This window comes from Sphingomonas sp. Tas61C01 (assembly GCF_052567495.1).
Genome location: NZ_CP199583.1, coordinates 1,477,301 through 1,589,510, shown reverse-complemented (window position 1 = coordinate 1,589,510; position 112,210 = coordinate 1,477,301). Strand labels below are relative to the sequence as shown.

The following is a 112,210-nucleotide window of genomic DNA, read 5'->3' as shown; positions in this document are numbered from 1 at the left end:
GCGTCGCCCACCGGGGTGTTCAGGATGACGGTGGCGACGGCGGCTTCCAGCGCCGCAGTGATCTTGGACATGGCAGTTTCCCCAAACTCGATCGCGAGAAGATCGCGTTCGAACGAGGTCCCTTTTCGCCGCCAATGGTTAACATCCGGTATAATATCCCAGACGGCTCCAAACTATCCTATGCAAGATGCGTTGATCCGGAATAGCGGTCCACGCATACCTTGCGGTCGAGATAGCCGAGCAGCCAGCTACGGTGGGCGGCGCTGGCGTCGCCGACCTCGGCGATCCGCCGCTGGCTGACCGGCTGGCCGACCTGCGCGTCGAGCAGGACACGCGCGCGAGCCTGGCTGAGCCCGCCCTGGCGGAGGAAGCGGATCGCGTCGCCGAGCCCCAGATGATGGCCGAGATAGGCGAGTCGCGCGGTGGCACCCATCTCGCCCGCGGTATCGACGCCGGCACGGCGCAGCCCGTCGAGGTTGCGGCGGGCATAATCGGCGATGCCGTTGATCGATGCGACCGCGTCGTAACGCAGCGCCAGCAGCGCCGGAAGGGCGCTCGCGAGAACCTGGCCATTGCCGCCGAGCCAGCCCTCGCCCCGGGCATGCGCGTTGAGCCAGGTGCCGCCGGTCTCGGCCAGCCCCTCCCAGGTGCGGCTGAGAAATTGTCCGAGCCCCGCGGCGCTCGATCGCGGATTGCGCGAATAGACCTGCCAGCTGCCGTCGCGCGCCTTGCCGGCCTCGGCATCGACGATCGCGGCGAGCGCGGGGGCGGGGATGCCGGTGCGCGCGGCGGCGTCCTGCAGGGTCTGCGTATGGCGAGCGTTGATGCCGAGCCCGGTGAGCCCCCCACGGCCGGCTTCGTCGGGATCGACCTCGCGCGGCAGCGGGTCCTGCGGCATCAGCCGCAGCACCGCCGGGCGCGATATAGGCCCGGCCGAGGGCGTGTCGGGCTGGCGCTGCAATTGGTCGAGCAGCGCGTCGAGCGGGTTGCGGCGCTCGACGCGGTCGGCGCGGGTCTCGCGGTCGTCGCCGCTGCCCATCGCCGCCTGCCACAGGTCGCGCGAAACCGCCGACTGCGCCTCGCTGTAGATCAGCGCGGCGCGTCGGGCGGGGGTCAGGGCGTGCAGCGCGGCGCGGTCGATCATGGCGGCGACGCGCTCGCCATAACGACTGCCGGTCGCCACGCACGGCGGCGGTATTGTGCCTCCCGCGCATAGCGGGCTGCGGTTACCTCGTCGATCGCGCGCTGCTCGACCGCTGCCGCAGCCTGGTCGGCGGCGTCGCGGTAGCGACTGGCCGCGCTTTCCACCGCGTTCAGCGAGCCGTAGCATTCCACCGCGCGCCGTCGCAGCACCTCCAGCCGCGCATGGGTCTCTTCCCGCTCGACCAGCAGCCGTTCGCGGTGGTCGCGCGCGCGCAGGAAATAATGCTGGGTGGTCAGCGTCGGTTCGCTGATCGCCAGCAGGCTTTCCTCCTCCAGCGTCCGTTCCGCCGCGATGTGCTGCGCATCGATCCGCTGAAGCTCGAGTACCGCGTCGCCGATCGCGCGGCGGATCCGTTCGACCTTGCGCTCCGCCAGGCGTAGCGCGGTGTCGTAGGGGGTGGTCATGCCGCGACTTCGGCGGGTTGCGATTGCAGCAGCGCCGCGAGCGCGGCGAAGATATCGGCCGGGTTCGTGCGCTCGCGCTTGCCCTGCTTCAGCAGCGCCTCGATCTGCGGAGCGAGCCGGATCGCCTCGTCGACCTCCTCGTTCGATCCTGCCTTGTAGGCGCCGAGCCGGACCATCTCCTCCATGTCGCCATAGGTCGACAGGATGCGACGGGCGGCGAGGCGGATCGCGTTCTCGTCCTCGCCGTGGCAGGCGGGCAGGGTGCGCGAGATCGATTTCAGCACGTCGATCGCGGGGTAGCGGCCGCGCTCGGCGATGCGGCGGGTGATGACGACATGGCCGTCGAGGATCCCGCGCACCGCGTCGGCGACGGGTTCGTTGTGGTCGTCGCCGTCGACCAGCACGGTGAACAGCCCGGTGATCGATCCCTGGCCGGGCAGCCCGGGGCCGGCCCGCTCCAGCAGCCGGGGCAGTTCGGCGAAGACGGTGGGCGGATAGCCCTTGGTCGCGGGGGGCTCGCCGGACGCCAGCCCGATCTCGCGCTGCGCCATCGCGAAGCGGGTGACCGAATCCATCAGGCACAGCACCTTCAGCCCCTGGTCGCGGAAATGTTCGGCGATCGCGAGCGTCGTCCACGCCGCCTGGCGCCGCATCAGCGCGGGCTCGTCGGAGGTCGCGACGACCACCACCGAGCGCGCCAGCCCGGCCTTGCCGAGATCGTCCTCGACGAATTCCTGCACCTCGCGGCCGCGCTCGCCGATCATGCCTATCACCGCGACGTCGCAGTCGGCCCAGCGCGCGAGCATCGACAGCAGCACCGACTTGCCGACCCCGGACCCTGCGAACAGGCCGAGCCGCTGGCCGTCGCAGAGCGGCGCGAACACGTCGAGCGCGGCGACCCCGGTGTCGATCTTGGCGCCGACGCGGGCGCGGCTCGCCGCGGCAGGCGGGGTGGCGCGGATCGGCCGCGCGAGCATGCCGCTAGGCAACGCGCCGCCGCCGTCGATCGGGCGGCCGAGCCCGTCGACCATCCGGCCGAGCCACGCGTCGCTCGGGCGGATCGTGAGCTGGCCGGCGGCGAGCACCGCACGGGCGCCGCACGACAGGCCCTGGGGTTCGCTGAACGGCAGGCAGTGCGCGACCCCGTTGTCGAGCCCGGTGACCTCCGCATCGATCGTCGTGCGCGCCGCGGCGATGCGGATGCGCGAGCCGATCTGCGCGGCGCCGGAGAGCCCCGCGACCTCGATCAGCGATCCGCGCACCGCGATCACGGTGCCGTAGCGTTCCTCGACCGGCATCGCGCGCAGCGTGGCGGCGGCGGCGGCAAAGGCGTGGATCTTGTTCATTGGGCGAACTCCTTCTCGCCGCGAGCAAGCGCGGCGGCTTCATAGTCGATGAGGGCGCGGCAGCTGCCGAGCGCACGATAGTAATCGCCGATCGCGACGTGCTGCGCGAAGTCGAGGCAGACGGTGCGGGCGCGGGGGGATTCCAGCACGCCGAGCAGGTCGCCGAGCAGCGCCACGACCATGTCGTGGTGGATCGTGCGGCCGGGCTCGTCGATGTAGCTGAGCATGCAGGCGAGATAGAGCCGGCGCGCCGGCGTGGTCGCGTCGGTGGGGTTCATGATCTCCCGACCGCGCAGGATCGCGACGCGGTTCTCGACCTCCAGCTCGACCCGTCCGCTGGCGCGCAGGACAGCGCCGTTGACGATCATCTGTTCGCCGTCCCTGAGCGATATCCGCAGTGTCACCCGCTGTCTCCCATCCAATAATTGAGCTTATAGGATGCATAGCGCAATAGCGGACATCGGTCGGCAATTTTTGCCGGGCGCCGATCATTCCTCCCCGGCACGGGGAGGTGGCGCGGCGAAGCCGTGACGGAGGGGGATCTCCCCGGACGCTGTGCTCTCGGCCCGCCCCCTCCACCATTCGCTGCGCGAACGGTCCCCCTCCCGGGTCGGGGAGGAATTACGGACGCGGCGACCAGCGGACCGACGCGCCTTCTATAAGGACCAGGACGGCGCGTGAGTGCCTTTCGCCTTGGAGAGCCCGATGAGCCTGTATTCCGCCTTGTCCGCCGGTGTCGCCGGTCTGTCCGCCCAGTCGAACGCGATGGCGTCGGTCGCCGACAACATCACCAACATCAACACGGTCGGCTACAAGAACGTCGAGACCCAGTTCAGCACGCTGGTCGGCGACACGACGTCGGGCAGCAAGTACAGCGCCGGCGCGGTGGTCGCGAGCGCGAAGGCGCTGATCTCCAAGCAAGGGCTGCTCGCGACGTCGGGCAGCACGACCGACCTAGGCATCGCCGGGCAGGGCTTCTTCGTCACCGCCGCCAGCCCCCGCGGCGGCGAGACGATGCAGCTGACCCGCGCCGGATCGTTCACGCCGGACAAGGAAGGCTATCTGAAGAACACCGCCGGCCTGTATCTGCAGGGCTGGCCGCTCGACGCGAAGGGTGGCTACGTCAACACCGGCAACACCGACGCGCTGACCGCGATCCGGGTCAGCGACCTGGGCGGCACCGCGACGCCATCGACCAAGATCCAGGCGCGGATCAACTTGATGAACACCACCTCAAGCAGCGATCCTGTGAAAGTCGCTGCCTACACGGCTGGCGATCTCGCCGACGGCACGCTGCCGTCGCAGTTCGGTGTCCCGATCGACGTCTACGACCAGCAGGGTGGTGTGCACCGGCTGCAGCTGAGCTACGCCAAGAAGGACGACAACGTCTGGATCGGCGAAATCCACGCGGTGCCGGCCAGCGACGTGACGGCCGCCAGGGGCGTGCTGGCGTCGGGCGAGATCAAGTTCAACGCCGATGGCAGCCTCGATCTGACCGGCAGCGATCCGGGCTATTTTAACGCGTTCACGCCGACCTGGACCAACGATGCTGGATCGCTGCCGATCAGCATCGAGCTCGGCACCGACAAGGGTACGACCGGGCTCACCCAGTTCGGCAGCCCTTCCACGCCCTATTCGAAGTTCGCCGATGGCGGCGTTCTCGGGAGCGTCGCGTCGATCGACGTGTCGACCACCGGCGTCGTTAGCGCGGTGTTCGCGGACGGCACCAAGCGCGCCGCGTTCCAGCTGCCGATCGCAACCGTGGCCAACCCTGATGGCGTCCAGCGGATCTCGGGCAACGCGTTCCTGCCGACGGTGGAATCGGGCACCTTCTCGATCAACGCGCCGGGATCGCTCGGCGCCGGGCTGATCCAGTCCAAGAAGCTCGAGACCTCCACCGCCGATCTGGCCGAGGAGTTCACCAACATGATCCGCTTCCAGCGCGCCTACAGCGCGTCGTCGAAGATCATCACCACGGTGGACGACATGTTGCAGGAAGTCAGCAACCTGAAGCGCTGATCGCCCGACACGCCGAACCCGTGACACTCTGACCGAAGGATACCGGATTGTCCGTCAGCGACATCCTCACCAGCGCACTGTCCGGGCTGAGCGCCGCACAGGCCGGGCAGCGGACGGTCGCGAACAACATCGCGAATGTCAACACGCCGGGCTATTCGCGCCAGCGCGTGTCGCTGGAGCCCGGCGTCAGCGGCGGCGGGCAAATCTTCGGCGTGGTGATCGGCGAGACCGAACGCGTCGTCGATCGCTTCCTGGAAGGCGCGGTCATCACGCGGGCGGGGGATGCCGGGCGGGCGGAGGTCAACGCCAGCTACCTTGACCGGCTGCAATCCTATTTCGGCGCGAACGGCGCGGAATCGGGCATGTCGGCGCGGATCGACGCGCTGGCGTCGTCGGCGCAGGCGCTGACCGCCGCATCGGGCGGCACCCAGACCAACATCGCGTTCGTCGGCACCGTCACCGACGCGATCGATTCGCTCCAGCAGCTCGCCGGCGACACCGATGGCTTGCGCGCCGATGTCGAGAGCGAGGTCGGCGCGAGCATCACCCGGATCAATTCGCTGCTGATGAGCGTCAGCGACCTCAACGATACGATCGCGAGCATGGCAGGGCTCAGCCGCACCACCGCGGCGCCCGAGGACCAGCGCGGCGCGGTGCTCCAGGAACTCGGCGGGCTGATCGGCATCACCACGCGGTCGCAGCCCGACGGCCGCATCGAGATCGACACCAGCAACGGCATCCCGCTGCTCGACCAGCGGCTGCGCCAGCTCGACTATTCGGGCAGCAAGGTCGGCATCTCGCAGCCGATCTACCAGGCGATCGAGGTGCGCTTCGCGGATCGGCAGGGCAGGATCGGCGCCGCGACCGGGCAGGCGCTCGACAGCCCCTCGATCGGCGGCAAGCTCGGCGGCCTGCTCGACCTGCGCGACCGGCAGCTGCCCGCGTTCAGCGAGCGGCTGGGGTCCTTGTACGGTGGCCTCGCGCAGACGCTCAACGCGGCGGCGAACGCCAACACCGCGGTGCCGGCCCCAGCGACGCTCGACGGCCGCGCGACCGCGCTGGCGGCGACCGACCGGCTCGGCTTCACCGGCGCCGCGACCTTCGCGGTGACCCGTAAGGACGGCACGCTGGTCGCCTCGACCCGCGTCGACTTCTCCGCGCTCGGCGCGTCGGCAACGGTGGGCGATGCGATCGCCGCGATCAACGCCGGGCTGGGCAGCGCCGGCAGCGCCAGCTTCGTCGCCGGCAAGCTGACGATCGCCGCGTCGGGCGCCGGCACCGGTGTCGTCGTCGCGCAGGACGAAGGCTCACCCAGCGCGCGCGCCGGGGTCGGCTTCTCGCAGTATTTCGGGCTCAACGATCTGGTGCGCAGCGATTCGAGCGCGCTGGTGCCGTCGGGCTTCGCCGCCGCGGACGCGCACGGCTTCGCAGCGGGGCAGGGGGTCGAGATCGCGCTGCGCGATCCGCTCGGCAACCTCATGTCGCGCTACACGCTGACCGGGTCGGGCGGCTCGACCTATGGTGATCTGGTCGACGAGCTCAACGCCAGTCCCTTGTCGCGCGGCGGTAGCTTCGCGCTCGATGCGAACGGCCGGCTCGATTTCACCCCCGTCAGCGGCAACATCGGCGCGAGCCTGTCGGTGCTGTCGGACTCCACCGAGCGCGCCGGCACCGGCCGTCGCTTCGCCTCGATCGTCGGGCTGACCGGCGGCGCCAGCGACCTGGCGACCGCGGCGGTGCGCCCCGATCTCGCTGCCGATCCGTCGAAGCTGCCGCTCGCCCGGCTACAGAACGTCGCGATCGGGCAGAAGGCGCTTGGTTCGGGCGACCGCCGCGGCGCATCCGGCTATGTCGACATGCTCGCCGGCACCGCGGATTTCGGCCGCGAGGGAGCGAGCTCGATCGCGCGCTTCACCGCCACGATACTCGGCGAGACCGGAGCGGCGGCGGCGCGCGCCAACGACAAGATGGTCGAATTCACCACCCGTCGTGACGACGCCATCGCGCGCCGCGACAGCGTGTCGGGGGTCAATATCGAGGAGGAGCTCGCGCAGATGGTCGTGCTCCAGAACAGCTACGCCGCCGCGGCGCGCGTCGTCACCACCGCGACCGACATGTACGATACCCTGCTCGCCATGATCAGATAAGGACAAGCTATGCGCGTGGCCACCATCCCGTTCCAACAGACGATGCGCTCGGCGCTGCAGAAGTCGCAGCAGGATCTCGTCACCACGCAGCAGCGGCTCGCGACGGGCAAGCAGGTCAACGACATCGCCGGGCTCGGCACCGACGCGGTGCGGACGCTGTCGACCCGCAGCCTGCTCGCCGCGCAGGAAGCGCAGGGCGATACCGCGCGCCAGATCGGCACGACGCTGGCGCTCTACGACGCCAGCATCTCGCAGGTCGATACGGCCGCGACCGATCTTCGCGCCAGCCTGGTCACCGCGATCGGGACGAGCAAGTCGCCCGGCCTGCAACAGGTGGCGGAGGCCGCATTCGCGCAGTACCGGTTGGCGCTGAACAGCACGTCGGAGGGCAAGGCGATGTTCGGCGGCGCGCAGGTCGACGCGCCGCCCTTCCGGCTCGCCACGCTGGCGGACACCGTCGGCGCGACCGCCGCGACCGCTTTCGCCAACGACGACGTGCGCAGCGTGGCGCGGGTCGGCGACGGCATCGACGTGACCTATGGGCTGACCGCGAGCGACATCGGCAGCGACATGCTGGCGGTGTTCCGCACGCTGGCGGAAGCCGGTCCGATCGGCGACACGCCGACCGCGGCGCAGCTCGCCGCGATGAAGGCGGCGGTCGACCAGTTGGACGTCGCGACGCCGCAGGTCCGCGCGGTCGGCAGCGCCAACGGGGCGCGCCAGGCGCAGGTCGAAACGCTCGCGGCACGCGCCGACGATCGCAAGGTGCTGCTGAGCAGCATCATCGCGAAGAACGAGGGCGTCGATTACGGCCAGCTGTCGATCGACCTCGAGACGCAGAAGCAGTTGCTCGACGTGAGTTCGTCGGTGTTCGTCCAGATCACCCGGATGAGCCTCGCCAACTATCTCGACTGATCGCTGCCCGGAACACCCGGCCCGGCCCGCCCGTTGACCGCGCTCGTTCCAGTAACCAGCGAAAGTGAGTCACCATGGCTGCCAAGGGCCCCAAATCCCGTCCCGCCAAGCACCCGCGCCCGGCGCCGCGCAACCTCGGCGTCGCGACGATCACCGCCGGGATCGCGGCGCTCGGCATCGGCGCGGCGTTTCTGGGCCTGTTCGTGCGTCGTGCGCGAACGAACCCGGCGGAGCACGCCGCCCCGGATCTCGCGCTCGGCAGGCCGCATCCCGGTCCTCACGACCGCGCCCCGGACGCGTTCCGGCCGGATCCGACCGCGCCGGTGCCCGAAGCGATGCGCGAATCGCTGCGCCCCGCGACCGGCCCGGCGCCAGGCTTCGCAGCGGATCGCGGGTCGACGATCGGAGTGTGACAGGCGGTAGGTCGTCGGATCTCTCGCCACCTCCGTCACCCCGGGCCCGACCCGGGGTCCCGCTTCGTTCGATAAGCCGGGCCAGCGCCCGGCACTAGCGGGACCCCGGGTCGAGCCCGGGGTGACGAGATGAGGTTGGGCGAACGGTCAGATAGGTGCGGAAGTTGACGTCATTGCGTCACCGCCGCACCCTCCGCCCGGGCCTGCGGTTTGCTATTTGGCCCCCCCGCGCCCATATGAGGGATGCTACAGTCGCATATCGACGGTCTTCGGCGCTTTGCGGCTCCCTCTTCCTTCCTTCCCTGCTGCCGAGGCACCGGGCTGCCCGACTCGCGGACGGCCCCCTGAAAGAAGGAAGCTATTATGGTCACCGGCACCGTCAAATTCTTCAATGCCGACAAGGGCTATGGCTTCATTGCGCCGGATGGCGGCGGCAATGACGCGTTCGTCCATGTGACGGCCGTCGAGCGCGCCGGCATGGTCACGCTGCGTGAAAAGCAGCGCGTGTCGTACGATCTCGAGCCCGACAAGCGCGGCAAGCAGTCGGCGGTCAACCTGCAGCCGCAGGACGACTGATCTACTCGATCGGCCCGGCGACCATCGTGTCGCCGGGCCGTTTCGTTCCTAACCTTCTTTTGCAGGAGATCGTCGATGCGAGAGAGCGACACCTACACCGCCCGCGCCACCGCAGCCGCCGCGGATGCCGACGCCGCGACGCTGGACAATGTCCGCGAGCGCTGCCTGCGCGCCGAGCAGGCCTGGTCCAAGATGGCCGAGCGCAGCCTGCGCGTCGAAACCGCCCGCGCGACCCGTGAAGGCGCGACCCAGGCTTCCGTCGCTGCCGCGGCAATGGCCAACAATTAATCTGAAGCAACCTTTCCTCCTGTCGGCGCATTGAGCGTCGACAACAGGAGGAGAGAGATAATGTCTGTCGTCACGCGCGCGATGCCCTTGGCCGCGCTTGCCGCCGCTACCCTGGTTTCCGGTTGCGTCGGATCTGGCGGTGGCTATGGCAACGATCCCCGCTACCGAAGCTATTCCCAGTACGACTATAATCGTGCCGATCCGAATTACGGCGGCTATGATGCCGGGCGTTATTATGTCGACGATCAGCGCTATCGCGAGCGTCGCCTCGCCCGCAACGATCGGGTGTATCGCGGCCAGAACGGCAATTACTATTGCCGCCGCAACGACGGCACCACGGGGCTGATCGTCGGCGGCGTCGCCGGAGGCGTGCTCGGCAACATCATCGCGCCCGGCGGTTCGGGGCTGCTCGGCACGCTGCTCGGTGCGGCCGGCGGTGCAGCGATCGGCAAGTCGGTCGACAGCAAGAACGTCCGCTGCCGCTGACGACTATCGGGCACCCCGCTGGGCCGGTCGGTCCAGCGGGGTGCCGGAGTCCTTCCACCTATCGAGAACGGCGGCCGCCGGGGGCAACCGATCGGCAGCCACCGGCGCCTCGGTCCTGACCGCGCGCTCCACGGGCGCCGGAGGTGCTGCAGCAACGATCGTCGATTGTAGCGCGATCGGCGCGATGATCGGTTCGTCACCGCGATAACGTTGAGTGAAGGCCGCGGCGGTCCCCCAATAGCCTTTCCATCGATGGAAGAAGTGCGCACCCACCGTGTCGGTCATGACCAGACTACGGTTCCACGCAGGCGTAACCGCGTAGGTGTGGTAATGCGTCGCCAGCCCGACCCCGACGAACACCCGCCCGCCGAGAGCGAGCGCCGCGACACGCGCTGCGCGGGCCCAGCCCGACGCGGTCGGGACGTGCGCCGATGCGCCGTCGCAGGCGAAGCTGAACTGGCACCCCGGACGCGCCGCCCCCTGGTAGACGACGCCGCAGACGCTCGCCGGAAAGGCGGGGTGGCGGACCCGGTTGAGCACCACCTGCGCCACCGCGGCCTGGCCCGCGTCGCCTTCGGTCGCGGCCTCGTAATAGACCGCGGCGGTCAGGCACTGCATCGCCCGGGCGCGGTCGATGCTCGCGATGCCGCGCAGGCTGAACGGCGATGCGCCCACCTTGGCGTCTTCTATGGTGGTCACGGGAACGGGGCCGGCGGGCAAATCGATCGTCCCGATATCGCTATGCGTGGGAGCGATCTCCTGAACCACGCGGTAGGGCGGAGGCGCTTGCAGCCACCGCGCCTGCACTGACCAGGCGAGTGCGAGCACCGCCGCCGCGCATAGCACCGCAATCGCGGAGGCACGGGTCGCATGGATGCTCGGCAGGCGGATCGACAGGAGCGTTCTCCGCGTCGGTAGTGACGCGGGGTTCGCCATAACGAGCCTGGGTTAGCGTCGCGTCACCACGTAGCTTGTGCTCGGGCGAAGGCTGGAGCCCAATACCGGGTTCTCGCGTTCGCGGGGACACAAAGGTCCGGGTGAAGCCTCAAGCTTATTTCAACGACACGGCATCCAGCTTCACCGCCGCATCGGGGATCACCTCCACCGACGGATACGCCTTGCGCAACGGCTCGATGAACTGCTTGGCGTCGCCGACCACCGCGATGCTCGCGCCCTTGGGATCGAGCAGCGACTTCGACGCCGCCTGCACCGCCGCCGGGTCGACCGCCTGCACCGCGCCGACGTAGCGGCTCAGTTCCGCCAGCGGCACCGACTGGACGACATAGTCGCCGACCACGTCCGCGACGCCTTCGGTGGTGCCGAGCGCGTCGCCGAAATTGCCGATCAGCACCGCCTTGCGCGTGTCGAGCTCGTCTGAGGGCACCGGCGCCGCGCCCATCCGTGCCATCTCGCCGACGATCAGCGTCACCACATCCGGCGCGGTGCTGTTCTTGGTCTGGGTCCGCGCGGCGACGATGCCGGTCAGCCGCCGCGCCTGGACGCCGCTGCCCGCGCCATAAGCGAGCCCGCGCTTGATCCGGATCTCCTGGTTCAGCCTCGACGAGAAGCCGCCGCCGAGCACCGTATTGGCGAGGCTGAGCGGATAGTATCGCGGGTCGGCCCGAGTGATTGCGGGCCGCGCGACGACGACCCCGGCCTGGCCGGCGCCGGGCATGTCCACAACAACTACCCGTCGGCCCGGCACCGCTGCCGGCCGCACCGCCGCAATCGCGGAGGGCGACCCGCGCCACTCGCCGAACTGTGCCTGGGCGAGCGCCGCCGCGGCGGCAGGCGTGACGTCGCCGACCATGATCAGCGCCGCCTGCGACGGCACCCAGGTGCCGCGATAGCTGGCAGCGATGTCGTCGCGGGTGATCGCCTTCAGCGAACTCGGCGTGCCCTCCAGCGGCGCGGCATAGGGCCCGTCGCCGAATACCAGCCGCGTCGCCACCAGCCCGGCCAGCTGCGCGGGGTTCTTCATCGCGACCTGGACGCCGTCGATCGTCTGCGCGCGGGCACGATCGATCTCCGCCTGCGCGAAGGCCGGGCGGATCGCGACGTCGGCCAGGATCGGCATCGCCTTGCCGAGCTGGTCGGACTTCACCGTCACCGTCACCGCGGCGCCGTCGCGGTCGGCGCTGCTGCTGATCGCGCCGCCGAGCGATTCGATCTGGCGGGCGATGTCGGTGGCGGATCGCGTCGCCGTTCCCTTGGTCATCACCTCGGCGGCGAGGTTCGCCACGCCGGACCGCGCGCGGGGATCGGTCGCGCCGCCGCCGGTCGCGACCAGCGCCGCGGTGACCAGCGGCAGATCGTGGCGCTCGACGGTGATCACCCGCAGCCCGTTCGCCAGCCGCGTTTCGATCGGCTGCGGCACCGCGGCCTGCACCGGCGCACCGGGGGGCGGGGGCAGCAGGCGGACGCCGTCGGGGGCGGGCGTGACGATCTCGACCTTGGCGGGCGGCGTCAGGCTCTCGGTGGCGACGGTGGTCGCCACCGCGATCGTGTCGCCCGTGGTCCCGGCGGGCTTGGCGGTGTCCGGCAGATACCGCACCGTCGCGGATTGCTGCGCGCCGAGATATTTGCGCGCGACCCGCTGGACGTCGCCGATCGAGACCGACGCGATCGCGGCGAGCTGGCGGTCGGTGGCGCGGGGATCGCCGTCGATGATCACCGACGACGCCAGCACGCGTGCCTTGCCCTCGGGGGTCTCGCGGCTCTTGATCGCGGCGGTGAGGATCTCGTTCTTGGCCTCGGCGAGCTCGGCCGCGGTCACCGGCGCGTCACGCAGCCGCGCGATTTCGCCCGACAATGCCGTTTCGCCCTCGTCGATGGTCTTTCCGCCGGCGAGGATCGCGTAGGCGATCAGGTTGCCGACGCCCTGCTTGCTGTCGAGGAACGCCGCCGCATCCTGCGCGACCTGATCGCGATAGACGAGGCTCTGGTACAGCCGCGAGCTTTCACCCGTGGCGAGGATCGTCTGCAACACGGTCAGCGCAGGAATGTCCGGATCGCGATCGGCGGGGACGTGCCAGGTCATCATGATCGCCGGCAGCGGGGTGTTGGCCTCGTAGACGGTGTAGCGCACCGGCGCGGTGCGCGGCGGCTCGGTTACCGTCACCCGCGGGATCTTTCCCGCCGGCTTGGCGATGCCCGCGAAGTATTTGTCCACCCACGCGTTCAGCTGGGCGGGATCGAAATTGCCCGAGACCACGAGGACCGCATTGTCGGGCCGGTAATAGGTCGCGTGGAACGCGCGGACATCGTCGATCGACGCCGCCTCGAGCTCGGCGATGCTGCCGATCGTCGACCGCGCATAGGGATGCCGGGTGTAGGACGCGGCGGACAGATAGGTCGAGAACAGCTTGCCGTAGGGGCGGGCGAGGGTCGACTGGCGCAGTTCCTCCTTCACCACGTCGCGCTCCGAACCGAAGGTCTTGGGCTCGACCACCAGGCTCGCCATCCGGTCCGCTTCCGCGAACAACAGTCGCTGGAGGTGGTTGGCGGGGACGACCTCGTAATAGTTGGTGTAGTCGTCGTTGGTCGACGCGTTGTTGTTGCCGCCGACATCCTCGGTCAGCCGGTCCATCTGTTCGGGGACGAGATTGCGGCTCGCCTTGAACATCAGATGCTCGAACATGTGCGCGAAGCCCGACCGGCCCTTGGGATCGTCCTTCGATCCGACATCGTACCAGACCTGGATCGCGACGTTCGACGTCTTCGTATCGCGCAGCGCGAACACCCGCAGCCCGTTGGCGAGCGTCCGCTCGGTATAGGCGATCGGCTTGACGGTCGCGGCCGGGCTAGCGGTCTGCGCGCTCGCAAGGGAGGGGGACAGGGCTGCGCCGAGCAGCAGGGCAACACGGAACAGGCGCATCGTTTATCTCCGGATGGGGAGGGAAGGGTTGATACTCATCTCGTCACCCCTGACTTGATCCGGGGTGACGGCTCCATTGAGGATAACCCTCAATCCTTCTTCCCCGAATTCGCGAACAGCACCGCCGCGGCGACCGCGGCAGAGCCGATGCCGACGCCGATGATGCGCATCGGCCAGCGGCTCCTGGTCGCGGGGTCGGCCGTCGTCGCGGCGGCGGTCTCGCGCGCCTTGGCTGCGGCGACCGCCTCCAGGATCTCGTTGGGTTCGTCGGCCATCTCTACTCTCCTCGTACCGGGCGATAGCGTTCGCGGAAGTCGTTCGCGAACGCGCCGAGCCTGCCCGCCGCAATGGCGTGCCGCAGGTCGGCCATCAAGCTTTCGTAGAACCAGACATTGTGTTCGGTCATCAGCATCGCGCCCAGGATCTCGCCGCTACGCACCAGATGATGGACATAGGCGCGGGTCCATGTCGTGCAGACCGGGCAGGCGCAGCCGGGATCGAGCGGACCCTGATCCTCGCCGAACCGCGCATTGCGCAGGTTGATCGGGCCGCTCCGGGTGAAGGCCTGGCCGGTGCGCCCCGACCGCGTCGGCATCACGCAGTCGAACATGTCGATCCCGCGTTCGACCGCGCCGACGATGTCGTCGGGCTTGCCGACCCCCATCAGATAGCGCGGCTTGTCTGCGGGCAGCTGGCCGGGCGCGAAATCGAGGCAGCCGAACATCGCCTCCTGGCCTTCGCCGACCGCGAGGCCGCCGACCGCGTATCCGTCGAACCCGATGTCGATCAGCGCGTCGGCCGAGCGGTGGCGGAGGCGTTCGTCGAGCGCGCCCTGCTGGATGCCGAAGATCGCCGCGCGTTCGGCATGATCGACGCCGCCGTCGAACGCCGCGCGGCTGCGCCTCGCCCAGCGCATCGATCGCTCCATCGCCGCCGCCTGGACCTCCGCGGTGGACGTGGTCGGGACCAGCTCGTCGAACGCCATGACGATGTCCGAGCCCAGCAGCCGCTGGATCTCGATCGATCGTTCGGGACTGATCAGGTGGCGCGATCCGTCGAGGTGCGAACGGAACGACACGCCTTCCTCCGATCGCTTGGTCAGATCGGCGAGGCTCATCACCTGATAGCCGCCCGAGTCGGTGAGGATAGGCTTCGACCAGCCCATGAACGCGTGCAGCCCGCCCAGTCGTGCGACCCGCTCGGCGCCGGGGCGGAGCATCAGGTGATAGGTGTTGCCGAGGATGATGTCCGCGCCCGCCGCTGCGACCTCGGCGGGCTTCATCGCCTTCACCGTCGCGGCGGTCCCGACCGGCATGAACGCTGGGGTACGGATCGTGCCGCGCCGCATCGCGATCGCGCCGGTACGCGCGGCGCCGTCGGTGGCCTCGATCGTGAAGGCGAAGCGCGACACGTTACTTGCCCTTGCGCTTCGGCTTTTCGGGCGGGCGATCGCGGGGGACGGAGGCGCGGATCGTCAGCAGCTCGGCCCGCGACACCGCGCCGTCCTTGTTGCGATCGAGCCGCGCGACGACCCGCGCAAACTGCGCCTGCAACTCGGCGAGCGTGATCCGGTTGTCGCCGTCGGTGTCGATCTCGAACGGGCTCGGCAGCGCGTTGCGATCGCCCAGCCAGCGCTCCGCCCAGTCCGCGAAGCCGATATAGCCGATGCTCCCGGCATGCGCGGTATCGATCGCGTCGAACGAACGACGCACGCCCGAGGCGAGCTCGGCGGCGCTGGTGCTACCGTCCATGTTCGCGTCGAAGCCGGCGATCGCCATCCCGACCGGCTCGACGACCATCGTCGCGGGCGGCTGCGCGGGAAGGCTGGGGATGGCAGGCACCGCGGGCACCGGCACCGCCTGGAGCAGGATCGCGAAGGGGATCATCGACGGCACCTCAGGGCAGGAGCAGCGACGCATCGCCATAGCTATAGAAGCGATAGCCGCTTTCGATCGCGTGGCGATAGGCGTCCTGCATCCGCTCTCGACCCATCATCGCGGATACCAGCATGAAGAGGGTCGAGCGCGGCAGGTGGAAGTTGGTCATCAGCCCTTCGACCCCGCGAAAGCGGTAGCCGGGCGTGATGAAGATCGCGGTGTCGCCCTCGAAGGCGCGGATAACGCCGTCGTCGCCGGTCGCGCTCTCGATCAGCCGCAGCGAGGTGGTGCCGACTGCGATCACCCGGTTGCCGCGCGCGCGGACCGCGTTCAGCCGGTCGGCGGTCGCGGCGTCGATCCGGCCCCATTCGGCGTGCATGCGGTGGGCGTCGGTGTCGTCGACCTTCACCGGCAGGAAGGTGCCCGCGCCGACGTGGAGCGTCAGCGTGGCATGCTCGATTCCGGCGCCGCCGAGCGCCTCGATCAACGCAGGGGTGAAATGCAGCGCCGCGGTCGGCGCCGCGACCGCGCCGGGTCGGCTCGCGAACATCGTCTGGTAATCGTCGGCGTCGAGCGCGTCGGTCGGCCGGCGCGCGGCGATATAGGGTGGCAGCGGCATCCGCCCGGCGCGCGCGAGCAGCGTCTCGACCGGCTCGTCGCCCGCAAAATCGAGCGCGAAGCTGCCGTCCTCGCCGCGGTCGCCGGCGATCGCGCTCACGCCGTCGCCGAAGTCGATCGAGTCGCCCTCGCGCACGCGGCGGGCGTTGCGGACGAAGGCGCGCCAGCGGCGCGGGCCTTCGCGCTTGTGGAGCGTCGCGCCGATCCGCGCCTGGCCGAGCCGGCCGTCGAGTTGCGCAGGGATGACGCGGGTGTCGTTGAACACCAGCAGGTCGCCGACGCGGAGCAGCGCCGGCAGCTCGCCGACCACATGGTCGCTCGTCCGGTTGCCGTCGAGTACCAGCAGCCGCGCCGCATCGCGCGGGGCGGCGGGGCGTAGCGCGATGCTGTCGGTCGGCAGCGCGAAGTCGAACAGATCGACTTTCACTGCTTGGTCGAAGCGGCCTTCTTGGGCGCCGCGACCGCCGCCGGCTTCGGGCGTGCGGCGGTCTTGCCGGTCGCGGGGGGCGGCAGCGGGGCGGCGCCCGGCAGCGTCACCGGTGCGCCGAGCGACGGCGGCGGGGGCGGCGGTGCGGCGACATAGGCGGGCGGATTGTCCGCCGCGATATAGGCGCGCAGGATCCGGGTCGGGTTCGCGGGCGGCTCGCCACGCTCGATCGCGTCGACATAGGGCATGCCGTCCAGCACCCGGCCGAACACGGTGTATTTCTTGTCGAGCGCGAGCCGCGGCTGCAGCACGATGAAGAACTGGCTGTTGGCGCTGTTCTCGTCGTCGGCACGCGCCGCCGACACCGCGCCGCGGACGTGTGGATAGTAGTTGAACTCCGCCGCCAGATTGGGAAGCGACGAGCCGCCGGTGCCGTCGCCCTTGGGATCGCCGCCCTGCGCCATGAAGCCATCGATCACGCGGTGGAACAGCAGGCCGTCGTAGAAATGCTGGCGGGTGAGGATCTTGATCCGCTCAACCATCTTGGGCGCGAGATCGGGGCGCAGCCAGATCGTCACCCGGCCGCCGTCCGACAGATCGAGCAGCCAGAGATTCTCCTTGTCGGTGGTCTGCGGCACCGGCGCCCGCTCGGTCGTGACCGGGGTAGCCGGCGCGGCCTTTTGGCCGACGGCGGGCAAGGCAGCGAGACAGGCGACGAACGCGAACAGACGGGCAAAGAAGCGCATGGGTCCCCACCGAGATCGGAAAGAGCGCCGCTTAGAGCAAATCCGGGCTTGCGCCAATCTGAACATAATGTCGCCGCCGGGTGCGTCTCGGCGGCGACCGGCTCGGGAAGAGCTTACCGGATCAGGCGACCACGGCCTTGCGATTGCGCCTGGTCCGCAGCGCCACACCCATGCCGAGGAAGCCGAGCACCATCATGCCCCAGGTTGCGGGCTCGGGCACCGCGGCGACGTTGAGGGTGATCCCGCCGGCATTGTCGTAGAATTGCCAGGCGTGATCCTCGATCGCGAAGGTCACGTCGGTCTTCTTGCTGAAGTCGAGCTTCACCGGCCCGACTGCGGAATAGGCGGCGAACGCCGCATCCTCGGTCGCGTGGCGCGGCCCGGGCATATAGGTGGATTTGGTGACGCCGTCGAAGCTGTACTTGTAGTAATCGACCCAGCGCAGCGTCGAACTGGCGCTGACCGGCGCCCATGCGGTAAAAAGACCCTTGGCGAGCGACACGGTGTAGCTGCCCGGGTCGAACGAATAGGTGACCGCGGACTTGTCGAAGTCGGTGGCGCTCAAGTCGATCGTCGCCGCACTCGCCGGCAGGGGGGTGGCTAGCAGGACGGCACCGATAAGCATCTTGATCTTCGACATGGCAGTTAACCCTCTTCATTGATGGATGCCGCAGGACCAACTTCACCTGCTTGTTTGAATCCTATAATCTCCTTTAGATGGAACCTGCAATACTGCTTCCGGGGTATTCGTCTCGATATTGGATAATCGGGGTTAATGCTTAGGCGCGGGGGCCAGGGCACCGCGAGAGCTTGCCAAATCGAACCAATGCGCGGGGATTTACCAAAACTTCGGCATCCCGTCGTAGCGGTGGCGAATGGGTTGGACGGTTCATCTGCGCATCCTCGTCGCCCTGTTGGCGATGATGGTCGGCGCCGACCGGATGGCGCCCGCGCACGCGGCGGCGGGCAGGCCGCTCGCGGTGTGCCTAGCGCCCGCGGCGCCGGGCATGACGGCGCGTGGCAACTTCAAGCATCCCGGTCGATTCGACTGCGTTCGCGCGCAGCATCGCTGGCGTTCGGGCAGCTTCTGGGTGCTGTCGGCGCCGCTAAACGCCCAGGCCGAGCGCCGCGAACTCAACATCCGCTTCGCCAGCCTGTGGCAGAAGCGGATCGACGTCTATTTCCTATATGCCGACGGCACGATCCTGCGGTCGGGGTTCACCAGCGCGACCGCGGGGCGGCATCTGCAGCTCGGCGCGATCCTGTCGCTCCCGATCCCCTACCGTGCCGCCGCGCCGCCGGTACGCATCCTCTGGCATGTCGAGGGCGCCGTGAACTTGCGCGGTGTCGTGCTCGGCGCCGAGATCGCGACCGATGCGCAGAACGCCGCGAGCGAGACCATGCTCGCGGCACTCTATGGGGCGTTTGCGGGGATGGCGCTGGCGCTCATCGTCTACAATCTCGCTTTGTGGGGCGCGCTGCACCAGCGCTTCCAGCTGGTTTATTGCTGCCTGGTCCTCGCACTGCTCGCCTATGCCGCGAGTTCGTCGGGCGCGGTGATGCGGCTGTGGCCGATGCTCGACAACAACGATCGGCTGCGGCTGAACTCGTACCTGCTCGCAGCCTCGTCGATCCTCGCGATCGGGTTCGCGCGCAGCTTCTTCGGGGCGAAGGTGTTCACGCCGCGGCTGGCACGCGCCACCGAGGCGGCGATGGCGATGGTCGCGATCTCCACCATGTCCTGTGCGCTGCTGCCGGTGCGCTACATCCTGGCCACCGATCGCGCCGTCGCAATCGGGTACCTCGCGCTGATCGGGCTGGTGCCTGCGATCCTGTGGCAGGCATACCGGACGCGGAGCAATTATCTGTGGCTGTTCGCGATGGCCTGGGGGGCGCCGATCGTTTTCGCCGGGCTACGCCTGGCGAGCAGCGTCGGCCTGCTGGCGTGGAGCTTCTGGCTCGATAATTCGACGATCGTGTCGATGATGCTGGAGGCGCTGCTGTCGAGCTTCGCGATCGCCTATCGCATTCGCGTGCTCAGCCGGGAACGCGACAACGCGCGCGAGCAGGAGATCGCGGCGCGGCTGCTCGCCGCTACGGACCCGTTGACCGGGCTGCTCAATCGCCGCGCCTTCCTCGAACGATCGATCGGCCGCGCCGGCGGCCAGCGATTGCTGCTGGTCGACATCGATCACTTCAAGCGGGTCAACGAGACGATCGGCCATGACGGTGGCGACGAGGTGCTGCGCGTCGTCGCCCGCGCGTTGCGTGCGTCGGTGCCGGCGGAGGCGCTGGTCGCGCGGCTGGGCGGCGAGGAATTCGCGATCCTCGTCCCCGCCGGGACGAGCATCTCCGCGACCGCGGTGCTCGATCGCCTGCGCAGCGAGCGGATGCCATTCGACCTGTCGGTGACCGCCAGCATCGGCATCTGCACCGGGCCCCTGGCGCGCGAACACGATTGGAAGTCGATGTACCGCAGTGCCGACCGAGCCCTGTTCGAGGCGAAGGCCGCCGGGCGCGACCGGGTGCGCGATGCCGCGACACTGTCCTTCGCCGCCTGATCCATCCTTTATTTCCTGCATCGCCTACGCGTTGCGGTTGATCACGCCCGGCGCGCTGCTTACAGCGATGTAAATGAGCGATCCCGACTGGCTGAACCATTATCGTCACCCGACTATGTGGACGACGAGTTTCCCGCCCGAATCGCTCGTCCACCTCTTCGAAGAGAGTGCCTCGCGCCGCGGCGATGCGCCGCTGATCGACTTTCTCGGCCGGCGCTTTTCCTATGCGCAGACCCGCGCCGCGGCGGATCGGGTGGCGTGCGGGCTGGCGGCACTGGGCTATGGCAAGGGCGACCGGATCGGCCTGTTCCTGCCTAATGTGCCGCATTATCTCGCGGCCTATTACGGGATATTGAAGCTCGGCGCGACGGTGGTGAACTTCTCGCCGCTCTATACGGCGGGGGAGCTGGCGCATCAGGTCGCGGATTCGGGCACCCGGCTGCTGTTCACGATCAGCGTGAAGGCGCTGCTGCCGACCGCACTCGAGGTGCTCGAAACCAGCGCGGTCGAGCGGCTGGTGGTCGGATCGGTGGCGGGCGGGCTGCCGGCGGCGAAGTCCGTGCTCTACCGTCTGCTGAAGCGTAGCGAGACCGTCGACCGGCCCGCTGATCCGCGGGTGATCGCCTTCTCCACGCTGATCGCCAATCCCGGCACCTGCACCCCCGTCGCGATCGATGCGGCGAAGGACCTTGCGGTGATCCAGTATACCGGCGGCACTACCGGCACGCCCAAGGGCGCGATGCTGACCCATGCCAACATGGCCGCCAACGCACGCCAGGTCGCGGCGATCGATCCCGGGGCCGATCAGCCCGACCGCATCGTCGGCGTGCTGCCGCTGTTCCACGTCTTCGCCAATACCTGCGTCCTCAACCGTACCGTCGCCGCGGGCGGGATGATCGTGATGCTGCCGCGTTTCGACGCCGGGCAGACGCTCGCCGCGATCACACGCACCAAGGCGACGTCGCTGCCCGGCGTGCCGACGATGTACCGCGCGCTGCTCGATCACCCGGACATCGCCAGGACCGACTTCGCCTCGCTCCGGGTCTGCATCTCGGGCGGCGCGCCGCTGCCCGCCGAGGTCAAGACCGCGTTCGAGACCCGCACCGGCGCCCGGCTGATCGAGGGCTACGGCCTGTCGGAGAGCTCGGGCGTCGTCGCCTGCAATCCATACGAGGGCGAGGGCGAGGCCGGCACGATCGGTCAGCCGCTACCCGGCACGCTGATCCGCCTGGTCGACAAGGAGGACCCGCATCGCGCCGCCGCTGCCGGCGAGCCCGGCGAGATTCTGGTGAAGGGCCCGCAGATCATGGCCGGCTACTGGCAGCGCCCCGATGCCGATGCGGAGGTGTTCGTCGACGGCTGGCTGCGCACCGGCGACGTCGGCACGATCGACGCCAACGGCTTCATCCGCATCGTCGACCGGCTGAAGGACATGATCGCGGTGTCCGGCTTTAAGGTCTTCCCCAGTCAGATCGAGGCGGTGCTCTACCATCATCCCGCGGTGAAGGAGGCGCTGGTGATCGGCGTGCCCGACACCTATCGCGGCGAGCGCCCCCGCGCATACGTGACGTTGCAGGACGATCCCGACGTCGACGGCGAGGCACTGCGGGTCTGGCTCAACGCGCAGATCGGGCGCCACGAACAGGTCGACCGTGTCGTCGTTCGTGATGCGCTTCCCAAGACGATGATCGGCAAGCTGAGCCGCAAGGAACTGGTCGCCGAAGTCCGCGCCGCCGAATGAGAGGGTGCGTGAGCGGCGAATGAGGGTTGCTTGCCTCCGCGACGACCATATCGCATAGCGCGGGCATGGATGACCCGATCGAAAGCCTGTCCTTCGAAGACGCGCTGAAGGAACTGGAGCGGATCGTATCGCGGCTGGAGAGCGGCGACGCCTCGCTCGACGAATCGATCCACTTGTACGAACGCGGCGACAAGCTGCGGCAGCGCTGCGCGGAGCGGCTCGACGCGGCCCAGGCGCGCATCGAGGCGATCCGCCTCGATGCCGAGGGCAAGCCGGTCGGCACCCGCCCGTTCGCCGCGGGCTGATCGTGACCGCGATCACGCTCGAGGCTGCGCTCGCCGAGGTATCGGCCGAGATCGACGACCGCTTCGACCAGCTGCTGCGCGTACCCGACGATTCGCGCGCCGATCTCTACCGCGCGATGCGCCACGCCACGATCGGCGGCGGCAAGCGGCTGCGGCCGTTGCTGGTGTTCGCGACCGCGGATCTGTTCGCGGTCGATCGCGACTGCGCCGCCCGCGCGGCAACCGCGATCGAGGCGATCCACGTCTATTCGCTGATCCACGACGATCTGCCCGCAATGGACGACGACGACATGCGCCGCGGCAAGCCCACGGTGCACAAGGCGTTCGGCGAGGCGGTGGCGGTGCTCGCCGGGGATTGCCTCCACGCGCTGGCGTTCGAGATCCTCGCCGATCCGGCGACCCATGCCGATCCCTTCGTCCGTGCCGAGCTGGTGATGGACCTGGCGCGCGCGGCGGGGCCGGCGGGCATGGCGGGCGGCCAGATGATGGACCTGGCGGCGGAGCAGACCCGCTTCGATCTCGCTACCGTGACCCGGCTCCAGCAGATGAAGACCGGTGCGCTGATCTCGGCGTCGGTGGAGGCGGGCGCGATCCTCGGCCGCCTGCCGGTCGAGGGCCGCACGGGGCTGCACGGCTATGCGCGCGACCTCGGGCTCGCCTTCCAGATCGCCGACGACCTGCTCGACGCCGAGGGCGACGAGGCGGTCGCGGGGAAGAAGCTGCGCAAGGACGAGGTCGCGGGCAAGGAGACGTTCCTGTCGCTGCTCGGCGTCGATCGCGCGCGCGAACAATGTCGCATGCTGGTCGACCAGGCGATCGCACACCTCCACGCGTTCGGCGACGAGGCCGATCTGCTGCGCCAGGTGGCACGCTACGTCGTCGAGCGCGATCGATAGGGGACACGGCCATGACGACGCGCATCGGGGTCTATCCCGGCACCTTCGACCCGCTGACCCTGGGCCACATGGACATCATCCGCCGCGGCGCCAAGTTGGTCGACCGGCTGGTGATCGGGGTGACGACCAACCCGTCCAAGTCGCCGATGTTCACGATCGAGGAACGCATGGCGACGGTCCGGCGCGAGGTCGCGGAGATCGGCGGCGAGATCGACATCGTCGCGTTCGATTCGCTGCTGATGGACTTCGCCGAGCGTCAGGGCGCCCGCATCATCGTCCGCGGCCTGCGCGCGGTCGCCGATTTCGAATACGAATATCAGATGGCGGGAATGAACCAGCAGATCAATCCACGGGTCGAGACGGTCTTCCTGATGGCCGACGTCGCGCTCCAGCCGATCGCGAGCCGCCTGGTAAAGGAAATCGCGCTCTACGGCGGCGAGATCGCGAAATTCGTATCACCGAGCGTTCGTGAAGAGGTGGTCGCCCGGGTGGAGAAGCTGGGCCGCAAGGGTAGCTGAGGAGCGGGGCGGCTCAGCGTCCCACCTCCACAGTGTCCCCGCGAAGGCGGGGACCCAGTACTGGGCTCCCGCCTTCGCGGGAGCACAATAGAGGAGCGGTAAAAGGCTTCATCCAACTACCACCCCGGCGGAGGCCGGGGCCCAGTTGGCGGACGATCGTGGCTTGGGGTCGCGCCCGATTACATGAGCCTTCCCACCTGGGCCCCGGCCTCCGCCGGGGTGGTGGGAGGGGGTGGGTGCGCCTTACCCAACCCCCCCGCATACATCACGCCACGTCGGTGACCACCTTGCGCCCGCCCTTCTTGGGCTTCTTCGGCGCGGCGGATTCGATCGCGAACGCCAGCGCGCCGTCCTTCATCTTCACGGTCACCTCGCCGCCATGGACTAGCTTGCCGAACAACAGCTCCTCCGCCAGCGGCTGCTTGATCTTCTCCTGGATCAGGCGGCCCATCGGACGCGCGCCGTACAGCTTGTCGTAGCCCTTTTCGGTCAGCCAGCACTTCGATGCGTCGTCGAGCTGGATGTGGACGTTGCGGTCCGCCAGCTGCAGTTCGAGCTGGAGGATGAACTTGTCCACCACCCGCGCGACCACTTCGGTCGGCAGATAGCCGAACGGCACGATCGCATCGAGCCGGTTGCGGAATTCCGGCGTGAACATCTTCTGCACCGCCTGCTCGTCCTCGCCCTCGCGAGTGAGGTTGCCGAAGCCGACCGTCTCGCGCGCCATGTCCGACGCACCGGCATTGGTGGTCATGATCAGGATGACGTTGCGGAAATCGACCGACTTGCCGTGCTGATCGGTCAGGCGGCCGTTATCCATCACCTGCAACAGGATGTTGAACAGGTCGGGGTGCGCCTTCTCGATCTCGTCGAGCAGCAGCACGCAATGCGGCTGCTGGTCGACCGCGTCGGTCAGCAGGCCGCCCTGGTCGAACCCGACATAGCCCGGGGGCGCGCCGATCAGCCGGCTGACCGAATGCCGTTCCATATATTCGGACATGTCGAAGCGCTGGAGCGGGATGCCCATGATCTGCGCGAGCTGCTTGGCGACCTCGGTCTTGCCGACGCCGGTCGGGCCGGTGAACAGATAATTGCCGATCGGCTTCTCGGGATCGCGCAGGCCCGCCCGCGACAGCTTGATCGCCGATGCCAGCAGCTCGATCGCCTTGTCCTGCCCGAACACCACGCGCTTCAGATCGGTCTCGAGCGAGGCGAGCGACTTCTTGTCGTCCGACGACACCGATTTCGGCGGGATCCGCGCCATCGTCGCGATGACCGCCTCGATCTCCTTGGTGGTGATCGTCTTCTTGCGCTTCGACGGCGGCACCAGCATCTGCATCGCGCCGACCTCGTCGATCACGTCGATCGCCTTGTCGGGCAGCTTGCGGTCGTTGATGTAGCGCGCGCTGAGTTCCACCGCCGACTTGATCGCGTCGGGGGTGTATTTCACCGAATGATGCTCCTCGAACGCGGTGCGCAGCCCGGCGAGGATCTTGATCGTGTCCTCGATCGTCGGCTCGTTGACGTCGATCTTCTGGAACCGCCGCAGCAGCGCGCGATCCTTCTCGAAGTGGTTGCGGAACTCCTTGTACGTCGTCGATCCGATGCACCGGATGGTGCCGCCCGACAGCGCCGGCTTCAGGAGGTTCGACGCGTCCATCGCCCCGCCGCTGGTCGCGCCGGCGCCGATCACGGTGTGGATCTCGTCGATGAACAGCACTGCGTGCGGCAGCTTCTCGAGCTCGTTGACGACCGCCTTCAGCCGCTCCTCGAAATCGCCGCGATAGCGCGTGCCCGCCAGCAGCGAGCCCATGTCGAGCGAATAGATCACCGCCTGCAGCAGCACGTCGGGCACGTCGCCCTCGACGATCTTGCGCGCCAGCCCCTCCGCGATCGCGGTCTTGCCGACGCCGGGATCGCCGACATAGAGCGGGTTGTTCTTCGACCGGCGGCACAGGATCTGGATCGTGCGATCGACCTCGGGGCCGCGGCCGATCAGCGGATCGACCTTGCCGTTCTTGGCCTTCTCGTTGAGGTCGACGGTGAACTGCTTGAGCGCGCTTTCGCTCTTGCCCTTGCTGTCGCCCTTCACCTGCTTCTCTTCCTCTGCACCCTTGGGGGTCGCGGCCTCGGCGGCGCCGCCCTTGCCGACGCCGTGGCTGATGAAGCTGACCGCATCGAGACGGCTCATGTCCTGCTGCTGCAGAAAATAGACCGCATAGCTCTCGCGCTCGCTGAACAGTGCGACCAGTACGTTGCCGCCGGTCACTTCGTCGCGGCCGGACGACTGGACGTGGAGGATCGCGCGCTGGACGACCCGCTGGAAGCCGCTGGTGGGCGAGGGATCGGTCGCCGCCTCGACCTTCAGCGCATCGAGCTCGGTGTCGAGATAATGCGCCACCGTCGTCTTCAGCTCGCCGAGATCGACATGACACGCGTCCATCACCTTGGAGGCATGCTCGTCGTCGATCAGCGCGAGCAGCAGATGCTCCAGCGTCGCATATTCGTGGCGGCGGGACGATGCGGCTTCGAGCGCCTTGTGCAGCGTGGTCTCGAGCGCGGGGGCGAATGACGGCATGTCAGGATACTCCAGTCGGGCGCAAGTAACGGCCGGGAGCCGCGCCCTTTCCGCTTATGTCGGAATTGAACCGCTCCGCATCAAGCGCCCCGTTCCCGCCCCGTCCATATCTTGTAGGAAGCCGGACGGGGCAGGGGACGCTCATCGCTTGAATAGCTGGTCGGCGTGTGCCCGGTGATCGACCGCGCGTTCCAGCTTGATTCGGGATCGCGCGATCTCGCCCTCGAGCACGGTGATGCGTGCTTCGAGTTCGGCCACCGACAGGGGATCGAGGTCCTGCCGGATCAGCTCGTCAAGTGCGTCGTTGGGACGCGAGGGGGCGTCGTCGAGCTCCATTGCAGTGCAGCGTTGACCCTGGCACGCACGATGTCAATAACGCCGTTTCGTCCAGCAAGCCGAAGCGAGACACATGGTCGCGATCCCCAGCACGATGAACGCGATCGATCCGCAGGAGCCCGGCGGGCCCGAGGTGCTGAAGCTGGTCGAGCGTCTGGTCCCGACGCCGGAAGCGGGCGAGGTGCTGGTCCGCGTCGCCGCGATCGGGGTGAATCGGCCCGAGGTGATGCAGCGCAAGGGCATGTACCCGCCGCCGCCCGGCGCCTCGTCGATCCTCGGGATGGAATTCTCCGGCACGATCGTGGCCGTGGGCGACGGCGTCGATGCCGAGCAGATCGGCCAACCGGTGTGCGCGCTGGTCACGGCCGGGGCCTATGCCGAATATGCGGTCGCGCCGTTCGGGCAATGCCTGCCGGTGCCGCAGGCGCTGACGATGGTCGAGGCCGCGGCGATCCCCGAAACCCTGTTCACGGTGTGGACCAACCTGTTCGAGCGCGCCTATGCGACCGAGGGTGACACGGTGCTGGTCCATGGCGGCACCAGCGGCATCGGCACGATGGCGATCGCGCTGTGCAACCTGTTCGACGTGGGCGTGATCGTCACCGCCGGATCGGACGAGAAATGCGCCCGCGCGCTCGATCTCGGCGCGGATCACGCGATCAACTACCGGACCGATGATTTCGTCGAGCGCGTCCGCGCGATCACCGGCGGCGCGGGGGTGCAGGCGGTGCTCGACATGGTCGGCGGCGATTACCTGCCGCGCAACCTCCAATGCTTGGCCGACGACGGTCGCCACGTCTCGATCGCGGTGCAGGGCGGAATGACCGCGACGATCCCGATCTTCGAGATCATGCGCCGGCGGCTGACGCTCACCGGCTCGACGCTGCGCCCGCGCGACACGCAGTTCAAGACGTTGGTCGCGGAGGAACTCGCCGCGACGGTATGGCCGCACGTCGAGGCGGGGCGGCTGAAGCCGGTGATCGACAAGGTCTTCCCCTTCGCTGCCGCCGCCGCGGCGCACGAACGGATGGAAGCCGGCGACCATGTCGGCAAGATCGTGCTGGAGGTGGTGGCGGCGTAGGCGGGCCGAGCGGCTGCCGACGCTGTCGCCGCTCCTCCTCTTCTTTCGTCATCCCCGCGCAAGCGGGGATCCATACTGGCTGACCCCGGCGATGGAGCTGCAACGTTCGCCAGTCTGGATCCCCGCCTACGCGAGGATGACAAATAAAGGCATTTGGCGGTCGCCCTCCTGCGCCAGGCAGGGGACGACCTTACCCCTCAGTTGCTGTCCGAATTGTCGTCGCCGCCGGTCGCGACGAGCACGCCGACGACCAGCGCGGCGAGGACGCCGATGCTGATCAACGTCGCGGTCGGCACCGACGCGCCGAGCTTGCTGCCGCGCGCGGTCGGCGTGGCGGCGCGGGTCTTGGCCACCGACAGGCTGGCGGCGGGGTTGGTGGCGGTGGCGGCCGATGCCGCGACCGGGGTCGCCAGCAGCGCGAGGCTCGCGGCGGTTGCCGCCAATCCGTTGATCGTCTTCATTGTTCGAACTCCCTTGTTACGCACATCGGCGCATAGTCAGCCTTTGTGACAAACGGAACGCGGCAGCGGCAAAATCCCGGACGGGTTGCCCTTCGGCAACACGCGCAGTACATCGATGTCATGGCACGGCCGCTCCGAGAGGGGCGGCCCTTTCTATTTTCGGACGGAGTTTCCCCGTGGCCCAGCCGCTCATGCCCCATGCGACCGCTTCCTGGATGGTCGACAATACCTCGCTCTCGTTCGACCAGATCGCGGAGTTCTGCGGCCTCCACATCCTCGAGGTGCAGGCGATCGCCGACGATACCGCGGCGACCAAGCTGACCGGCCGCGATCCGGTCCGCGCGCACGAGGTGACGCAGGAGGAGATCGACAAGGGCCAGGACGATCCCGAATACCGGCTGCAGATGATCAAGGGCCCCGACCAGGTCCGCCGCACCAAGGGCCCGCGCTACACCCCGGTGTCGAAGCGCCAGGACAAGCCCGACGGCATCTCGTGGATCATCCGCAACCATCCCGAGATCACTGACGGCGCGATCAGCAACCTGATCGGCACCACCCGCACCACCATCGCCGCGATCCGCGATCGCAGCCATTGGAACATCGCCAACATCACCCCCAAGGATCCGGTGACGCTCGGCCTGACCACGCAGCGCGAACTCGACGCCGCGGTCGCGAAGGCAGCCAAGGCGGCGGGCATCGAAGCCCAGCCGACCGACCACCGCCTCGAGGGTGACCGCAGCGCGCTGATCGAACAGCTCCGCGCCGAACGCGACCAGGCCGCCCGCGACCTCGAGAATGGCGGCCGCGAACCGATCAGCGAAGCGAACGCCCTGTTCGGAGATCCGTTCAAGCGGTGAGGTGAGGGGGCGGCCCGTCGCTCCTAACCATGTGTCCCCGCGAAGGCGGGGACCCAGTACTGGGCTCCCGCCTTCGCGGGAGCGCAAGCTGCAGTGGCGAGCGGTAGCGGCAACACTGGACTTATCAGGTTGCAAACCGCTACCGACAGCCGATGTCCCAACCCGATGCCGCGTTCGCGCCCGACGACAGCCTGACGGCGACGAGTCACAAGGGGCTGACCTACCCCTTCGGCGGCGCCGAGCCCGCATCCGGCGACGTCATGCAGGTGGCGCCCGGCATCGGCTGGGTCCGGCTGCAGATCCCGGGGCCCTTGAAGCACGTCAATTGCTGGCTGCTCGACGACGGGGGCGGGGCGGCGCTGGTCGATGCCGGCATGAACACCGATGCCGCGCGCGATGCGTGGAAGTCGGTATTCCGCGGGCCGCTGGCGAGCACCGCCGTGACGCGGGTGATCGGCACGCATTTTCATCCCGATCACATCGGCCTCGCCGGCTGGATGTGCGCGCACCACGACGCGCCGCTGGTGATGACCCGCGGCGAATGGCTGACCGCACGGATGCTCGTCGCCGACGCGCGCGACGTGGTACCGGACGAGATGATCGCCTTCTGGCGCGCTGCCGGCTGGAGCCAGGACCAGATCGATCATGCCAGCGCGCGCGGCTGGTCCGGCTTTCGCCGGATCGTCACGCCGTTGCCGATGGGCTTCACCCGGATCGCGCACGGCGACATGCTGCGCATCGGCGCGGTCGATTGGCGGATCGTCGTCGGATCGGGGCACAGCCCGGAACATGCCTGCCTCTACGACGAACGGCACGGGGTGCTGATCGCGGGCGACCAGGTGTTGCCGCGGATCAGCCCCAATGTGTCGCTCGGGGTCACCGAGCCCAACGCCGATCCGCTCGGCGAATGGTTCGCGTCGATCGCGCGGCTGCGGGCGCTGCCCGCCGACCTGTTCGTCCTGCCGGGACATGGCGATCCGTTCACCGGGCTCCACGCGCGGTTGGACGCGATGGACCGCGAACATCGCGAGCGGCTCGACGAACTCGCGATCTTCCTCGCCGAGCCACGCCGCGCGTTCGACTGCTTCGGGCGGCTGTTCCGCCGCGCGATCGGCCCCGACATGCTCGGCATGGCGACCGGCGAGGCGCTGGCGCATGTCCGCCGCCTGGAGGTCGAGGGCCGTGCGGTGCGCGAGGATCGCGACGGCGTGTGGTGGTGGCGTGCGGGGTGACGCCGGGCTAGGCTCCGTGGCAACGATACCGGGAGAGCCTGCATGACCGAGCTTCGCGACCGCGCCGTCGCCCTGTACGACGCCTTCACCCACGATCACCACGACCGCCGCACGCTGCTGAAGCAAATGACCGCGCTCGCCGGTTCCGTCGCCGCGGCCGAGGCGCTGATCGTCGGCATTGCGGCATCGCCGGCCGCCGCCGCGGTGGTTGACCCTGCCGACCCGCGGCTGCACACCGAATGGAAGACCGGCAGCGACGCCGGCAAGCCCGCGCGCGCCTATGTCGCTGCCCCCGCCAAGGCGAAGGGCAAGCGCGGCACGGTGCTGGTGATCCACGAGAATCGCGGGCTGACCCCGCACATCCAGGACGTCGCGCGCCGCGTCGCGCTCGCCGGCTTCACCGCGATCGCGCCCGATCTGCTCGCACCGCAGGGTGGCACCCCGGCCGACGAGGACCGCGCCCGGACGCTCATCGGCACGATCGACTATGATCTCGCGCTCGCCCAGGCGGTGTCGATGATGGCAAAGGCGCGCGCGCAGCCGAGCTCCACGGGCAAGGCGGGGATCGTCGGCTTCTGCTGGGGCGGCGCGTTCGTGAATCAATTCGCGATCGCGGCCGGCGCCGATCTCGCCGCGGGGGTCGCCTATTACGGCCCGGCACCCGCCGCCACCAACGCGATCAGGGTCAAGGCCCCGCTGATGCTGCATTATGCGGGCAAGGACGCGCGGGTCGCCGCCACCGGGGAGCCCTGGGTCGCGGCGTTGAAGGCCGCGCACAAGCCGGTCGAGGCGTTCACCTATCCCGGTGTCGATCATGCGTTCAACAACGACACGTCGGCCGAACGCTACGATGCCGCCGCCGCCGCGCTCGCCTGGGGCCGCACGATCGCGTTCTTCCACAAGCATCTTGACGCATGACGATGGCGATGTTCCACTTCCGTTCCTGACGAATCGGAGATCGAGATGGCGCTGACGCTCTACACCAACCCCATGTCGCGCGGCCGCATCGCGCGCTGGATGCTCGAGGAGGTCGGGGTGGCGTACGAGGCGGTGATCCTCGATTACGCCGCGTCGATGAAGGACGACGCGTATCTGGCGGTCAATCCGATGGGCAAAGTCCCTGCGATCGTCCACGACGGCAAGGTGGTGACCGAAGGCGCCGCGATCTGCTGCTATCTGGCCGATACCTTCAGCGAAGCCGGGCTCGCGCCGACCGACGCCGAACGCGCCGACTATTATCGCTGGATGTTCTACGCCGCCGGCCCGGTAGAGGCGGCGGTGACCAACCGATCGCTGGGGGTGGTGCCCTCCGCCGAACAGCAGCGGATGGTCGGCTATGGCAGCTACGAGGCGGTGGTGGACACCTTCGCCGGCGCGGTCGCCGCGCACCCCTTCCTCGCCGGCGACCGCTTCACGGCGGCGGACGTCTATGCGGGTTCTCAGGTGATCTGGGGTGTCCAGTTCGGCTCGCTCCCCAAGCTGCCGGTGTTCGAGGACTATGTCGCCCGCGTCACCACCCGCGACGCCTACAAACGCGCCGCCGCGATCGACGACGCGCTGATGGCGCCGAAGGGGTGAGGGCGGTGCCGGTCAAGGACCTCGTCGGCCCGCCCAGGCCCACCGCCGAGGAACGAGCGATGCGCAAGGAGATGATGACGTTCGTGGAGCGCATGCTCCGCAAACGGCGCGGCGATTCCGATGATGGCGATCTGTCGCCGGTGTGGCCGCCGAACGGGCCATCGCCGCTGCCGTTGGCCGGGGCTGCGGAGCTGGATGACGGTTGATCCAAGAAGTTGACGGCGTCGGCGGGCCGTGGCCCAACGGGTCACCGTCGCGCGGCGTGGACGATGACGGCAGTCGACAGCAGGATCGAGGAGACGAGCGCGCCGATCGCGAGCAGGCCCGACGGGGTCACCGTGACGTCGGCCTTGAGTGCGGATCGCTTGCCGATCGCGACGGTGAGGCTGGCGTGCTGTGGGGCGTTTGGGGTCATGAGGACCGGCGACTTTGGCATTCTTAATAAACGCGGACGGCGGTGGAGAGTTCAGTCCTTCCGTCACCCCGGACTCGATCCGGGGTCCCGCTTTGCAACGAGTCCGACGACTGGCGCGCTTGCGGTCAGCGGGATCCCGATCGAGTCCGGGGTGACGGGACTTCCGCAGTGCTCCCGCGAAGGCGGGAGCCCAGTACTGGGTCCCCGCCTTCGCGGGGACACATGGGGCAATGTAGCTGCTCTATCGCGACGCGATCGCTAACGAGTGCGCGAGCTAGCCGATCACGCAAAGCGCACCCGTAGGAACTCACCCCTTACCGACCTGATTCCATCCGCCCCGGCAACGCAGCAAGAACCGCGATCCGCGCCGCCAGCGGCAGCGTCGCCCATGCCGCGATTTCGTCGATCGTCCGCCCGCATCCCAGGCAGACATCGCGCTCGTCGAGCGTGCACACCTGGTTGCACGGCGAGGCTCCTGCCGCCGCCGATCCGCTCGCATTAGGCACGGTCATCGCGGCTCAGCCGCCGATCGTCGCCTTCAGGAAGTCGGGCATCGGGCCGTTCCAGCCGTCGTCCGGCGCCTCGTCGACCGCATCGCGGCGCGGGCGGCGGTCGTCGTTGCGGCTGTCGCGGCGGGGGCGCTCGGCGCGAGGCGCCTCCTGCCGCGCCGGGGCGGGAGCGGGCGCCGGAGCATCTGCCACGACCAGCTCTGCCGCAGCGCGCGACTGGCGTGGCGGGCGGGGCGACCGCGGCTCGCGCGCCGGCCTCGCTTCGCGGGCGTCGTCGCGACGCGGCGCGCGGTCGCGGCGCGCACGCGGTGCTTCGCTCGTCTCGGCAGCGGGCTCGGCCGCGGCATCGTCCGCGCCGAGCCGCTCGATCGTCTGACCGGTCAGCTTCTCGATGTTCTGGACGTTCTCAGTGTCGTCGGGCGTCACGAAGGTATAGGCGGTGCCCGTCGCCCCCGCGCGGCCGGTGCGGCCGATGCGGTGGACATAGTCATCGGGGTGCCACGGCGCGTCGTAGTTGAACACCGTGCTCACGCCCTTGATGTCGAGCCCGCGCGCGGCGACGTCCGACGCGACCAGCACGTTGACCGCGCCGGTCTTGAACAATTCAAGTTCGGCAAGCCGCTGCGGCTGTTCCATGTCGCCATGGATCTCGCCCGATTTGCGACCGGCCTGGCGGAGCACCTTGTTGAGTTCGCGCACCGTCGTCTTGCGGTTGCAGAAGATGATCGCGTTGGTCACCTCCTCCTGGTCGAGCAATCGCCGCAGCCGCTCGCGCTTCGCCGCCTGGGACGGCACCGCGACCAGATACTGCTTGATGTTGAGATTGGTCGATGCCGGGCGCGACACCTCGATCATCTTCGGGTTGTCGAGGAACTTGTCGGCGAGCTTCTTGATCGGCGGCGGCATCGTCGCGGAGAACAGCAGCGTCTGCCGCGACTTCGGCAGCTTGGTGCAGATCTCCTCGATATCGGGGATGAAGCCCATGTCGAGCATCCGGTCCGCCTCGTCGATCACCAGCATCGAACAGCCGGTCAGCAGGATCTTGCCGCGACCGAACAGGTCCATCAGCCGCCCCGGCGTCGCGATCAGGACGTCGACGCCCTTTTCGAGCGCGGCGAGCTGGTCGCCCATCGACACGCCGCCGATCAGCAGCGCCATCGATAGCTTGTGGTTCTTGCCGTATTTTTCGAAATTCTCGGCGACCTGCGCCGCGAGTTCGCGGGTCGGCTCCAGGATCAGCGATCGCGGCATCCGCGCCCGGCTGCGGCCCTGCGCCAGGATGTCGATCATCGGCAGCACGAAGCTGGCGGTCTTGCCGGTGCCGGTCTGGGCGATACCGATGATGTCGCGCATCATCAGCACGGACGGGATCGCGCTCGCCTGAATCGGGGTCGGATCGGTGTAACCGGCGTCGGTCACCGTCTTCAGGAGTTCGTCTGAAAGGCCGAGATCGGCAAAGCTCATGCAAGTTTCCGGATAGATGCGCGCGCGAAACACGCCAGCAAACCAGTCGGCGCTCGCGGATTCGAGGGCCAAAGTCAAGAATTGCGCGCGCGGAGGCTTAGAGTCTGTTTGGAAATGCGCTGAAGGCGCATCTCGACGGAGCCGGCCAGTATCGGGTGAACGGCGCCCCGCGCCGGTCAGGCAATGCCGGGGGCATCGCCGACCCGATACTCCCCCTCCCGGCCACCCATCAGGATACCGTCTGGGTGGCCGGGAGGGGGAGCGGGCCGGCACCGCATTGAATTGGCTCTTCCGCCGATTTTCAACAGCCTCTTACTTGGCGGCCACCAGGGTCTTGAACGAATCGATCGCGCAGGTTGCGCCCGATCGCACCCGGATCACGTCGCGGTCGGCGCAGATCATTCCGTCGCTGCCCGGGCGGATGTAGAAGCCCGAATAGAAATCGAGCGGCTGGCAATCGTCGTCGAGGATTGCGCGGATGCGTTTACCGGTGGTCAGCGCGACGTCGACGGTGCGCGGGCGGACGATCATCGCGCCCGCCAGTTCGGCACCGGCGACGCATTTCGGGCCCTTCTTCTCTTTCCAGCGAATCGGCACCGGCATCTGCGAGGTGGTGCTGCGCATCTGTCCGGGGGCCGGCATCGCCACGCGCGGCACCCGGATGATAATCCGCTGCCGTATCGTCATCTGCGTCACGCGGACGCTGTCGGGCGCGAACGCAGCGCCGTCGACGACGTTGGCCGCGGGAAGGGCGAGCGCGAGCAGCGTGGCGGGGAGCACGGGATGGATCATGTCGTCCGCTGAAATCCTAGGGCCGATCGTTGAACGCGGGATGAACTCGGCCTATCCGCCGACCATGACGGTTTCGCTGTCCCCTGCGCAATCCGCGATGCTGGGCGCGCTCGCATCGCGGATCAACGCGAAATCGATCGTTACCGACCGTGACGTGATCGCGCCGTGGGAGACCGATTGGCGCCGCCGCTATCACGGCACCGCGCCCGCGATGCTCGCGCCTGCCTCGACCGCGGAGGTCGCGACGATCGTCGCCGCGGCGGCCGCGCATCGGGTCGCGCTGGTGCCCCAGGGCGGCAACAGTTCCATGGTCGGCGGCGCGACCCCGCCCGCGGACGGCTCCGCGTTGCTGCTGTCGCTCAGGCGGCTCGATCGCATCCGCCGGGTCGATGCCGAGGCGGGACTGGCGATCGCGGAGGCGGGGGTGATCCTAGCCGAACTCCACGCCGCTGCGATCGCGGTCGACCGGCGCTTTCCGCTGACGCTCGGCGCGCGCGGTACGGCGACGATCGGCGGGCTGGTGTCGACCAATGCGGGCGGCACCCAGGTGCTGCGCTTCGGATCGATGCGCGCGCTGGTCGCGGGGGTGGAGGCGGTGCTCGCCGACGGCACCATCCACGACGGACTCGCCGCGCTCAGGAAGGACAATCGCGGCTGGAACCTCGATCAGCTGCTGGTCGGCGCGGAGGGCACGCTGGCGATCGTCACCGCGGCGGCGCTGCGGCTGGTGCCCGCGGCGCGGACCCGCAGCATCGCCTGGGCGGGCACCGATTCGCCCGCCAGCGCGCTGCGGCTGCTCCGCCGCTGCCAGATGGCGAGCGACGCGATCGAGAGCTTCGAGATCCTGCCGCGCGAATCGCTGGCGGCGGTGCTCGCCTATCTGCCCGCCGCCCGCGCGCCGATCGCGGGCGAACATGCGTGGCACCTGCTGATCGAGAGCACCGATCCCCGCGGCGACGCACTGCTCGAGACGCTGCTCGCCGACGCACTCGACGCCGGGCTGATCGCCGACGCGACGATCGCGGCGAACGAGGCGCAGGGGCAGGCGTTCTGGCAGCTGCGCGATTCGATCTCCGATGCCGAACGCGCCACCGGCCCGGCGTCGCAGCACGACATCGCGGTGCCGGTCGACACGATGCCCGCGTTCATGATCGACGCCGCCGCGGCCTGCGATGCGCGCTTCCCCGGCACGCATGCGTCGGGGTTCGGGCATCTCGGCGACGGCAACGTCCATTTCCACGTCCGCGCCGCGCCCGGCACCGATCCCGCGCGCTGGTATGCCGAGGACGTTCCGGTCGTCACCCGGTTCGTCGACGATCTCGTCACCGCCGCGGGCGGGACGATCGCGGCCGAACACGGCATCGGCCAGATGAAGCGCGAGGAGCTGGAACGCCTCGCCTCGCCCGCGCGGCTGACCGCGCTCAGGGCGGTGAAGGCGGCGATGGATCCGCTCGGTATCCTCAATCCCGGCAAGCTCGTCGCGCTTGCGTCGGCACGCCCCGGCCCATAAAGCCTCGCGCCAATCGGCGGCGCGACCCGCTACCCCTTTCGACTGGAGAGTCCCCATGGCCAGCGCGCCGCTTCCGCTTTTCTACAACGGGCTCGAGCCGCTTTCGAGCGAGACCCATGCCGACTGGCGCGTCCGCCCCGCGGATACCGCCCCGTTCCTGATTGGCCAGCATGCGGTGCCGATCACCGTCGACGAATTCGCGCTGGTCCAGCGCTTCATGCCGATCGTCTTCTCGGTCGGCGACGACGCCATCCCGCTGGCGCTGATGGGCCTGAACGAGGGCGTCAACGTGTTCATGGGCGACGACGGCAAGCTCATCGACAACAACTTCTACGTGCCGGCCTATGTCCGTCGCTATCCGTACATGCTCGCGCGGCTGCGCCCCGATGCGGAGGAGCTGTCGCTCTGCTTCGATCCGACCTCCGAGACGATCGGCGCATTCCCGGACGGCGAGCCGCTGTTCGACGACGGCCAGCCGAGCGAGATTACCAAGAACATCCTGGGTTTCGCCGAGAGCTTCGAACAGGCGGGCGCACGCACCCAGAACTTCATGAACGAGCTTCGCGAACTCGGCCTGCTGATGGACGGCGAGGTCTCGATCCAGCCCGACGGGGCCGAACAGCCCTTCGTGTATCGCGGCTTCCAGATGATCAACGAAGAGAAGCTGGCCGATCTGCGCGGCGACCAGCTGCGCAAGATGACCAAGTCCGGCATGCTCCCGCTGCTCTACGCACACCTGTTCTCGCTGACGCTGATGCGCGACATCTTCGCCCGTCAGGTCCAGCAGGGCAAGTCGCCGCAGCCGGAACTGCCGACGCTGAATTGAGGGTCGCGGGGCGCTCCCAGCGAGGGCAACACACCGCGCCAGCCGGAGCTCAACCCAGTTCGTCACCCCGGACTTGATCCGGGGTCCCGCTTTGCATCGAGTAGGACGACTGGTGCTCCTGCGACTCAGCGGGACCCCGGATCAAGTCCGGGGTGACGGGTGATTGCGCAGAGGTCTCGCTGAGGCGTGAAGGTCTCTGAGTCCTCGCCTGCCCAGTGGAGATTGCCGTCTCTGGCTGACGAGGGGGTAGCTCCGGAAGCTATCGACCATCTCGAAACCAAAAACAAAAAATGCACGCTTTTTCATCGGGGGTTGAACCAAATCGCGGTTCACCTATTTTAGTCTCGTACGGCGCTCGTGTCCCCCCTTTCTCGGGCCCGTATGACACACCTCCGGGTGTGTCTCCTCCCTGAACCTTGGCCACCTCGTGCTACGTGCACGGGGTGGTTTTTTTATTCGGCGGCGGCGGCGAGGGGGTAGGCGAGGGCCTCGTCCTCGATCGCGGCGAGGATCCGCCGCACCAGCGCCACGCTCCGTGCCAGGCCGATGCCGGGGGAGTCGAACCGGCGATCCAGGTACAGCGCGCGGTCGAGCTCCAGCTGCACCGCATGGATGCCGCGATCGGGGGCGCCATGGCGGTCGAGGATGTGCCCGCCCGCATAGGGCGTGTTGATCGCGGCACGGATGCCGGCGCCGCCGCACTCGCTCTCGATCCGCGCGACGAACCGCGCGTGGCAGGATCGGCCGAAGCGGTCGCCGATCACCACCTGCGCGCCGTCGACCGGCGGCATCGAATGAAGGTCCACCAGCACCGCGATGCCGAAGACCGCGCGGGTCGCCGCCAGAATTTCCGCTAGAGCCTCGTGATAGGGCCGGTGATCGTTGGCGATCCGCGCGTCGATATCGTCGGCGGGAAAGCGCCGGCGCCAGATCTCGCCCGCGCCGCTGGCCCGCCGGGGCACCAGCCCGAGGCCGCTGCGCAGCTTGGCGCTCTGCACCGGCGGCGCGGCGGCGGGGGCGCCCTCGTCGACCCGCGGATCGCGCTCGTCCTCGCCGCGGTTCAGATCGATCCACGCCCGGGGCAGCCGCTGGACGAGCATGATCTCCCCGGTCCGCGCCTCGTGCGCGACGCGATCGACATGGCGGTCCTCGAGCGGCATCAGGCTCGTCAGCGGCACCCGCAGCGCCGCACGCAGCGCCAGTGGGTAATCGCGCCCGGCATGCGGCACCGACAGCACCACCGGCGTCGCCGGCACCGCAGGGCCCAGCCGATCGAACGAACCCGTCATCGCCGCGACGTTAAGCCGCGGCTCCGATCATCGCAACGCTCTGGAATTCTTAACCGCTTCGGGCATAATGGATAAGCAACGAAGGACGTGCGCGATGATCCGAATATTGCTGGCCGAGGACGACCAGATCATGCGCGAGTATCTCACCCGCGCGCTGGAGCGCGCCGGCTATGCGGTGACCGCGGTCGATCGCGGCACCGCGGCGATTCCGCTGCTGGAGACCGAGCGCTTCGATCTGCTGCTCACCGACATCGTCATGCCCGAGATGGACGGCATCGAACTCGCCCAGCGCGCGGGCGAGATGGTATCGGGACTGCGCGTCATGTTTATCACCGGCTTCGCGGCGGTGACGCTGAAGGCGGGCCGTGAGGTGCCGCACGCCCGCGTCCTCTCCAAGCCCTTCCACCTCCGCGACCTGGTGCTGGAGGTGGATCGCATGTTCGAGGTCGACAGCGCCACCGGCCTCAACTGAACCGCCCCGATCGAACCGCTTGCGTCGCGGCGAACCCGCGGCTAGAGGCACCCTCCTCGTGGGCGTGTAGCTCAGTGGTAGAGCACTGTGTTGACATCGCAGGGGTCGCAAGTTCAATCCTTGCCACGCCCACCAGACAAAAGGCTCGCCGGCTCGATTGAGTTGGCGGGCCTTTTTTGTTCCCCGCGCGATTGGGCAAGCTTTTCCGCGACGAGGCGAGCGGCCGTGACGCGATCCTGATCGCGACCCACCGCGTGTGTCGATTTTCTTCAAGGCTGCGGCCCGCTGTCTCCGTCTCGGCTGTCGGAAGACATCCGAAGGAAACCGCACGTCGTGAACCGCCTGCTACTCGCCACCTCCGCCACGATCGCCATCACCGCCGCCTCCGCCGTTTCGGCGCAGACGGTGATCGACACCAAGCGCACCACCCAGGTGCGCACCTCGACTGTCAGGAACGGCAGCGCCGACGCCATCAGCATCGTCGCGGCGGGCAGCGTCGTGCCGACCGGTGGCGCGGCCGTCGTCATCGACAGCGATCATGGCGTGACGAACGCCGGCACCATCCAGGTCTCCGACGCCGACGGCGCGACCGGCATCCTGGCGCAGGCCGGGGTGAAGAGCGGGATCACCAATTCCGGCAAGATCATCGTCGACGAGGCCTATACCGCGACCGATACCGATAAGGACGGCGACCTCGACGGTGCCTTCGCGAAGGGTACCGGGCGCACCGGCATCCGTACTGCGGGCGCCTTCACCGGCACGATCGCGAACAGTGGTGAGATCAGCGTCGAGGGAAATGATTCCGCGGGCATCTATCTGGGCGGGCCGCTTACCGGGAGCATCAACCATTCGGGGAAGACCGCCGTCGTCGGCGATCGCTCGGTCGGCGTGCGCGTCGGGGCGGTGACCGGCGCCGTCACGCTCGGCGGTTCGATCACCGCGATCGGGCGCGACGCGGTCGGCGCACGGCTCGACGGCGACGTCGCGGGCGCGCTGATCGTCGAAGGGCTGATCGGATCGAGCGGCTATCGGTACAGCACGCCGCCCGCCGACGCATCGAAGCTCGACGCCGACGATCTGCTCCAGGGCGGCCCGGCGCTGCTGGTCGCGGGAGACGTCACCGGCGGGATCAAACTGTCGGGCGCCACCGGCAAGGCGGCGGACGTCGTGTCCTACGGCGCCGCTCCCGGTTTCCAGATCGGCGCCGCGGGGCGCGCGGTGACGATCGGCGCGGTGGCCGGGACGACGCCCGCGGCGGGGCTCGTGATCGACGGCAAGGTGACCGGGAGCGGCGTGTACAGCGGCGTCGCCGCCACCGGGCTGGCGATCGGCGGCCTCGGTGGTGCGGTCACGATCACGGGCGGCGTGGCGGTCGGCGGCACCGTGCAGGCGACCGCGACGGGTGCGTCGGCGACCGGTATCCGCTTCGGCACGGGCTCGGCGACGCCCGAGCTGCGGGTGACCGGTGCGGTGACGGCGGCGGGCGGCGGCGCGATCGCAACCCAGTCGATCGCGGTGCTGATCGACACCGGCGCGGCGGTCCCGGTCTTGCGCAACGGCGGCACGATCCGCGCAGGCGCGACCGGGGCGACCGCGATCGGCATCCTCGATCGCACCGGCAACCTGACGCTCGTGGAGAATAGCGGCGCGATCGGTGCGGCCGGTGCGGACGCGGCGCGGTCGGTCGCGATCGATCTGTCCGCGAACACCAGCGGCGCGATGATCCGTCAGACCGCGCCGACCAGCGGCGCGGCGCCCGCGATCGCCGGGGCGATCCGCTTCGGCACCGGCAGCGACCGCCTCGATCTTGCCGCGGGGTCGGTCTCGGGCGACGTTACCTTCGGGGCGGGCGACAACCGCCTCGACATGACCAATGCGAGCAGCTTCGCCGGGTCGACGACCTTCGGCTCCGGCGCCGACACGATCGCGATCGGCGGCACCGCGACCTATGCGGGCACCGCGGACTTTGCAGGCGGCGGCCAGGACGTGCTCGCGATTACCGGCAAGGGCGTATTCGCGGGCAAGCTGGTGAATGCCGGCACTCTCGCGGTCAGCGTCGCGGCGGGCGGCGGCACTTTCGCGGCCAGCGGCGGCACGACGATCGGCTCCCTCGCGCTCGGCGATCAATCGGTGCTGAGCGTCGCGCTCGACAAGGCCAACCCGGCCGCCAATCTCATTCAGGTGAACGGCGCGACGACAATCGCGGCCAACAGCAAGCTCCAGCTGCGCGTCGCAGGCGGCGTCGACATCGCCGGGCGCTATGTCGTACTGCGATCGGGCACGCTGACCGGTGCGCAGAACCTGACGCTGGCGACTACCGCGGTGCCGTTCCTCTACAAGGGCGCGATCGTGGCCGCGTCGCTCAACGAGATCGCGGTCGACGTGGTACGCAAGGCGAAGGGGGAGCTGGGCCTCGATCGCGGGGCGACCAGCGCGTTCGATTCGATCGATACCGCGATCGGCACCGATGCCAAGCTCGCTGCGGCGGTCCGCGGCATCTACGACGGCGACTCCTTCCGCGCCGCGGTCGACCAGATGCTCCCCAACTATGCGGGCGGCGTGTTCGAAAGCGTCACGCTCGCCTCGCGCGCCGCGGCGGCGCAGGTGCTGGAACCCGCGGGCAGCTTTTCGGAAGAGGGCGGCTGGGGCGTGTGGCTGACGCCGGTCGGCTATGACGGCTCGAAGGCCGCGCGCAGCACCGCGAGCTACGACGTGCATGGCTGGGGCCTCAGCGGCGGCCTGGAGCGCAAGACCCAGGCCGGCAATTTCGGCGCGTCGCTCGCCTATCTGAAGGGCCGCGCGAGCGAGGGCATCGCGGTCGATCGCGTCGACCACAGCCAGTACGAGCTCGCCGGCTTCTGGCGCGGACATTGGGGCGGGTTCGCCGCACAGGTCCGCGGGTCCGCCGCGTTCGTCTCGCTCGACAGCGTGCGCCAGTTCGACGGCGTGCTAGGCACCGAAAAGGTGCAGCGCCGCGCCGATGCCGACTGGAACGCCATGCTCTACACCGGCACCGGCTCGGTTTCCTACGAGCGGGCGGTCGGCCAGTTCAGCCTGCGCCCGGTCGTCACGCTCGACTATTACAAGTTGAACGAAGACGCCTATCGCGAGGCGGGCGGCGGCACCGGCTTCGACCTCACCGTCCGCAAGCGCAGCAGCGACGAACTCGCGGTGGCCGCCAGCCTGGCGGCGGGGATCAACTTCGGCGGCGACAATCGCTACGCCCAGTGGAGCCGGATCGAGATCGAAGGCGGCCGGCGCGAGCGGATCGCAGGCGCGCTTGGCCGGACCACCGCCAGCTTCGGCAGCGGCACGCCCTTCTCGCTTGATCCGGAGCGTCGCAGCAGCGGCTGGACGGGTAAGGTTCGCGCGATCACCGGCTCGAGCGAGGTGCGCCTCAGCGGCGAGGTCGGCGCCGAACAGCGTCTCGGCGATGTCGCGCTCTCCGCGCGTGCCGCCCTGCAGTTCGCCTTCTAGGCGAAGCGCGCGTGCCTTCCCCCCGCACGTGCGCAATCCTGGAGCTCCGCCCTGGCCCGGGGCGGAGCTCCTTCTCTCGTGGCGAGCGATCGGCTACACCGCCGGCGTCCCACCAGCTTGCACCGGTCACCGCCATGCCGCCCCCAGGATCCCCCACCGGGATCGAGGCCATCTACCTCGCCAATCGCGATCGGTTGCTCCGCTTCCTGGTGGCGCGCGGGGCGGGCGACGCGGCGGAGGATCTGGTCCAGGACCTCTGGCTGAAGGTGTCGAAGCGGGCCGACGGGCCGATCGGCAACCCGGTCGCCTATCTGTTTCGCGCCGCGGACACGCTGATGATCGATCGCTACCGATCGCGGCGCCAGTCCGATTTGCGCGATCGGGCGTGGAGCGAGGATGTTGGCGACGGGGAGGTCTCGCCCGACCCGCATGCCGAGCGCGTGATCGCCGCGCGGCAGGAGGCCGAACGAGTGGCGGCGGTGCTGGCCGGTCTCGGCGACCGCAAGGCGGCGATCTTCCGCCGCGCGCGGATCGACGGGGTGCCGCAGCGGCAGATCGCGGCGGAGCTGGGGATCAGCCTCAGCACGGTCGAAAGCGACCTGCGCGCCGCCTGCCGGGCGCTGGCCGATCTGAAGGAACGGATGCGATGAGCGACGACGACGATAGCCGCGGCCGGGCGGACCGCGACGAGGCAGTGGACTGGGTAGTCCGCATGGCCGAGCCCGACGCCGACTGGGATGCCTTCACCGCGTGGCTCGAGGCGGATCCCGCTCGCGCGGAACGCTATGATCGCGCCGCCACCGCGCTCGCCGATGCCGCGACGATTGTCTCCGCCGCACCGGTTGCGCCGGTGTCGGTCGTTGCTCCGCGTCCACGACGCTGGATCGCTGGCGCACTCGCCGCGGCGCTGGTCGGCGCGGTCGGGATGGGGGTGTGGACCCAGGCGCCGCGCCCCTACACCGTCGAGACCGCGGCGGGCGAGCAGCGCACCGTCACGCTCGGCGACGGCAGCAGCGTCCTGATCGCGGGCGCGTCGCGGGTCCGCCTCGATCGGCACGATCCGCGGGTCGCCGCCGTCGAACGCGGCGAGATGCTGTTCCGCGTCCGCCACGATGCCGCGCGGCCGTTCACCGTCGAGGTCGGCGACCTGCGACTGGTCGACCTCGGCACCGTGTTCGACGTGAAGTCCGTCGGCGGGCGGACCCGCGTCGCGGTGGCCGAAGGCGCGGTGATGGTCGATCCGGACGGCGCGGCGATGCGGCTCGACGCGGGGCGGGCGATGCTCGCCGACGGGGCCACGATCCAGCGTCTCGCGGTCGATCCGGCGGAGGTCGGCGGCTGGCGCGACGGGCGGCTCGCGTTCGACGGCGCGCCCTTGTCCGAGGTCGCCGCCGATCTCTCCCGCCAGCTCGGACGGCAGGTCGTTGCCGCCCCCGCGGTCGCGGCGCGGCCGTTCCGCGGGACGATCGACACCCGCAGCATCGGCGGCGACCCGCGACTGCTCGGCCGGTTGCTCGGTGTGGAGGTTCGCCCTGCCGCGGGAGGCTGGGTGCTGGAAGCGAGCCGTTGATGGCGCCGTGGCGGATGGCGGCGGTGGTCGTCTGTGCGACGCTCGGGTCGGCGGCCGATGCGGCGGATCGGGCAGCGATCGATCTGCCCGCCGGCAGCGTCGGCGAGCAGGTGCTCGCGCTCGGCCGCAGCACCCGCACCAACATCGTCGTTCCCGATGCGCGGCTCTGGGCCCGCCGCGTTCCGCGGCTGCGCGGGCGCTACGACGTCGCGGCCGCGCTCGTTACGATCGCGCGTCACGCCCAGGCTCGGGTCGAGGAGGTCGGGCGCAACGGATGGCGCCTCGTCGCGCTGCCGGCGCCACGGCCGGGCAGGGTGCTCGCCAGACCCGCTCGGCCGATCGCTCTGCCGGTGCTGCCGCAGGAAACCGCCGACATCGTCGTCGTCGCGAGCAAGCGCGATACCCGCAACAGCGATTTCGCGGGTCAGTTCGCCAGCGTGCCGGGCAGCGATCTCGAATTCGGCGGCGTCGGCGGCACCGACCGGCTCGCCGAGCGGCTGACCAGCGTCGCCTCCACCTATCTTGGCGCGGGACGCAACAAGCTCTTCATTCGCGGTATCGCGGATTCCAGCTTCACCGGGCCGACCCAGGCGACCGTGGGCCAGTATTTCGGCGATCTCCGCCTCAGCTACAACGCGCCCGATCCGGACCTGCGGCTGTCCGATCTGGCGTCGGTCGAGGTGTTGGAGGGGCCGCAGGGCACGCTCTACGGCGCGGGGTCGCTCGGCGGGCTGATCCGGCTGGTGCCGAATGCGCCGGACGCGTCGCGGATCAGCGGCTCCGCGATCCTCGGCGGCGCGGCGACGATGCACGGCGCCCCCGGCGTCGACGCGCAGGTCGTCGCCAACCTGCCCATCGTCGCCGATCGGCTCGCGATCCGCATCGTCGCCGACGCGGCATCGGAGGGCGGGTATATCGACAAGCCGCTGCTCGGCCGCACCGACGTCAATCGCACCCGCATCGCGGGCGGCCGTGCCGCCGCACGCCTCGACGTCGCGCCGGGGTGGAGCGTCGACCTGATCGGCATCGGTCAGCGCATCCGCGGCGCCGATGGCCAATATGCCGATCGCGACGGTCCCCCGCTCAGCCGGTCGGCCGCGGTCACCGAAGGCTTCGCGACCGACTTCCGCCAGGCGCAATTCGTCGTCTCTGGCATGATCGGCGGGGTGCATATGCGCTCCAGCACCGGGATCACCGCGCACGACCTGATGGAGCGCTACGACGCGACCCCGCCCGGCGGGCCGCTCCAGCTGTTCGCGCAGGCCAACCGCACCCGGATGCAGGCCAACGAGACGCGCGCCTGGTCCTCGGCGCCGGATGGATCGGGCTGGCTCGCGGGCTTCAGCTACACCCACAACCGCACCCGCTTGACCCGGCTGTTCGGCACGCCCGGCGCGCTGCAGCCGACCACCGGCGTGGTCAACGGCATCAACGAGACCACGCTCTATGGCGAGGCCAGCCTGCGCCTGCTGCCCGGCCTGCTCACCACCGGGGGCGTCCGCGTCACCCGGTCGGTGCTCGACGGCGAGGGGGAGGATCTGCCTGAAAGCGTGCGCCTCACCTCGCTCGCGATCGTCGCGCGGCGATCGCAGACGATCGTGCTGCCGTCCGCCTCCGCCCTGGTCGACCTGACGCCGCGAACGCAGCTGTTCTTGCGCTACCAACAGGGTTTCCGCCCCGGCGGGCTGGCGATCGAGAGCGAGAGCGTCCGTCGCTTCCGCAACGATCGGGTGGCGACGATCGAGGCGGGGGTCCGTTCGGGCGGACTCGGTCCGTTCGACGTCGCGGTCACGGTCGCGCATACCTCGTGGCGCGACATCCAGGCCGATTTCATCGACGGATCGGGGCTGCCGAGTACCGCCAATATCGGCGACGGACAGCTCTGGACGATCGAGGCCAAGGCCGGGCTGCGGGTGACGCAGGCGCTCCGGGTCGAGGGTGCAGCGTCCTATAACGACGGGCGCATCGACGATCCGTCGACGATCCGGTTGGCCGGCCTGATCACCAGCCTTGCGGACGATGCGGCGACGGCGCGGGCACAGCTGCTCGCGCGGCTGAGCCAGATCCCGAACATCGCGCGCGTCACTGCCCGGGCCGGTGCGGTCTACCGGCGCCCGATGGGGGCGTCGCGGGACCTGAAGGTCGACGCCTGGGTCCGCTATGTCGGCTCGTCGCGGCTGGGCGTGGGGCCGGTACTGGGGCAGGACCAGGGCGACTATCTCGACAGCGGCATCACCGCGCGAATCGGCATGGGGCCGATCGGCTTGACCGCGGGCCTGACCAACCTGACCGACGCCCGCGGCAACCGCTTCGCGCTCGGCACCCCGTTCGCGACCGGCAAGGATCAGGTCACCCCACTACGCCCGCGGACGATCAGGATGGGGCTGGACGCCGCCTTCTAGCCCGGAACCAGCCGCCGTATCGCGCTTTGACCCTGCATGAGCACGACAGCCAAGCGCAGCGATCCACGCCTGTGGGAACAGGTGAAGGATGATGTGACCGCCGGGGAAAAGGGCGGCGAGAAGGGCCAATGGTCGGCGCGCAAGGCGCAGCTCGCGGTCGCCGAATACAAGAAGCGCGGCGGCGGCTACGAAGGGCGCAAGGATCCGCACAATTCCCTCGCCGAATGGACCGACGAGGATTGGGGCACCAAATCGGGCAAGCCGAGCGGCGAGACGCACGAACGCTATCTGCCGAAGGGTGCACGGGAGTCGCTATCCGCGGAGGAATATGACCGCACCACCGCCAAGAAGCGTGCCGACACCCGCAAGGGCAAGCAGTTCTCCGCCCAGCCGGCCGACGTGGCGGAAAAGGCGAAGGGCTTCCGCGACCACCGCACCAAGGCGGAGCTCTATCGGCAGGCGCAGAAGCGAAACCTTCCTGGCCGATCGACGATGAGCAAGGCGCAACTCGCCGAGGCGCTGGCGGGCTGATTCCCCGCGCAGCCGCGCAGCCGCGCCCGATCACCGCCGTTCGGCGCTGGTCCGGTCCCGGATCGCCTTGAACTCCGAACCCGCGCGCCATGTCGGCCACGCGGTGCCGTTCGCCAGGTCGAACCCGATCCGGCGGAGCAGATCGACGTCCGCGGCAGCACCGCGCAGGTCCCAATCCGCCGACCACGCGTCGCAGGTCTGGTGGTAGCAGCGCATATAGCCGTCGAGCCACGCCTGTCCCGCGGTCCGGCCGCCCGTCACCAGATCGGGCGCGCCGCTGATCGCCATCAGCAGCAACGTCGGCACCCCGCGCCGCGCGAGCGAGAAATGGTCGGCGCGGTAGAAGAGCCCGCGTTCGGGCAGCGCCTCGGGCGTGACCACGCGGTCCTGCGCCCGCGCTGCGGCGGCCAGCGCGTCCTCCAGATCGTTCTGCCCGGCGCCGACCAGCAGCACGTCCTTGGCGGGCCCGGCGGTCTGGAGGATGTCGAGCGTCAGGTTGGCGACCGTCTTGGCGGCGGGATAGATCGGGTCCGCGGCATAGGTCTCCGAACCCAGCAACCCGCGCTCCTCGCCGGTCCACAGCGCGAAGACCTGGGTGCGGGCGGCGCGCGGCGCCTTCGCCGCGGCGCGCGCGATCGCGAGCACCCCGGCGGTGCCGAGCGCGTCGTCGTTCGCGCCGGGACGGATCCGGCGCCCCTGCGCATCGGTTGCGCCCTCGCCATAAGCGTCCCAATGCGCGCCGTAGACGACGACCTCGTCGGGCCGCGTGCGCCCCGGCAATCTGGCGAGCACGTTGCGACTCTCGGCGCGCACCACGGTGACTGGCAAGTCCGCGGAGAAGCCCGCGCCCTTCAGCAAGACCGGGCGGAAGTCCGATCGGCGCGCGGCGGCCCGCTGCTGCGCCAGGTCGAGCCCGGCGGCAGCGAACAGGCGCGTTGCCGCCTCGCCCTCGATCCAGCCCTGCAGCATCACCCGCGGCGCGGGCGGGCGCGCGACGTCGTAGTTTTCGCCGGCGGGCGCGGTGACGGTCGCCCAGCCATAGCCCGCACCCGGCGTGTCGTGGACGATCAGCGCCGCGATCGCGCCGCGCCGCGCCGCTTCCTCGAACTTGTAGGTCCAGCGCCCGTAATAGGTCATCCGGCGGTCGCCGAACTTGCCCTTCGCATCGTCGCCGGCCACCGCCTCGAAATCGGGATCGTTGACCAGGAAAACCGCGACCTTGCCCTTCAGGTCGACCTTCTTGAAATCGTCCCAGCCCCGCTCGGGCGCGCTGACGCCGTAGCCGACGAACACCAGCGGCGCGTTCGCCACCGCCGCGCGATCGACCGGACGGACGGTGGACAGATACACGTCCTTGCCTTGCGTCCACGCGATGCCGTTGGCGCCGACGCGCCCGGTGCCCAGCTGGGTGCGGACCAGCGGCACCGGCTGGGTCCAGCTGCCGTCGGGGCCGCCGGGCTGCAGGCCCGCCGCCTTGAATTGCTCGATCAGCCACGCGACCGTCTTCGCCTCACCCGCGGTTCCCGGCGCGCGGCCGCCGAACGCGTCGCTGCTGAGCGTCTTGACGTCCGCCGATAGCGCGGCAGGGGACAGCGGATCGGGTGCCGGGGCTGCCGCGATCAGCGGCAGGGCGGCAAGGGCGAGAAGGCGGTGCATCGGTGCGGGCTCCTGCGAACGGCGGGCTCGCGCTTGTAGGGGCGATGCACCTCGGTGGCGAGCGTTCAGCGCGCGGCGATCCGCGTGCGGAGCATTTCGACACTGCGCGCGAAATTGCCGCTCGCGGGCCCGACTTGGCGGAAGGTGGTGACCGCCCGGTCCAGCAGGCGCCGGGCCGCGTCCTGGTCCCCGCGCGCCGACGCCAGCGACGCCTGCGACAGCAGCGCGGCACCATCGACCAACGGCGCCTTCAACGCTTGCGACCGGCGAACTGCGTCGGCGAGCACCGCTGCCGCCGCATCGGTGCGGCCGAGTGCGATCAGCGCGTCGACCCGCGCCAGCGCGCACATCAGCGCCGGCGAAGTGTCGGCGCCGAGCAACTCCGCCGCCATCGGCGTGGCTTCGTCGAGCGCCGCGATCGCCTGGCGCGGCTTCCCCAATCGCGTCGACACCCGCGCATAGTGCAGCAGATCGACCGCCAACGCCGCCGACCGGCCGTACAGCGCCCGCCGATCCGCGACGGTCTTGCGCAACATCGCCTCGGCCGCCGCATCGTCGCCGCGGCGCGCGGCGATCCCCGCCCGGAGCCGAAGCAGGGTGAGCGCGCCGGCGGACTGGCCGTGGCCGCTGCGGTTCATCGTCGCCCTGCCGCGACGGATCACCGCATCCGCCTCCTCCAACCGGCCGGCCTCGATCAGATGCTGCGCCAGGTTGCCGTAGCGCGTCGCCAGGTCGCGATCGTAATCGGCATAGACGAGCTCGGCATCGGGCATGTTCGCGATCAGCAGCGCGATCCCCTCCGCACGCCGCCCCTGCAGCCGCCGCATATAGGCGAGCGCGCCGACCGTTTCGACGCGCTCGCGCCGGAACAGGACCGGGTCGGTCCGCCATACCGCATCGGCCTCGTCGAGCAGGTGCTGCGCCCGATCGAACTGGCGCTCCTCGACCAGGATCGTGGCGAGCTTCAGCTTCAGCCGCGCGGATCCGACCCGGTCGCTGCGGCCGACGCCCCGCGCCAGCGCGGTGACCAGCAGGCGCTTGGCGTCGGTCTTGTTCTCGACGATCTGGTAGAGGTCGGCGAGCGCCGCGACGGTGCCCGCACCGCTGCGCCCGGCCATCCGCCTGGTGGTGTCGTCGATCATCTGGCGGACGGTGATCGATCCGAGCTGCGCGGATTCGCTGGTGTCGCGAAACATCAGCAGCATCGCCTGGTTGACGCCCTCCAGCCGCTCGGCCTCGGCACGCGCCAGGCTCCGCTGGTCGGCGGCCTTGCGCGCCTGCCACGCCACCCCGGCACCCCCCGCGACCAGCGCCGCGACCACCGTCGTCGTCGCCGCGACGCCGGCGCGGTTGCGGCGCAGGAAACGGAGCAGATGATAGCCGGTCGCCTTGGCGCGGGCGCGCACCGGGCGGAAGGCGAGGTGCCGCCGCACATCCTCCGCCAGCGCCTCGACGCTCGAATAGCGCTGATCGGGCGCGCGTTGCATCGCCTTCGCAACGATCGCGTCGAGATCGCCCATGATCCGTTCGGCGGGAACGTGGACGCCGGTCGCCACCCGGCTCGGCAAGGGCGGCTCCTCCTGGAACAACCGCCGCAAGAACAGCGACAAGGGCGCGTTCGCGGTGGCGTTCCAAGGGCCCCGGCCCGCCAGCAGCTCGAACAGCACCGCACCCAGCGCGTAGATATCGGTGGCGACGGTGACCGGCCCGTCGTCGAATTGTTCGGGCGCGGCGAAGGCGGGGGTCGCGATCTGCTGGATGAAGGCGCGATCGGTGCCCGCTTCGTCGAGCAGGCGGGCAACGCCGAAATCCAGCAGCCGCGGGCGTCCGTCGCGATCGACCAGGATGTTGGACGGCTTGATGTCGCGGTGGACGATCAGTCGCGCATGCGCATAGGCGACCGCCTCGCAAAGCGACAGGAACAGCTGCAACCGGGTGGCGAGATCGGCCCCGCGATCGGCGCACCAGATGTCGATGTCCTGCCCCTCGACATATTCGATCGCCATGTACGGTCGGCCGTCCGCGGCGATCCCGCCGTCGATCAGCCGCGCGATGCCGGGATGCTCCAGCTTGGCGAGCAGCTGCCGTTCGGCGGTGAACAGGTCGAACCGCGCCGCCGCTTCGGGGCGGAGCAGCTTCAGCGCCACCCGCTGGTCGAAATCGGCGCCCGAACGGTGCGCGAGATACAGCTCGCCCATCCCGCCGCGCCCGATCGGCCGTTCGATCCGGAACGCGCCGACGAAGCTTCCCGCGGACAGCGGCGCCGGGGCCTCGGCCTTTCCCGCGGCCAGCGGGGCCGGCGCGATCCGCGCGTCCAGCACCCCGCTACGCGCGCTCGCCGCGATCATCGTTTCGACGCCGGCCAGCACCGTGGGCGGCAGCTTCATCCGCCGCAGTCGCGCCTGCCGGTCGCCGTCGGGCAGGTCGAACAGCTGATCGAACACCGCCCGCACATGCGCCCATTCGGACCGCGTCAGCTTCGGGCGACTCATCCGCGCCTAATCCGCCGCGATTTCGCTATGGATCCACGCACGCGCCTGGATCCACCAGCGCCGGATGGTGCGATCGCTGACCCCCATCAGCTTGGCGGTCTCGGCATCGCTCATCCCCGCGAAATACCGGCAGTCGACTACCCGCGCGAGCTGCGGATCGAGTTCGGCCAACGCGCGCATCGCCTCGCCGAGCCGGACCAGCGCCTGATCGTCGACCTCGCCCGCCGCTACCGCATCGGCGGCGTCGAGCGGCAGCATGCCCGCGTCGCCGCCTCGCTTCGCGGTCATCCGCGCCCGTGCCGCATCGACCAGCACGTGGCGCATCGTCAGCGCGACCGTCCCCAGGAAATGCTCGCGGCTTTTCCAGTCGGATCGGTTGTGCAGCTTCAGATAGGATTCGTGCAGCACCACGGTGGTCTGCATCGTCGCGGGCTGCCCGGCATTCCAGCGTTCGCGGTGCGCGATGCGGCGGAGATCGTCGTACAGCGCGGCCATCATGGCGTCCGACGACCGCGGTTCGGATGGAGGTTCGGCTTCGCGCGGCACGTCACGTCTCCCCTGGCTCGCTTCAGCTATAGCCTTCGTGCGGCGAGGTCTATCGCCTGCATATCGTCGGCGAGATCACCGAAAAAGTTTCGCAGCCATGTCCGCTTCGGCGCGCATCTCGCGTCTCCTTGGCTGTGACGACCGGGCAAGCGTCGTCGCGACGGGCTGGGGCCGCAAGGGAGAACAATGTGCACTTGAGCGACTTGAGAGCGGACGATCAACGCGCATTCCACATCGCGCAACTCGAACATGAGCGGGCGAACGCCTCTGCCGCAACCGACCGCAAGGCGAAGCTCCTGCACGAGGAACTCGCCAAGTTTCACATGCGTGCCGCGGGGATCAAGCGAGAATCATCGCTCGTGTGATCCGACGCAGCCGAGGATCAGGAGGAAGCCATGAAGAAGTTCTTGTTAGCCTGTGCCGTCATGATCGCCGCGCCGGCATCGGCGGAGGTCATCGACTTCTCGTCGCTGGCGTTCGACGGCAACACCATGACGCCGTGGCAGAAATACACGACGGTGACGGTGGGTGACTATGTCTTCACCGCGCTCCAACCCGCCACGCGGCCGCTGCTGGTTCATGCTCGCGGCGACGAGAACAATGCAGATCCGGGCGGCGCGACGCTCGGCATCAATACGTCGGGAAGCGATCTTGGCTTCGAATTCTCGCGCATCGATGGGGCCGCTTTCGACTTTCTGAGCTTCAAGGCGACCCACTTTACCAATGGCTATGAAGGCCCCGGCAATGGTGGACCGCTGGCATTGCTACTCGACGGAACGTCGTTCTCTGCAGGGTCTTACGATATATCGCCGGGGTTCCAGGACTTCGCCGTCAACGCGCTCGGCGTGCACACGGTGCGAATCACCAGCAACAACTTCTTCCAGGTCGACGACCTGTTGGTCAGCTCGGCCGTGCCCGAGCCGGGGACGTGGAGCATGATGCTGCTCGGCTTCGGTATGCTCGGCGCCACCATCCGCTTCCGCCGCCGTGGGTTGGCGGCGGCATGATGCCTGCTTCCTCCCTCGTTCCAGCGGGGGAGGGTTGCCTGCGTCCCATTGACAGCCTGATCGCCCGCCACGAATAAGTAAATAAACTTGCGGTATCCGATCGGGACATCCGCGGGTGGCGATCGGGAGAGCGCGTGATGGATCTGGCGGGGGGCGAAGCGGCGTCGCGGACGACGCCTGCGCATACCCGCGCGGTGCTCGCGATGGCGCTCGGCGGGCTGTTGTTCGGCTTCGACACCGCGGTGATCTCGGGCGTGACCGAGGCGCTGCGCACCGATTTCGCGCTCGGACCGGCCGGGGTCGGCCTGGCGGTCTCGGCGGCCTTGTGGGGCACGCTGGTGGGCGCGATCTTCAGCGGCGCGCCGGGTGACCGCTTCGGCGCGTTGCGCGTCCTGCGCACCATCGGCCTGTTGTACCTGGTGTCCGCGGCGGGATGCGCGCTGGCGAGCGGCCTTGCCACCTTCGCCGCGTTCCGCTTCGTCGGCGGCATCGCGATCGGCGCGTCGTCGGTGCTGGTCCCGGTCTACATCGCCGAGATCAGCCCGCCCGAGCGCCGCGGCCGGCTGGTCGGGCTGTTCCAGTTCAACATCGTGCTCGGCATCCTCGTCGCCTATGCCAGCAACGATGCGATCGGCCGGATCGAGCCCGGCGATCTGGCGTGGCGCTGGAAGCTCGCCTCGGCCGCGGTGCCCGCGGCGCTGTTCCTGCTGTTGCTCGCCGGGGTGCCGCAAAGCCCCAAATGGCTGCGCGCAACCGGGCGCGACGCAGAGGCCGAAGCCGCCGCCGCCCGGCTGGGCATCCGCGTGACGGAGGTCGATGAGGTGGTGCGCCCCGCCGGTCGGCTCGACTGGCACGCGCACCGCAAGCCGATCCTGCTGGCCGTGGGAATGGGGCTGTTCAACCAGCTGTCGGGCATCAACGCGATCCTCTATTATCTCAACGACATCTTCGCCGCGAGCCGCCTGGTCGGCCTGTCGGCGGACACCCAGGCGATCATCATCGGCGTCGCCAACCTGATCGCGACGATGGCGGCGATGACGATCATCGACCGGGTCGGGCGCAGGCCGCTGCTGATCGCCGGCGGCCTGATCACCGCGGTGGCGCTGGCCGGCGTCGCGCTGGTCTATACCGGGGTCGCGTCGGACCGCCTGCTGCTGCCGCTGCTGATCCTGTTCATCGTCGCCTTCGCGATGTCGCAGGGCGCGGTGATCTGGGTATATCTCAGCGAGATCTTTCCCACCGACGTCCGCGCCCGCGGGCAGGCGGTCGGGAGCGCGACCCACTGGATCGCCAATGCGGTGCTGTCGTTCGCATTCCCGGTGATGGCGCAGGTCGACCGTGCCCTGCCGTTTTGGATCTTCGCCGCCGCCGCGATCGTCCAGGCGATCGTCGTCGCGCGCTTCTTTCCGGAGACCAAGCAACGGTCGCTGGAGGCGATCAGCCGCGACATGGCGCTGCACTGACGGTCATAAATAATACATTTTGTTTTATCTTGACCTCGCTCATTGTCTGCTCCAGAATCTTGTCGACGGCTAAAGCCGCGAGAGGATGACAGGCATCGGGGCGGCCCATCGGCAAGACCCTCCATCATCGTTCGTCGCTGCTGCAGCCGCCGCCGGAAGACCGGAGAGGAAAAGGGGCATTCGGATGATTGACGTCACGTCTCGGCGCGCGGGCTTGTATGCCGCCGCATCGCTTACAGCATTGGTTCTCGCGTCCGCGGCCTCCGCGCAGCAGACCAGCACCACGCAGGGCGTGATCGCCAACCCACCGGGCGGCACCGCCGCCTCGCCGAGCGCGGAGACCGCCCAGCAGACCGGCGACGCGACCGCGGAGGACGCCGGCCCCGACATCGTCGTTACCGGCATCCGCGCCGCCCAGGCACGCGCGATCAGCGTCAAGCGCAACGCCGCGCAGGTGGTCGATTCAATCTCGGCCGAAGACATCGGCAAGCTGCCCGACGTCACCATCTCCGATTCGCTCCAGCGCATTCCCGGCGTCCAGATCCGCCGCGACGCGGGCGAGGGTGCCGCGGTCAACATCCGTGGCCTGCCCCAGGTCAGCACGCTGCTGAACGGCGAAAGCTTCCTCGGCGCGAATTCGATCACCACGGTCCAGCCGAACTTCAACGACATCCCGTCGCAGCTGTTCGCGGGCGCGGACGTCATCAAGTCGGCGACCGCCGACCTGCTCAACGCCGGCATTACCGGCACCGTCAACCTGCGCACCCGCCGCCCGTTCGACCTGAAGCGCGGCTTCACCGCCGCGGGCACGCTCGAGGGCGACTACGGCGACAAGGTCAAGAAATGGGACCCCAACGTCAACGGACTGGTCGGCTATCACGGCGACCGCTTCGGCGCGCTGGTCTCCGCCGCCTATTCGGACCTGCGGCTGTCGAACCAGCATAACGGCATCCAGGAAGGCTACGGCGTCGGCCTGCATAACGAAGGCTATGACGACGTCACCTCGACGAACGGCTTCTCGCCTCCGAACCGCCGCCGCGGCACTCCGGTCGGCAACGTTCCCGCGACCGCGACCAGCCCGGCGCATCCCGCCGGCTACGACGTCAACGGCGACGGCGACATCAACGATACGTTCCTGACGCCGCAGGCGCATACCGCGTGGAACCGCCAGACCCAGCGCCAGCGCCTCGGCATCAACGGCTCGTTCCAGGCGGAGCTTACCGACCAGCTCGAGCTGACCGCCGACGCCTTCTTCACCAAGCAGACCCAGTATGATCGTACCGCGGGCTTCCAGTTCCAGAACGTCAACTGGCAGGCGGGCGAGTTCCTGCCGGGATCGACCCGCGACACCGGCGCGCAGATCGGCGGCTACAATCTCAACACGATCGGCGTGTACAATTACGACCTGCCGAACTTCGATAGCTATGCCGAGACCATCCGCACCCAGTCCAAGTCGCAAAACTACAATCTCGAACTGAAGTATGACGACGGCGACAAGTTCAAGGTCACGGTGCGCGGGCTGTACGGCAAGGCGAACCAGGACCAGAACCAGAGCTACGTCCAGTTCAACCTCTCGAACGGCGCGCAGTGGAACAACGGCATCGGTCATTATCCGACCGGCGACGTGCAGTTCAATCCGGGTGCCTACACCGTCAGCACGGTCGCCGGGCTGAACTCGCTGCCCGCCAAGATCGATTTCACCGGCAACCAGCCGGTGTTCACCCTGCCGCAACAGCTCACGACCGAGCTGGCGGACATCAACTCCTACGCGCTGAAGACGATCAGCTCGGAGAATAACTTTCGTCGCGACGGCGACCTGAAGGTCCTCCGGCTCGACGGCGAATACAAGTTCAACGAACAGATCAACCTGACCTTCGGCGCCCGCTACAACGAACGCAGCGTCGAGGATTTCGAGTTCGAACGCGCCGCACCGCTCTATGCCGGCGTCGCGACCAATCCGGCGGGCTGCCTGGTCAAGTGGAAGGCGTTCGACGTCCGCCTGACCGATCCGTCCTGCTCGGCCGGCACCGGCGGCGACGCCAATGGCGACGGCGCGCAGGACAACGCCTACACCGCGGGCATCACCCGCAAGGCCAACGATCCGAGCTTCAACGGCGCGGTCAAGCAGTACAACCTGCCGGTCGGCGGCGTGCCCGCGATCTACGTGCTCGATCCGCACGCGATGGACGACGCGCTCGCGTTCAACAACGCCTTCTATCCGGGCAATGTCGAGACGGTGCTGCCGGGGCGGTCGTTCGGCATCGATCTGAAGCAGACGTCGGGGTACGCGCAGGGCAATTTCGACGTCGACATCGGCATCCCCTTCCGTGGCAATTTCGGTCTGAAGGTGATCCAGACCAAGTTCCGCGTGCGCCAGAACATCACCGGCGTGCCGCAGCCCTACGGTGTCGCCGCGGTCGACGCGGGCGACATCATCACCAAACGCAGCTTCACCGACGTGCTGCCGTCGTTCAACATGTCGTTCGATTTCCGGCCCGACGTCCGGCTGCGGCTCGCCTATTCGCGGACGATGACGCTGCTCGACCTCAATCAATGGGGCGGTGGCTTCGACGTCAACTATGCGATCGACACCTCGGTCAATCCGCCGATCTTCCGCGTCACCGGCGGCAATTCCAACGGCAACCCACAGCTCGATCCGTGGCGGGCCGACAATTTCGACGCCTCGCTCGAATGGTATGTCGGACGCTCGAGCCTGCTGAGCGCCGCGGTGTTCTACATCGACGTCGCGAGCTTCATCCAGCAGGGTTCGATCCAGCGCACCGACTTGCCCGATAACGACGGCGTGGTCCGCAATCGCACGGTGACGATCAGCACGCCGATCCAGGGCGCGGGCGGCACGCTGAAGGGGGTCGAGCTGGGGGCCAAGCTGGTGGCGGCGGACTTTGGCATGAACGGGTTGCTCGGCAAATTCGGCGTCGACGCCAACTTCACCTATTCGCCGTCGGATTCGGGCTTCAAGGATCTCGCCGGCGACACCATTCCGTTCCAGGACAATTCGCGGTTCCAGGGCAACGCCGCGCTGTTCTTCGAAGGCGGCGGCTTGTCGGCGCGCGTGGCCTACAATTACCGGTCCAAGCGCGCGGTGTCGCAGAACTTCGGCGGCATCACCGGTCTCGAACTCTATCAGCAGCCGACCAACTACTTCGACGCGACGGTCAGCTACGACGTCAACAGCAACCTGACCGTGTTCGGCCAGGCGTCAAACTTCACCGGCGAATACGAGAAATACTATCTCACCTTCCCGGAAGAGCATGCCTACAACAACATCTACGAACGCCGGTTCGCGGCGGGTGTTCGCGTGAAGTTCTGATCCCGTTCCCCCTGGCCCGCGGCCGATCATCGGCCGCGGGCTGTTTCGTCTCGGGCGGCTCGTCATTCGATGTGCTTGAGCCACATACAGCCCGTCACCCCGGACTTGATCCGGGGTCCCGCTGACTCGCAAAGGCGCGGTCGCTTGATTTTGCTGCTAAGCGGGACCCCGGATCGGGTCCGGGGTGACGAAGTTTATTGCGCATCTCGCGAAGCGCCCGGCTCCACGCGGATCGAAAAACGGGTGGATCGAATGCTACGCTTAGCTAGGCTGCCCACATGAACCCGACCGGCGAACGCGCGATCCGCTCGATCCTGATCGTCGGCGGCGGAACCGCGGGCTGGATGGCGGCGATCCTGCTCGCGCGGCGGCTGGAGCGGCAGCCGGTGACGATTACCGTCGTCGAATCCCCCGATATCCGCACCGTCGGGGTCGGCGAGGCGACGGTGCCCGCGATTCGCGATTTCCACCGTGATATCGGGGTCGACGATCTAGACGTCATGCGCGCGACCCAGGGCACCGCCAAGCTCGGCATCGAGTTCGACGGCTGGCTCCGCCCGGGGCAGCGTTTCTTCCACCCCTTCGGGCTCTACGGCTCGCGATCGCGCGGGGTGCAGTTCCACCAATATTGGCTCCGGATGCGCGCGGCAGGCGATTCCCACGACCTCGGCACCTATAATCTCGGCACGCAATTGGCGGCGGCTGGGCGCTTCGCGCCCGCGGCGGAGCGGCCCGGCGCGGACTTCGGTGTGTACGACTGGGCGATGCACTTCGATGCCGGGCTTTACGCGCGATACCTGCGCACGCTGGCGATCGGGCTCGGCGTCCGCCATGTCGAGGCGACCGTCACCGACGTCGCGCTCGCGCCTGAGACCGGCTTCGTCGCCGCGGTCGAGACGCGCGAGGCAGGGGCGCTCGCCGCCGATCTCTTCATCGACTGCAGCGGCTTTCGCGGGCTGCTGATCGCGGGCGCGCTGCAGCAGGGCTATGAAGACTGGTCGCACCTGCTGCCGTGCGACCGCGCGGTGGCGATCCCGTGCACCCATGGGGGCCCGCTGACGCCGTTTACCCGCTCGACCGCGCTGGCCGCAGGGTGGCAATGGCGCATCCCGCTTCAGCACCGCGTCGGCAACGGCTATGTCTATGCCAGCCGCCACGTCTCGGACGACGAGGCGGTCGCGACGCTGCGCGCGCGGCTGGAAGGCGAGGCGCTGGCGGAGCCCAACATGATCCGCTTCACGACCGGACACCGCACGCGGTTCTGGCACCGCAACGTCATCGCGCTCGGGCTGGCCGCGGGTTTCATGGAACCGCTGGAATCGACCAGCATCGTCCTTATCCAGACCGGCATCGAACGGCTGCTGGAGCTGTTCCCGACCCGCGACTGCGATCCCGTGCTGGCCGACGAATACAATCGCAAGGGACGGCTGGAATGGGAGCGCGTGCGCGACTTCCTGCTGCTCCACTATTCGGCGAACCGCCGCGAGGGCGAGCCGATGTGGGACGCGGTCCGCGCGATCGAACTGCCCGAGCCGCTCGCGCGCAAGATCGCGCTGTTCAAGGCGCGCGGTGCCTTCGTCCGCTACGAATGGGAATCGTTTCAGGATCCAAGCTGGCTGTCGCTCTATGCCGGCCTCGATCTGCTGCCCGCCGTTCACGACCCGCTGGCGGATTACTTCGCCGAGGAGGAACTGCGCGGCGCGCTGGCGCGGATCCGCACGTCGATCGACTCCGCGATCGCGAAGGCGCCGACTCATGCGGACTTTATCGCTGGAAACTGCGCGGCCGGCTGAGCCCCGACGATTACCCCGCGTCGGCGTCGAACCCCCGCGCGAGATGCTCGCGGATGCCGGCGTTCCGCGCGGCCGACACCGGGCCGACGACGCCGCGGACGTGTGGCGGCAGATGGTCGGCCGCATGCTCCGCATTCTCGCCGAACACATAGCGTTCGAACCAGCGCATCCACGCCCGGCGCTGCGGCAGCGGCAGGTCGCGGATGCTGAGGATCGAATGGATCATCGCCGACAGCGCCGAGCTCGCATGCGGCGCATCCCACCAGTAATTGACCATGACGTTGAACGTCCCCGCCGCCTGCACATTGTGCCACCAGATCGGCGGGATGTAGAGCGCATCGCCCGGCTCCAGTTCCGCCACCACCGCATGCTCCATCGCCTCGGCGAAGCGCGGGTAGCGATCGAGATCGGGCGCGTTGAGGTCGACCATGCTGACCGGCGGTCCCGCGATGGTGAAGTGGAACGGCCCGACATAGAGGTTGTCGACCTGCTCGGGCGGGAACAGCGTGAAGCGGCGCTTGCCCTTCACCACGATCGCGACGTTGCTCGATTCATCGAAATGCGTCGAGACGTGCGACGCGTTGCCGATCCACACCCGCGGCACCGCCTCGGGCACCGGGAAGGGGAACGGGTTCTCGTCGGCCCAGCCCGGCAACGTCTCGCGCGCGCCCGCCGCCCCGGCGTAGAGCGCCTGCGGCTCGGGCACGTCGCGCAACTGCAACAGCTTGGTCAGCAACGCCGAGAGGCCGCCGAACCTTTTCTGGAAATTGCAGCCGCTCATCGCGTCGTCGTAGAAGAAATTGCCCTCGATCTCGGGCGGGCCGATCAGCACCTCGACCGGCTTGCCGCCGTCGAACCCGCGCAGGTAATCCGCCAGCGCTTCGTCCGATCGCAATCCCGCCTGAACCGCGGGCCAATGCCGCGCCTGGCCGCGCAGGACCAGCGGCCGGTATGCCGCGGCGACTTCCTCGGCAAATCGCGCAGGATCGATCGCGTCGCGTTCCTGGACGTATCGGGTCGCGGAAGAGGTCATGATCGGTCCACCCGGCGCGATCGGTGCGCCTGCGCTCCTGTTACCGGATCATCGCCCGTGCTGACAACCTGGCGATGGCGTCGGCCGATCTGTGCCGACGCAGATCGCCTTGTTTGCAGCAATCTTGAAGTGAAACGCTGACATTTAGTTCAAGTAACGGTTGCATAAACATCGAGAGACGCCAATTAGCGCAGGATACAGGGTTGAACGAAGAAGGACTTGTACATTGATCGAAGCGAACAAGACGGTCGAGCTTGCCACAGAATTGACCGTTGCGTGGTTGTCCAATCACAATACCCGGACCAATGCCGATGACGTTCCCGCGTTCCTGCAGCAGATGCATACCGCGCTGAACCGTCTTTCCGCGCCGACCGCGGATGCCGAAACGGCCTCGCCCGAATACACGCCCGCGACGACGGTGCGCAAATCGCTGGCGTCGCCCGATCACATCATCTCGCTGATCGACGGCAAGCCATATCGCACGCTGAAGCGCCACCTTTCGACCAACGGCATGACCCCCGCCGAATATCGCGAGCGTTATGGCCTGAAGTCGGATTATCCGATGGTCGCGCCGTCCTACGCCGCCTCGCGGTCGGAAATGGCCAAGCGGATCGGCCTCGGCCGCAAGGCTGGCCAGACCGTGAAGAAGGCCGCGACCGATGCCGCCGACGCGGTCGCCGCACCGGTGAAGGCGGTCGCCCGCAAGGCCCGCAAGACCGCCGCCGAAGCCAAGCAGGCCGCGACCGAGCATCTCGGCTGATCCACGGTCGACGAAGGCGGGTCCGACGATCCGCCTTCGTCCTCCTGCTCTACCACAGCGCAAGACCCCAGCGGTCCTCCCGCGTGGCAATCAACAAAATGCCATGACGTCATCAATGCTCGGCACCGCCCGAGCATTGATCACACAATTGATCCGCTAGGCTGCAAATCCATCTGTTCGGTGCGCTGCTGCCCGTGTACCAGACGCCGGCAAGTGGCTGGGTTGGCGTCATGCCGTCCGTGCAGAACATCGGCGCGTGGAGAGCGGATCCAGTATGTCCAAGCTGATAATGCTGATCGAAGACACTGCGCTGCACCGAAAATTATTCACGATCTGGCTCCAGATGGATGGTCACACCGTTCATGTCGTGGCCGACGAGCGGCTGGCGCATACCGAGGCGGTCACCGTCCGGCCCGATCTGATCATCGCCGACATCCGCCTGCCGCACATGGACGGCAAGGACGTGATCCGCACGCTGAAGTCGCGCGACGACACCCGGCACATCCCGGTGGTCGCGCTGACCGTGCTCAATTCGCGCGAGGACCAGGAGGCTTGCCTGGCCGCGGGGGCCGACACCTTCCTCAACAAGGACACCCGGCGCACCGACCTGCTCGACGCCGTCCGCCGCTTCTAGTTAACCGATCTACAATGCCTGGGCGCTAGGCGGGGGCGGGATGAGCCTGATCCCGATCCGCCTCGAACTGCGCCTGATGATCGGCATCCCGACGCTGCTGGTCGGTGCGTCGTGCGTGCCCCACGGCGTTGCGCCGCCGGCGACAATGGTGCAGCTGCCGGTGACGACTACCGATGCGCTGCTGCGCGGGATGGCGCTCGCGGTGCCGACCGACGTTGCGGACCAGCCGCTGCCGGCCGACGATCGCCGCTTCGTGTCGAGCGACGGCGCCCCCGCCTTCGATGTCGGCGGACAATCGCCCGACGATGCGGGGCGGGCGCTCGAATGCCTCACCGCCGCGGTCTATTACGAGGCGCGATCGGAGCCGCTCGACGGCCAGCGCGCGGTGGCGCAGGTGGTGCTCAACCGCGTCCGCGACCGCGCCTTCCCGCGGAGCGTCTGCGGCGTCGTCTACCAGGGATCGACGCGGCGCACCGGCTGCCAGTTCAGCTTCACCTGCGACGGATCGATGTACCGCCGCCGCGACGAGAATTCGTGGGAGCGTGCGCGTGCGGTCGCCGCCGCGGCACTGGGCGGGGCGGTCTATGCGCCGGTCGGGGCGGCGACGTCCTACCATGCCAGCTACATGCTGCCTTGGTGGGCGCCGAGCCTGACCCGGATCGCCACGGTCGGCGCGCATGTCTTCTATCGCTGGCGCAACGCGATGGAACGCGCGTTCTCGTTCCGCCAAAGCTATGCCGGCTACGAGCCCAACGTTGCGGCGGCCGGTTATGCCGGCGGCTATGGCGGCGACTATGCGCAGGGCGGCAGCGGCGTGACCGTGCATTATGCCGGCGACGACGAGGGGGCCGGTTCGGTCACCGTCCACCGTGGCACCGCGTCGGCCGCCTCGATCGCGGCGACGCGGGGTCAGCGGATGATCGTCTCGGGAGTCCGCATCCACCGCGGCGTCGGCGGCCCCGAGGGCGGCGGCGACGCTTACGACAGCGGCGAGGTGGCAATCGACGGCGAGGACGGCGCGATCTAGCGCACGGCCGCAGCGCACCACAGCCAGTCGATATAGTCCGCGTTACGGTCTACCCCGGTCTCGTCGCAATCGGGGGAAGGGATCACATGCGCGGTCGCGATTTCGCGCTTCTCGTGCTCATCTGCCTCACCTGGGGCTTCAGCAACGTCGTCAGCAAGCTGGTGGTCGGGCCTTGGGCGGTGCCGCCGCTCTTCTATGCCGCGGTGCGCTTCGGGATCGTGGTGGTGGTGACCTTGCCCTGGCTGCTGCCCGCGCCGCGGCCGCTATGGCGTATCGCCGCGGTCGGGCTGTTGATGGGCGGTGGCAGTTTCGCGCTGCTGTTCATCGGCTTGCAGACCGCGTCGCCGTCGGCGGTGGCGGTGGTCAGCCAGGTCGGCGTACCGATCACCACCCTGCTGTCGGTGCTGATCCTGGGCGAGAAGATCCATTGGCGCCGCGGCCTCGGCATCGCGCTGACGCTCTGCGGGGTGTTGATCGTGGTGTACGATCCCGCCGGGCTGTCGCTGTCGACCGGGCTCTGGTTCATCGTCGCCGCGGCCTTTTCCGGATCCGCGGGTGCGATCCTGATGAAGCAGATGGACAACGTCGCGCCGCTCCGGTTCCAGGCGTGGGTCGGGCTGATGTCGTTCCTGCCGCTGTCGATCGCGTCGGCAATGACCGAGCACGACCAGTGGCCGAGCGCGATCGCGGCGGGGTGGCCGTTCGTCGCCGCGATGCTGTTCGCCGCGCTCGTCGTGTCGGTGTTCGCGCACACCTGCTATTACATGCTGATCGATCGCTACGAGGCGAACCTGCTCGCGCCGTTGACGCTGATGACGCCGCTGTCGACGATCGGCTTCGGGGTGATGATCACCAGCGACAGGCTCGACACGCGACTGATCGTCGGCAGCGCGCTGGCCCTGCTCGGGGTGCTGATCATCGTCCTGCGCCGCAACCAGGTGGCGCCGCTGCTGCTGGTCCGCGAACGCCCCTGAACGCGACCTCGCCATAGAAATCGCTGTCCTACAGCGAACCCATCTGGTTCCATCGCCGCTCCCTGCAAGGAGCTTCGACGATGGACATCGATACCCTGATCGACGCGGTGATCGCCCGCGAAGGCGATTACAGCGATCACCCGGCGGACCGTGGCGGTGCGACCCGCTGGGGCATCACCGAAGCCGTCGCCCGCGCCCGCGGCTATGACGGCGAGATGCGCGCCCTGCCGCGCAGCGTCGCCGCGGCGATCTACCGTGCGGACTATTGGCAGGCGCCGGGCTTCGACCGGGTGGCGGACCGCGCGCCGGCCCTCGCTAGGGAGCTGTTCGATTCGGGCGTAAACCTCGGACCAGTCGTCGCCACCGGCTTCCTCCAGCGCGCGCTGAACGCGCTCAACCGCGGCGCCGGCGACTATCCCGACATCGCCGCCGACGGCCGGATCGGCACGCGGACGCTGGCCGCGCTCGACGCCTTCCTGGCGCGCAGGGGCAGGGCGGGGGAGGTCGTGCTGGTGAAGGCCATCGAGGCGCTCCAGGGCGAACGCTATCTCGCGATCACCGAGCGCCGCCCCGCCAACGAAGCCTTTCTCTACGGCTGGCTCGTGAACCGCATTGGTTGAAGTCAACTTCAACTTATTCAACGTTCGGCAACAAACAGGAGCTCGATCATGAGCATTTTCGACGGTATCATCGGCCCGGTCGCCAGCATCCTCGACAAGGTCATTCCCGATCCGCGGGCACGCGACGCCGCCAAGCTCGAACTCCTCAAGCTCGACGGCGTGCAGGAGCTGGAACGCGCCAAGGCGCAGATGGCGGCGATCCTCGCCGAGGCGCAATCCGCCGATCCCTGGACCAGCAGGGCGCGCCCGAGCTTCCTCTACGTGATGTACGCGCTGCTGCTCTGGGCGATCCCGATGGGCCTGATCGCCGCGGTCCGCCCACAGACCGCGCAGGCGATCGCAGCGGGCATGAACGCGTATCTGAACGGCATCCCCGAACCACTCTACGCGCTCTTCGGCACGGGGTATCTCGGCTACACGCTGGCGCGCAGCTGGGGCAAGGCGAAGGGCGTCGACCGGTAGGATCGTGGCGTCCTGGCGACGAAGAAGGATGTTCGCGCGGAGACGCGGAGACGCGGAGGGTTTGCGGCGCAGCCGGTTCATCGGTCGGCGTCGTTCGTGTCACGGAACGTCGCCCATAAGGTGTATCTTCGCGCCTCCGCGCCTTCGCGTGAAATATCACCGGCAGGCGGATGGTTCACGCGAAGGCGCGAAGGCGCGAAGGATCGGTCGCAACGCGTCGGGTTGCGTCGAGGAGAACAAGCGCCTGCGGCGCACTGTCTCTGCGTGCTCCGCGTCTCTGCGCGCAAACGAGCCTCTACGGGGTGGCGCCCCTTTGCACCCGCCCCTCACGCTCCCTACATCGCCCCTCATGAGCGGGAACGATCCACACGCCATGCCGGTCTGGCACGGCACCACCATTCTTTCGGTAAGGCGCGGCGGCAAGGTCGTGCTGGTCGGCGACGGTCAGGTCTCAATGGGCCAGACCGTGATGAAGCCGAACGCGCGCAAGGTCCGCCGGCTCGGCGACGGGTCGGTGATCGGCGGGTTCGCCGGGGCGACCGCCGACGCCTTCACGCTGTTCGAGCGGCTGGAACGCAAGCTGGAGCAGCATCAGGGGCAGCTGCTGCGGGCGGCGGTCGAGCTCGCCAAGGACTGGCGGACCGACAAGTTCCTCCGCAACCTGGAGGCGATGATGATCGTCGCCGACAAGGACGTGACGCTGATCCTTACCGGCAACGGCGACGTGCTCGAGCCCGAAGCGGGGATCGCGGCGATCGGCTCCGGCGGCAACTTCGCGCTCGCCGCGGCGCGCGCGCTGGTCGAGTATGAGCAGGATGCGGAAAAGCTCTGCCGCAAGGCGATGGCGATCGCGGCGGAGCTCTGCGTCTACACCAACGACCGGCTGACCGTTGAAAGCATGGACAGCACCAGCTGAACGACTCCCCCCTCCCGCTTGCGGGAGGGGGGGGGGGAGGGCCTGTTCCCACGAGCCCACCTCTCACCCGAAAAGCCCTCCAGCCCCTCCCGCGAACCGGAGGGGAGCAAGTGGAACATCATGAACGACGCACTTACCCCCAAGGCCATCGTCGCCGCGCTCGACGCGCATATCATCGGGCAGGCGGACGCCAAACGCGCGGTAGCGGTCGCGATGCGCAACCGCTGGCGGCGGCAGCAGCTGTCCGCCGATCTGCGCGACGAGGTCACGCCCAAGAACATCCTGATGATCGGGCCCACGGGCTGCGGCAAGACCGAGATCAGCCGCCGCCTGGCCAAGCTCGCCGATGCGCCGTTCGTGAAGGTCGAGGCGACCAAGTTCACGGAGGTCGGCTATGTCGGCCGCGACGTCGAACAGATCGCGCGCGACCTGGTCGAGGAGGCGATCCGGCTCGAGAAGGAACGCCGTCGCACCGCGGTGAAGGACAAGGCCGAGGAAGCGGCGATGGAGCGGCTGCTCGACGCGCTGACCGGCAAGGGATCGAGCCAGGCGACCCGCGAAAGCTTCCGCCAGCGCTTCGCCGACGGCCATCTCGATAACGCGGAGGTCGAGATCGAGATCGAACAGGCCCCGTCGATGCCGTTCGAGATTCCGGGCGGCGCGCCGCAGATGATCAACCTTGGCGAGATGATGAAGTCGTTCGGCGGCGGCCAGCAATTGAAGCGCCGCAAGCTCGGCGTTCGCGCCGCTTGGGACAAGCTGGTCGAGGAGGAAGCCGACAAGCGCCTCGACCAGGACGAGGTCAGCCGCGTCGCCCTGGCCGACGCGGAGGCCAACGGGATCGTCTTCCTCGACGAGATCGACAAGATCGCGGTCAGCGACGTGCGCGGCGGATCGGTGAGCCGTGAAGGCGTCCAGCGCGACCTGCTGCCTCTGATCGAAGGCACCACCGTGTCGACCAAATACGGGCCGATGAAGACCGACCACATCCTGTTCATCGCCAGCGGCGCCTTCCACGTCGCCAAGCCGTCGGACCTGCTGCCCGAGCTGCAGGGGAGGCTGCCGATCCGGGTCGAGCTGAAGGCGCTGACCGAGGCCGATTTCGTGTCGATCCTGTCGGACACCAAGGCGTCTTTACCGCTCCAGTACAAGGCGCTGATCGCCACTGAGGGCGTCGAAGTGTCCTTCACCGAGGACGGCATCGCCGCGATCGCGCGCATCGCTGCCGAGGTGAACGGCCAGGTCGAGAATATCGGCGCGCGACGGTTGCAGACGGTGATGGAAAAGCTGCTCGAGGAAGTCAGCTTCGACGCCGAGGACCGCAAGGACCCGGTCGTGGTCGACGCCGCCTATGTAGACGGCCAGCTGAAGGAAATCGCGCGCAACACGGATCTGAGCCGGTTCGTGTTGTGATCGTCATGTGTCCCCGCGAAGGCGGGGACCCAGTACTGGGCTCCCGCCTTCGCGGGAGCACAGTAAAGCCGGCGTGAAGCCCTACCGCTTTACCCACGGCACGAACGACCCGAACCGGCAATAAGGCGACGGAATGGTCTGCGGCGGATCGACGACGCGAAACCGGTCGTTGCGACATTGCTGGGAGCCGAAGCGCTCGATGATCAACGTGGTGTTGGGCCTGAGCGACGGGCAGGGGCCGATCGGGGTGTTGACGTAGATCTTCTTGCCGACCGGGCGATAGATGATCGTGCCTTCGCGGGTGATCTCCGGACCGCCCGAGAAGCTCGGGTCGATGCACTGTACCGGCGCCTGCGCGACCCGCCCGGCGAAGGGATCGTCCTTGGCGGCGACGAGCGCCAGCATGAGCGCGGGGAGGGCGAGGATGGGCTTCATGACGGCTTCCGATACGGCACGAACGCGGCGAACGAACAGCTGCCTGTCTGGAATCGGGAGACCGGGTCGATCGTCCGCGCGATATCGCCGCGGCACAATTGCCCGGTCGACGTACGGGTCACCAGCACGTCGCCGCGCCCGATTCGCTCGCAGCCGCCGCCGGTGTCGCTGCGATATTTGGTGCTGCCGATATCGCTGTAGAGGATCGTGCCGCCATAACTCTTCACCTGGCGCGACCAGCGCGGATCGATGCAGTTGCGCGGTGCGCCCGGGACCAGCCCGGCCAGCTCCTTGTCGAGCTCGACTTGCGCCGCCGCGCCCGCCTGCGCCGCCGCCGAGGTCTGGGCCGGAGTCTGCGCGCACGCCGCGAGGGCGGCGAGGGGCACCAGGATCAACAGGCTACGCATCGAACACCTCCACCCCTCCTCAACGCACGACCCGCGGATTAGCCGCGGAACGAATCCTTGGCGCGGCGATGATCGCCGAGCTGCGCGGCCGACGAGGCCCGCAGGAACGGGTTGGTCGCGCGTTCCAGTCCGATGCTGGTAGGCACCGTCGCCTCGCCCCGCGCCCGCGCCGCATCGACCTCGGCCATCCGCGTCACGATTGCGGCATTGTCGGGCTCGGCGACCAGCGCGTAGCGGCCGTTCGACTGGGTATATTCGTGCCCGCAATAGACCATCGTGTCGTCCGGCAAGGCGGCATAGCGCTGCATGTTCGCGAACATGTCCGCGGCGTCGCCTTCGAACAGCCGGCCACAGCCCATCGCGAACAGCGTATCCCCGGTGAAGATCGCACGATCCTCGGCAAGGTGGAACGCGATATGGCCCGCCGTGTGGCCGGGAACGGTCATCACCGTCGCGACGTGCGCGCCGATGCGGACCTCGTCGCCTTCCGCCACGGTGGCGTCGAGCGTCGGGATCTTCGCGGCTTCGGCGGCCGGCCCGGTGATCCGCGCGCCCGCCGCCTGCATCTCGGCATTGCCGCCGGTGTGATCGGGATGCCAGTGGGTGGTCCAGACCTGCCCGACCGTCCAGCCGTGCGCTGCCGCGGCGGCGAGCACCGGCCCCGCCTCGCCCGGATCGACCGCGACGGTCTCGCCGGCGTCGCCGTCGTGGATCAGCCACGCGTAGTTATCGCTGAGCACCGGAACGCGGACGATCTCCAGCGCCATCACCAGCTGCCGCTGTTCGGCATCGACGCCCATGGCTCGGCCGGCTCGAGCACGCCGTCTTGAAGCAACTCGATCGAGATACCGTCGGGCGTTTTCACGAATGCCATGTGGCCGTCGCGCGGTGGCCGATGGACGGTGAAGCCGGCGTCGAGAATCCGCTGACAGGTCTCGTAGATGTTGTCGACGCGGTAGGCGAGATGCCCGAAATTGCGCCCGCCGCTATATTCCTCGGGGTCCCAATTGTACGTCAGCTCGACCTCGGCGCGCGCGCGTTCGCCGGGTGCGGCCATGTCCTCGTCCGCGGCCAGGAAGATCAGGGTGAAGCGGCCCTTCTCGCTTTCCAGGCGGCGGACCTCCTTCAGGCCGACGAGCTCAAGGAAGGCGATCGTCGCATCGGGGTCGCTGACGCGGATCATGGTATGCAGGTATTTCATGCGTCTCGGCCTCCGCTGGTTGCTGACACCAAGATAGGGCCGGGCGACGACCCCTGCCAGCCTTCACCGCGAGGCGGGCGTCGCGGGCTCGAACTGCGCCAGCGCCGCCGCGGCGCTGCGGCCCTGCGCGCTGGCGGGGGCCAGGCGCACCGCCTCTGCCCACGCGGCGCGGGCGCCGGGTTCGTCGCCGGCCTTGGCGGCGATGTTGCCCGCCTCCAGTCGCACCGCGGCGTCTGCCGGTGCGCGCTTGATCGCCTCGGCAATGTCGGTCTTGGCGCGCGCCGGATCGTCGGATCGCCGCGCCAGCGTCGCCGACAGCAGCCAAGCGAGCGGATCGTCGGGCACGTTGGCGAGCGCGAGATCGAGATCGCGCCGTGCCGCGGCGGTGTCGCCGAGCGCCACCATCGTGCGGGCATGATCGATTTGGGTGTCGCCGAGCGCCTGTCCGGTCAGCGTCCCCGCCACAAGCGCGTGGTCGAGCGCGGCGCGCGCTTGGCGATCTCGCCCGCGGTCAGCCAGGCATTGCCCGCGGCCGCCCAGAACGCGGCGCCCTGCGAGTCGCGGCCGAACGCGCTGGTCTGCGCCGCGGTCTCGAACGCGGCGGCAGCGGCTGCCCAATTGCCCGCGGTGACCGCTTCGCGCGCGATGCAGGCGGCGATCGCGGTCTGCTTGCCGCGCGATCCGCAGGGGACAGGTGCGGCGGGGACGGTCTGCGCCGCCAGCAGCAGCATCGGCAGGATCATGAGCGTTCGATCACTTCCTCCACCGCGCGGATCGCCAGCGCGAGATCGGCCTCGCGTGACAGCCGGTGATCGCCGTCCTTCACCAACCATGTCTGGACGTCGGCTGAACGGAGCAGCTCGGCGAGCCGGCAGGTCCGCGCCCAGGGCACGTCGGGGTCCTTCTGGCCCTGGATCAGCCGCACCGGCACGTCGATCGCGATCTCTCCGAACATCAGCCGGTGCGCCTCGCCCGACGCGAAGAAGCCGCGGGTATAGACCGTCGGGGCGGGGCCGTAGCGGTTCGCGCGTTCGATCCTGCCGTGGCTGAGGATCGCCATCTTCTCGTCGAGCGTGAAACCCCAATCGGTAAAGTCGGGGGCGGGGGCGATGCCGACCAATCCGACGACTCGATCGGCGCGCGCGATCGCGGCGTGCAGCATCAGCCAGCCGCCGAGCGACGATCCGACCAGCACCACCGGTCCTTCCGCGACGTCGTCGATCATCGCGAGCACGTCGTCACGCCAGCCGATAAAAGTCTGCGTCTCGAACTCGCCCTCGCTCTGCCCGCAGCCGCCATAGTCGAACCGCAGGAAGGCGCGCCCTGCCGCCATCGCCCAGGCTTCCAGCGCCAGCGCCTTGGTGCCCTGCATGTCGGAGGCGTAGCCGGGCAGGAAGATGATCGTGGGCCCGGTGCCGCGGCGGTGATGATAGGCGAGGCGGGAGCGCGGGCGGAGCGCCGGCGCGGAACTCGGCTGGGGAGCATCGGTCATGCCCGCGTCCTAGCGGCAGCGGCATGCCGGTTGGAAGCATGTTGTCGTCAAGACGATGGCGGCTCGGGTTCGCGGAGCAGCGGCACCAGGATGGCATTGAGCTCGTCGAGCTCGAAGGCCGCGGCTTGCGCGTAGCGGATGATCCCGTGCCGATCGATGATGAAGTTCGTCGGCAGCGCCTCGATCACGCCATAGGGCCCTTTGATCCGGCGCACCGCGGGCATCGCCATCGCGGCGAACAGCGGCTTGAGCTTGGAGGCGGGCACCGAATCCTCGGTCGCGACCGCGAAGACGCGGAGCCCGTGATCCCGGCGCAGGCGATAGTAATTGTCGAGCAGCGGCAGCTCGCGCTTGCAGGGCACGCACCAAGTCGCCCAGAAATTGAGCACGATCACCTTGCCGCGAAGTTCGGTCGACTTGAGCTTCGTGCCGTCCATCAGCGTGACTTCGAACGGCGGCGCGACGTCGCCGACCTTCAGCGTCTTCGCCTGTGCAGGTCCGCCGCCGAGCAGTGCCAACGTCACGGCCAGTCCGATCATCCACCGTCGCATATCGCCTCCCCCAATGACCGTGCGGCCAGTCAGAACCGCCAACCCTGTTCGCCCTTCGTCGCGCGGCAAATCGATTTCAGTGCCTGCCACTGCGTCGCATCGAGCGCCGGGCGATAGGCGACTGGCTGGGCCGCCGCGCGGAAGCGGGCCGCGCGATCGGCGGATACGGGGTGCGAGGCAAGATAGGAAAGCATCCGTTCGGCCTTGCCGGCGCCCTTGCCGAGTCGCGTGAAGAAGGCGGCGGTTGGTTGCGGCGAGATCTTCGCATCGCGCATCAGATCGATCGCATAACCGTCGGCACGCCCCTCCGCTCCGCGCGAATAGGCGGTGGCGATCAGCGCATTGGTGTACCCGCCGACATGGCCTTCGAGCCCGCCGAGCACCACCGACAGGCCGAGCTGGCGGAGCAGCGACTCCATCACGTCGTGGTGGCGGATATGGCCAATCTCGTGTCCGATCACGCCGGCGACTTCGTCGGCCGACTTGGCGTCGGCGAGCAGGCCGTCGAAGATGACGATTCGGCCACCGGGCAGTGTCACCGCGTTGACCATCGGCAGTTTGACTACGCTGACTTCGACCGCGGCATCGTCGGGATCAACCCGGCTTACCAGCGCGCGCAGCGCCGCCTCGCCGGTGGGATCGGCGCAGCCGTTACGACCGAAATCGCCGATCATCACCGTGCCGATACGCTGCTCGACCGACTGGGGGATCATCCGCGCCAGCAGCGGCGGCGCATTGAGCACGCCGGTGATCACCAGCGCCGCAACCACGCCGAACGCCGCGACCGAGGGCCACAGGCCGAAGCGGTCGACGACCCGGCCATAGCGCGCCTGTCGCGGCAGCCGCGTCGCGATCGACATCGGCACCTGGCCGTCGAACAGGATCTTCCATCCCGGCGATCGCTTCAGCCCGAAGCTCGGCGGCGCGCCCATGGCGTCGCCTGCCACCAGATCGGCGAAGGCGATCGGCCCCGACGTCCGCCCCGGTTCGACCAGCACGAATTCGTCGCCGCGCACCTCCATCGTCGCGCGCCGCCGCAGCGCGCTGACGCCGTCATAATGCCAGACGACGGCCTCGCCGGCTGTCGGCTCCATCAAAAGGCGCCGACGTCGAACGCGTCGAGCAGCCCCTCGCCCTGGCTCGGCGTGCGGGTGGTGGATTGGGTGAAGTCGTCGAGATCGACCTCGCCGAACGCCTCCATGTGGCGAATGAAGAAAGCCCAATTGCGATAGGGGACGAAGATCAGGCCGATGCCCAGCGTCAACGCCACCAGCGCAAGGTTGCCGAGATAGAGCTTGATCCAGTCCATCGTCGTCGCGTCGAACGCGAAACTCAGTTTGCCGAGCGTTGTGGCGCCGACCGCTTCGCGGAAGAAGGCCGAGTAATAGATCATCGCGACCAACCCGAGCACCCCGAAGAACAGCAGGTAGAACACGACCACCGCGATCACCACGGCGATGATCGCTCCCGGTGTCGGAGACGTCGAGAAATCCGCGAGCGATCCGAAGCCGGCTACGGCCCCGGCGAACCCCGCAATCAGCACCAGCAGCGCGATCGGCGCGAGATAAAAGAGCAGGAAGCGGGGGAAGATCGGTTTCCATGCCGCACTCGCCGCGAATGCCGACGAGCCGAAGCTCATCGCGTTCCACCGCTTGTTCCAGAGCGTCGTCATCGACCACGGGATCATCAGCCCGAGCGCGGCCGATCCGAGCAGGGTGCGCCAGAAATACGAAACGCCGTACCGGAAGCCGGTATCGTCGCTGCCGCCGCGGATGCCGTGCCAATAGGTGCGGGTCAGTCGGTAGCGCAGCGCGCGGAAGATCGCGATCCCGATCAGGTAGATCAGCAACAGGTACAGGATCCCGACGATCAACGCCGCGAACCCTGCATGACCGCGGAGCAGCACGCCCTGCAGGACCAGGTTGATGATGCCGAACGGCACCACGAAGAACAGGATCGCGAGCATGTAACCGATGAACAGTTCTAGTCCGGTGCCCGTCCATTCCAGCCGGTCGTCGATGAAGCGCGTGTGGCTCCACAGATAACGACGGGTGCGAGTACGAGCCCAGAAGGTGTAGATCCCGAGCGTGACGATGGTCAGCAGCAGGTTGGTGAACGCGATCGGCGCATAATCCCGCCACGTTCCCGTAAATCCAAAGGCGCGGCTGCCCCCAGCCGTGTCGCCACGCGGCGCTTCGTCAGTCATTATCATCCCCCGTCCCTGCGCCGGATTGAGCGGGAAGCCGGCGCAAAGGTCAAGAGCCAGACGAATACTTAGTCGTCGGTCGGAGAAATCGATGCATCGCCCGAAATCGCTGCGATGATACGCGCTGCCAGCAGCGCCAGCGTGTCGTCGCGCGCGCCCATCAGGACGATCCGATCTCCAGGGCGCGCCTCGCGAACCAGCAGCGCCGCAGCGTCTTCGCGGTCGGGAAAATGCCGCGCATCGCGGCCGGCGGCGACGATGCCTGCAGCGATGTCGGCGCTGGTCACGTCGCGCGCGACCGTCCCGCCATGATACACCGGGTCTGGCAGGATCAGCAGGTCCTGCGGGGCCATGCGCTCCGAGAACATCCCGATCAGCTCGCGACCCATCACCTTCAGCGGGCCATAGCCATGCGGCTGGAACAGGATCAGCAGCTTGCCCGGAAAGGCGTGCAACGTATCGAGCGTCGCGGCGATCTTGTCGGGATTGTGCCCGAAATCGTCGATCACCGCGATGCCGTTGGCCTCGCCGACCAGATCGAACCGCCGTCGCAACCCGACGAACCCGGCGATCGCCGCCACCGCCTCGTCGATCGTCACGCCGGCCGCGACGGACGCCGCGATCGCGGCCAGCGCGTTGGCGACGTTGTGGCGGCCCGGCACCTGCAGCGTCACCGTGCGCGGCGCGCCGCCGGCGACGATCAGCTCGAACGTCACCGAGAACGGCGCCTCGACGATCTCGCGGGCGAGGAAATCGGCTTCGCGGTCGATCGCGAACGTCGCGACCCGCTTTGCGGGCAGCGTTGCCGCCAACGTTGCCGCCTCGTCGTTGTCGATGTTGACGATCGCGGCCTCGGCACCCGCGATGAAGCCCGCGAACAACAGCCGCAGCTCGTCCATCTCCTTGTGATCGAGGCCGACATTGTTGAGCACCGCGATCCGCGGCCGATAGCCCGCGATCGATCCGTCGCTCTCGTCGACCTCGCTGACGAACGCGTCGCCATTCCCAACCAGCGCGCTTGCGAAGGGCACGTCGGGGCTCGCGAAATTCTTCATCACCGCACCGTTCATTACCGTCGGATCGCGGCCACAGGCGTAGAGGATCCAGCCGATCATCCCGGTAACGGTGGATTTGCCGCTGGTGCCGGCGACCCCGATCGGCAGCGCGCTGGCGTTGAACAGCGCGCTCAGCATCTCCGCCCGCGTCGCGCGTTCGCAGCCCAGCCGCGCCGCCGTCACCATGTCGGGCACGCTCGCCTCGACCGCGGCCGATGCGATCACCAGTTGGTCCGCCGCGATGATGCCGCTGCCGTCCTGCGGGAACAGCGCGACACCTCGTCGCGCGAGATCGTCGAACTTCGCCGGGACACGGCCCTGGTCGAGCGAACGGTCGGACCCTGCGACCTTTGCGCCGCACCCGGCGAGGATCATCGCCAGCGGCATCATCCCCGATCCGCCGATCCCGACGAAGAAACAGGATCTGCCCGAAAGGTTGCCGCCGTCCATCGCGGCGCGCTATCGGCAATTTACCGCCGCCGGGCAAGGTCGGCGGCACTTGGCTCGGGGACGCGCAATGAAGATCGGCATCGTCGCCCCCGCCAACACCGTCGACGCCGACGTGGTGGCGCCGCTCACCGCCTTCGCGGCGGTCGCCTATCCCGAGGTCGATCTCGTCTTCCACCCGCAATGCTTCGAAAATGACGGCCATTTCGCCGGGCCCGACGCCCGGCGGGCGGCGGCATTCCTCGACATCGCCAACGATCCGGGCTTCGCGGCGGTGTGGTTCGCGCGCGGCGGCTACGGATCGAACCGGCTACTGGCGGAGGTGATGCCGAAGCTGGGGCCGGCGGCGCGACACAAGGATTATGTCGGCTACTCGGACATGGGGTTCCTGCTCGGCGCCCTCTACGCGCGCGGCATCGGGCGGCCGGCGCATGGGCCGATGCCGATCGACATCAACCGCAAGGACGGCGACGTCACCGTGGCCCGGTCGCTCGGCTGGATGGCACGACGCGAGACCGTCGGGCTGGAACCGGGACTTGCGGGACGGCCCGCGGCGGCGTTCAACCTAACGATCCTCGGCAACCTGATCGGCACGCCGTGGCTGCCCGATCTCGCCGATCACGTGCTGATGATCGAGGAGGTGTCCGAGCCGATGTACAATATCGACCGGCTGCTCTTCAACATGGCGGGCGCCACCCAGCTGAAGGGGGTTGCCGGGGTCCGGCTCGGCGCGCTTACCGCGGTGAAGGATAACAGCTCAAGCTGGAACGAGCCGATCGAGACGATGATCAACCGCTGGTGCCGCGACATGGCGGTGCCGTATTTCGGTCGCGCGGAGATCGGTCACACGCAGACTAACCATGTGGTGCCGTTCGGGCTGGTGTGACGGGAACGCTTGGTGAAGACGATCACCGATGCGCCATCGGATTGGCAGTCGCTTGCCTATCCCGCGCTCTCGACGGCATAAGCCCGCGGTTCGCCCAAACGAAAGATCGAGTCACTCATGTCCGCCATGTTCCGCATTACCCTGCCCGACGGTTCCGTCCGCGAGGTAGCGCCGGGGACTACTCCGGCGGATGTGGCGGCCGCGATCGGGCCGGGCCTTGTCAAGGCGGCGCTGGCGGCGCGGATCGACGGGCAGGTGCGCGATCTCAATCGGCCGTTCGAGGGGGACACGCAGCTCGCGCTGGTGACCGCCAGGGACGAGAAGGACGCGCTCGAGCTCGTCCGCCACGATCTCGCGCACGTGATGGCGGAGGCGGTGCAGAAGCTGTTTCCCGGCACCGAGATCACCTTCGGCCCCGCGACCGACGACGGCTTCTACTACGACTTCGCCCCCAAGGAGCGCCCCTTCACCGAGGAGGATCTGCCCGCGATCGAGGCGGAGATGCGCGAGATCATCGCCCGTAACGAGCCGTTCGTGCGCGAAGTATGGTCGCGCCAGCAGCTGATCGACCGCTGGACCCAGCAGGGCGAACGCTTCAAGGCCGAATGGGCAGCGGACCTTCCCGAGGGCGAGGAACTGACGATCTACCGCCAGGGCGACTGGCTCGACATGTGTCGCGGCCCGCACATGGCGTCGACCGGCAAGCTCGATCCGCAGGCGTTCAAGCTGACACGCGTATCCGGTGCCTATTGGCGCGGCGACCAGAAGAACGCGATGCTCAGCCGGATCTACGGCACCGGCTGGCTCAACAAGAAGCAGCTCGACCAGCATCTCTTCCGCCTGGAGGAGGCCGCCAAGCGCGATCATCGCAAGATCGGGCAGGAGATGGACCTGTTCCACCTCCAGTCCGAAGCGCAGGGTTCGGTGTTCTGGCATCCCAAGGGCTTCGTGCTGTGGCGTCAGCTCGAAGCGTATATGCGCCGCCGGCTGGACGCCGCCGATTATGCGGAGGTCAAGACGCCGCAGCTGATGGACGCCCGGCAATGGGAACAGTCGGGCCATTGGGGCAAATATCGCGAGAACATGTTCGTCGTGCCGGACGAAGTGCCCAACATCGAGGACGAAGGCGCGGTGCTGTCGGGCGAAGGCGACCTGATGGCGCTGAAGCCGATGAACTGCCCGGCGCACGTCCTGATCTTCAAACAGGGAATCAAGTCCTACCGCGACCTGCCGATCCGCATGGCCGAGTTCGGCTGTTGCCACCGCAACGAGCCGCATGGCGCGCTGCACGGCATCATGCGGGTGCGCCAGTTCACCCAGGACGACGCGCATATCTTCGTGCGCGAGGATCAGCTGGTCGACGAGGTGCGCAAGTTCTGCGAGCTGCTCGACAGCGTCTACAAGGACCTCGGCTTCGACAGCTATGCAATCAAGCTGGCGCTGCGCCCGGATAAGCGGTTCGGTTCCGAAGAGATGTGGGACTGGGCGGAACAGTCGCTGCGCGATGCCGTCGCGGCGACCGGGCGCGACACCGTGGACTATGGCTGGGAAGAATTGCCGGGTGAGGGCGCCTTCTACGCACCGAAGCTGGAATTCCACCTGACCGATGCGATCGGGCGGACCTGGCAGGTCGGCACGATCCAGACCGACACCGTGCTGCCCGAGCGACTCGACGCCAGCTATGTCGGGGAGGACGGCAATCGCCACCGCCCGGTGATGCTCCACCGCGCGATCCTCGGTACCTTCGAACGCTTCATCGGCATCCTGATCGAACATCATGCAGGCCGCTTCCCGCTGTGGCTGGCGCCGGTGCAGGCGGTGGTCGCGACGATCGTGTCGGACGCGGACGATTATGCTGCCGAGGTGTCGGACCAGCTTCGCCGCGCCGGTATTCGGGTCGAGACCGACCTTCGCAACGAAAAGATCAACTACAAGGTGCGCGAACACAGCCTAGCGAAGGTGCCGGTGCTGCTGGTGGTCGGCAAGCGAGAGGCGGAGGAGGGCAAGGTCGCGGTCCGGCGGCTCGGCAGCCAGGCGCAGGAGATCGTCCCGCTCGCCACCGCGATCGCAGCGCTTGTGGACGAGGCCCGCGCCCCCGATATGTGATCGGTTCCCGCCGCGCCCGCTTTGCGCTATGATGCGACGGAGACCGACCCACTAACGACGACAGGAGTCTACCCATACGTCCTCCCACGATGCGCCGGCCGAACCAGGCGCCGCCGATGAATGGCCCTCGCTTCAACGAGTGGATCCAGAGCCCGAAGGTTCGCGTGATCGACCATGAGGGTGAGAATCTCGGCGTGATGTACACCCGCGAAGCGATCGAGCAGGCGGCCGAACTCGGCCTCGACCTGGTCGAGGTGTCGCCGAACGCGGATCCGCCCGTCGCCAAGTTCCTCGACGTCGGCAAGTTCAAGTACGAGGCGCAGAAGAAGGCGAACCTCGCGCGCAAGTCGCAGAAGACGCAGGAGATCAAGGAGATCAAGATGCGTCCGAACATCGACGATCACGATTACGACACGAAGATGAAGAAGGTAAACGACTTCATCGGCGAGGGCGACAAGGTCAAGATCACGCTGCGGTTTCGCGGCCGCGAGCTCAGCCACGGTCAGCTCGGCATGAACCTGCTGAAGCGCGTCCAGGATGACGTCGCCGAGATTGCGAAGATCGAGGCGTATCCGCGCATGGAAGGCCGGCAGATGCTGATGGTGCTCGCGCCCAAGTGACGCGATCGGGGACGGGCCGTGATGCCCGTCCCTATTTCCCCGATTGCCGTAGCGTCACTCCTGTTTTCGGTGGCGTGATCCGAGGTGCGCGGTGTGGCTCATCTGCGACACCGATCCTTTAAAAACGACCTGCCGACCAAAATTTCATAGACGTTCACGCCTGTGGCTCTCTACCGGCAGAACAAACCACACATTCGAATTTGGTTTGTTCAGGAGAGAATGCCGATGCGTATGACCGCCTATCTGTTGTCCGCGGCTGCCACCGTCGCGCTTGCCGCACCCGCCCTGGCGCAACAGGCTACGACCACGCCCGAGGCGCAGACGACCCCGTCGCAGGGCACCGCGAACGCTTCGGTCGCTGGCCAGACCAATGCCACCGACGCCGACACCACCCAGGCGGCGAGCGCGGATGCGGCGGTTGCCGAACAGACCAACGCCGGCGACATCGTGATCACCGCCACCCGCCGCTCCGAACGCCTGTCCAACGTGCCGATCGCGGTCTCTGCGGTCGGTCAGGAAGCGCTGCAGAACTCCGGCGGCAGCGACATCCGCTCGCTCAACCAGCTCGCACCGTCGCTGCTGATCTCCTCGACCGGCAATGAATCGAACGCCTCGGCGCGCATCCGCGGCATCGGCACGGTCGGCGACAACCCAGGTCTCGAAAGCTCGGTCGCGGTGTTCATCGACGGCGTCTATCGCAGCCGTACCGGCGTCGGTCTCAACGAACTCGGCGAAGTCGACCGGGTCGAGGTGCTGCGCGGCCCGCAGGGCACGCTGTTCGGGCGTAACGCGTCGGCTGGCCTGATCAACATCATCACCCGCTCGCCCGAATTCGACTGGCACGGGAATGGCGAGGCGACCTACGGCAATTACGACCAGTATCGCTTCGCCGGCGGCATCACCGGCCCGCTGATCGCCGACAAGCTCGCATTCCGCGTCGACGGCGTCTACGTGAAGCGCGACGGCTTCTACGACAACGTCACCCAGGGCGGCGGCAGCGAAGGCAAGGTCAACGACCGCGACCGCTATTTCGTCCGCGGCCAGCTGCTGTTCAAGCCGACCGACAAGCTCAGCTTCCGCCTGATCGGCGACTATACCCGCCGCAACGAAAGCTGCTGCGGCGCGGTCTATTACAGCCAGGTCGAAACTGCCGATCCGACCGCGAACGCCGCGGGCGTCGCGCCGTTCTTCGCGACGGTCAACACCGACGGCGCAGTCGTCAATAACGCGAGCAACCGCATCGTCGACATTCTCCGTCGCCAGGGCGCGGCCTATCCGCTCGCCGGCAACACCCCCGATCCGTTCAGCCGCAACGTCGCGGTCACCCCGGGGCAGACGTTCCGCAACAAGACCAAGGATTATGGCGGCTCGCTCCAGGCAGATTGGGATCTGGGTGGCGCGACGCTGACCTCGATCACCGCGTATCGCGAATACAAGTCGGGCAATGCCGGCGACGTCGACTATACCAACGTCGATCTCACCCACCGGGCGGGCGACGGCAATGCGTATCGCCAATTCCACACCTTTACGCAGGAAGCGCGCCTTCAGGGATCGCTGTTCAACGATAAGCTCGATTGGTTGGTCGGCGGCTTCTACTCGAATGAGAAGCTGAAGCTCGTCGACAACGTCGTCTTCGGTGCGCAGTACGGCACCTTCGCCGCCTGCCGCCTCGTCGCCAACGTCAGCCCGGCGCTGGCGCAGCAGGGCCTTGGTCAGACGGGCTGCCTCAGCCCGACTGGCCGCGCTACCGTGCTCGGCGCGTTCGGTCCTGCCGCGGGTGGCCTGATCGCTGCCGGCCTCGACCGTCTCTCGACGCTGAACAATCTCGGGGACCAGGGTTCGGTCTACCGTCAGAAGAGCGAGAATTACGCGTTCTTCACCCACAACATCGTGCACCTGACCGACACGCTGTCGGTCACCGGTGGCCTGCGCTACACCCATGAAAGCAAGGACTTCGGCGCGAACTTCAACAACAACAACACGATCTGCCCGGCGCAGCAGACCGCGCTGGCGCCGTTGACCCGGACCCAGAGCGGCGCGACCGCGCTGGCGCAGGGCATCGTGACGCTGACCTGCACGGGCAATTCGAGCTCGTCGCTGAATGCGCTCAACCTTCAGGACAATTTCAGCGACGGTGAGTTCACCGGCACCGCGGTCCTTTCCTGGAAGCCGACCCCGCAGCTGTTGACCTATGCGTCCTACGCCAAGGGCTACAAGGCGGGCGGCTACAATCTCGATCGCTCGGACCTCGGCGGCGTCAACGGCGTGTTCTCGCCGCGCACCAATGCCGACGCATCGGGCCTGCGATTCAACGCGGAGAAGGTGAACAACTACGAGATCGGCGCCAAGTTCAACACGCGCGGCTTCAGCTTCAACGTCGCTGCATTCCGCGAGGAATTCACCGACTTCCAGCTGAACACCTTCAACGGCTCGATCTTCGTCGTGCAGAATATCGAAGCGTGTAAGGACAATCTTAACGGCCTCGACACCGACAACGGGATCAACCCCGTCACCGGTGCGCAGACCGGCGCCTGCCCGACCGACCGTTCGAAGAAGCCGGGCGTGATCTCGCAGGGTGTCGAGTTGGAAGCGACGTTGAGCCCGATCCGCGAAGTAACGTTCACCGCGGGCTACACCTATTCGGACACGCACTTCCGCAAGAACCTGATCGGCAGCTCGACCACTGGCGAGCCGCTGGATCGGGCGCTGTTCCTGCTGCCGGGTAGCCAGCTGTCCAACGCGCCTAAGAACGTCGTCACGACGTCGTTCTCCTGGACCCCGGAGATCGGGTCGGGCGGCATGTCGGGCCTGGTCTATGTCGATAGCCGTCTGACCTCGGACTACAACACCGGGTCGGATTTGGCGCCGGAGAAGGCCCAAGACGGCTTCGCGCTGGTCAATGCCCGCATCGGCCTGCGCGGTCGGGACCAGAATTGGGCCGTCGAGCTGTGGGCGCAGAACGTGTTCAACAAGGACTATATCCAGGTCGCGTTCAACACGCCGTTCCAGGGTGCCGGTTCGCGCGCCAACGCCGCGGCATATGGCGGCACCAGCAACGCGCTGTACTCGGCGTTCCTCGCCGAGCCGCGCACCTACGGTGTGACGCTGCGTAGCCGCTTCTGATTTCGGTGGCAGAGTGAAAAGTGGCCGGTTCGCGCTAAGCGGGCCGGCCTTTTTCGTTTCGCGAAAGCGCTTTGCACTCGAGTTGCACCACCCCGGCGGGGGCAGGCACCCCAGTTTAGAGATCGTTGTTACTGAAGGCAGCGCTTCATCATCACGGACTTTCGACCTGGCGCCGGCCTCCGCCGGGGTAGTTGGAAAGTTGGGGGATAGCGCTGATCTCAAGCAGCCAGATCGAGTTCTTCGCCGGCGGCGGCGGCGAGTAGGCGTTTCTCGAGCGTCTTGAGGCGGCCGGTGTTGGTGATCCGGTCGCCGGTCAGGTCGGTGACGTAGAAGGTGTCGACCGCGCGCTCGCCATAGGTGGCGACATGGGCGGAGTGGAGCGTCACCTTCGACTGGAACAGCGCGTTGGCGAGCTGGTTGAGCAAGGCCGGGCGGTCGCGAGCGTTGACCTCGACCACGGTGAAGCGGTTCGACGCGCGGTTGTCGATCAGCACGTTGGGCGCAATTTCGAACGCATCGGCGCGGGTCCGCGGCGCGGGCTTCGCGACCAGTCGATCGGCGAGCTTGCCGCGATTGGCGAGCGCATCCTCGATCGCGGTACGCAATCGGCGTAGCTGCTGCTGGTCGTCGAACGGGCGCCCGAACGGGTCCTGGACCAGGAAATTGTCGATCGCCATGCCGTCGCGCGTGGTGTGGATCCGCGCGTCGATGATGTTGCCGCCGGCGACGTGGATCGCGCCGGCGATCCGGTAGAATAGCCCCGGATGATCTGCGGCGTAGATCGTCACCAGCGTCGCGCCGCGCCCCGGATAGACCTGCGCGTCGATCGCCAGCTGGACGTCGCCCGCATCGGCGATGAAGCGGGCATTGTGAATCAGGACGTCGTCAGGTTCGGCGATCCAATAGGCCTCGGGAAAACGGTGGACGAAGCGGTCGAACCGCGCATCGTCCCACCCGAGCGACTGGCGCAGCGTCGCCTGCCGCGCCTCGATCCGCTCGCCGCGACCCTTCTGCTTGTGGCCCAGCCGCAGCACCTCCTCGGACGCTTCGAACAGGTCGGCGAGCAGCTGCCGCTTCCACCCGTTCCACGTGCCCGGCCCGACCGCCCGGATATCGACGATCGTCAGCACCAGCAGCAGGCGCAGCCGTTCCGGACTCTGCACCGTCTCGCAGAAGTCGAGGATCGTCTTGAAATCCGACAGGTCGCGCTTGAACGCGGTCGCGGACATCAGCAGGTGGTATCGGACCAGCCACGCCACCGTCTCCGTCTCCGCGGCGGTCAGACCGAAGCGCGGGCACAGCCGCTCCGCCACCGCGGCGCCGAGGATCGAGTGGTCGCCGCCGCGACCCTTGGCGATGTCGTGGAGCAAGACCGCGACGAACAGCGCGCGCCGGGACACGATTTGGTGGATCACCGCGGTGCCGAGCGGATGATCCTCGCGCAGCGTGCCGCGTTCGATCTTCGACAGCAGCCCGATCGCGCGGATGGTGTGTTCGTCGACGGTGTAGTGGTGGTACATGTCGAACTGCATCTGCGCGACGACGCGGCCGAAATCGGGCACGAAGCGGCCGAACACCCCTGCCTCGTTCATCCAGCGCAGCACCAGCTCGGGATCGCGCGGCGATGCCAGCACGTCGAGGAACGCCGCATTGGCGCGGGGATCGGCGCGATAATCGTCGATCAGCTTGGCGTCGCGCGCCGCCGCGCGCATCGCCAGCGGGTGGATCTCCAGCGCATGCAGGTCGGCGAGCTGGAACATCTCGATCAACCGCACCGGATCGGCCGCGAAGAAGCCCTCATCGGGCAGCGCCAACCGCCCCCGGTCGAGCACGAAGCCGTGCAGCTTGCCCGGTCGGCGGCGCAGGCTCGGCAGCCCGAAGCGACGGCCACGCGCGGCGAACTGTTCGTCGAGATGTGCGAGGAACACGCCCGTCAGATCGCCGACCGCCTTCGCCTGCAGGAAGTAATATTGCATGAAGCGTTCGACCGCCGACTTCCCCGGCCGGTCGGAAAAGCGCATCCGCTCCGCGATTTCGCGCTGAACGTCGAAGGTCAGCCGGTCCTCGGGGCGCTTGGTGATGGTGTGGAGGTGGCAGCGCACCGCCTGCAGCCAATTGTCGGCGCGGTGGAACTGGCGATATTCGGCTTTGGTGAACAGCCCGACCTCGACCAGCTCGGCGGCGCGCTGGACGTCGTAGATGTACTTTCCGATCCAGAACAAGGCGTGGAGATCGCGCAGGCCGCCCTTGCCCTCCTTCACGTTCGGCTCGACGACGTAGCGGGTGTCGCCCATCTTGCGGTGGCGGACGTCGCGTTCGGCGAGCTTGTCGGCGATGAACTGGCGCTCGGTGCCGCGCTGGACCTCGCTCTTGAAGCGCAGCGCAGCCTCCTCGTACAGCTCGGTGTCGCCACAGACGAAGCGTGCCTCCAGCAGCGCGGTGCGCACGGTGGTGTCACCCTTCGCCTGGCGGACCATCTCGTCGAGCGAGCGGCTGGAATGACCGATCTTCAGCCCCAGGTCCCACAGCGCGTAGAGCATCGATTCGATGACCTGCTCGGCCCAGGGCGTCTGCTTCCACGGCGTCAGGAACCCGATATCGACGTCCGAGAACGGCGCCATCTCGCCGCGGCCATAGCCACCGACCGCAAGCAGCGTCAGCCGTTCGGCGGTCGTCGGGTTGCTGAGCGGATGCAGCCGCTGGACGGTGAAGTCGAACAACAGGCGGAGCAGCTGATCGACCAGATAGGCCTGCGCATTCGCCGCCTCCAGCCCGCGCGAGGGATGCACGCGCAGCCGCCGGTCGATCTCCTCGCGCCCCGCGGTGAGCGCCGCCTTCAGCTCGGCAGTGACCGCGCGCCGCAGCGCCGCGGCGGCACCGTCGATCCCGGCGATCTGTTCGGCGAGCGCACGCCGATCGATGATCGCGCGACGGTTCGGAAGGTGATCGAAACGATGCGACATCATGCGGCCATAGCGGTGGCGCGGGGCGGGCGACAGCCTTGCGTCGGCTTCGCGGCGTCTCTAGCGCGGCGTCGATGTCGTCCGTTGCCTTCCGCGTCCTCGCTGCGCTCGCGCTTCTCGCGCCGTCGCCGGTCATCGCCAAGCCCGCGCCGCGGCTGGTACGGGTCAAGCTCGCTACCAGCTACGGCCCGATCGTGCTGGCGCTGGAGACCCGGCGCGCACCGAAGACCAGCGCCAATTTCCTCGCCTATGTCGACGATCATCGCTTCGACGGCATCACCTTCTATCGTGCGGCGCGGAGCCGCTTGGCGCCGCATCTCGGGTTCGTCCAGGGAGGCATTCGCACCGACGCGCGGCGCATCCTGCCGCCGTTCCCGCTCGAGACCACCGCGATGACCGGGATCAGGCATCTCGACGGCACGATCTCGATGGCGCGGCGGGCAGAGGCGGGGTCCGCGGGTGGCAATTTCTTCATCACCGTCGGCGCGATGCCGAGCATGGACGCGAGCGCCGCGCACCCCGGCTACGCGGCGTTCGGCCATGTCGTGTCGGGCATGCCGGTGATCAAGCGCATCCTGGCCCAGCCGACCGGCGGCGGGTTCGGCGGGCAGATGCTGCTGCGCGAGATCCGGATCATCAGCGCGACCCGGCTCGACGGCGCGCCGAAGCCGACCGGACTGGTCAAGCCCTGGCTGGTCAAGACCAAGAAGTAGCGCCTTCAGGACGGCGCCCCGTCTCGCGCCAGCGACTTCAGTCGGTAAAGAGTGTCGAGCGCATCGCGCGGGGTGAGCGCATCGATGTCGAGCGCCTCCACCGCGGCGCGGATCGCGTCGCATTGCTCCTCCTCCGCCTCCATCGCTGCGGCGAACAGCGGCAGATCGTCCAGCCCCGCGGCGAGCCCGCCGGTCTTGGCGCGGCCCGCCTCGAGCTTCGCGAGCACCGATTTCGCGCGTGCGACCGTCGCCGGCGGCATCCCGGCGAGCCGCGCCACCGCCAGCCCGTAGCTGCGATCCGCCGGCCCCTCGGCGAGTTCGTGGAGCAGCACCAGCTCGCCCTTCCATTCGCGTGCACGGACATGGTGGAGGGTGAGCGCGTCGCAGCGTTCCGCGAGCCGGGTCAGCTCGTGATAATGGGTCGCGAACAGGCAGCGACAGCGGTTGTCCTCATGAATCGCCTCGACCACCGCCCAGGCGATCGCGAGCCCGTCATAGGTCGAGGTGCCGCGCCCGACCTCGTCGAGGATCACGAAGCTGCGCGGGGTCGCCTGTGCCAGGATCGCCGCGGTCTCGACCATCTCGACCATGAAGGTGGAGCGGCCGCGCGCCAGATTGTCCGATGCGCCGACCCGGCTGAACAGGCGATCGACCAGACCGAGGGTCGCGCGCGATGCGGGCACGAAACTGCCCGCCTGGGCGAGCACCGCGATCAGCGCGTTCTGGCGCAGGAAGGTGGATTTGCCGCCCATGTTGGGTCCGGTGACCAGCCACAGGCGTGAACGCTCCGACAGCGAGCAGTCATTGGCGACGAAGCGGCCGCCGCCACGCGCGACCGCGGCCTCGACCACCGGGTGCCGGCCGCCCTCGATCTCGAAACAGCTATGGTCGACCAGCTTCGGCCGGGTCCACGCGCCCTCCGCGGCGCGTTCGGCGAGCGCGCCGGCGACGTCGAACCGGGCGAGCGCGTCTGCGGTAATCGCGATCGAGTCGCGTGCGGCGAGCGCGGTGGCGGTGAGTTCTTCCAGATGCGCCGCTTCCGCCGCCAGCGCGTGCGCGCCAGCCTGCGACACCCGCGCGGCGACCTCGTGCAGTGCGGGGGTGTTGAAGCGGACCACGCCGGCCAGCGTCTGGCGGTGAGTGAAGCCGCTGTCGGGGCGCATCAGCGGATCGGCGGCGCGGGCGGGCACCTCGACATGATAGCCGAGCACGTTGTTGTGGCGGATCTTCAGCGACGGGGTGCCGGTCTGCGCCTTCAGCTCAGCCTCCAGCGTCGCGATCGCGCGGCGGCCGCCCGCGCCGGCATCGCGAAGGTCGTCGAGCGCGACGTCGTAGCCGGAGGCGATATAGCCACCATCGCTCGCGTCGATCGGCGGCGCGGCGATCAGCGCGCGCTTGAGCAGGTCGATCAGCGCGCCGTGCCCTTGCAGCGACGGCGCCAGCCGCGCGAGCAGGGCAGGGGGCGCGACGATCCCGCCAAGCCGTTCGCCGAGCAGCCACGCGCCGTCGAGCCCGTCGCGCAATTGCCCCAAGTCACGCGGCCCGCCGCGTCCCGCGACCAGCCGCCCAAGCGCTCGGCCTAGATCGGGTAGCGCCCGCAAGGTTGCGCGCAGGGTCTCGCGCAGGGCGGCATCGTCGTGCAGATACGCGACCATATCGAGCCGCGCATCGATTGCGGCCTTGTCCATCAGCGGCGCGCCGAGATCGCCCGCCAGCATCCGCGCGCCCGCGCCGGTGACGGTGCGGTCGACCGCGTCGAGCAGCGAGCCCTTGCGTTGGCCGCCCGCGGTCTGCACCAGTTCGAGGCTTTCGCGCGTGGCGGCGTCGATCGCCATCGTCTCGCTGGCGCGCGACAGCGACGGCGCGCGCAGGAACGGCAGCGCGCCCTTGGCGGTGTGATCGAGATAGGCGACCAGCCCGCCCGCCGCTGCGAGACCGGCGCGCGAGAAGCTGCCGAAGCCGTCGAGCGTCGCGACTCCGAACAGTCGCTTCAGCCGCGTCTCACCGGTGCCGCTGTCGAAGTCCGCGCGCGGGCGCAGCGTCGTCGCGGCGTGTGGCGCGATGTCGCCGTCGGCGGCGATCACCTCGGCAGCGCCCAGTCGCGCGAGTTCGGCCTCGAGTGCGTCGGCACTGACGTCGATCACGACGAAGCGTCCGGTCGATACGTCCGCCGCGGCGATCGCGACACCGCCAGCCGCCTCGCCGACCGCGGCGCACCAATTGTCCGAGCAGGCGTCGAGCAGCGCGTCCTCGGTCAGCGTGCCCGCGGTCACCACCCGGACGATGCCGCGCGCGACCAGCGCCTTCGATCCGCCGCGTGCCTTGGCCTGCGCAGGCGTCTCGGTCTGCTCGGCGATCGCGACGCGGTGGCCCGCCTTGATCAGCCGTTGCAGATAGGCGGTGGCAGCATGGACCGGCACGCCGCACATCGGGATCGGATTGCCGTCATGCGCGCCGCGCGCGGTCAATGCGATATCGAGCACCGCGGACGCGACCTTCGCATCGTCGAAGAACAGCTCGAAGAAATCGCCCATCCGGTAGAACAACAGGCAATCCGCCGCCTCCGCCTTCAGCGCGAGATATTGGGCCATCATCGGGGTCGGGGCGGGTTCGATCACCGGCGGGGCCTAGCAACCAAATCGCGGATGAGAAACATCGCCGGGGCTTTCAAAAGTCACAAGAGTCACACCGCTACGCGTGCGAGAGGCTTTGTGGGCGTGCGCGGGGAACGCCCCTGCCGCGGCTGGCAGTTCTGACGCGTGTAGGACAGGTGGGTCGCTCCGAGCGCTTATGTCGGAGCACAAGTCGGGGTGACGAACCCAAACCGCGTCCGTAAAGACCGTCGTAGATCCCGAAAGGCCCGATCATGTCCGACGAAACCTCCCTCCAATTTTCCGAGCGCGAGGCGCTGCTGTTCCATTCGGAGGGCCGGCCCGGCAAGATCGAGATCGTCGCGTCCAAGCCGATGGCGACCCAGCGCGATCTGGCGCTGGCCTATTCGCCGGGCGTCGCGGTGCCGGTCCAGGCGATCGCGAACGATCCCGCCACCGCTTACGACTATACCGCCAAGGGCAATCTCGTCGCGGTGATCTCCAACGGCACCGCGATCCTCGGGATGGGCAATCTGGGCGCCCTGGCGTCGAAACCGGTGATGGAAGGCAAGGCGGTGCTGTTCAAGCGCTTCGCCGATGTCGACGCGATCGATATCGAGCTGAAGACCGAAGACGTCGATCGCTTCATCGACGCGGTCGAGCTGATGGAGCCGACCTTCGGGGGCATCAACCTCGAGGACATCAAGGCGCCCGAATGCTTCATCATCGAGCAGACCCTGCGCGAGCGGATGAACATCCCGGTGTTCCACGACGACCAGCACGGCACCGCGATCATCTGCGCGGCGGGGCTGATCAACGCCTGCCTGCTGACCGGACGGCGGCTGGACGAGATCAAGATGGTCGTCAACGGCGCGGGCGCGGCGGCGATCGCCTGCACCGAGCTGATGAAGGCGATGGGCGTCCGCGGCGACAACGTGATCATGTGCGACCGAACCGGGGTGATCTACCAGGGCCGCGACGACGTCAATCAATGGCAGTCCGCGCACGCCGCGATCACCGAGGCACGGACGCTGACCGACGCGCTGAAGGGCGCCGACGTGTTCCTCGGCCTCTCCGCCGCGGGGGCGCTGCAGCCCGAAATGGTGAAGGACATGGCGAAGGCGCCGATCATCTTCGCGATGGCCAACCCGGAACCCGAGATCCGCCCTGAATTGGCCATGGCGGCGCGGCCCGATGCGATCGTCGCGACCGGCCGGTCGGACTATCCGAACCAGGTCAACAACGTGCTCGGCTTCCCCTTCATCTTCCGCGGCGCGCTCGACGTGCGCGCGACCGGCATCAACGATGCGATGAAGATCGCCGCGGCGCACGCGATCGCGGATCTCGCCCGGCAGCGCGTGCCCGAGGAGGTCGCCGCGGCGTATGGGGTCAGCCACAGTTTCGGTCCGACCTACATCATTCCGGCGCCGTTCGACCCACGGCTGATGGAAGTCGTGCCCGCCGCGGTGGCGATGGCGGCGATGAATTCGGGAGTCGCGACCAAGCCGATCCTCGACATGGATGCGTACCGCCAGACTCTGCGCGCGCGGCTCAACCCGACCACCTCGGTGCTGACGCTCGCCTATGAGGGCGCCCGCGCGCATCCGAAGCGCGTGCTGTTCGCGGAGGGGGAGGAAGAGGTCGTGCTGCGGGCGGCGATCGCGTTCAAGGAGGGCGGCTACGGCGTGCCGGTGCTGGTCGGGCGCGACGACGTCCACGATCGGCTGCGCGCGCTCGGGATCGCCGATCCGACCGAGTACGAAGTGCATAACAGCCGCACGTCGAAGCACGTGCCGCGGATGGTCGATTTCCTCTACGCGCGGCTGCAACGCCGCGGCTATCTGCGTCGCGACGTCGAGCGGATGATCAACCAGGACCGCAACATCTTCGGCGCGGTGCTGCTGCAGCTCGGCGAGGCCGATGCGATGATCACCGGCATTACCCGCACCTGGGCGCACACCATGCGCGAGGTGAAGCGGGTGATCGATCCGGAGGCGGGGCGTACGCCGTTCGGGATTCACATCCTGGTCGGGCAGAGCCACACCGTCTTCATCGCCGACACCACGGTCAACGAGCGTCCCTCGCCCGAGGAACTCGCCGACATCGCCGAACAGACCGCGCAGGTCGCGCGGCGGATGGGGCACGAGCCGCGGGTCGCGTTCCTCAGCTATTCGACCTTCGGCAATCCGGAAGGGCAGTGGCTCGATAACATCCGCGAGGCGGTCCACGTCCTGGATGGTCGGCAGGTCGGGTTCGAATATGAAGGCGACATGGCGCCCGACGTCGCGCTCAACCCCAAGCAGCTCGCCAACTATCCGTTCGCGCGACTGTCCGGTCCTGCCAACGTGCTGATCATGCCCGGGCTGCAGAGCGCGAATATCTCGGCGAAGCTGCTGCGCGAACTGGGAGGCGACGACATGATCGGGCCGATGCTGATCGGCATGGAGAAGCCGGTGCAGATCGCGCCGATGACGAGCACCGCGAGCGAGTTGGTGACGCTGGCGGTGTTGGCGGCGGGCGGGATCGCACGGTAAACGGCGCCTTAGCCATACGATTGCATAAAACGCACTTGTGCGACTAATTTTTGCAGTTGCTCACTGCCGTGCTGCGGTGCACAAAGAGTGTGCCTTTCAGGCATCCTCTCCTAAAACTTTCACGGCCGGGCTTGTCCCGGCCTTTTTTTGTGTTGCGACCTGATGCATGGCGAAACCGCAGTCGTCGCCGTCATCATAACAGAAACGCGCAGGAGCGGAGCCGCCGGGCAAACCGGCACCGGCGATACGAATGCGCGGGGGATGGAGCACCGCTCTCCCCCGCTACTTCCCACCGGTTCGATCAGCGTTTGAGCGCGTGCGCAGGAGCATTGGCTTCACGCTTGCACCGTGTGTCCCCGCGAAGGCGGGGACCCAGTACTGGGCTCCCGCCTTCGCGGGAGCACAACTTGGCGCGGGAGATGACTCAACTCCGCGTTCACCCGTCAATCGAGCTGCCCAACGCCGCGTGGACCAAGCCGCCGTCCACCGCGATCGTCTCCCCCACCACATAGTCGCCCGCGCGGCTCGCGAGGTAGATCGCGGTGCCGGCCATGTCCTCGTCGGCCCCGATGCGCTTGGCGGGGATCGCGTTGGCAACCGCGTCGCCGTGATCGCGGGCGGCACGGTTCATCTCGCTGGCGAAGGCGCCTGGCGCGATCGAGGTGACGTTGATCGAATCGCGGATCAGCCGCGCAGCCATCCGCTTGGTCAGGTAGATCAACGCCGCCTTCGACGCCTGGTAGCTGTAGGTTTCCCACGGGTTGAGCCGCAGTCCGTCGATCGAGGTGATGTTGATCACCTTGCCCGGTCGTTGGTGGCTCGCCGCGGCCTTAAGCGGCTCGAACAGTGCCTGGGTGAGGAAGAAGGGCGACTTGACGTTGAGGTCCATCACCTTGTCCCAGCCCTGTTCGGGAAACTCCTCGAACGGCACGCCCCAGGCGGCGCCGGCATTGTTGACGAGGATATCGAGCTTCGATTCTTGCGCCGCGAACTTTTCCGCGAGCGCCTTGCAGCCCGCGACCGTCGACACGTCCTGCGGGAGCGCAATGCAATCCGGGCCGAGTTCCGCGGCGGTTTCCTCGCATGCCGCAGCCTTGCGCGAAGAGATGTAGACCTTGGCGCCCTGCGCGATGAAGCCTGCGGCGATCATCTTGCCGATGCCGCGGCTGCCGCCGGTAATCAGCGCGACGCGGCCGTCGAGGCGGAAGAGGTTGGCGGTATCCATATCGATATCTCCGTGGTTTGCGCCGGTCAGCCGCCGCGCTTCATGGTTTCGCGCGCGATGATCACCTGCTGGATTTGGCTGGTGCCCTCGTAGATGCGGAATAGGCGGACGTCGCGGTAGAGCCGCTCGATGCCGTAATCGGCGATGTAGCCGGCGCCGCCATAGATCTGCACGGCGCGATCCGCGACGCGGCCGACCATCTCGCTGGCGTAATATTTAGCGGCGGCGGATTCGAGCACGACATCCTCGCCCGCATCCTTACGAGCCGCGGTTTCGATCACCAACGCGCGGGCGGCGAGCGCCTCTGTCTTCGAATCGGCGATCATCCCCTGGATCAGCTGGTGACTCGCGATCGGCTGGCCGAACTGGTGGCGCTCGCCCGCATAGGCGACGCAGTCCGCGATCAACCGCTCGGCGACCCCGACACACACCGCGGAAATATGGAGGCGGCCGCGATCGAGCACCTTCATCGCGATCTTGAACCCCTCGCCCTCCGCGCCCAGCCGGTTGGCGGCGGGGACGGCCACGTCGTCGAAGATCACGTCGGCGACCTTGGCACCCTTCTGGCCCATCTTCTTCTCAGGCTCGCCGATCGAGACGCCGGGCAGGTCCTTCGGCACCAGGAACGCCGAGACCCCGCGTCCACCCTTCTCCTCGCCGGTCCGCGCCATCACCGTGAAGAGCTGCGCCTTGTCGGCGTTGGTGATGTAGCGCTTGGTGCCCGACAGCCGGTAGACATCGCCGTCGCGGACCGCGCGGGTCTTCACCGAGCCCGAGTCGCTGCCGACATCGGGTTCGGTGAGCGCGAAGCTCGTCACGATCTCGCCACTGGCGATCCCGGGCAGCCACTGCGCCTTCTGTTCGGGGGTGCCCGCCATCACCAGGCCCTGGCTGCCGATCCCGACATTGGTGCCGAAGCTGGATCGGAACGCCGGCGTCGTCCGCCCCATCTCGATCGCGACGCGGACCTCTTCGGCCATCGTCAGCCCGAGCCCGCCATATTCCTCGTCGATCGACAGGCCGAACAGCCCGAGCTCCTTCATTTCGGCGATCAGCGCGTCGGGGATCGCGTCGTCGTTCTCGACCTGCGCCTCCAGCGGGCGCAGCCGTTCGGCGACGAAGCGCCGTACCGTGTCGATCAGCGCGTCGAAGGTTTCGGGGTCGAGTGCCATGCGTCCTGCCTCTTGAACTGGTTCGTATGCGTTGCCCGATCTCCCCAGGAGCTGCAAACCCGAAATTCGAAACCACGGGCGTTGATCCTGCGCCCCCGTGGCCTATGCTCGTATGCAAACATACTGGAGAGTGGGATGCGGTTTACGGGCAAGCGCGCCGTCGTTACCGGGGGCGCTTCGGGCATCGGCAGGGCGACCGCACTGCGGCTCGCCCGCGAAGGCGCCTTCGTGGTCGTCGGCGACGTCGACGAAGACGGCGGGCGCCAGCTTGCCGCCGAATCGAACGGCTGCATCGCGTTCCGCCGGACCGATGTGACCGCGCCCGACGATATCGAGGCGATCATGCGCATCACGCACGAAAGCGGCGGGCTCGACATCGTGTTCAACAATGCCGGGGCGGGCGGCGCGCGCGAGCCGATCGACGAGATCTCCGCCGAGGATTGGGACCGGACGATGGCGCTGCTGTTGCGATCGGTCGCACTCGGCATCCGCTTCGCGGCGCCGTTGATCGCGGCGCGCGGCGGCGGCGCGATCGTCAACACCTCGAGCGTGTCGGCGCTGGGCACCGGCTATGCGCCGACCGCCTATTCGACCGCGAAGGCCGGCGTGCTGCACCTGACCAAGATGGCGGCCGCCAACCTCGCCAAGTCGAACATCCGGGTCAACGCGGTGGTGCCGGGCTTCATCACCACCAACATCTTCACGCGCCACCTCGACATCCCGGACGAACGCCGCGCGATGGCGGACATGATGATCGCGGGCGCCGCCGCGAAGGCGCAGCCGATCCCGCGCGCCGGCAGTGCCGAGGACATCGCCAGCGCGGTCGCGTTCCTCGCCAGCGACGACGCGTCGTTCGTGACGGGCACGCACATCCTGGTCGATGGCGGGCTGACGATCGGCACCCGCGCCAGCTGGGACCCTGCCGAACCGTCGATGCTGACCGCGCTGGACGCCTTCAAGTGAACGCCCCCGTAGCGGCGGCGCCGGCGTCCCCGGTCCTGGTCCCGCCCGCGCGCCGGCTGTCGGTGCGAACGATGGCGACATACGGCTTCGGCTCGGTAGCGTACGGGGTGAAGGACGCAGGCTTCGGCACCTTCCTGCTGCTGTTCTACAATCAGGTCGTCGGACTGCCCTCCGCCACGGTGGGGCTGGTGATCATGGCGGCGCTGCTGATCGACGCGGTGATCGATCCCGCGGTCGGCTTCTTCTCCGATCGCACGCGGAGCACTTGGGGGCGGCGGCATCCGTGGATGTACGCGTCGGCGCTGCCGATCATGATCGGTTGGGTCCTGCTGTGGAACCCGCCCCACGGCGCCAGCGAGACGACGGTGCTGGCATGGCTGTTCGTCGTCGCGGTGCTCGTCCGCTCCGCGGTCAGCGCCTACGAGGTGCCGTCGGTGGCACTGACGCCCGAGCTAACGTCCGACTATGACGAGCGGACGCGGATCATGGCGTATCGGTATCTGTTCGGCTGGGCGGGCGGGCTGACGATGCTGGTGTCGGCCTATACGCTGTTCCTGGCGCCGACCGCGGCGTTTCCGAACGGACTGCTGAACCGCGCGGGCTATGGCCGCTTCGCGATCGCGGGGGCGGTGCTGATGGGGCTTGCGATCATCATCTCGGCGGCCGGCACCCACCGCGAGATCCGCAACTTGCCGCGTCCGCCGATCATCCCACAGACGCTGCGCGAGAACTTCCGCGAACTCGGGCAAACGGTGCGCAACCGCGCGTTCGCGGTGCTGATGCTGGCCAGCCTGTGCGCCTATACCAACCAAGGTATCGGCTACGCGCTGTCCAATTACCTCTACAGCTATGTCTGGGGCTTCAAGGGCGCTGTGTTCGCGTATCTGACCGTGTCGCTGTTCGCGGGCGTGGTCGTCGCCTTCGTGGTCGCGCCGCGACTTGGCAAGCGGGGCGGCAAGCCGCGGATCGCGATGGCGGCGGTGTTGCTCGGCGGAACGATCCAGACCTTGCCCTATTGGCTTCGGCTCGCGGGTGCCTTCCCCGAGGTCGGCAGTCGCGCGCTGCTGCCGGTGCTGTTCGGCTGCTTCATCCTGTCGACCGCGTGTAACGTCAGCGCCTTCATCCTCGGCGCGTCGATGATGGCCGATGTGGTCGAGGATTCGGAGATCCGCACCGGGCGCCGGTCCGAAGGCGTGTTCTTCGCGGGCTCCTTCTTCGTGCAGAAATGCACGTCGGGAGTCGGGATCTTCGCGGCGGGATCGATCCTCGCGATCGCCGGCTTCCCCGACAAGGCGACGCCGGGGCAGGTGCCGGTCGCGACGATCGACCGGCTGACGCTGATCTACGCGGTGATCTACGTCGCGGTCGCGTGCCTGTCGGCATTCTGCTTCACCCGGTTTCCGTTCGGGCGCGCCGAGCACGACGCCCGGCTGTCGCGCCTTGCGCAGGTGCCGGACGCCGAGTCGCTGGCCGTTCGGCCGTAAATACTGCCAGAAATTAGGGGTTTGTTCACAGACGGCAGCCGCCCGCGTCAGAGTTTTCACGTCGATCGGGGGCTCATCGGCGTCGATACACCGTTCGTCGGAAAAGGTTCCGCCGCGGTTTGGTGAATTAATCTTCGCCAGCTAGCGAAAACTCGACGAACGGGTTCAGACCGGGGGGTCATCTTGACTTTACGACGATTGACAGCGCGCTTTGCGCTGATGGCTTTGTGCGGCCTGATGGCGGCGACCCCGGCGACCGCCCGGTTCTGGCAGTGCGCGCCCTTCGCCCGCGAAGTCTCCGGCATCGAAATTCGCGGCAACGCCGACACCTGGTGGGGCCAGGCGGCGGGCCGCTACGAGCGCGGCAGCACCCCACGGGTCGGCGCCGTCGTCGCCTTTGCCGCCACCGGCCGGATGCGCGTCGGCCATGTCGCGATGGTGTCGAAGATCGTCGGTGACCGCGAGGTCCTGCTGACCCACGCCAACTGGTCGCGTCCCGGCCGCATCGAAACCGATGTCCGCGCGATCGACGTGTCGGCGGCGGGCGATTGGAGCCAGGTGAAGGTCTGGTACGCGCCGCAGGGCGGGCTCGGCACCTCGAGCTACCCGGTGCGGGGATTCATCTATTCGGATCATGCGCCGCGTGTGGGGCCGCTGGATCAGGCGCCGACGACGGCGGTGATCGCCACGAATGCGCCGGTGCCGGTCAGCTACGCGGGGGAGTGAGGGGGCTAAGCTGGCTGGTCAGGCCCGCGCCCGTCTTCTTACGCCAGCCCCGCCTTCGCGGGGATGGCGAGGTTGGAAATCGCAGTGATCCTCTACGCCGCGCCCGGCGTGAACGTCATCGCCACCCCGTTCATGCAGTAGCGCTTCCCGGTCGGCTTCGGCCCGTCGTCGAACACGTGGCCGAGGTGCCCGCCGCAGCGCGTGCAGTGGATCTCGGTGCGCTCCATCATCATCGATCCGTCGACCCGGCTCGCGACCGCGCGGGGCAGTGCGGCCCAGAAGCTCGGCCAGCCGGTGCCGCTCTCGAACTTGGTCTTGGACGAGAAGGCACGCTGGCCGCAGCCACGGCAGGCGAAGATGCCGGCGCGGTGTTCGGCGTTGAGGGGGCTCGAAAAGGGTCGCTCGGTGCCCTCGTGCCGGAGTACGTCATAGGCGGCGGGGCCGAGCTTCGCCTTCCACGCCGCGTCGCTCAGCTGCACCGGAAACTTTTCAGTCGCGGCGGCGGCGGGTGCGGCGCGGCAGCCCCATAGCGCGACCCCCGCGGCGCCGAGGCCGGCAAGGGTCATGAGCGAACGGCGGTCGGTGGTCATCGGCTTGTGCTCCATCGCAACGATATAGGTACGCGCGGTGGATGCGGAAGGTTACGGAGGAGAGCCCCCCTCAGTCATCCGTCATCCTCGCAAACGCGAGGATGACGGCATTTGGCCGGGCACGCCCCCCTTCAATAGCGGCTGAGTTCGACCGGCAACTGGCGATAGCCATGAACGAAGCAGGCGGCGACGCGGGTCGGTTCGCCGACCACGTTCACGCGCATCCGGCGCTTGGCCATCTCCTCCAGCAGGATGCCGATCTGCAGCTCCGCCAGCCGGGCGCCGACGCAGCGGTGGATGCCGTGGCCGAACGCCAGATGCCGCCGCGCGTTGGGGCGGTCGACTACGATGCTGTCGGGGTCGTCGAATACCGTCTCGTCGCGATTGGCGGAGACGTACCAGAGCGCGAGCTTGTCGCCTTCCTTGATGGATTGCCCCATCAATTCGGTGTCCTGCGTCGCGGTGCGGCGCATGTGCGCGAGCGGGGTCTGCCAGCGGAGGATCTCGCTCACCGCGTTGGAAATCAGCGCCGGATCGGCCTCCAGCTTGGCGCGGCTGTCGGGGAACAGGTCGAGCCCATAGGCGAGCGCCGACATCGAATTGCGCGTGGTGTCGTTGCCGCCGACGATCAGCAGGATCAGGTTACCGATGAACTCGAAATGATCCATGTGGCTCATCGCGTCCGAATGGATCATCATCGAGATCAGGTCGGGCGTCTGCGGCTTGTCGGCCTTCGCGTTCCACAGCTGCTGGAAATAGGCGCCGCATTCGTACATGTGCTGCAACCGTTGCTGGCGAAGTTCCTCGGTCTTCACCAGCTCGATGTCGCCCGCCCAGTCGGACCAGAAGGTCAGCTTGCGGCGGTCCGCCCAGGGGAAGTCGAACAGGATCGCGAGCATTTGCGTGGTCAGCTCGATCGCCACGGTATCGACCCAGTCGAAGCGTTCGCCGTACGGCAGCGTGTCGAGCAACGCTTCGGTCCGCGCGCGGATGTCGGCGGACATGCGGGTCATCTCGCTGGGGGTGAAGGCGGGCGCGACGGTGCGGCGCTGCTGGGTATGGACCGGACGGTCGCGCGCGATGAACATCGGCATGCGCACGTCGCGTTCCGGCACGAAGTCCGCGATCGTGATCCCGCCGGCCTCCGACGAATAGAGATCGGGAAGCGATTCGACCTCGACGATGCCATTGTAGGTCGAGACCGACCAGTAAGGGCCGTAATCGGAATGCGGCGTCCAGTGCACCGGCGATTCGGCGCGCAGCTGGCGAAACGGCGCGTGCCACGTGTCGTCGCGGTAGAGCTCCGCACGGCTGACGTCGAACGGATCCAGCGGGCCCGTCTCGGTCATGTCCTTCGCCAGCGTCGCCATGCCTCACTCTCCTATTTCGACTAGAAGAGCGCTAACTGACATTGATGTCAATTGGCTTTGGCGCGGCGCCACCACGGCTTGGCGCTGCCCGATTGCAGCACGCCGCGGCGGAACAGCCGCGCGCCGACGCTGATGAAGATCGCGACCCACAGCAATTGCCAGGCGAGCGCTGCGACATGCGGCCACAGCGCGGGAGAATTGGCCGCATGTCCGGCCATTGCGAAGGGCGACGACAGCGGGAAGATCTCGGCGAGCTTAGCGACCCAACTGTCCGGGCGAGACGCCGCGGCGGACGACAGCGCGAACATGCCGACCTGCAGGATCGTGATCGGCAGCGACAGCATCTGGATCTCGCGCATCGTCGATGCCTGGGCGCCGACGCCGAGGAAGACCGAGCCGAGCAGCAGATACGCCATCGTGAAATACGCGCCGAACAAAAGCGCGAACATCGGCCCGCCGACCGCGGGGGCGAGTTCGCCGATCGCGGCAGCGGCGGGCGGCGGCAGCAGTGTCGAGACCTGACCGACCACGGTGCCCCAGAAGCCGACGAACAACAGCGCCACCCCGAACATCCCGAGCAGCTTGCCGAGGAACACCGATTCGAGCGGCACCGCCGCAGCGAGCACCTCGATCACCTTGTTGTTGCGTTCCTCCGCCATGGTGCCGACCACCTGTCCCGAGAGGAACAGCGTCAGGAAGAAGATCCCGAATACCGCGAAGAAGGCGGACTGGTGCTGCCCGCTCGCCGAGGCGCGCTGGCGGACCAGCGCGATCTTGGTCGGCACGATCTTCGGTAGCGCGACGCCGAGCCGTTCCGCGGTCAGCGTCTCGCCCGCGAGCAGCGTCAGATAGTCGGCGGCGCGGCTGCCGCGCGGACCGTAGAGAATCCGCGGGTGATCGAGCGGGCCGTACAGCACCGCCGATGCGTCATAGTCCTTGCCGTCGAACGCGCGCCGCGCCTGCTTGGCGGGATCGGCGGCGGGTGCCAGCGTCAACAGCTGCGGCGGCGCCTCCTCGTCGCGAAACATGCCGCGCAGCCGCGCGTCCGCCTCCGCGATCGGGCGGGCCTGTTCGCGGGTGACGATCGCGACGACGCGCACCTTGTCGCTCGCGCCGTCCGCCACGCTCGCCGCACCCATTCCGCCGATCGCGCCGAACGATCCCATGATCACCGGCGCGAACAGGAACAGCAGGAAGATCGGGGTGAAGACGGTGGCGATGAAATCGCGTCGTGCGATCGTCAGCGTCTGGCGGACGGTGCGCTTCAGATTGGCGTTCATGACGCCTCTCCCGCGGCATCGCGGCCGACGATCCGGACGAACGCCTCGTGCAGGCCGGGCCGTTCGATCGACAGGCCGGAAATGCCGTAGCCACGGTCGATCAGCGTCACCAGCAAACCCTCGATCCCCTGTTTGGGCAGTTCGAACCGCCACCCGCCGTCGCTGCCGACCGCATCGGCGGGCAGCACGCTCGCGATCGCCGGATCGGCCTCGCGCGGGCGATAATGAACCCGCTGCGGCAGCATCGCACGGGCATCGTCGACCGTCCCTTCGAAGCGGCGCTTGCCGCCCGAAATGATCGCCAGCCGGTCGCACACCCGCTCGGCATGGCTCATGATGTGGGTCGAGAACAGCACCGTTGCACCGCGGTCGCGCTCGGCGAGGATCAGCGCCTCGAGCTTTTCCTGGTTGACCGGATCGAGCCCGGAGAAGGGTTCGTCGAGCACCAGCAGATCGGGCTGGTGGACCACCGATCCGAGCAGCTGGACCAGCTGGGCCATACCCTTCGACAATTTGCGGATCTTCTCGTCGACCGCATGGCCGAGCCCCGCCGCCTCCATCAACCCCACCGCCCGCTCGCGCCCGGTCTTCCAGTCGAGCCCGCGCAGCGCGCCCATGAACGCGATCGCCTCGCGCGCCTTCATCGCCGGATAGAGGCCGCGCTCCTCGGGCAGGTAGCCGACCTGGTCGCTGGCGTCGCGCGGGTTGGCCTGGCCGAGCACCGATCGCGCGCCGCTATCCGGCTCGATGATGCCGAGCAGCATGCGCAGCGTGGTCGTCTTGCCCGCGCCGTTGGGACCGAGCACGCCGTAGATCGTGCCCTTGGGCACCGCGAGATCGACGCCGTCGACGACCCGCCGGTCGCCGAACTTCTTCATCAATCCGGTGGCGGAGACTGCCAGCTCTGACCCCACTTATTATCCTCTCGCCGCTGCGCGCGGCGTGGTAGCGGGCGGACGTGCGCGAAGACAAGCTCGAAGACCGCATCCGTGCCAAGGCCGGCGAACTGGGGTTCGCCGCGGTCGGGATCGCGCGCGCCGACGCCGCGCCCCGGGCCGCCGAACGCCTCCACCAATGGATTGCCGAGGGACGCCACGGCGACATGATCTGGATGGAGGAGCGCGCGCATCAGCGAGAGGCGCCTGCGTCGCTGTGGCCCGCGGTGCGCAGCGTGATCGCGCTGGGAATGAGCTATGCCCCCGCCGCCGATCCGCTGCGGCTGGCCGGGGAGGGGGAGGTCGGTCGCATCTCGGTCTATGCGCAGGGCGGGGACTATCACGACGTCGTCAAGCGCCAGCTGAAGGCGCTGGGGCGATGGCTCGCGAGCGATGCGAGATGCGACCTGAAGGTGTTCGTCGACACCGCGCCGGTGATGGAAAAGCCGCTGGCCGAGGCGGCGGGGCTGGGGTGGCAGGGCAAGCACACCAATCTGGTCAGCCGCGACGAAGGTAGCTGGCTGTTCCTCGGCGCGATCTACACCACGCTCGATCTCGCGCCCGATCGGCCGGGGCGGGACCTGTGCGGGTCGTGCGACGCATGCCAGCGGGCCTGCCCGACCGCGGCGTTTCCAGCCCCCTACCGGCTCGATGCACGGCGCTGCATCTCCTACCTCACGATCGAGCATGCCGGGCCGATCCCGGACGAGTTCCGCCGCGCGATCGGCAACCGCATCTACGGCTGCGACGATTGCCTCGCGGTCTGCCCGTGGAACAAGTTCGCGGCATCGGCGGCGGCGAACCTGGCGTTCCAACCCCGCGCGGAACTGACCGCACCCGCGCTGGCGGACCTGCTGTCGCTGGACGACGCGGGATTCCGGCAGGTCTTCGCGGGATCGCCGATCAAGCGGATCGGGCGCAACCGGATGGTGAGGAACGCTACGATCGCGGCGGGGAACAGCGGGGTGGTCGCGCTGGTGCCGGTGCTGGAAAGGTTGCTGGCGGACGACGACGCGGTGGTGCGCGAGGCGGCGGGATGGGCGATCGAGGCGTTGATGGGGGAGGGTTGAGGGTTGCGACTTCTAAGCCGTGTCCCCGCGAAGGCGGGGACCCAGTACTGGGCTCCCGCCTTCGCGGGAGCACAAGCAGCTAGGCCGGCGCTAACTGGCTAATCAACGCCCCCCGTCGCGCCGGGTTAGCGCTGCGACGCAGCTCGCGCGGTCGATCGTGCTGCCGTCGGGCTCGCGCGCGTCGAGATAGGTGACCGCGGGTTCGCCGGTCCCCTTGGGATAGAGGTAGGCGTCGAGCACGCAGATCGGGCCGGCGAACTGGAGCTTGCGGGCGGTGCCTTCGCGGACGTCCGCGTCGGGCGGGCCGAACAGCTTGGCCAAGCCGGCGGCGTTCTGGCCGATCACGCGCTCCAGCCCGACGATGGTGTAGGGCACCACCGCCGGCCCGGCCGTCACGGGCGGCGGTGCGCCGGTGGTCGCGCATCCCGCCAGCGCCACCAGCGCCGCCGCCGCCACTATCGCCCTCATCACCGTCTCCCGTGGAACAGATGCGTCGCCATCGCCGCACCGATCAGCGGCGCGAGCAGGTTGACGACCGGAACCACGAAGAGCCCCGTGCCGGCAAGCCCCAGTACGAAGCGCTGCACGACGGTCGCCTTGCGCCAGCCCCGTATCGCCGCATCGTCCAGGTGACGCACCGCGACCATGTCGCCGAGGTCGCGGCCGAGCAGCCAACCATTGACCAGGAAGAACGCGATCGCGGTGCCGACGCCGGTGACCAGCAGCGCAACGTAGACCGGGAGCATCAGCAGGTTGACGATCACCAGGCGCGCGGCGGATCGCGCGCCCATCGCCATGCTGCGGCCGATGCCGGTGGGCCGGGCGCTCGCGCGTGTCTGCGGATAGTGGCGCGCCTCGACCGCCTCGACGATCTCGTCCGCGAAGATGCCGACCAGCGCGATCGCCACCGCGCGGAACGACAGCCACAGCGCCAGCAACGTGATGAACAACGCCGCCAGCGCCGCGATGCCGCCTCGCGTGCCGTCGCCGAACCAGCGTGCGGTCGCTGCGTCAATCCCGAACCACAGGGCGACGCCGATGCCCGCGAACAGCGTGACGGTCAGCGCCATCGACTTGGCGAACACCCTGACGAACGCCGGGTCGCCGAGTTGCCGTACCGACAGGAGGAAGGCGCCGATCATCGTCCTCGTCCATGCCGTCCCGCGGGCGGGTGCGTCAACGCGTCGGTTGCGTGGCGCGGATCGCACCGGTAACGCCCGCGCTTTGCCGCTCGACCGAGCGGTCGATCCGGAGAGCCCGCCTTGTCCACGCCCACCTACGACGTCGTCGCGATCGGAAACGCCATCGTCGACATCCTCGCGACCGCGACCGACGACTTCATCACCGAGATCGGGGTGGCGAAGGGATCGATGCAGCTGATGTTCTCGTCCGAGGAGGCCGACGCGCTCTATGCCAAGATGGGCCCGGGCCGCGAAGTGTCGGGCGGGTCTGCGGCGAACACCGTCGCCGGGGTCGCCGCGCTGGGCGGCAAGACCGGGTTCCTGGGGCAGGTCGCGGCGGATCAACTGGGCGACGTTTTCGCGCACGACATCCGCGCCGCGGGGGTTCATTTCGACACCCCGGCGCGCGCCGGCGAGCCGACCACCGGGCGATGCCTGATCTTCGTGACGCCCGACGGGCAGCGGACGATGAACACGTTCCTCGGCGCCGGGCAATTCCTGCCGGCCAGCGCCATCGACCGCGGGATGATCGCCGATGCCGCGATCCTCTATCTCGAAGGTTATCTCTGGGATCCCGAGGAGCCGCGCGCCGCGATGCGTGCCGCGATCGACACCGCGCGGGGTGCTGGACGCAAGGTTGCCTTCACGCTCAGCGACGTGTTCTGCATCTCGCGCCACGGCGACGATTTCCGCCAGCTGATCGCGGACGGATTGATCGACATCCTGTTCGCCAACGAAAGCGAACTCACGGCGCTGGCCGAGACCGACGAGTTCGACGCCGCGCTCGCCAAGATTGCTGCGCAGGTGCCGACGCTCGTCGTCACCCGCGGCGCCGACGGCGCGTGCGCGATCCAGGGCGGCACCCGCGCCACCGTGCCCGCCGAGCCGATCGCCCGCGTGGTCGACACCACCGGGGCCGGCGACCTGTTCGCCTCGGGGTTCCTTCACGGGCAGGCGCAGGGCCGCGACCTGGAGACGTCGCTGAAGCTCGGCGCGATCTGCGCGGCGGAGATCATCAGCCACGTCGGCGCGCGGCCGGTGGTGGATCTGAAGGCGCTGGCCGACCGGTTGGGGTGAGGCGCTGATCCGCGGTCCGCTTGTCGCAGGGCTTCCGCCTTTACCTCCCCCTCCGTCACGCCTTCGGCGTGCCACCTCCTCCTGGCGGGGGAGGAATAACGTTAGATCCTCCCTCGCAAAGCGGGGGAGGGGGACCGCCGCCAAAGGCCGTGGTGGAGGGGGCCTCTCCGCTGGACGCAGCGCTCAATGGCTATCCGTGAGCTACAAAAAAACGGGCCCGGCGAGCGATCGCCGGGCCCGTTTGCATTCACGCCTTCAGCGGATCAGGGCTGCTCGCCAACCGGGGCGACATATTCGCCCATCGCCGGGCCGCCGTCCTGGTCCAGCCCCTTGTGGAGCCGGCTGTTGTGCATGCCGTAGACGAAATAGAGGATGATCGCGGCCAGCGTGTACCAGCCGAAGAACACCAGTACCCGGTTCTCGACGGTAAAGATCAGCGCGATGCACGCGACGATCCCGAGGCCCGGCAGGATCGGGAACAGCGGCACGGTGAAGCCGCGCGGGATGTCCGGGTGCGACCGACGTAGCCAGATCACCGACAGGCACACGATCGCGAACGCCGCTAGGGTGCCGACCGAGGTCATGTCGCCGAGCGTGTTGATGTCGAAGAACGCCGCCGCACAGGCGGTGATCAGGCCGACCAGGATGGTGTTGACCCACGGCGTCTTGAACTTCTTGTGGACCGTCGCGAACACCCGCGGCAGCAGGCCGTCGCGCGCCATCGTGTAGAAGATGCGGGTCTGGCCGTACATCAGCACCAGCACCACCGAGGTCAAGCCGACGATCGCGCCCGCCTTCACTAGCTTGGCGAACCACGCCCATTGCGGGCCAAGCGCGTCCACCGCCACGGCGACCGGATCGGGGACGTTGAGCGTCTTGTAGTTGACGATCAGCGTCATCACGATCGAGACGAGGATGTAGATCAGCGTGCACGCCGCGAGCGAGCCGAGCAGGCCGATCGGCATGTCCTTCTTGGGGTTTTTGGCTTCCTGCCCGGCGGTCGAAACCGCCTCGAAGCCGATATAGGCGAAGAACACGATCGACGCGGCGCGCAGGATCCCGTCCCAGCCGAACTTGCCCTCCTCGCCGGTGGGCGGCGGGATGAACGGGTCCCAGTTGGACTTCAGCGTGTCGATATGCGCGATCACATAACCGCCGCAGATCAGGATGAAGGCGATGATCACGGTGAGCTTCACCGCGACGATGATGTTGTTGACCTTGGCGCTTTCCGACACGCCGACGACCAGCAGCGCTGTCATTGCCATGCAGATCAGGAAGGCGGGCAGGTTGAAGAGATAGGTGATCGGTGCGCCGTTGACGAGCACCGGCGCCATGTCGTTGCCGACCGACTGCATGATGGTGTGGCCGGTCGGGCCGGTCAGCTCGACCGGAATGACGAGACCGAAATCGCGCAGCAGGCTGACGACGTAGCCCGCCCAGCCGACCGCGACGACCGAGGCGGCAAGGCCGTATTCGAGCAGCAGCAGTGCGCCCATGATCCAAGCCGCGAATTCGCCGATCGTGGTGTAGCTGTAGGTATAGGCCGACCCGGACACCGGGAGCGTCGACGATAGCTCGGCATAGCAGAGCCCGGCGAGCGCGCAGACCACGCCCGCGATCAGAAACGAGATCAGCACCGCCGGGCCGGCATGCAGCGACGCGGCACTGCCGGTTCGCACGAAGATGCCCGCGCCGATGATGCAGCCGATGCCGAGGAACACCAGGTTCCAGGCGCCGAGCGTGCGCTTCAATTCGCTGTTTTCGGTTTCGCGCTGCACCTGCTCCACCGTCTTGCGAAGCAGCATGCGCGCGATGAGCCCGCTTGCGGGTCGTGTCGCCATCTAATCTCCCTTGGCCGCGCCCCCGGCGGCCCCTTCTATGCTCGATGCCGCGGAGCCTAGTCCGAAATCGGGGCCGTGCAATCCCTTAAGCGGCAGGCGCCCCGGCGAGCATCGGGCCGAGCGGCTGGCCGGCGAAGAGATGGACGTGGAGGTGCGGGACTTCCTGGCCCCCATGCGGACCGGCGTTGGCGAGCAGGCGGTAGCCGGGCACGACCAGCCCCGCGGCGCGGGCGACGGTGCCGACCGCACGGACGAAGCCTGCGATCTCGACGTCGGAGGCGCGCGCGGAGAAATCGTCCCACGACACGTACGCGCCGCGCGGGATCACCAGAATATGCGTCGGCGCCACCGGCGCGATGTCGTGGAAGGCGATCGCATAGGCATCCTCGTACACCCGCCGCGACGGGATCTCGTCGCGCAGGATCTTCGCGAAGATGTTCTGGTCGTCATAGGGTTCGGTGGCGTCGATCGGCATCGTCTACTCCCTTCCCGCTGGCGGGCGGGGCAGGGGGAGGGCCTGTCCGCTAGCTCCGCGCGTCGGTTTCGCGACATGCCCTCCCCCGACCCCTCCCGCAAGCGGGAGGGGAGAAGGGCGTCAGCGCGCCGCCTTTTCGTCGTGGCCCGACACGCCTTCGCGCCGCTGCAGTTCGGCGCGGACGTCGTCGAGCGACAGGCCGGCATCGGCCAGCAGCACGATCAGGTGGAACATCAGGTCCGCCGCCTCCGGCACGATCGCGCGGTCGTCGTCCGCGCAGGCTGCGATCACCGTCTCCACAGCCTCCTCGCCGAGCTTCTGCGCGATCTTGGCGCGGCCCTTGGCGAACAGGCTGGCGGTGTAGGAACGGTCGCCGTCCGCGCCGCGGCGTGACTGGATCGTCGCTTCGAGGCGGTCGAGGATGTCGTCGGTCATCGTGGCGTGCTGGCGCAGGGCCCGTGCAGGGTCAATGCCGGCGTCACCGCGGCGCCAGCGGCGTGCGCACGACGATCCCCGCTGCCGCCATCGCCGCGTGCGCATCGGCGACGGTCGCCTCGCCGAAATGGAAGATCGACGCCGCCAGCACCGCGCTCGCATGGCCGTCGCGGATGCCGGCGACGAGATCGTCGAGGCCACCGACCCCGCCCGACGCGACCACCGGCACGCTCGTCCGGTCCGCGATCGCGCGGATCAGCGCGAGGTCGTAGCCGCCGCGGGTGCCGTCGCGATCCATCGAGGTGACGAGCAGCTCACCGGCGCCGAGCTCCGCAAGCCGCAGCGCCTGCGCGACCGCGTCGATCCCGGTCGCACGCCGGCCGCCATGGGTGAACACCTCCCAGCCGCCATCGGACTTGCGCGCGTCGATAGATGCGACGCAGCATTGGCTGCCGAAGCGTTCGGCGATGTCGGCAACGACCTCGGGCCGGGTGACCGCGGCGGAGTTGACCGCGACCTTGTCGGCGCCCGCCAGCAACAACGCGCGGGCGTCGTCGGCGGTCCGGACCCCGCCACCCACGGTCAGCGGCATGAAGCACACTGCGGCGGTCCGCCGCACGACGTCGAGGATCGTGCCGCGGTCCTCGTGGCTGGCGGTGATGTCGAGGAAGCAGAGCTCGTCCGCGCCCGCGGCGTCGTAAGCGCGCGCCTGTTCGACCGGATCGCCGGCATCGCGGAGCTCGACGAAGTTGACCCCCTTCACGACACGGCCGTTGGCGACGTCGAGGCAGGGGATGACTCGGGCGCGGACGGTCATGTGGTTGCGTTTCGTGAGAACAAGGTGGGTTCGCGCGGAGACGCGGTGACGCGGAGAGAAGAAGGGGTAGAAAAGGCCGAGCTTTCCCCGGCCGTGTTCCTGCGAACGCAGGAATCCAGGGTCGCCAGCGCTGCTTTCCGCAACCCGGCGCTCCTGCGCGCGCAGGAGCGCCGGAGGCTGGCTTGCGAGACTCCGCTCACGCTGCCGCCGCCACGCTGATCGCCGCCGCCAGGTCGAGCCGCCCGTCGTACAGCGCTCGTCCGGTGATAACGCCTTCGACGCCGTCGCGGACGTGGAGCGCCAGGACGTGGATCTCGGCGATTCCCTTCACCCCGCCCGATGCGATCACCGGGATATCGACCGCGCGAGCGAGGTCGACGGTGGCCTCGACGTTGCAGCCCTTCAGCATCCCGTCGCGGCCGACATCGGTGAACAACAGTGCCGCGACCCCGGCATCCTCGAAGCGGCGCGCCATGTCGACGACCTCGACATCCGACACGTCGGCCCAGCCCCGGGTCGCGACCAGGCCGTCGCGCGCGTCGACCGCAACCACGATGCCGCCGGGAAATTCGGCCGCCATATCGCGCACGAACTGCGGGTCTTCGAGCGCGGCGGTGCCAATCACCACCCGCGAGACGCCCAGATCGAACCAGCGCTCGACATTGGCGCGGCTGCGGATGCCGCCGCCGAGCTGGACATGGCCGGGGAAGCGCTCGACAATCGACTGGACCGCGTCGCCGTTGACCGATTGGCCGGCGAAGGCACCGTCGAGATCGACGACGTGGAGATACCCCGCACCCTGGCCGGCGAACAGCATCGCCTGCGCCGCGGGATCGTCGCCATAGACGGTCGCGCGGTCCATATCGCCCTCGGCCAGGCGCACGACCTGCCCCGCCTTCAGGTCGATCGCGGGAAAGACGATGAGGCTCATCGTTCCTCCCCGGCACGGGGAGGGGGACCGTCGGCGGAGCCGATGGTGGAGGGGGCGTGCCACGACGGGGCGCGCTGGTGGATAGCCCCCTCCACCATGCTGCGCATGGTCTCCCTCCCCGTGCCGGGGAGGATTGCTATGGTCGCCATGACAGGAACCTTTCCAGCAGCGCCAGTCCGTAGCGCTGGCTCTTCTCCGGGTGGAACTGCACCCCGATCAGATTGTCGCGGCCGATCGCCGCGGTGATCGGCCCGGCGTGATCGGTGGTCGCGATGACGTCGGCGCCGTCGAAGGCATAGCTGTGGAGGAAATAGGCTTCTCCCGCGGCGATCAGCGGATGCGGAACGGCGGGGACGACGTCGTTCCAGCCCATGTGCGGCACCTTGGCGTCCATCGTGCCCGGCTCGATCAGGCGGACCCGGCCCGCGATCCAGCCGAGGCCTGCATGCGAGCCCATCTCCTCGCCGACATCGGCCATCAACTGCATGCCGACGCAGATGCCGAGGAACGGCACGCCGTCGCCCCGCACCCGCCGCTCCAGCGCCTCGATCATCCCCGGCACCGCGCGCAATGCCGCCGCACATGCCCCGAATGCGCCGACGCCGGGAAGCACGATCCGGTCGGCACGGAGCACGATGTCTGGGTCGCCGGTGATCGCGACGTCGTCGGCACCCGCGGCGGCGAGCGCGTTGGCGACGGAGTGGAGATTGCCGGCGCCGTAGTCGATCAGAGCGAGAGAGGATTGGGTGGTCATCTATCCTTCCGTTCGTCTCGAGTAGGGATCGAGCTCGTCGAGAGCCCGTATCGAGAGACAGTGCGCCAAGAGAGCACCTCTCGATACGTCGTCTCGACGAGCTCGACGGCTACTCGAGGCGAACGGGTGTGGATGGCGGCAAGACTATCCACCGCTCACAACATGCCCTTGGTCGATGGGATCGCGTCCGCCTTGCGCGGGTCGATCTCCACCGCGGTGCGCAGCGCGCGCGCCAGGCCTTTGAATACGCTTTCGATAATGTGGTGGTTGTTCTTGCCGTGCAGCGTCTCGATGTGGAGCGTGATGCCCGCGGCCTGAGCGAAGCTGTGGAACCAGTGTTCGAACAGCTCGGTATCCATCTCGCCCAGCCGCTTCTGCGAGAATTCGGTCTTCCACACCAGCCAGGGCCGCCCGCTGATGTCGAGCGCGACGCGGGTCAGCGTCTCGTCCATCGGGCTCAGCGCGTCGCCGTACCGGCGAATGCCGCGCTTGTCGGCGAGCGCCTTGGCGACCGCTTCGCCGATTGCGATGCCCGAATCCTCGGTGGTGTGGTGCTGGTCGATGTGGAGATCGCCCGCGACGGTGCAGTCGATGTCGATCAGCGAATGGCGCGACAATTGCTCGATCATGTGATCGAGGAAGCCGATCCCGGTCTCGATACGGTAGATGCCGGTGCCGTCGAGATTGACGGTGACGTCGATCCTGGTCTCGGCGGTGGAGCGGTTGATCGTGGCGATGCGCATGCCGCGCTCATAGCGTGCGATCGCTCGCGTGCAATCTTGACCGACGGGCAAACCCCGCTACCCAAGGGCTCATGACCGATGGCCTGCCCGATAGCCTGATTCCATACGACGAGATCGTCCAGGAAGCATTGCGCGCCGTCGTCGGCCGCGTGCTCAGTTCGGTCGCCGAATCGGGCGGGCTGCCGGGCGACCATCATTTCTACATCACCTTCAAGACCCAGGCGCCCGGCGTCGACATCCCGCAGCGGCTGATCGAGCGCTTTCCGGACGAGATGACGATCGTGATGCAGAACCGCTATTGGGACCTGCTGGTCGACGATGAGCGTTTCTCGGTCGGGCTGAGCTTCAACCAGGTGCCGTCGAAGCTGGTCATCCCCTATTCGGCGATCACCGGCTTCCACGATCCTGCGGTCAATTTCGAGCTGCGCTTCCAGGCGCAGGAGGGGCCGGACGACGGCCCCGAACCGCACGACGCGGCGGAGAACGACGGCCCGGCGGTGACCCCGGTCGAGGACGGGTCGAACGTCGTCGCGGTGGATTTCAAGCGGAAGAAGTAGGGCGGCGCGGCGACGGCGGCAGCTCTACCGTACGTCATCCCGGCGAACGCCGGGACCCATGATAGCGGTGAGCTCGACGGCTGCGCGCCAACGCTTGCTCCGCGCCTCCATGGGTCCCGGCGTTCGCCGGGATGACGATGGTTGGGGTAATTAAACGTGGGTCGAGCACTTCCTCTCCGCGTCCTCTGCATCTCCGCGCGAACACTCTTCTCCGCTTCGACCATGGATCGAACCCGCGCGAGCGCTATTGTCCTCGGATGACCGACACCCGCACCGAAACCGATTCCCTGGGCCCGATCGAGGTTCCCGCCGCTGCCTATTGGGGCGCACAGACCGAGCGGAGCATCCAGAACTTTCCGTTCGGCGATCGCGAGCACATGCCGATCGGTATCGTTCATGCACTCGCGATCGTGAAGCAGGCAGCGGCGCGGGTGAACCGCAAGCATGGGCTTGCCGCCGACAAGGCCGACGCGATCGAGGCGGCCGCCGCGGAGATCGTGGCGGGGAAGCTCGACGACCAGTTCCCGCTGGTCATCTGGCAGACCGGCAGCGGCACGCAATCGAACATGAACGTCAACGAGGTTATCGCCGGGCGCGCCAACGAGATGCTCGGCGGCACCCGCGGCGGCAAGGCGCCCGTCCATCCCAACGACGACGTCAACATGGCGCAGTCGTCGAACGACAGCTTCCCGACCGCGCTGCACATCGCGGCGTCGCTCGCGGTCAGCCAGCGGCTGTTCCCCGCGCTCGACTGGCTGCATGCGGCAGTCGAGGCGAAGGCGAGGGCGTGGGCCGACATCGTCAAGATCGGCCGCACCCACTTGCAGGACGCGACGCCACTGACGCTGGGGCAGGAATTCTCCGGTTATGCGAACCAGCTCTACCGGTGCAAGCGCCGGATCGAGCCGGCGGTCAGCCACGGCACCGATCGGCTCGCGCAGGGCGGAACCGCGGTCGGCACCGGGCTGAATGCGCCTAAAGGGTTCGCCGAGGATTTCTGCGCCGCGGCGCGGGAGATCACCGGCCACCCGTTTCACCCGGCGGAGAACAGCTTCGAGGCGCTCGCGTCGAACGATCCGTTGGTTCACCTGTCGGGCACGCTCAACACGCTCGCGGTCGCGCTGACCAAGATCGCCAACGACATCCGCCTGCTCGGCAGCGGTCCGCGCTGCGGGCTCGGCGAGCTCGATCTGCCCGCCAACGAACCCGGCAGCTCGATCATGCCCGGCAAGGTCAACCCGACCCAGGCCGAGATGCTGACGATGGTCGCGGCGCAGGTGATGGGCAATCACCTCGCGATCACGGTCGGCGGGATGCAGGGGCATCTGGAACTCAACGTGTTCAAGCCGCTGATCGGCGCGAACGTGCTGCGCTCGATCGACCTGCTCGGCGTCGCGATGCAAAGCTTCGCCGAGCGGTGCGTCGACGGGCTCGAGCCCAATCGCGTTCGCATCGCCGAGTTGCTCGACCGGTCGCTGATGCTCGTCACCGCGCTCGCGCCCGAGATCGGCTACGATCATGCCGCGACGATCGCGAAGCATGCGCATGCGGAAGGGATGACGCTGAAGGAGGCGGGTCTGGCACTTGGGCTGGTCGATGCGGAGACGTTCGATCGGGTGGTACGGCCGGAGGCGATGCTCGGCGGCTAGTCAAAAGGAACTATGCTGTCGCTTTCCGGTTCTTCGCGCATCCGCTTCGGCGATCGTCACGGGAGTATGAGTATGTTTTCACGTATCGTAGGGGCGTTGGTCGGGCGCGAGATCGATCGGCGCGACGGTTCGGGCGGCATGAAGGGCGCGGCGATCGGCGCGCTCGCGGTCGGCGCGCTGCGGCGGATGGGTCCGCTCGGCATGATCCTCGGTGGCGGTTACGTCGCGAAGAAGGCGTACGACCGGCGCCGTGCGACGCGCGACGGAGGCCCGGTCGCCTGATCGCGGCTTGACCTTGCGGGCACCGTCGCGCCACTAGCGCGCATGGACGCCGACCCCGAGCCTATCCGCGATGCGGCCGACCCGCACCATTTTCGCCGCCGCGGCGTATTGTTCGTGCTGTCGTCGCCATCGGGAGCCGGGAAGTCGACGATCGCGCGCAAGTTGCTCGCCGACGAGCCCGAACTCGGCATGTCGGTGTCGGCGACGACCCGGCCGATGCGGCCCGGCGAGATCGACGGCCGCGACTATCATTTCGTCGACCTCGAAGAATTCCGCCGCATGGTGGCGGACGACGAGTTCCTCGAGTGGGCGCACGTCTTCGGGCAGCGCTACGGCACACCGCGCGCGCAGATCGAAACGATGCTCGCCGCCGGCAAGGACGTGCTGTTCGACATCGACTGGCAGGGCGCGCAGCAGCTGTTTCAGATCGCGGGCGGGGACGTCGTCCGGGT

Annotated in this window: 107 protein-coding genes and 1 tRNA gene (2 of these 108 cut by a window edge); 55 read left to right on the top strand and 53 right to left on the bottom strand. The window is 68.2% G+C overall.

What is annotated here, in order from left to right:
• From ACT009_RS07530 to ACT009_RS07510, 5 genes are all read right to left on the bottom strand, one after another.
• Positions 1–71, bottom strand: partial view of a sigma-70 family RNA polymerase sigma factor gene (locus ACT009_RS07530; protein ID WP_445193717.1) — the 5' end (the start) only. 802 nt of this gene lie to the left of the window's left edge; the window shows 71 of its 873 coding nt (coding positions 1–71); the start codon lies at positions 69–71; its stop codon lies beyond the left edge, outside the window.
• A gap of 107 nt (positions 72–178) precedes the next feature.
• Positions 179–1,144, bottom strand: coding sequence for a peptidoglycan-binding protein (locus ACT009_RS07525; RefSeq protein ID WP_445193716.1), 966 nt, complete (start codon positions 1,142–1,144; stop codon positions 179–181).
• Positions 1,141–1,608 carry a hypothetical protein gene (locus ACT009_RS07520; protein WP_445193715.1) on the bottom strand — a complete coding sequence of 156 codons (468 nt, stop codon included), beginning with the start codon at positions 1,606–1,608 and terminating at the stop codon, positions 1,141–1,143. Before ACT009_RS07520 ends, ACT009_RS07525 begins: the two co-directional genes overlap by 4 nt.
• Positions 1,605–2,954 carry a flagellar protein export ATPase FliI gene (fliI, locus tag ACT009_RS07515; protein WP_445193714.1) on the bottom strand — a complete coding sequence of 450 codons (1,350 nt, stop codon included), beginning with the start codon at positions 2,952–2,954 and terminating at the stop codon, positions 1,605–1,607. The genes ACT009_RS07520 and fliI overlap by 4 nt, the downstream gene beginning before the upstream one ends.
• Positions 2,951–3,358, bottom strand: coding sequence for a flagellar biosynthesis repressor FlbT (locus ACT009_RS07510; protein WP_445193713.1), 408 nt, complete (start codon positions 3,356–3,358; stop codon positions 2,951–2,953). The genes fliI and ACT009_RS07510 overlap by 4 nt, the downstream gene beginning before the upstream one ends.
• Before the next feature lie 301 nt (positions 3,359–3,659).
• Here ACT009_RS07510 and ACT009_RS07505 point away from each other — a divergent pair, with 301 nt between their 5' ends.
• The 7 genes from ACT009_RS07505 to ACT009_RS07475 all read left to right on the top strand — a co-directional run bounded on the left by ACT009_RS07505 (position 3,660) and on the right by ACT009_RS07475 (position 9,798).
• Entirely contained in the window at positions 3,660–4,973 is a 1,314-nt protein-coding gene (locus tag ACT009_RS07505) for a flagellar hook protein FlgE (protein WP_445193712.1), read from the top strand.
• 47 nt (positions 4,974–5,020) lie between these two features.
• Complete coding sequence (locus tag ACT009_RS07500; protein ID WP_445193711.1) at positions 5,021–7,120, top strand: FlgK family flagellar hook-associated protein; 2,100 nt, start codon at positions 5,021–5,023, stop codon at positions 7,118–7,120.
• Positions 7,121–7,129: 9 nt separating this feature from the next.
• Positions 7,130–8,035, top strand: coding sequence for a flagellin (locus tag ACT009_RS07495; protein ID WP_445193710.1), 906 nt, complete (start codon positions 7,130–7,132; stop codon positions 8,033–8,035).
• A 74-nt stretch (positions 8,036–8,109) separates the two neighbouring features.
• The gene (locus ACT009_RS07490; protein ID WP_445193709.1) at positions 8,110–8,448 is read left to right on the top strand and encodes a hypothetical protein; all 339 of its coding nucleotides are present in this window, start codon (positions 8,110–8,112) and stop codon (positions 8,446–8,448) included.
• 363 nt (positions 8,449–8,811) lie between these two features.
• Positions 8,812–9,024, top strand: coding sequence for a cold-shock protein (locus ACT009_RS07485; protein ID WP_375421004.1), 213 nt, complete (start codon positions 8,812–8,814; stop codon positions 9,022–9,024).
• Positions 9,025–9,099: 75 nt separating this feature from the next.
• Positions 9,100–9,312, top strand: coding sequence for a hypothetical protein (locus ACT009_RS07480; RefSeq protein WP_445193708.1), 213 nt, complete (start codon positions 9,100–9,102; stop codon positions 9,310–9,312).
• 60 nt (positions 9,313–9,372) lie between these two features.
• Positions 9,373–9,798: a hypothetical protein gene (locus tag ACT009_RS07475; RefSeq protein ID WP_445193707.1), complete on the top strand. Its 426-nt coding sequence runs from the start codon at positions 9,373–9,375 to the stop codon at positions 9,796–9,798.
• Between the two features lie 3 nt (positions 9,799–9,801).
• Here ACT009_RS07475 and ACT009_RS07470 read toward each other — a convergent pair whose 3' ends face one another.
• The 8 genes from ACT009_RS07470 to ACT009_RS07435 form a co-directional block, all read right to left on the bottom strand.
• Positions 9,802–10,734: a cell wall hydrolase gene (locus tag ACT009_RS07470; protein ID WP_445193706.1), complete on the bottom strand. Its 933-nt coding sequence runs from the start codon at positions 10,732–10,734 to the stop codon at positions 9,802–9,804.
• 115 nt (positions 10,735–10,849) lie between these two features.
• Positions 10,850–13,675 carry a M16 family metallopeptidase gene (locus ACT009_RS07465; RefSeq protein WP_445193705.1) on the bottom strand — a complete coding sequence of 942 codons (2,826 nt, stop codon included), beginning with the start codon at positions 13,673–13,675 and terminating at the stop codon, positions 10,850–10,852.
• A gap of 89 nt (positions 13,676–13,764) precedes the next feature.
• Positions 13,765–13,950 carry a hypothetical protein gene (locus tag ACT009_RS07460; protein WP_445193704.1) on the bottom strand — a complete coding sequence of 62 codons (186 nt, stop codon included), beginning with the start codon at positions 13,948–13,950 and terminating at the stop codon, positions 13,765–13,767.
• A 2-nt stretch (positions 13,951–13,952) separates the two neighbouring features.
• A complete protein-coding gene (tgt, locus tag ACT009_RS07455; protein WP_445193703.1) occupies positions 13,953–15,086 on the bottom strand; it encodes a tRNA guanosine(34) transglycosylase Tgt in 1,134 nt (377 codons plus the stop codon).
• A 1-nt stretch (position 15,087) separates the two neighbouring features.
• Positions 15,088–15,561: an EF-hand domain-containing protein gene (locus ACT009_RS07450; protein WP_445193702.1), complete on the bottom strand. Its 474-nt coding sequence runs from the start codon at positions 15,559–15,561 to the stop codon at positions 15,088–15,090.
• Positions 15,562–15,571: 10 nt separating this feature from the next.
• Positions 15,572–16,597, bottom strand: coding sequence for a tRNA preQ1(34) S-adenosylmethionine ribosyltransferase-isomerase QueA (gene queA, locus ACT009_RS07445; RefSeq protein WP_445193701.1), 1,026 nt, complete (start codon positions 16,595–16,597; stop codon positions 15,572–15,574).
• Complete coding sequence (locus ACT009_RS07440) at positions 16,594–17,343, bottom strand: peptidylprolyl isomerase (RefSeq protein ID WP_445193700.1); 750 nt, start codon at positions 17,341–17,343, stop codon at positions 16,594–16,596. The genes queA and ACT009_RS07440 overlap by 4 nt, the downstream gene beginning before the upstream one ends.
• 121 nt (positions 17,344–17,464) lie before the next feature.
• On the bottom strand, positions 17,465–17,983 hold the full coding sequence (locus ACT009_RS07435) for a PEP-CTERM sorting domain-containing protein (RefSeq protein ID WP_445193699.1): 519 nt from the start codon (positions 17,981–17,983) through the stop codon (positions 17,465–17,467).
• Positions 17,984–18,218: 235 nt separating this feature from the next.
• Between ACT009_RS07435 and ACT009_RS07430 the strand changes: the two genes are divergently transcribed.
• The 5 genes from ACT009_RS07430 (at position 18,219) to coaD (ending at position 23,364) form a co-directional block, all read left to right on the top strand.
• On the top strand, positions 18,219–19,904 hold the full coding sequence (locus ACT009_RS07430) for a diguanylate cyclase domain-containing protein (protein ID WP_445193698.1): 1,686 nt from the start codon (positions 18,219–18,221) through the stop codon (positions 19,902–19,904).
• Between the two features lie 73 nt (positions 19,905–19,977).
• Positions 19,978–21,645, top strand: coding sequence for a long-chain-fatty-acid--CoA ligase (locus ACT009_RS07425; RefSeq protein WP_445193697.1), 1,668 nt, complete (start codon positions 19,978–19,980; stop codon positions 21,643–21,645).
• Positions 21,646–21,710: 65 nt separating this feature from the next.
• The gene (locus tag ACT009_RS07420; protein WP_445193696.1) at positions 21,711–21,950 is read left to right on the top strand and encodes an exodeoxyribonuclease VII small subunit; all 240 of its coding nucleotides are present in this window, start codon (positions 21,711–21,713) and stop codon (positions 21,948–21,950) included.
• 2 nt (positions 21,951–21,952) lie between these two features.
• On the top strand, positions 21,953–22,846 hold the full coding sequence (locus tag ACT009_RS07415) for a polyprenyl synthetase family protein (RefSeq protein ID WP_445193695.1): 894 nt from the start codon (positions 21,953–21,955) through the stop codon (positions 22,844–22,846).
• Between the two features lie 11 nt (positions 22,847–22,857).
• Positions 22,858–23,364, top strand: a complete 507-nt coding sequence (gene coaD / locus ACT009_RS07410) for a pantetheine-phosphate adenylyltransferase (RefSeq protein WP_445193694.1) — start codon at positions 22,858–22,860, stop codon at positions 23,362–23,364.
• A 265-nt stretch (positions 23,365–23,629) separates the two neighbouring features.
• On the opposite strand, the gene clpA is transcribed toward coaD, so the two are convergent.
• A complete protein-coding gene (gene clpA / locus ACT009_RS07405; protein ID WP_445193693.1) occupies positions 23,630–25,942 on the bottom strand; it encodes an ATP-dependent Clp protease ATP-binding subunit ClpA in 2,313 nt (770 codons plus the stop codon).
• A gap of 141 nt (positions 25,943–26,083) precedes the next feature.
• The gene (locus tag ACT009_RS07400) at positions 26,084–26,278 is read right to left on the bottom strand and encodes a DUF1192 domain-containing protein (protein WP_445193692.1); all 195 of its coding nucleotides are present in this window, start codon (positions 26,276–26,278) and stop codon (positions 26,084–26,086) included.
• Between the two features lie 94 nt (positions 26,279–26,372).
• On the opposite strand from ACT009_RS07400, the gene ACT009_RS07395 reads away from it, so the two are divergent.
• On the top strand, positions 26,373–27,359 hold the full coding sequence (locus ACT009_RS07395) for an NAD(P)H-quinone oxidoreductase (protein ID WP_445193691.1): 987 nt from the start codon (positions 26,373–26,375) through the stop codon (positions 27,357–27,359).
• Positions 27,360–27,556: 197 nt separating this feature from the next.
• Here the strand turns inward: ACT009_RS07395 and ACT009_RS07390 are convergent, their stop codons facing one another.
• Complete coding sequence (locus ACT009_RS07390) at positions 27,557–27,820, bottom strand: hypothetical protein (protein ID WP_445193690.1); 264 nt, start codon at positions 27,818–27,820, stop codon at positions 27,557–27,559.
• A 176-nt stretch (positions 27,821–27,996) separates the two neighbouring features.
• Between ACT009_RS07390 and ACT009_RS07385 the strand changes: the two genes are divergently transcribed.
• From ACT009_RS07385 to ACT009_RS07365, 5 genes are all read left to right on the top strand, one after another.
• Positions 27,997–28,677: a cell cycle transcriptional regulator TrcR gene (locus ACT009_RS07385; RefSeq protein WP_445193689.1), complete on the top strand. Its 681-nt coding sequence runs from the start codon at positions 27,997–27,999 to the stop codon at positions 28,675–28,677.
• Between the two features lie 152 nt (positions 28,678–28,829).
• Entirely contained in the window at positions 28,830–29,909 is a 1,080-nt protein-coding gene (locus ACT009_RS07380) for an MBL fold metallo-hydrolase (RefSeq protein WP_445193688.1), read from the top strand.
• A gap of 42 nt (positions 29,910–29,951) precedes the next feature.
• Complete coding sequence (locus ACT009_RS07375; protein WP_445193687.1) at positions 29,952–30,827, top strand: dienelactone hydrolase family protein; 876 nt, start codon at positions 29,952–29,954, stop codon at positions 30,825–30,827.
• Positions 30,828–30,872: 45 nt separating this feature from the next.
• Positions 30,873–31,487: a glutathione S-transferase family protein gene (locus ACT009_RS07370; protein ID WP_445193686.1), complete on the top strand. Its 615-nt coding sequence runs from the start codon at positions 30,873–30,875 to the stop codon at positions 31,485–31,487.
• Between the two features lie 5 nt (positions 31,488–31,492).
• Positions 31,493–31,693, top strand: coding sequence for a hypothetical protein (locus ACT009_RS07365; RefSeq protein ID WP_445193685.1), 201 nt, complete (start codon positions 31,493–31,495; stop codon positions 31,691–31,693).
• Between the two features lie 41 nt (positions 31,694–31,734).
• On the opposite strand, the gene ACT009_RS07360 is transcribed toward ACT009_RS07365, so the two are convergent.
• The 4 genes from ACT009_RS07360 to ACT009_RS07345 form a co-directional block, all read right to left on the bottom strand.
• Complete coding sequence (locus tag ACT009_RS07360) at positions 31,735–31,902, bottom strand: hypothetical protein (RefSeq protein WP_445193684.1); 168 nt, start codon at positions 31,900–31,902, stop codon at positions 31,735–31,737.
• A 314-nt stretch (positions 31,903–32,216) separates the two neighbouring features.
• Positions 32,217–32,414: a DUF1289 domain-containing protein gene (locus ACT009_RS07355; RefSeq protein WP_445193683.1), complete on the bottom strand. Its 198-nt coding sequence runs from the start codon at positions 32,412–32,414 to the stop codon at positions 32,217–32,219.
• 6 nt (positions 32,415–32,420) lie between these two features.
• Positions 32,421–33,875: a DEAD/DEAH box helicase gene (locus tag ACT009_RS07350; protein WP_445193682.1), complete on the bottom strand. Its 1,455-nt coding sequence runs from the start codon at positions 33,873–33,875 to the stop codon at positions 32,421–32,423.
• Between the two features lie 312 nt (positions 33,876–34,187).
• Positions 34,188–34,667, bottom strand: coding sequence for a hypothetical protein (locus tag ACT009_RS07345; RefSeq protein WP_445193681.1), 480 nt, complete (start codon positions 34,665–34,667; stop codon positions 34,188–34,190).
• Positions 34,668–34,731: 64 nt separating this feature from the next.
• Here ACT009_RS07345 and ACT009_RS07340 point away from each other — a divergent pair, with 64 nt between their 5' ends.
• Complete coding sequence (locus ACT009_RS07340) at positions 34,732–36,177, top strand: FAD-binding oxidoreductase (RefSeq protein ID WP_445193680.1); 1,446 nt, start codon at positions 34,732–34,734, stop codon at positions 36,175–36,177.
• A gap of 55 nt (positions 36,178–36,232) precedes the next feature.
• On the top strand, positions 36,233–37,003 hold the full coding sequence (locus ACT009_RS07335; RefSeq protein WP_445193679.1) for a SapC family protein: 771 nt from the start codon (positions 36,233–36,235) through the stop codon (positions 37,001–37,003).
• Positions 37,004–37,455: 452 nt separating this feature from the next.
• Here the strand turns inward: ACT009_RS07335 and ACT009_RS07330 are convergent, their stop codons facing one another.
• The gene (locus ACT009_RS07330; protein ID WP_445193678.1) at positions 37,456–38,292 is read right to left on the bottom strand and encodes an N-formylglutamate amidohydrolase; all 837 of its coding nucleotides are present in this window, start codon (positions 38,290–38,292) and stop codon (positions 37,456–37,458) included.
• Between the two features lie 94 nt (positions 38,293–38,386).
• Between ACT009_RS07330 and cpdR the strand changes: the two genes are divergently transcribed.
• From cpdR to ACT009_RS07295, 7 genes are all read left to right on the top strand, one after another.
• The gene (gene cpdR / locus ACT009_RS07325; protein ID WP_445193677.1) at positions 38,387–38,764 is read left to right on the top strand and encodes a cell cycle two-component system response regulator CpdR; all 378 of its coding nucleotides are present in this window, start codon (positions 38,387–38,389) and stop codon (positions 38,762–38,764) included.
• 60 nt (positions 38,765–38,824) lie between these two features.
• Positions 38,825–38,899: transfer RNA gene (locus ACT009_RS07320), tRNA-Val, on the top strand.
• A gap of 198 nt (positions 38,900–39,097) precedes the next feature.
• A complete protein-coding gene (locus ACT009_RS07315) occupies positions 39,098–42,241 on the top strand; it encodes an autotransporter outer membrane beta-barrel domain-containing protein (RefSeq protein ID WP_445193676.1) in 3,144 nt (1,047 codons plus the stop codon).
• A 134-nt stretch (positions 42,242–42,375) separates the two neighbouring features.
• On the top strand, positions 42,376–42,891 hold the full coding sequence (locus ACT009_RS07310; protein WP_445193675.1) for an RNA polymerase sigma factor: 516 nt from the start codon (positions 42,376–42,378) through the stop codon (positions 42,889–42,891).
• The gene (locus ACT009_RS07305; RefSeq protein WP_445193674.1) at positions 42,888–43,811 is read left to right on the top strand and encodes a FecR family protein; all 924 of its coding nucleotides are present in this window, start codon (positions 42,888–42,890) and stop codon (positions 43,809–43,811) included. The genes ACT009_RS07310 and ACT009_RS07305 overlap by 4 nt, the downstream gene beginning before the upstream one ends.
• Positions 43,811–46,213, top strand: a complete 2,403-nt coding sequence (locus ACT009_RS07300; RefSeq protein WP_445193673.1) for a TonB-dependent receptor — start codon at positions 43,811–43,813, stop codon at positions 46,211–46,213. Before ACT009_RS07305 ends, ACT009_RS07300 begins: the two co-directional genes overlap by 1 nt.
• 36 nt (positions 46,214–46,249) lie before the next feature.
• A complete protein-coding gene (locus tag ACT009_RS07295) occupies positions 46,250–46,744 on the top strand; it encodes a hypothetical protein (RefSeq protein ID WP_445193672.1) in 495 nt (164 codons plus the stop codon).
• A 30-nt stretch (positions 46,745–46,774) separates the two neighbouring features.
• Here the strand turns inward: ACT009_RS07295 and ACT009_RS07290 are convergent, their stop codons facing one another.
• From ACT009_RS07290 to ACT009_RS07280, 3 genes are all read right to left on the bottom strand, one after another.
• Entirely contained in the window at positions 46,775–48,400 is a 1,626-nt protein-coding gene (locus ACT009_RS07290; RefSeq protein WP_445193671.1) for a M28 family peptidase, read from the bottom strand.
• Positions 48,401–48,465: 65 nt separating this feature from the next.
• Positions 48,466–50,892 (bottom strand): protein kinase domain-containing protein, encoded by a 2,427-nt coding sequence (locus ACT009_RS07285; protein ID WP_445193670.1) that lies wholly within the window; start codon positions 50,890–50,892, stop codon positions 48,466–48,468.
• Between the two features lie 6 nt (positions 50,893–50,898).
• A complete protein-coding gene (locus ACT009_RS07280) occupies positions 50,899–51,438 on the bottom strand; it encodes an ECF-type sigma factor (RefSeq protein ID WP_445193669.1) in 540 nt (179 codons plus the stop codon).
• 188 nt (positions 51,439–51,626) lie between these two features.
• On the opposite strand from ACT009_RS07280, the gene ACT009_RS07275 reads away from it, so the two are divergent.
• The 5 genes from ACT009_RS07275 to ACT009_RS07255 all read left to right on the top strand — a co-directional run bounded on the left by ACT009_RS07275 (position 51,627) and on the right by ACT009_RS07255 (position 59,032).
• Positions 51,627–51,803: a hypothetical protein gene (locus tag ACT009_RS07275; RefSeq protein ID WP_445193668.1), complete on the top strand. Its 177-nt coding sequence runs from the start codon at positions 51,627–51,629 to the stop codon at positions 51,801–51,803.
• A 30-nt stretch (positions 51,804–51,833) separates the two neighbouring features.
• Entirely contained in the window at positions 51,834–52,445 is a 612-nt protein-coding gene (locus ACT009_RS07270) for a PEPxxWA-CTERM sorting domain-containing protein (RefSeq protein ID WP_445193667.1), read from the top strand.
• Positions 52,446–52,582: 137 nt separating this feature from the next.
• Positions 52,583–53,908 carry a sugar porter family MFS transporter gene (locus tag ACT009_RS07265; protein WP_445193666.1) on the top strand — a complete coding sequence of 442 codons (1,326 nt, stop codon included), beginning with the start codon at positions 52,583–52,585 and terminating at the stop codon, positions 53,906–53,908.
• Between the two features lie 184 nt (positions 53,909–54,092).
• Positions 54,093–57,239, top strand: a complete 3,147-nt coding sequence (locus ACT009_RS07260; RefSeq protein WP_445193665.1) for a TonB-dependent receptor — start codon at positions 54,093–54,095, stop codon at positions 57,237–57,239.
• 278 nt (positions 57,240–57,517) lie between these two features.
• Complete coding sequence (locus ACT009_RS07255) at positions 57,518–59,032, top strand: tryptophan halogenase family protein (protein WP_445193664.1); 1,515 nt, start codon at positions 57,518–57,520, stop codon at positions 59,030–59,032.
• Positions 59,033–59,042: 10 nt separating this feature from the next.
• On the opposite strand, the gene ACT009_RS07250 is transcribed toward ACT009_RS07255, so the two are convergent.
• Entirely contained in the window at positions 59,043–60,065 is a 1,023-nt protein-coding gene (locus tag ACT009_RS07250; protein WP_445193663.1) for a cupin-like domain-containing protein, read from the bottom strand.
• Between the two features lie 226 nt (positions 60,066–60,291).
• On the opposite strand from ACT009_RS07250, the gene ACT009_RS07245 reads away from it, so the two are divergent.
• The 8 genes from ACT009_RS07245 (at position 60,292) to hslU (ending at position 66,871) form a co-directional block, all read left to right on the top strand.
• Complete coding sequence (locus tag ACT009_RS07245; protein WP_445193662.1) at positions 60,292–60,825, top strand: MucR family transcriptional regulator; 534 nt, start codon at positions 60,292–60,294, stop codon at positions 60,823–60,825.
• A 274-nt stretch (positions 60,826–61,099) separates the two neighbouring features.
• Positions 61,100–61,459, top strand: coding sequence for a response regulator (locus tag ACT009_RS07240; RefSeq protein ID WP_445193661.1), 360 nt, complete (start codon positions 61,100–61,102; stop codon positions 61,457–61,459).
• A gap of 40 nt (positions 61,460–61,499) precedes the next feature.
• Positions 61,500–62,486, top strand: a complete 987-nt coding sequence (locus ACT009_RS07235) for a cell wall hydrolase (protein ID WP_445193660.1) — start codon at positions 61,500–61,502, stop codon at positions 62,484–62,486.
• A gap of 86 nt (positions 62,487–62,572) precedes the next feature.
• A complete protein-coding gene (locus tag ACT009_RS07230; protein WP_445193659.1) occupies positions 62,573–63,460 on the top strand; it encodes a DMT family transporter in 888 nt (295 codons plus the stop codon).
• An 80-nt stretch (positions 63,461–63,540) separates the two neighbouring features.
• The gene (locus tag ACT009_RS07225; RefSeq protein WP_445193658.1) at positions 63,541–64,080 is read left to right on the top strand and encodes a glycoside hydrolase family 108 protein; all 540 of its coding nucleotides are present in this window, start codon (positions 63,541–63,543) and stop codon (positions 64,078–64,080) included.
• A gap of 48 nt (positions 64,081–64,128) precedes the next feature.
• A complete protein-coding gene (locus ACT009_RS07220; RefSeq protein ID WP_445193657.1) occupies positions 64,129–64,542 on the top strand; it encodes a holin family protein in 414 nt (137 codons plus the stop codon).
• Positions 64,543–64,915: 373 nt separating this feature from the next.
• Entirely contained in the window at positions 64,916–65,458 is a 543-nt protein-coding gene (gene hslV, locus ACT009_RS07215; protein ID WP_445193656.1) for an ATP-dependent protease subunit HslV, read from the top strand.
• Positions 65,459–65,578: 120 nt separating this feature from the next.
• Positions 65,579–66,871: an ATP-dependent protease ATPase subunit HslU gene (gene hslU / locus ACT009_RS07210; RefSeq protein WP_445193655.1), complete on the top strand. Its 1,293-nt coding sequence runs from the start codon at positions 65,579–65,581 to the stop codon at positions 66,869–66,871.
• 81 nt (positions 66,872–66,952) lie between these two features.
• On the opposite strand, the gene ACT009_RS07205 is transcribed toward hslU, so the two are convergent.
• The 11 genes from ACT009_RS07205 to ACT009_RS07155 all read right to left on the bottom strand — a co-directional run bounded on the left by ACT009_RS07205 (position 66,953) and on the right by ACT009_RS07155 (position 74,668).
• Positions 66,953–67,306 (bottom strand): hypothetical protein, encoded by a 354-nt coding sequence (locus ACT009_RS07205; RefSeq protein WP_445193654.1) that lies wholly within the window; start codon positions 67,304–67,306, stop codon positions 66,953–66,955.
• The gene (locus ACT009_RS07200) at positions 67,303–67,713 is read right to left on the bottom strand and encodes a hypothetical protein (RefSeq protein ID WP_445193653.1); all 411 of its coding nucleotides are present in this window, start codon (positions 67,711–67,713) and stop codon (positions 67,303–67,305) included. The genes ACT009_RS07205 and ACT009_RS07200 overlap by 4 nt, the downstream gene beginning before the upstream one ends.
• 38 nt (positions 67,714–67,751) lie before the next feature.
• Positions 67,752–68,513: a hydroxyacylglutathione hydrolase gene (gloB, locus tag ACT009_RS07195; protein WP_445193652.1), complete on the bottom strand. Its 762-nt coding sequence runs from the start codon at positions 68,511–68,513 to the stop codon at positions 67,752–67,754.
• A complete protein-coding gene (locus ACT009_RS07190; protein WP_445193651.1) occupies positions 68,480–68,914 on the bottom strand; it encodes a VOC family protein in 435 nt (144 codons plus the stop codon). The genes gloB and ACT009_RS07190 overlap by 34 nt, the downstream gene beginning before the upstream one ends.
• A 63-nt stretch (positions 68,915–68,977) precedes the next feature.
• Positions 68,978–69,379 carry a tetratricopeptide repeat protein gene (locus tag ACT009_RS07185; RefSeq protein ID WP_445193650.1) on the bottom strand — a complete coding sequence of 134 codons (402 nt, stop codon included), beginning with the start codon at positions 69,377–69,379 and terminating at the stop codon, positions 68,978–68,980.
• Complete coding sequence (locus ACT009_RS07180) at positions 69,364–69,657, bottom strand: hypothetical protein (RefSeq protein WP_445193649.1); 294 nt, start codon at positions 69,655–69,657, stop codon at positions 69,364–69,366. The genes ACT009_RS07185 and ACT009_RS07180 overlap by 16 nt, the downstream gene beginning before the upstream one ends.
• Complete coding sequence (locus ACT009_RS07175) at positions 69,654–70,406, bottom strand: alpha/beta hydrolase (RefSeq protein WP_445193648.1); 753 nt, start codon at positions 70,404–70,406, stop codon at positions 69,654–69,656. The genes ACT009_RS07180 and ACT009_RS07175 overlap by 4 nt, the downstream gene beginning before the upstream one ends.
• A 47-nt stretch (positions 70,407–70,453) precedes the next feature.
• Positions 70,454–70,945: a TlpA family protein disulfide reductase gene (locus ACT009_RS07170; RefSeq protein ID WP_445193647.1), complete on the bottom strand. Its 492-nt coding sequence runs from the start codon at positions 70,943–70,945 to the stop codon at positions 70,454–70,456.
• Positions 70,946–70,986: 41 nt separating this feature from the next.
• Positions 70,987–72,051: a M48 family metallopeptidase gene (locus ACT009_RS07165; protein WP_445193646.1), complete on the bottom strand. Its 1,065-nt coding sequence runs from the start codon at positions 72,049–72,051 to the stop codon at positions 70,987–70,989.
• Positions 72,051–73,163, bottom strand: a complete 1,113-nt coding sequence (locus ACT009_RS07160; RefSeq protein ID WP_445193645.1) for a YjgN family protein — start codon at positions 73,161–73,163, stop codon at positions 72,051–72,053. Before ACT009_RS07160 ends, ACT009_RS07165 begins: the two co-directional genes overlap by 1 nt.
• Positions 73,164–73,231: 68 nt before the next feature.
• Positions 73,232–74,668, bottom strand: coding sequence for a glutamate ligase domain-containing protein (locus tag ACT009_RS07155; protein ID WP_445193644.1), 1,437 nt, complete (start codon positions 74,666–74,668; stop codon positions 73,232–73,234).
• Positions 74,669–74,735: 67 nt separating this feature from the next.
• Here ACT009_RS07155 and ACT009_RS07150 point away from each other — a divergent pair, with 67 nt between their 5' ends.
• The 4 genes from ACT009_RS07150 (at position 74,736) to ACT009_RS07135 (ending at position 81,400) form a co-directional block, all read left to right on the top strand.
• Positions 74,736–75,551 carry an LD-carboxypeptidase gene (locus ACT009_RS07150; protein WP_445193643.1) on the top strand — a complete coding sequence of 272 codons (816 nt, stop codon included), beginning with the start codon at positions 74,736–74,738 and terminating at the stop codon, positions 75,549–75,551.
• 117 nt (positions 75,552–75,668) lie between these two features.
• Positions 75,669–77,657, top strand: coding sequence for a threonine--tRNA ligase (gene thrS, locus ACT009_RS07145; protein WP_445193642.1), 1,989 nt, complete (start codon positions 75,669–75,671; stop codon positions 77,655–77,657).
• An 89-nt stretch (positions 77,658–77,746) separates the two neighbouring features.
• Positions 77,747–78,277 carry a translation initiation factor IF-3 gene (infC, locus tag ACT009_RS07140; RefSeq protein WP_445193641.1) on the top strand — a complete coding sequence of 177 codons (531 nt, stop codon included), beginning with the start codon at positions 77,747–77,749 and terminating at the stop codon, positions 78,275–78,277.
• Positions 78,278–78,502: 225 nt separating this feature from the next.
• Positions 78,503–81,400, top strand: coding sequence for a TonB-dependent receptor (locus tag ACT009_RS07135; protein WP_445193640.1), 2,898 nt, complete (start codon positions 78,503–78,505; stop codon positions 81,398–81,400).
• A 218-nt stretch (positions 81,401–81,618) separates the two neighbouring features.
• Here ACT009_RS07135 and ACT009_RS07130 read toward each other — a convergent pair whose 3' ends face one another.
• Positions 81,619–84,363, bottom strand: coding sequence for a [protein-PII] uridylyltransferase (locus ACT009_RS07130; protein WP_445194040.1), 2,745 nt, complete (start codon positions 84,361–84,363; stop codon positions 81,619–81,621).
• 74 nt (positions 84,364–84,437) lie between these two features.
• On the opposite strand from ACT009_RS07130, the gene ACT009_RS07125 reads away from it, so the two are divergent.
• Positions 84,438–85,076: a peptidylprolyl isomerase gene (locus ACT009_RS07125; protein ID WP_445193639.1), complete on the top strand. Its 639-nt coding sequence runs from the start codon at positions 84,438–84,440 to the stop codon at positions 85,074–85,076.
• A gap of 5 nt (positions 85,077–85,081) precedes the next feature.
• On the opposite strand, the gene mutS is transcribed toward ACT009_RS07125, so the two are convergent.
• Complete coding sequence (mutS, locus tag ACT009_RS07120) at positions 85,082–87,670, bottom strand: DNA mismatch repair protein MutS (protein ID WP_445194039.1); 2,589 nt, start codon at positions 87,668–87,670, stop codon at positions 85,082–85,084.
• Between the two features lie 272 nt (positions 87,671–87,942).
• Here mutS and ACT009_RS07115 point away from each other — a divergent pair, with 272 nt between their 5' ends.
• Complete coding sequence (locus ACT009_RS07115; protein ID WP_445193638.1) at positions 87,943–90,201, top strand: NADP-dependent malic enzyme; 2,259 nt, start codon at positions 87,943–87,945, stop codon at positions 90,199–90,201.
• 436 nt (positions 90,202–90,637) lie between these two features.
• On the opposite strand, the gene ACT009_RS07110 is transcribed toward ACT009_RS07115, so the two are convergent.
• Both ACT009_RS07110 and ACT009_RS07105 read right to left on the bottom strand, forming a co-directional pair.
• Positions 90,638–91,426, bottom strand: coding sequence for an SDR family NAD(P)-dependent oxidoreductase (locus ACT009_RS07110; protein ID WP_445193637.1), 789 nt, complete (start codon positions 91,424–91,426; stop codon positions 90,638–90,640).
• 26 nt (positions 91,427–91,452) lie between these two features.
• A complete protein-coding gene (locus ACT009_RS07105) occupies positions 91,453–92,598 on the bottom strand; it encodes an acyl-CoA dehydrogenase family protein (protein ID WP_445193636.1) in 1,146 nt (381 codons plus the stop codon).
• Positions 92,599–92,733: 135 nt separating this feature from the next.
• Here ACT009_RS07105 and ACT009_RS07100 point away from each other — a divergent pair, with 135 nt between their 5' ends.
• The 3 genes from ACT009_RS07100 to ACT009_RS07090 all read left to right on the top strand — a co-directional run bounded on the left by ACT009_RS07100 (position 92,734) and on the right by ACT009_RS07090 (position 95,771).
• The gene (locus tag ACT009_RS07100; RefSeq protein ID WP_445193635.1) at positions 92,734–93,561 is read left to right on the top strand and encodes an SDR family NAD(P)-dependent oxidoreductase; all 828 of its coding nucleotides are present in this window, start codon (positions 92,734–92,736) and stop codon (positions 93,559–93,561) included.
• On the top strand, positions 93,558–95,045 hold the full coding sequence (locus ACT009_RS07095; protein ID WP_445193634.1) for an MFS transporter: 1,488 nt from the start codon (positions 93,558–93,560) through the stop codon (positions 95,043–95,045). The genes ACT009_RS07100 and ACT009_RS07095 overlap by 4 nt, the downstream gene beginning before the upstream one ends.
• 237 nt (positions 95,046–95,282) lie before the next feature.
• The gene (locus tag ACT009_RS07090) at positions 95,283–95,771 is read left to right on the top strand and encodes a CHAP domain-containing protein (RefSeq protein WP_445193633.1); all 489 of its coding nucleotides are present in this window, start codon (positions 95,283–95,285) and stop codon (positions 95,769–95,771) included.
• 92 nt (positions 95,772–95,863) lie between these two features.
• Here ACT009_RS07090 and msrB read toward each other — a convergent pair whose 3' ends face one another.
• The 4 genes from msrB to ACT009_RS07070 all read right to left on the bottom strand — a co-directional run bounded on the left by msrB (position 95,864) and on the right by ACT009_RS07070 (position 99,889).
• Positions 95,864–96,376: a peptide-methionine (R)-S-oxide reductase MsrB gene (msrB, locus tag ACT009_RS07085; protein WP_445193632.1), complete on the bottom strand. Its 513-nt coding sequence runs from the start codon at positions 96,374–96,376 to the stop codon at positions 95,864–95,866.
• Positions 96,377–96,492: 116 nt separating this feature from the next.
• The gene (locus tag ACT009_RS07080) at positions 96,493–97,731 is read right to left on the bottom strand and encodes a cytochrome P450 (protein ID WP_445193631.1); all 1,239 of its coding nucleotides are present in this window, start codon (positions 97,729–97,731) and stop codon (positions 96,493–96,495) included.
• A gap of 47 nt (positions 97,732–97,778) precedes the next feature.
• Complete coding sequence (locus ACT009_RS07075) at positions 97,779–99,011, bottom strand: ABC transporter permease (protein WP_445193630.1); 1,233 nt, start codon at positions 99,009–99,011, stop codon at positions 97,779–97,781.
• The gene (locus tag ACT009_RS07070; RefSeq protein ID WP_445194038.1) at positions 99,008–99,889 is read right to left on the bottom strand and encodes an ABC transporter ATP-binding protein; all 882 of its coding nucleotides are present in this window, start codon (positions 99,887–99,889) and stop codon (positions 99,008–99,010) included. The genes ACT009_RS07075 and ACT009_RS07070 overlap by 4 nt, the downstream gene beginning before the upstream one ends.
• A gap of 80 nt (positions 99,890–99,969) precedes the next feature.
• Here ACT009_RS07070 and queG point away from each other — a divergent pair, with 80 nt between their 5' ends.
• Complete coding sequence (gene queG, locus ACT009_RS07065; RefSeq protein ID WP_445193629.1) at positions 99,970–101,016, top strand: tRNA epoxyqueuosine(34) reductase QueG; 1,047 nt, start codon at positions 99,970–99,972, stop codon at positions 101,014–101,016.
• Positions 101,017–101,118: 102 nt separating this feature from the next.
• Here queG and ACT009_RS07060 read toward each other — a convergent pair whose 3' ends face one another.
• Positions 101,119–101,484 carry a hypothetical protein gene (locus tag ACT009_RS07060; protein ID WP_445193628.1) on the bottom strand — a complete coding sequence of 122 codons (366 nt, stop codon included), beginning with the start codon at positions 101,482–101,484 and terminating at the stop codon, positions 101,119–101,121.
• Positions 101,484–102,158: an EI24 domain-containing protein gene (locus ACT009_RS07055; RefSeq protein WP_445193627.1), complete on the bottom strand. Its 675-nt coding sequence runs from the start codon at positions 102,156–102,158 to the stop codon at positions 101,484–101,486. Before ACT009_RS07055 ends, ACT009_RS07060 begins: the two co-directional genes overlap by 1 nt.
• A 120-nt stretch (positions 102,159–102,278) precedes the next feature.
• On the opposite strand from ACT009_RS07055, the gene ACT009_RS07050 reads away from it, so the two are divergent.
• On the top strand, positions 102,279–103,274 hold the full coding sequence (locus ACT009_RS07050; protein ID WP_445193626.1) for an adenosine kinase: 996 nt from the start codon (positions 102,279–102,281) through the stop codon (positions 103,272–103,274).
• A gap of 263 nt (positions 103,275–103,537) precedes the next feature.
• On the opposite strand, the gene ACT009_RS07045 is transcribed toward ACT009_RS07050, so the two are convergent.
• The 7 genes from ACT009_RS07045 to hisB form a co-directional block, all read right to left on the bottom strand.
• Positions 103,538–105,115, bottom strand: coding sequence for an amino acid permease (locus ACT009_RS07045; protein WP_445193625.1), 1,578 nt, complete (start codon positions 105,113–105,115; stop codon positions 103,538–103,540).
• An 85-nt stretch (positions 105,116–105,200) separates the two neighbouring features.
• The gene (locus ACT009_RS07040) at positions 105,201–105,590 is read right to left on the bottom strand and encodes an HIT domain-containing protein (protein ID WP_445193624.1); all 390 of its coding nucleotides are present in this window, start codon (positions 105,588–105,590) and stop codon (positions 105,201–105,203) included.
• 120 nt (positions 105,591–105,710) lie between these two features.
• The gene (locus ACT009_RS07035; RefSeq protein WP_445193623.1) at positions 105,711–106,025 is read right to left on the bottom strand and encodes a phosphoribosyl-ATP diphosphatase; all 315 of its coding nucleotides are present in this window, start codon (positions 106,023–106,025) and stop codon (positions 105,711–105,713) included.
• A gap of 43 nt (positions 106,026–106,068) precedes the next feature.
• A complete protein-coding gene (gene hisF / locus ACT009_RS07030) occupies positions 106,069–106,842 on the bottom strand; it encodes an imidazole glycerol phosphate synthase subunit HisF (protein ID WP_445193622.1) in 774 nt (257 codons plus the stop codon).
• Between the two features lie 196 nt (positions 106,843–107,038).
• Positions 107,039–107,773, bottom strand: coding sequence for a 1-(5-phosphoribosyl)-5-[(5-phosphoribosylamino)methylideneamino]imidazole-4-carboxamide isomerase (gene hisA, locus ACT009_RS07025; RefSeq protein WP_445193621.1), 735 nt, complete (start codon positions 107,771–107,773; stop codon positions 107,039–107,041).
• Positions 107,774–107,909: 136 nt separating this feature from the next.
• Complete coding sequence (hisH, locus tag ACT009_RS07020) at positions 107,910–108,527, bottom strand: imidazole glycerol phosphate synthase subunit HisH (protein WP_445193620.1); 618 nt, start codon at positions 108,525–108,527, stop codon at positions 107,910–107,912.
• A gap of 155 nt (positions 108,528–108,682) precedes the next feature.
• Positions 108,683–109,270 (bottom strand): imidazoleglycerol-phosphate dehydratase HisB, encoded by a 588-nt coding sequence (gene hisB / locus ACT009_RS07015; protein ID WP_445193619.1) that lies wholly within the window; start codon positions 109,268–109,270, stop codon positions 108,683–108,685.
• Between the two features lie 71 nt (positions 109,271–109,341).
• Here hisB and ACT009_RS07010 point away from each other — a divergent pair, with 71 nt between their 5' ends.
• The 4 genes from ACT009_RS07010 to gmk form a co-directional block, all read left to right on the top strand.
• The gene (locus tag ACT009_RS07010) at positions 109,342–109,827 is read left to right on the top strand and encodes an SspB family protein (protein ID WP_445193618.1); all 486 of its coding nucleotides are present in this window, start codon (positions 109,342–109,344) and stop codon (positions 109,825–109,827) included.
• A gap of 257 nt (positions 109,828–110,084) precedes the next feature.
• Positions 110,085–111,476, top strand: coding sequence for a class II fumarate hydratase (gene fumC / locus ACT009_RS07005; RefSeq protein WP_445193617.1), 1,392 nt, complete (start codon positions 110,085–110,087; stop codon positions 111,474–111,476).
• 72 nt (positions 111,477–111,548) lie between these two features.
• Positions 111,549–111,758 carry a hypothetical protein gene (locus ACT009_RS07000; RefSeq protein ID WP_445193616.1) on the top strand — a complete coding sequence of 70 codons (210 nt, stop codon included), beginning with the start codon at positions 111,549–111,551 and terminating at the stop codon, positions 111,756–111,758.
• A 42-nt stretch (positions 111,759–111,800) separates the two neighbouring features.
• Positions 111,801–112,210, top strand: partial view of a guanylate kinase gene (gene gmk, locus ACT009_RS06995; protein ID WP_445193615.1) — the 5' portion only. It continues 256 nt past the right edge of the window; the window shows 410 of its 666 coding nt (coding positions 1–410); the start codon lies at positions 111,801–111,803; the stop codon falls past the right edge of the window.

What these genes read in the sequence shown, in the direction of transcription:
- ACT009_RS07090 (WP_445193633.1), top strand. Translation starts at nt 95,283, where the DNA reads ATGGCGGCGACCCCGGCGACCGCCCGGTTCTGGCAGTGCGCGCCCTTC.
- ACT009_RS07060 (WP_445193628.1), bottom strand. Translation starts at nt 101,484, where the DNA reads ATGAGGGCGATAGTGGCGGCGGCGGCGCTGGTGGCGCTGGCGGGATGC.
- clpA (WP_445193693.1), bottom strand. Translation starts at nt 25,942, where the DNA reads ATGCCGTCATTCGCCCCCGCGCTCGAGACCACGCTGCACAAGGCGCTC.
- ACT009_RS07135 (WP_445193640.1), top strand. Translation starts at nt 78,503, where the DNA reads ATGCGTATGACCGCCTATCTGTTGTCCGCGGCTGCCACCGTCGCGCTT.
- ACT009_RS07345 (WP_445193681.1), bottom strand. Translation starts at nt 34,667, where the DNA reads ATGATCCATCCCGTGCTCCCCGCCACGCTGCTCGCGCTCGCCCTTCCC.
- ACT009_RS07200 (WP_445193653.1), bottom strand. Translation starts at nt 67,713, where the DNA reads ATGCGTAGCCTGTTGATCCTGGTGCCCCTCGCCGCCCTCGCGGCGTGC.
- ACT009_RS07170 (WP_445193647.1), bottom strand. Translation starts at nt 70,945, where the DNA reads ATGATCGGACTGGCCGTGACGTTGGCACTGCTCGGCGGCGGACCTGCA.
- ACT009_RS07525 (WP_445193716.1), bottom strand. Translation starts at nt 1,144, where the DNA reads ATGATCGACCGCGCCGCGCTGCACGCCCTGACCCCCGCCCGACGCGCC.
- ACT009_RS07035 (WP_445193623.1), bottom strand. Translation starts at nt 106,025, where the DNA reads ATGACCGACGACATCCTCGACCGCCTCGAAGCGACGATCCAGTCACGC.
- ACT009_RS07175 (WP_445193648.1), bottom strand. Translation starts at nt 70,406, where the DNA reads ATGACCGATGCTCCCCAGCCGAGTTCCGCGCCGGCGCTCCGCCCGCGC.
- ACT009_RS07400 (WP_445193692.1), bottom strand. Translation starts at nt 26,278, where the DNA reads ATGGAGCTCGACGACGCCCCCTCGCGTCCCAACGACGCACTTGACGAG.
- ACT009_RS07435 (WP_445193699.1), bottom strand. Translation starts at nt 17,983, where the DNA reads ATGTCGAAGATCAAGATGCTTATCGGTGCCGTCCTGCTAGCCACCCCC.
- ACT009_RS07330 (WP_445193678.1), bottom strand. Translation starts at nt 38,292, where the DNA reads ATGACGGGTTCGTTCGATCGGCTGGGCCCTGCGGTGCCGGCGACGCCG.
- thrS (WP_445193642.1), top strand. Translation starts at nt 75,669, where the DNA reads ATGTCCGCCATGTTCCGCATTACCCTGCCCGACGGTTCCGTCCGCGAG.
- ACT009_RS07075 (WP_445193630.1), bottom strand. Translation starts at nt 99,011, where the DNA reads ATGAACGCCAATCTGAAGCGCACCGTCCGCCAGACGCTGACGATCGCA.
- ACT009_RS07450 (WP_445193702.1), bottom strand. Translation starts at nt 15,561, where the DNA reads ATGATCCCCTTCGCGATCCTGCTCCAGGCGGTGCCGGTGCCCGCGGTG.
- hisB (WP_445193619.1), bottom strand. Translation starts at nt 109,270, where the DNA reads ATGCGCATCGCCACGATCAACCGCTCCACCGCCGAGACCAGGATCGAC.
- mutS (WP_445194039.1), bottom strand. Translation starts at nt 87,670, where the DNA reads ATGATGGCCCAATATCTCGCGCTGAAGGCGGAGGCGGCGGATTGCCTG.
- ACT009_RS07425 (WP_445193697.1), top strand. Translation starts at nt 19,978, where the DNA reads ATGAGCGATCCCGACTGGCTGAACCATTATCGTCACCCGACTATGTGG.
- ACT009_RS07485 (WP_375421004.1), top strand. Translation starts at nt 8,812, where the DNA reads ATGGTCACCGGCACCGTCAAATTCTTCAATGCCGACAAGGGCTATGGC.
- ACT009_RS07505 (WP_445193712.1), top strand. Translation starts at nt 3,660, where the DNA reads ATGAGCCTGTATTCCGCCTTGTCCGCCGGTGTCGCCGGTCTGTCCGCC.
- ACT009_RS07130 (WP_445194040.1), bottom strand. Translation starts at nt 84,363, where the DNA reads ATGTCGCATCGTTTCGATCACCTTCCGAACCGTCGCGCGATCATCGAT.
- ACT009_RS07205 (WP_445193654.1), bottom strand. Translation starts at nt 67,306, where the DNA reads ATGAAGCCCATCCTCGCCCTCCCCGCGCTCATGCTGGCGCTCGTCGCC.
- ACT009_RS07270 (WP_445193667.1), top strand. Translation starts at nt 51,834, where the DNA reads ATGAAGAAGTTCTTGTTAGCCTGTGCCGTCATGATCGCCGCGCCGGCA.
- ACT009_RS07310 (WP_445193675.1), top strand. Translation starts at nt 42,376, where the DNA reads ATGCCGCCCCCAGGATCCCCCACCGGGATCGAGGCCATCTACCTCGCC.
- ACT009_RS07305 (WP_445193674.1), top strand. Translation starts at nt 42,888, where the DNA reads ATGAGCGACGACGACGATAGCCGCGGCCGGGCGGACCGCGACGAGGCA.
- coaD (WP_445193694.1), top strand. Translation starts at nt 22,858, where the DNA reads ATGACGACGCGCATCGGGGTCTATCCCGGCACCTTCGACCCGCTGACC.
- ACT009_RS07160 (WP_445193645.1), bottom strand. Translation starts at nt 73,163, where the DNA reads ATGACTGACGAAGCGCCGCGTGGCGACACGGCTGGGGGCAGCCGCGCC.
- ACT009_RS07080 (WP_445193631.1), bottom strand. Translation starts at nt 97,731, where the DNA reads ATGGCGACGCTGGCGAAGGACATGACCGAGACGGGCCCGCTGGATCCG.
- ACT009_RS07300 (WP_445193673.1), top strand. Translation starts at nt 43,811, where the DNA reads ATGGCGCCGTGGCGGATGGCGGCGGTGGTCGTCTGTGCGACGCTCGGG.
- hslV (WP_445193656.1), top strand. Translation starts at nt 64,916, where the DNA reads ATGCCGGTCTGGCACGGCACCACCATTCTTTCGGTAAGGCGCGGCGGC.
- ACT009_RS07360 (WP_445193684.1), bottom strand. Translation starts at nt 31,902, where the DNA reads ATGACCCCAAACGCCCCACAGCACGCCAGCCTCACCGTCGCGATCGGC.
- ACT009_RS07100 (WP_445193635.1), top strand. Translation starts at nt 92,734, where the DNA reads ATGCGGTTTACGGGCAAGCGCGCCGTCGTTACCGGGGGCGCTTCGGGC.
- hslU (WP_445193655.1), top strand. Translation starts at nt 65,579, where the DNA reads ATGAACGACGCACTTACCCCCAAGGCCATCGTCGCCGCGCTCGACGCG.
- ACT009_RS07430 (WP_445193698.1), top strand. Translation starts at nt 18,219, where the DNA reads ATGGGTTGGACGGTTCATCTGCGCATCCTCGTCGCCCTGTTGGCGATG.
- hisH (WP_445193620.1), bottom strand. Translation starts at nt 108,527, where the DNA reads ATGACCACCCAATCCTCTCTCGCTCTGATCGACTACGGCGCCGGCAAT.
- ACT009_RS07255 (WP_445193664.1), top strand. Translation starts at nt 57,518, where the DNA reads ATGAACCCGACCGGCGAACGCGCGATCCGCTCGATCCTGATCGTCGGC.
- ACT009_RS07040 (WP_445193624.1), bottom strand. Translation starts at nt 105,590, where the DNA reads ATGCCGATCGACGCCACCGAACCCTATGACGACCAGAACATCTTCGCG.
- ACT009_RS07105 (WP_445193636.1), bottom strand. Translation starts at nt 92,598, where the DNA reads ATGGCACTCGACCCCGAAACCTTCGACGCGCTGATCGACACGGTACGG.
- ACT009_RS07465 (WP_445193705.1), bottom strand. Translation starts at nt 13,675, where the DNA reads ATGCGCCTGTTCCGTGTTGCCCTGCTGCTCGGCGCAGCCCTGTCCCCC.
- fumC (WP_445193617.1), top strand. Translation starts at nt 110,085, where the DNA reads ATGACCGACACCCGCACCGAAACCGATTCCCTGGGCCCGATCGAGGTT.
- ACT009_RS07165 (WP_445193646.1), bottom strand. Translation starts at nt 72,051, where the DNA reads ATGGAGCCGACAGCCGGCGAGGCCGTCGTCTGGCATTATGACGGCGTC.
- ACT009_RS07290 (WP_445193671.1), bottom strand. Translation starts at nt 48,400, where the DNA reads ATGCACCGCCTTCTCGCCCTTGCCGCCCTGCCGCTGATCGCGGCAGCC.
- ACT009_RS07110 (WP_445193637.1), bottom strand. Translation starts at nt 91,426, where the DNA reads ATGGATACCGCCAACCTCTTCCGCCTCGACGGCCGCGTCGCGCTGATT.
- ACT009_RS07225 (WP_445193658.1), top strand. Translation starts at nt 63,541, where the DNA reads ATGGACATCGATACCCTGATCGACGCGGTGATCGCCCGCGAAGGCGAT.
- ACT009_RS07335 (WP_445193679.1), top strand. Translation starts at nt 36,233, where the DNA reads ATGGCCAGCGCGCCGCTTCCGCTTTTCTACAACGGGCTCGAGCCGCTT.
- ACT009_RS07470 (WP_445193706.1), bottom strand. Translation starts at nt 10,734, where the DNA reads ATGGCGAACCCCGCGTCACTACCGACGCGGAGAACGCTCCTGTCGATC.
- ACT009_RS07460 (WP_445193704.1), bottom strand. Translation starts at nt 13,950, where the DNA reads ATGGCCGACGAACCCAACGAGATCCTGGAGGCGGTCGCCGCAGCCAAG.
- ACT009_RS07475 (WP_445193707.1), top strand. Translation starts at nt 9,373, where the DNA reads ATGTCTGTCGTCACGCGCGCGATGCCCTTGGCCGCGCTTGCCGCCGCT.
- ACT009_RS07265 (WP_445193666.1), top strand. Translation starts at nt 52,583, where the DNA reads ATGGATCTGGCGGGGGGCGAAGCGGCGTCGCGGACGACGCCTGCGCAT.
- ACT009_RS07230 (WP_445193659.1), top strand. Translation starts at nt 62,573, where the DNA reads ATGCGCGGTCGCGATTTCGCGCTTCTCGTGCTCATCTGCCTCACCTGG.
- ACT009_RS07180 (WP_445193649.1), bottom strand. Translation starts at nt 69,657, where the DNA reads ATGATCCTGCCGATGCTGCTGCTGGCGGCGCAGACCGTCCCCGCCGCA.
- hisF (WP_445193622.1), bottom strand. Translation starts at nt 106,842, where the DNA reads ATGACCGTCCGCGCCCGAGTCATCCCCTGCCTCGACGTCGCCAACGGC.
- ACT009_RS07220 (WP_445193657.1), top strand. Translation starts at nt 64,129, where the DNA reads ATGAGCATTTTCGACGGTATCATCGGCCCGGTCGCCAGCATCCTCGAC.
- ACT009_RS07380 (WP_445193688.1), top strand. Translation starts at nt 28,830, where the DNA reads ATGTCCCAACCCGATGCCGCGTTCGCGCCCGACGACAGCCTGACGGCG.
- ACT009_RS07000 (WP_445193616.1), top strand. Translation starts at nt 111,549, where the DNA reads ATGTTTTCACGTATCGTAGGGGCGTTGGTCGGGCGCGAGATCGATCGG.
- fliI (WP_445193714.1), bottom strand. Translation starts at nt 2,954, where the DNA reads ATGAACAAGATCCACGCCTTTGCCGCCGCCGCCGCCACGCTGCGCGCG.
- infC (WP_445193641.1), top strand. Translation starts at nt 77,747, where the DNA reads ATGCGCCGGCCGAACCAGGCGCCGCCGATGAATGGCCCTCGCTTCAAC.
- ACT009_RS07285 (WP_445193670.1), bottom strand. Translation starts at nt 50,892, where the DNA reads ATGAGTCGCCCGAAGCTGACGCGGTCCGAATGGGCGCATGTGCGGGCG.
- msrB (WP_445193632.1), bottom strand. Translation starts at nt 96,376, where the DNA reads ATGGAGCACAAGCCGATGACCACCGACCGCCGTTCGCTCATGACCCTT.
- ACT009_RS07340 (WP_445193680.1), top strand. Translation starts at nt 34,732, where the DNA reads ATGACGGTTTCGCTGTCCCCTGCGCAATCCGCGATGCTGGGCGCGCTC.
- cpdR (WP_445193677.1), top strand. Translation starts at nt 38,387, where the DNA reads ATGATCCGAATATTGCTGGCCGAGGACGACCAGATCATGCGCGAGTAT.
- ACT009_RS07395 (WP_445193691.1), top strand. Translation starts at nt 26,373, where the DNA reads ATGAACGCGATCGATCCGCAGGAGCCCGGCGGGCCCGAGGTGCTGAAG.
- ACT009_RS07390 (WP_445193690.1), bottom strand. Translation starts at nt 27,820, where the DNA reads ATGAAGACGATCAACGGATTGGCGGCAACCGCCGCGAGCCTCGCGCTG.
- ACT009_RS07375 (WP_445193687.1), top strand. Translation starts at nt 29,952, where the DNA reads ATGACCGAGCTTCGCGACCGCGCCGTCGCCCTGTACGACGCCTTCACC.
- ACT009_RS07370 (WP_445193686.1), top strand. Translation starts at nt 30,873, where the DNA reads ATGGCGCTGACGCTCTACACCAACCCCATGTCGCGCGGCCGCATCGCG.
- gloB (WP_445193652.1), bottom strand. Translation starts at nt 68,513, where the DNA reads ATGGGCGTCGATGCCGAACAGCGGCAGCTGGTGATGGCGCTGGAGATC.
- ACT009_RS07045 (WP_445193625.1), bottom strand. Translation starts at nt 105,115, where the DNA reads ATGGCGACACGACCCGCAAGCGGGCTCATCGCGCGCATGCTGCTTCGC.
- ACT009_RS07495 (WP_445193710.1), top strand. Translation starts at nt 7,130, where the DNA reads ATGCGCGTGGCCACCATCCCGTTCCAACAGACGATGCGCTCGGCGCTG.
- ACT009_RS07190 (WP_445193651.1), bottom strand. Translation starts at nt 68,914, where the DNA reads ATGAAATACCTGCATACCATGATCCGCGTCAGCGACCCCGATGCGACG.
- ACT009_RS07235 (WP_445193660.1), top strand. Translation starts at nt 61,500, where the DNA reads ATGAGCCTGATCCCGATCCGCCTCGAACTGCGCCTGATGATCGGCATC.
- ACT009_RS07150 (WP_445193643.1), top strand. Translation starts at nt 74,736, where the DNA reads ATGAAGATCGGCATCGTCGCCCCCGCCAACACCGTCGACGCCGACGTG.
- ACT009_RS07070 (WP_445194038.1), bottom strand. Translation starts at nt 99,889, where the DNA reads ATGAAGAAGTTCGGCGACCGGCGGGTCGTCGACGGCGTCGATCTCGCG.
- ACT009_RS07355 (WP_445193683.1), bottom strand. Translation starts at nt 32,414, where the DNA reads ATGACCGTGCCTAATGCGAGCGGATCGGCGGCGGCAGGAGCCTCGCCG.
- ACT009_RS07420 (WP_445193696.1), top strand. Translation starts at nt 21,711, where the DNA reads ATGGATGACCCGATCGAAAGCCTGTCCTTCGAAGACGCGCTGAAGGAA.
- ACT009_RS07480 (WP_445193708.1), top strand. Translation starts at nt 9,100, where the DNA reads ATGCGAGAGAGCGACACCTACACCGCCCGCGCCACCGCAGCCGCCGCG.
- ACT009_RS07250 (WP_445193663.1), bottom strand. Translation starts at nt 60,065, where the DNA reads ATGACCTCTTCCGCGACCCGATACGTCCAGGAACGCGACGCGATCGAT.
- ACT009_RS07260 (WP_445193665.1), top strand. Translation starts at nt 54,093, where the DNA reads ATGATTGACGTCACGTCTCGGCGCGCGGGCTTGTATGCCGCCGCATCG.
- ACT009_RS07155 (WP_445193644.1), bottom strand. Translation starts at nt 74,668, where the DNA reads ATGGACGGCGGCAACCTTTCGGGCAGATCCTGTTTCTTCGTCGGGATC.
- ACT009_RS07010 (WP_445193618.1), top strand. Translation starts at nt 109,342, where the DNA reads ATGACCGATGGCCTGCCCGATAGCCTGATTCCATACGACGAGATCGTC.
- ACT009_RS07115 (WP_445193638.1), top strand. Translation starts at nt 87,943, where the DNA reads ATGTCCGACGAAACCTCCCTCCAATTTTCCGAGCGCGAGGCGCTGCTG.
- ACT009_RS07350 (WP_445193682.1), bottom strand. Translation starts at nt 33,875, where the DNA reads ATGAGCTTTGCCGATCTCGGCCTTTCAGACGAACTCCTGAAGACGGTG.
- hisA (WP_445193621.1), bottom strand. Translation starts at nt 107,773, where the DNA reads ATGAGCCTCATCGTCTTTCCCGCGATCGACCTGAAGGCGGGGCAGGTC.
- ACT009_RS07520 (WP_445193715.1), bottom strand. Translation starts at nt 1,608, where the DNA reads ATGACCACCCCCTACGACACCGCGCTACGCCTGGCGGAGCGCAAGGTC.
- ACT009_RS07125 (WP_445193639.1), top strand. Translation starts at nt 84,438, where the DNA reads ATGTCGTCCGTTGCCTTCCGCGTCCTCGCTGCGCTCGCGCTTCTCGCG.
- ACT009_RS07490 (WP_445193709.1), top strand. Translation starts at nt 8,110, where the DNA reads ATGGCTGCCAAGGGCCCCAAATCCCGTCCCGCCAAGCACCCGCGCCCG.
- ACT009_RS07295 (WP_445193672.1), top strand. Translation starts at nt 46,250, where the DNA reads ATGAGCACGACAGCCAAGCGCAGCGATCCACGCCTGTGGGAACAGGTG.
- ACT009_RS07055 (WP_445193627.1), bottom strand. Translation starts at nt 102,158, where the DNA reads ATGATCGGCGCCTTCCTCCTGTCGGTACGGCAACTCGGCGACCCGGCG.
- ACT009_RS07240 (WP_445193661.1), top strand. Translation starts at nt 61,100, where the DNA reads ATGTCCAAGCTGATAATGCTGATCGAAGACACTGCGCTGCACCGAAAA.
- ACT009_RS07440 (WP_445193700.1), bottom strand. Translation starts at nt 17,343, where the DNA reads ATGCGCTTCTTTGCCCGTCTGTTCGCGTTCGTCGCCTGTCTCGCTGCC.